Origin of the sequence: Bartonella sp. HY038 (assembly GCF_014117425.1) — a bacterium.
Taxonomy (GTDB): Bacteria; Pseudomonadota; Alphaproteobacteria; order Rhizobiales; family Rhizobiaceae; genus HY038.
The window spans coordinates 2,306,857-2,422,199 of the sequence record NZ_CP059725.1; the positions used below are offsets into that span (position 1 = coordinate 2,306,857).

Annotated in this window: 98 protein-coding genes, 1 tRNA gene, 1 pseudogene and 1 riboswitch (1 of these 101 running past the window's edge); of the genes and pseudogenes, 46 read left to right on the forward strand and 54 right to left on the reverse strand. The window is 40.7% G+C overall.

What is annotated here, in order from left to right; all coding sequences use genetic code 11:
- The first annotated feature begins 305 nt into the window (after window positions 1-305).
- The 4 genes from H3299_RS10030 (at window position 306) to H3299_RS10045 (ending at window position 3,174) form a co-directional block, all read left to right on the forward strand.
- Entirely contained in the window at window positions 306-515 is a 210-nt protein-coding gene (locus H3299_RS10030) for a cold-shock protein (protein ID WP_182417530.1), read from the forward strand.
- Window positions 516-941: 426 nt separating this feature from the next.
- Complete coding sequence (locus H3299_RS10035) at window positions 942-1,520, forward strand: DUF2975 domain-containing protein (protein WP_182417531.1); 579 nt, start codon at window positions 942-944, stop codon at window positions 1,518-1,520.
- A gap of 2 nt (window positions 1,521-1,522) precedes the next feature.
- Window positions 1,523-1,735, forward strand: coding sequence for a helix-turn-helix transcriptional regulator (locus tag H3299_RS10040; RefSeq protein ID WP_182417532.1), 213 nt, complete (start codon window positions 1,523-1,525; stop codon window positions 1,733-1,735).
- Window positions 1,736-1,854: 119 nt separating this feature from the next.
- The gene (locus H3299_RS10045) at window positions 1,855-3,174 is read left to right on the forward strand and encodes an FAD-binding oxidoreductase (protein ID WP_182417533.1); all 1,320 of its coding nucleotides are present in this window, start codon (window positions 1,855-1,857) and stop codon (window positions 3,172-3,174) included.
- 23 nt (window positions 3,175-3,197) lie between these two features.
- Here the strand turns inward: H3299_RS10045 and H3299_RS10050 are convergent, their stop codons facing one another.
- Genes H3299_RS10050 through H3299_RS10065 form a run of 4 tightly spaced genes read right to left on the reverse strand, consistent with a single transcriptional unit; the run spans window position 3,198 to window position 6,493 of the window.
- Window positions 3,198-3,545, reverse strand: a complete 348-nt coding sequence (locus H3299_RS10050) for a hypothetical protein (protein WP_182417534.1) — start codon at window positions 3,543-3,545, stop codon at window positions 3,198-3,200.
- Window positions 3,546-3,575: 30 nt separating this feature from the next.
- The gene (locus tag H3299_RS10055; RefSeq protein WP_182417535.1) at window positions 3,576-4,352 is read right to left on the reverse strand and encodes an ABC transporter ATP-binding protein; all 777 of its coding nucleotides are present in this window, start codon (window positions 4,350-4,352) and stop codon (window positions 3,576-3,578) included.
- A complete protein-coding gene (locus H3299_RS10060) occupies window positions 4,353-5,360 on the reverse strand; it encodes an iron ABC transporter permease (RefSeq protein ID WP_210276098.1) in 1,008 nt (335 codons plus the stop codon).
- Between the two features lie 53 nt (window positions 5,361-5,413).
- The gene (locus tag H3299_RS10065) at window positions 5,414-6,493 is read right to left on the reverse strand and encodes an ABC transporter substrate-binding protein (protein WP_182417536.1); all 1,080 of its coding nucleotides are present in this window, start codon (window positions 6,491-6,493) and stop codon (window positions 5,414-5,416) included.
- A 68-nt stretch (window positions 6,494-6,561) separates the two neighbouring features.
- On the opposite strand from H3299_RS10065, the gene modA reads away from it, so the two are divergent.
- Window positions 6,562-7,305, forward strand: a complete 744-nt coding sequence (gene modA / locus H3299_RS10070; protein ID WP_182417537.1) for a molybdate ABC transporter substrate-binding protein — start codon at window positions 6,562-6,564, stop codon at window positions 7,303-7,305.
- A 96-nt stretch (window positions 7,306-7,401) separates the two neighbouring features.
- Window positions 7,402-7,956: a hypothetical protein gene (locus H3299_RS10075; RefSeq protein ID WP_182417538.1), complete on the forward strand. Its 555-nt coding sequence runs from the start codon at window positions 7,402-7,404 to the stop codon at window positions 7,954-7,956.
- Window positions 7,957-8,195: 239 nt separating this feature from the next.
- On the opposite strand, the gene rpoD is transcribed toward H3299_RS10075, so the two are convergent.
- The 3 genes from rpoD to H3299_RS10090 form a co-directional block, all read right to left on the reverse strand.
- The gene (gene rpoD / locus H3299_RS10080) at window positions 8,196-10,208 is read right to left on the reverse strand and encodes an RNA polymerase sigma factor RpoD (RefSeq protein WP_182417539.1); all 2,013 of its coding nucleotides are present in this window, start codon (window positions 10,206-10,208) and stop codon (window positions 8,196-8,198) included.
- A gap of 456 nt (window positions 10,209-10,664) precedes the next feature.
- Entirely contained in the window at window positions 10,665-12,587 is a 1,923-nt protein-coding gene (dnaG, locus tag H3299_RS10085) for a DNA primase (protein ID WP_182417540.1), read from the reverse strand.
- Between the two features lie 278 nt (window positions 12,588-12,865).
- On the reverse strand, window positions 12,866-13,564 hold the full coding sequence (locus H3299_RS10090; protein ID WP_182417541.1) for a fumarylacetoacetate hydrolase family protein: 699 nt from the start codon (window positions 13,562-13,564) through the stop codon (window positions 12,866-12,868).
- Window positions 13,565-13,924: 360 nt separating this feature from the next.
- Here H3299_RS10090 and H3299_RS10095 point away from each other — a divergent pair, with 360 nt between their 5' ends.
- The gene (locus H3299_RS10095; protein ID WP_182419734.1) at window positions 13,925-15,193 is read left to right on the forward strand and encodes a mechanosensitive ion channel family protein; all 1,269 of its coding nucleotides are present in this window, start codon (window positions 13,925-13,927) and stop codon (window positions 15,191-15,193) included.
- Between the two features lie 147 nt (window positions 15,194-15,340).
- Here H3299_RS10095 and groL read toward each other — a convergent pair whose 3' ends face one another.
- The 4 genes from groL to H3299_RS10115 all read right to left on the reverse strand — a co-directional run bounded on the left by groL (window position 15,341) and on the right by H3299_RS10115 (window position 18,299).
- Window positions 15,341-16,984 (reverse strand): chaperonin GroEL, encoded by a 1,644-nt coding sequence (gene groL, locus H3299_RS10100; protein ID WP_182417542.1) that lies wholly within the window; start codon window positions 16,982-16,984, stop codon window positions 15,341-15,343.
- 75 nt (window positions 16,985-17,059) lie between these two features.
- Window positions 17,060-17,356: a co-chaperone GroES gene (gene groES, locus H3299_RS10105; protein ID WP_182417543.1), complete on the reverse strand. Its 297-nt coding sequence runs from the start codon at window positions 17,354-17,356 to the stop codon at window positions 17,060-17,062.
- Window positions 17,357-17,648: 292 nt separating this feature from the next.
- Window positions 17,649-17,963 carry a DUF2293 domain-containing protein gene (locus H3299_RS10110; RefSeq protein WP_182417544.1) on the reverse strand — a complete coding sequence of 105 codons (315 nt, stop codon included), beginning with the start codon at window positions 17,961-17,963 and terminating at the stop codon, window positions 17,649-17,651.
- Between the two features lie 54 nt (window positions 17,964-18,017).
- Window positions 18,018-18,299 carry an HlyU family transcriptional regulator gene (locus H3299_RS10115; protein ID WP_182417545.1) on the reverse strand — a complete coding sequence of 94 codons (282 nt, stop codon included), beginning with the start codon at window positions 18,297-18,299 and terminating at the stop codon, window positions 18,018-18,020.
- 419 nt (window positions 18,300-18,718) lie between these two features.
- Between H3299_RS10115 and H3299_RS10120 the strand changes: the two genes are divergently transcribed.
- From H3299_RS10120 to H3299_RS10130, 3 genes are read left to right on the forward strand one after another with little or no spacing between them, the layout of a single operon-like run.
- A complete protein-coding gene (locus H3299_RS10120; RefSeq protein ID WP_182417546.1) occupies window positions 18,719-19,738 on the forward strand; it encodes a LacI family DNA-binding transcriptional regulator in 1,020 nt (339 codons plus the stop codon).
- 49 nt (window positions 19,739-19,787) lie between these two features.
- Window positions 19,788-20,228: a hypothetical protein gene (locus tag H3299_RS10125; protein WP_182417547.1), complete on the forward strand. Its 441-nt coding sequence runs from the start codon at window positions 19,788-19,790 to the stop codon at window positions 20,226-20,228.
- A complete protein-coding gene (locus H3299_RS10130; protein WP_182417548.1) occupies window positions 20,225-20,653 on the forward strand; it encodes a hypothetical protein in 429 nt (142 codons plus the stop codon). The genes H3299_RS10125 and H3299_RS10130 overlap by 4 nt, the downstream gene beginning before the upstream one ends.
- Before the next feature lie 262 nt (window positions 20,654-20,915).
- Here the strand turns inward: H3299_RS10130 and H3299_RS10135 are convergent, their stop codons facing one another.
- Together H3299_RS10135 and H3299_RS10140 are read right to left on the reverse strand one after the other, a co-directional pair.
- Entirely contained in the window at window positions 20,916-21,341 is a 426-nt protein-coding gene (locus H3299_RS10135) for a zinc-binding dehydrogenase (RefSeq protein ID WP_182417549.1), read from the reverse strand.
- Window positions 21,342-21,355: 14 nt separating this feature from the next.
- Window positions 21,356-21,649: a hypothetical protein gene (locus H3299_RS10140; RefSeq protein ID WP_182417550.1), complete on the reverse strand. Its 294-nt coding sequence runs from the start codon at window positions 21,647-21,649 to the stop codon at window positions 21,356-21,358.
- A 528-nt stretch (window positions 21,650-22,177) separates the two neighbouring features.
- On the opposite strand from H3299_RS10140, the gene H3299_RS10145 reads away from it, so the two are divergent.
- Window positions 22,178-22,540: a hypothetical protein gene (locus H3299_RS10145; RefSeq protein WP_182417551.1), complete on the forward strand. Its 363-nt coding sequence runs from the start codon at window positions 22,178-22,180 to the stop codon at window positions 22,538-22,540.
- A gap of 802 nt (window positions 22,541-23,342) precedes the next feature.
- On the opposite strand, the gene H3299_RS10150 is transcribed toward H3299_RS10145, so the two are convergent.
- The gene (locus H3299_RS10150; protein ID WP_246708062.1) at window positions 23,343-23,699 is read right to left on the reverse strand and encodes a DUF930 domain-containing protein; all 357 of its coding nucleotides are present in this window, start codon (window positions 23,697-23,699) and stop codon (window positions 23,343-23,345) included.
- A 433-nt stretch (window positions 23,700-24,132) separates the two neighbouring features.
- On the opposite strand from H3299_RS10150, the gene H3299_RS10155 reads away from it, so the two are divergent.
- From H3299_RS10155 to hydA, 4 genes are all read left to right on the forward strand, one after another.
- Window positions 24,133-24,369 (forward strand): Lrp/AsnC ligand binding domain-containing protein, encoded by a 237-nt coding sequence (locus H3299_RS10155; protein WP_182417552.1) that lies wholly within the window; start codon window positions 24,133-24,135, stop codon window positions 24,367-24,369.
- A 234-nt stretch (window positions 24,370-24,603) separates the two neighbouring features.
- Window positions 24,604-26,898: an NADP-dependent malic enzyme gene (locus H3299_RS10160; RefSeq protein ID WP_182419736.1), complete on the forward strand. Its 2,295-nt coding sequence runs from the start codon at window positions 24,604-24,606 to the stop codon at window positions 26,896-26,898.
- Window positions 26,899-27,098: 200 nt separating this feature from the next.
- Window positions 27,099-28,346, forward strand: a complete 1,248-nt coding sequence (locus H3299_RS10165) for a Zn-dependent hydrolase (RefSeq protein WP_182417553.1) — start codon at window positions 27,099-27,101, stop codon at window positions 28,344-28,346.
- A 172-nt stretch (window positions 28,347-28,518) separates the two neighbouring features.
- Complete coding sequence (hydA, locus tag H3299_RS10170; RefSeq protein ID WP_182417554.1) at window positions 28,519-29,976, forward strand: dihydropyrimidinase; 1,458 nt, start codon at window positions 28,519-28,521, stop codon at window positions 29,974-29,976.
- An 84-nt stretch (window positions 29,977-30,060) separates the two neighbouring features.
- Here the strand turns inward: hydA and H3299_RS10175 are convergent, their stop codons facing one another.
- The 7 genes from H3299_RS10175 to grpE all read right to left on the reverse strand — a co-directional run bounded on the left by H3299_RS10175 (window position 30,061) and on the right by grpE (window position 40,190).
- Window positions 30,061-31,488, reverse strand: coding sequence for a DUF4139 domain-containing protein (locus H3299_RS10175; RefSeq protein ID WP_182417555.1), 1,428 nt, complete (start codon window positions 31,486-31,488; stop codon window positions 30,061-30,063).
- Window positions 31,489-31,554: 66 nt separating this feature from the next.
- The gene (locus H3299_RS10180; RefSeq protein ID WP_182417556.1) at window positions 31,555-33,060 is read right to left on the reverse strand and encodes a DUF4139 domain-containing protein; all 1,506 of its coding nucleotides are present in this window, start codon (window positions 33,058-33,060) and stop codon (window positions 31,555-31,557) included.
- A gap of 169 nt (window positions 33,061-33,229) precedes the next feature.
- Window positions 33,230-34,696: a DUF4139 domain-containing protein gene (locus H3299_RS10185; RefSeq protein WP_182417557.1), complete on the reverse strand. Its 1,467-nt coding sequence runs from the start codon at window positions 34,694-34,696 to the stop codon at window positions 33,230-33,232.
- Window positions 34,697-34,732: 36 nt separating this feature from the next.
- Window positions 34,733-36,190, reverse strand: coding sequence for a DUF4139 domain-containing protein (locus tag H3299_RS10190; protein WP_182417558.1), 1,458 nt, complete (start codon window positions 36,188-36,190; stop codon window positions 34,733-34,735).
- A gap of 49 nt (window positions 36,191-36,239) precedes the next feature.
- Window positions 36,240-37,694: a DUF4139 domain-containing protein gene (locus tag H3299_RS10195; protein WP_182417559.1), complete on the reverse strand. Its 1,455-nt coding sequence runs from the start codon at window positions 37,692-37,694 to the stop codon at window positions 36,240-36,242.
- 102 nt (window positions 37,695-37,796) lie between these two features.
- Window positions 37,797-39,254 (reverse strand): DUF4139 domain-containing protein, encoded by a 1,458-nt coding sequence (locus H3299_RS10200; RefSeq protein WP_182417560.1) that lies wholly within the window; start codon window positions 39,252-39,254, stop codon window positions 37,797-37,799.
- 279 nt (window positions 39,255-39,533) lie between these two features.
- Window positions 39,534-40,190 (reverse strand): nucleotide exchange factor GrpE, encoded by a 657-nt coding sequence (gene grpE / locus H3299_RS10205; RefSeq protein WP_182417561.1) that lies wholly within the window; start codon window positions 40,188-40,190, stop codon window positions 39,534-39,536.
- 334 nt (window positions 40,191-40,524) lie between these two features.
- Between grpE and H3299_RS10210 the strand changes: the two genes are divergently transcribed.
- The 3 genes from H3299_RS10210 to H3299_RS10220 all read left to right on the forward strand — a co-directional run bounded on the left by H3299_RS10210 (window position 40,525) and on the right by H3299_RS10220 (window position 43,593).
- Window positions 40,525-40,770 carry a hypothetical protein gene (locus H3299_RS10210; protein WP_182417562.1) on the forward strand — a complete coding sequence of 82 codons (246 nt, stop codon included), beginning with the start codon at window positions 40,525-40,527 and terminating at the stop codon, window positions 40,768-40,770.
- A gap of 119 nt (window positions 40,771-40,889) precedes the next feature.
- A complete protein-coding gene (locus H3299_RS10215) occupies window positions 40,890-41,813 on the forward strand; it encodes a LysR family transcriptional regulator (RefSeq protein ID WP_182417563.1) in 924 nt (307 codons plus the stop codon).
- Between the two features lie 22 nt (window positions 41,814-41,835).
- Entirely contained in the window at window positions 41,836-43,593 is a 1,758-nt protein-coding gene (locus H3299_RS10220; protein ID WP_182417564.1) for a lysozyme inhibitor LprI family protein, read from the forward strand.
- Between the two features lie 257 nt (window positions 43,594-43,850).
- Here H3299_RS10220 and ispG read toward each other — a convergent pair whose 3' ends face one another.
- Together ispG and H3299_RS10230 are read right to left on the reverse strand one after the other, a co-directional pair.
- Window positions 43,851-45,086 carry a flavodoxin-dependent (E)-4-hydroxy-3-methylbut-2-enyl-diphosphate synthase gene (gene ispG, locus H3299_RS10225; RefSeq protein ID WP_182419737.1) on the reverse strand — a complete coding sequence of 412 codons (1,236 nt, stop codon included), beginning with the start codon at window positions 45,084-45,086 and terminating at the stop codon, window positions 43,851-43,853.
- A gap of 200 nt (window positions 45,087-45,286) precedes the next feature.
- Complete coding sequence (locus tag H3299_RS10230) at window positions 45,287-46,684, reverse strand: MFS transporter (protein WP_182417565.1); 1,398 nt, start codon at window positions 46,682-46,684, stop codon at window positions 45,287-45,289.
- A gap of 299 nt (window positions 46,685-46,983) precedes the next feature.
- On the opposite strand from H3299_RS10230, the gene H3299_RS10235 reads away from it, so the two are divergent.
- The 3 genes from H3299_RS10235 to H3299_RS10245 all read left to right on the forward strand — a co-directional run bounded on the left by H3299_RS10235 (window position 46,984) and on the right by H3299_RS10245 (window position 52,330).
- Window positions 46,984-48,390: an MATE family efflux transporter gene (locus H3299_RS10235; RefSeq protein WP_182417566.1), complete on the forward strand. Its 1,407-nt coding sequence runs from the start codon at window positions 46,984-46,986 to the stop codon at window positions 48,388-48,390.
- Window positions 48,391-48,779: 389 nt separating this feature from the next.
- Window positions 48,780-50,618 carry a dihydroxy-acid dehydratase gene (gene ilvD / locus H3299_RS10240; protein WP_182417567.1) on the forward strand — a complete coding sequence of 613 codons (1,839 nt, stop codon included), beginning with the start codon at window positions 48,780-48,782 and terminating at the stop codon, window positions 50,616-50,618.
- A gap of 422 nt (window positions 50,619-51,040) precedes the next feature.
- Window positions 51,041-52,330: an adenylosuccinate synthase gene (locus tag H3299_RS10245; protein WP_182417568.1), complete on the forward strand. Its 1,290-nt coding sequence runs from the start codon at window positions 51,041-51,043 to the stop codon at window positions 52,328-52,330.
- Between the two features lie 79 nt (window positions 52,331-52,409).
- On the opposite strand, the gene H3299_RS10250 is transcribed toward H3299_RS10245, so the two are convergent.
- From H3299_RS10250 to H3299_RS10270, 5 genes are all read right to left on the reverse strand, one after another.
- A complete protein-coding gene (locus H3299_RS10250) occupies window positions 52,410-53,444 on the reverse strand; it encodes a sulfate/molybdate ABC transporter ATP-binding protein (RefSeq protein ID WP_182417569.1) in 1,035 nt (344 codons plus the stop codon).
- 7 nt (window positions 53,445-53,451) lie between these two features.
- Window positions 53,452-54,345 (reverse strand): sulfate ABC transporter permease subunit CysW, encoded by an 894-nt coding sequence (gene cysW, locus H3299_RS10255; protein WP_182417570.1) that lies wholly within the window; start codon window positions 54,343-54,345, stop codon window positions 53,452-53,454.
- A 2-nt stretch (window positions 54,346-54,347) separates the two neighbouring features.
- Complete coding sequence (gene cysT / locus H3299_RS10260) at window positions 54,348-55,169, reverse strand: sulfate ABC transporter permease subunit CysT (protein ID WP_182417571.1); 822 nt, start codon at window positions 55,167-55,169, stop codon at window positions 54,348-54,350.
- A gap of 128 nt (window positions 55,170-55,297) precedes the next feature.
- Entirely contained in the window at window positions 55,298-56,305 is a 1,008-nt protein-coding gene (locus H3299_RS10265) for a sulfate ABC transporter substrate-binding protein (protein ID WP_182417572.1), read from the reverse strand.
- Between the two features lie 170 nt (window positions 56,306-56,475).
- Window positions 56,476-56,886 (reverse strand): hypothetical protein, encoded by a 411-nt coding sequence (locus tag H3299_RS10270; protein ID WP_182417573.1) that lies wholly within the window; start codon window positions 56,884-56,886, stop codon window positions 56,476-56,478.
- A gap of 222 nt (window positions 56,887-57,108) precedes the next feature.
- Here H3299_RS10270 and H3299_RS10275 point away from each other — a divergent pair, with 222 nt between their 5' ends.
- From H3299_RS10275 to H3299_RS10300, 6 genes and pseudogenes are all read left to right on the forward strand, one after another.
- Entirely contained in the window at window positions 57,109-57,774 is a 666-nt protein-coding gene (locus tag H3299_RS10275; protein WP_182417574.1) for an amino acid ABC transporter permease, read from the forward strand.
- A gap of 5 nt (window positions 57,775-57,779) precedes the next feature.
- Window positions 57,780-58,490 carry an ABC transporter permease subunit gene (locus H3299_RS10280; RefSeq protein WP_182417575.1) on the forward strand — a complete coding sequence of 237 codons (711 nt, stop codon included), beginning with the start codon at window positions 57,780-57,782 and terminating at the stop codon, window positions 58,488-58,490.
- Window positions 58,491-58,574: 84 nt separating this feature from the next.
- Window positions 58,575-59,309 carry an amino acid ABC transporter ATP-binding protein gene (locus tag H3299_RS10285; protein ID WP_182417576.1) on the forward strand — a complete coding sequence of 245 codons (735 nt, stop codon included), beginning with the start codon at window positions 58,575-58,577 and terminating at the stop codon, window positions 59,307-59,309.
- A gap of 262 nt (window positions 59,310-59,571) precedes the next feature.
- Window positions 59,572-60,273 carry an orotidine-5'-phosphate decarboxylase gene (gene pyrF, locus H3299_RS10290; RefSeq protein ID WP_182417577.1) on the forward strand — a complete coding sequence of 234 codons (702 nt, stop codon included), beginning with the start codon at window positions 59,572-59,574 and terminating at the stop codon, window positions 60,271-60,273.
- Between the two features lie 105 nt (window positions 60,274-60,378).
- A complete protein-coding gene (locus H3299_RS10295; protein WP_182419738.1) occupies window positions 60,379-61,866 on the forward strand; it encodes an acetyl-CoA hydrolase/transferase family protein in 1,488 nt (495 codons plus the stop codon).
- A gap of 508 nt (window positions 61,867-62,374) precedes the next feature.
- Window positions 62,375-63,638, forward strand: a pseudogene (locus H3299_RS10300) (porin).
- A 109-nt stretch (window positions 63,639-63,747) separates the two neighbouring features.
- Here H3299_RS10300 and H3299_RS10305 read toward each other — a convergent pair.
- Together H3299_RS10305 and infA are read right to left on the reverse strand one after the other, a co-directional pair.
- Window positions 63,748-64,389, reverse strand: coding sequence for a Maf family nucleotide pyrophosphatase (locus H3299_RS10305; protein ID WP_246708063.1), 642 nt, complete (start codon window positions 64,387-64,389; stop codon window positions 63,748-63,750).
- A 311-nt stretch (window positions 64,390-64,700) separates the two neighbouring features.
- Entirely contained in the window at window positions 64,701-64,919 is a 219-nt protein-coding gene (gene infA, locus H3299_RS10310; RefSeq protein ID WP_182417578.1) for a translation initiation factor IF-1, read from the reverse strand.
- Window positions 64,920-65,572: 653 nt separating this feature from the next.
- On the opposite strand from infA, the gene H3299_RS10315 reads away from it, so the two are divergent.
- Window positions 65,573-66,025: an SH3 domain-containing protein gene (locus tag H3299_RS10315; RefSeq protein ID WP_182417579.1), complete on the forward strand. Its 453-nt coding sequence runs from the start codon at window positions 65,573-65,575 to the stop codon at window positions 66,023-66,025.
- A gap of 149 nt (window positions 66,026-66,174) precedes the next feature.
- Here H3299_RS10315 and H3299_RS10320 read toward each other — a convergent pair whose 3' ends face one another.
- The 3 genes from H3299_RS10320 to H3299_RS10330 form a co-directional block, all read right to left on the reverse strand.
- On the reverse strand, window positions 66,175-67,128 hold the full coding sequence (locus tag H3299_RS10320) for an acetyl-CoA carboxylase carboxyltransferase subunit alpha (protein ID WP_182417580.1): 954 nt from the start codon (window positions 67,126-67,128) through the stop codon (window positions 66,175-66,177).
- Window positions 67,129-67,291: 163 nt separating this feature from the next.
- On the reverse strand, window positions 67,292-68,239 hold the full coding sequence (locus tag H3299_RS10325) for a site-specific tyrosine recombinase XerD (RefSeq protein WP_182417581.1): 948 nt from the start codon (window positions 68,237-68,239) through the stop codon (window positions 67,292-67,294).
- Window positions 68,240-68,254: 15 nt separating this feature from the next.
- Window positions 68,255-68,479: a hypothetical protein gene (locus H3299_RS10330; protein WP_182417582.1), complete on the reverse strand. Its 225-nt coding sequence runs from the start codon at window positions 68,477-68,479 to the stop codon at window positions 68,255-68,257.
- 240 nt (window positions 68,480-68,719) lie between these two features.
- On the opposite strand from H3299_RS10330, the gene aroB reads away from it, so the two are divergent.
- Both aroB and H3299_RS10340 read left to right on the forward strand, forming a co-directional pair.
- Window positions 68,720-69,832 (forward strand): 3-dehydroquinate synthase, encoded by a 1,113-nt coding sequence (gene aroB / locus H3299_RS10335; protein WP_182417583.1) that lies wholly within the window; start codon window positions 68,720-68,722, stop codon window positions 69,830-69,832.
- A 499-nt stretch (window positions 69,833-70,331) separates the two neighbouring features.
- Entirely contained in the window at window positions 70,332-70,931 is a 600-nt protein-coding gene (locus tag H3299_RS10340; RefSeq protein WP_182417584.1) for a LysE/ArgO family amino acid transporter, read from the forward strand.
- 42 nt (window positions 70,932-70,973) lie between these two features.
- Here the strand turns inward: H3299_RS10340 and H3299_RS10345 are convergent, their stop codons facing one another.
- A complete protein-coding gene (locus tag H3299_RS10345) occupies window positions 70,974-71,630 on the reverse strand; it encodes an IS1595 family transposase (protein ID WP_182417585.1) in 657 nt (218 codons plus the stop codon).
- Between the two features lie 214 nt (window positions 71,631-71,844).
- Here H3299_RS10345 and H3299_RS10350 point away from each other — a divergent pair, with 214 nt between their 5' ends.
- Window positions 71,845-72,486 (forward strand): hypothetical protein, encoded by a 642-nt coding sequence (locus H3299_RS10350; RefSeq protein WP_182417586.1) that lies wholly within the window; start codon window positions 71,845-71,847, stop codon window positions 72,484-72,486.
- Window positions 72,487-72,554: 68 nt separating this feature from the next.
- Here H3299_RS10350 and H3299_RS10355 read toward each other — a convergent pair whose 3' ends face one another.
- Together H3299_RS10355 and H3299_RS10360 are read right to left on the reverse strand one after the other, a co-directional pair.
- Complete coding sequence (locus H3299_RS10355) at window positions 72,555-73,670, reverse strand: M20 aminoacylase family protein (RefSeq protein WP_182419740.1); 1,116 nt, start codon at window positions 73,668-73,670, stop codon at window positions 72,555-72,557.
- A gap of 251 nt (window positions 73,671-73,921) precedes the next feature.
- The gene (locus H3299_RS10360) at window positions 73,922-75,211 is read right to left on the reverse strand and encodes an MFS transporter (RefSeq protein WP_182417587.1); all 1,290 of its coding nucleotides are present in this window, start codon (window positions 75,209-75,211) and stop codon (window positions 73,922-73,924) included.
- 155 nt (window positions 75,212-75,366) lie between these two features.
- Between H3299_RS10360 and H3299_RS10365 the strand changes: the two genes are divergently transcribed.
- Window positions 75,367-76,275: a LysR family transcriptional regulator gene (locus tag H3299_RS10365; protein WP_182417588.1), complete on the forward strand. Its 909-nt coding sequence runs from the start codon at window positions 75,367-75,369 to the stop codon at window positions 76,273-76,275.
- A 54-nt stretch (window positions 76,276-76,329) separates the two neighbouring features.
- Here H3299_RS10365 and H3299_RS10370 read toward each other — a convergent pair whose 3' ends face one another.
- A complete protein-coding gene (locus H3299_RS10370; protein ID WP_182417589.1) occupies window positions 76,330-76,503 on the reverse strand; it encodes a hypothetical protein in 174 nt (57 codons plus the stop codon).
- Window positions 76,504-76,804: 301 nt separating this feature from the next.
- Window positions 76,805-76,892, forward strand: a riboswitch (glycine riboswitch).
- A gap of 195 nt (window positions 76,893-77,087) precedes the next feature.
- On the opposite strand from H3299_RS10370, the gene gcvT reads away from it, so the two are divergent.
- From gcvT to gcvP, 3 genes are read left to right on the forward strand one after another with little or no spacing between them, the layout of a single operon-like run.
- Window positions 77,088-78,194, forward strand: coding sequence for a glycine cleavage system aminomethyltransferase GcvT (gene gcvT / locus H3299_RS10375; protein ID WP_182417590.1), 1,107 nt, complete (start codon window positions 77,088-77,090; stop codon window positions 78,192-78,194).
- A gap of 4 nt (window positions 78,195-78,198) precedes the next feature.
- On the forward strand, window positions 78,199-78,567 hold the full coding sequence (gcvH, locus tag H3299_RS10380; protein ID WP_182417591.1) for a glycine cleavage system protein GcvH: 369 nt from the start codon (window positions 78,199-78,201) through the stop codon (window positions 78,565-78,567).
- 9 nt (window positions 78,568-78,576) lie between these two features.
- The gene (gcvP, locus tag H3299_RS10385; RefSeq protein ID WP_182417592.1) at window positions 78,577-81,372 is read left to right on the forward strand and encodes an aminomethyl-transferring glycine dehydrogenase; all 2,796 of its coding nucleotides are present in this window, start codon (window positions 78,577-78,579) and stop codon (window positions 81,370-81,372) included.
- 85 nt (window positions 81,373-81,457) lie between these two features.
- On the opposite strand, the gene H3299_RS10390 is transcribed toward gcvP, so the two are convergent.
- The 6 genes from H3299_RS10390 to H3299_RS10415 all read right to left on the reverse strand — a co-directional run bounded on the left by H3299_RS10390 (window position 81,458) and on the right by H3299_RS10415 (window position 87,928).
- The gene (locus H3299_RS10390; protein WP_182417593.1) at window positions 81,458-81,748 is read right to left on the reverse strand and encodes a hypothetical protein; all 291 of its coding nucleotides are present in this window, start codon (window positions 81,746-81,748) and stop codon (window positions 81,458-81,460) included.
- A gap of 44 nt (window positions 81,749-81,792) precedes the next feature.
- Window positions 81,793-82,335: a TetR/AcrR family transcriptional regulator gene (locus H3299_RS10395; protein ID WP_182417594.1), complete on the reverse strand. Its 543-nt coding sequence runs from the start codon at window positions 82,333-82,335 to the stop codon at window positions 81,793-81,795.
- A gap of 110 nt (window positions 82,336-82,445) precedes the next feature.
- Window positions 82,446-83,123, reverse strand: coding sequence for a class I SAM-dependent methyltransferase (locus H3299_RS10400; protein WP_182417595.1), 678 nt, complete (start codon window positions 83,121-83,123; stop codon window positions 82,446-82,448).
- The gene (locus tag H3299_RS10405) at window positions 83,104-84,306 is read right to left on the reverse strand and encodes an MFS transporter (protein ID WP_182417596.1); all 1,203 of its coding nucleotides are present in this window, start codon (window positions 84,304-84,306) and stop codon (window positions 83,104-83,106) included. Before H3299_RS10405 ends, H3299_RS10400 begins: the two co-directional genes overlap by 20 nt.
- On the reverse strand, window positions 84,306-86,414 hold the full coding sequence (locus H3299_RS10410; protein WP_182417597.1) for a TonB-dependent receptor: 2,109 nt from the start codon (window positions 86,412-86,414) through the stop codon (window positions 84,306-84,308). The genes H3299_RS10405 and H3299_RS10410 overlap by 1 nt, the downstream gene beginning before the upstream one ends.
- A gap of 488 nt (window positions 86,415-86,902) precedes the next feature.
- Window positions 86,903-87,928, reverse strand: a complete 1,026-nt coding sequence (locus H3299_RS10415) for a TerC/Alx family metal homeostasis membrane protein (protein ID WP_182417598.1) — start codon at window positions 87,926-87,928, stop codon at window positions 86,903-86,905.
- A gap of 681 nt (window positions 87,929-88,609) precedes the next feature.
- Here H3299_RS10415 and H3299_RS10420 point away from each other — a divergent pair.
- The 3 genes from H3299_RS10420 (at window position 88,610) to H3299_RS10430 (ending at window position 93,206) form a co-directional block, all read left to right on the forward strand.
- Entirely contained in the window at window positions 88,610-89,944 is a 1,335-nt protein-coding gene (locus H3299_RS10420) for an APC family permease (protein ID WP_182417599.1), read from the forward strand.
- Window positions 89,945-90,179: 235 nt separating this feature from the next.
- Window positions 90,180-91,547: an aminotransferase class III-fold pyridoxal phosphate-dependent enzyme gene (locus H3299_RS10425; protein WP_182417600.1), complete on the forward strand. Its 1,368-nt coding sequence runs from the start codon at window positions 90,180-90,182 to the stop codon at window positions 91,545-91,547.
- A gap of 228 nt (window positions 91,548-91,775) precedes the next feature.
- Complete coding sequence (locus H3299_RS10430) at window positions 91,776-93,206, forward strand: amidase (protein WP_182417601.1); 1,431 nt, start codon at window positions 91,776-91,778, stop codon at window positions 93,204-93,206.
- A gap of 75 nt (window positions 93,207-93,281) precedes the next feature.
- Here the strand turns inward: H3299_RS10430 and H3299_RS10435 are convergent, their stop codons facing one another.
- From H3299_RS10435 to H3299_RS10480, 10 genes are all read right to left on the reverse strand, one after another.
- The gene (locus H3299_RS10435; RefSeq protein WP_182417602.1) at window positions 93,282-94,880 is read right to left on the reverse strand and encodes an ABC transporter substrate-binding protein; all 1,599 of its coding nucleotides are present in this window, start codon (window positions 94,878-94,880) and stop codon (window positions 93,282-93,284) included.
- Between the two features lie 100 nt (window positions 94,881-94,980).
- On the reverse strand, window positions 94,981-96,588 hold the full coding sequence (locus H3299_RS10440; protein ID WP_182417603.1) for an ABC transporter substrate-binding protein: 1,608 nt from the start codon (window positions 96,586-96,588) through the stop codon (window positions 94,981-94,983).
- Between the two features lie 29 nt (window positions 96,589-96,617).
- Window positions 96,618-99,020, reverse strand: coding sequence for a penicillin acylase family protein (locus H3299_RS10445; RefSeq protein ID WP_182417604.1), 2,403 nt, complete (start codon window positions 99,018-99,020; stop codon window positions 96,618-96,620).
- A 39-nt stretch (window positions 99,021-99,059) separates the two neighbouring features.
- Complete coding sequence (locus H3299_RS10450) at window positions 99,060-100,193, reverse strand: M20/M25/M40 family metallo-hydrolase (protein WP_182417605.1); 1,134 nt, start codon at window positions 100,191-100,193, stop codon at window positions 99,060-99,062.
- Window positions 100,194-100,253: 60 nt separating this feature from the next.
- Window positions 100,254-101,432 (reverse strand): M20 aminoacylase family protein, encoded by a 1,179-nt coding sequence (locus tag H3299_RS10455; RefSeq protein ID WP_182417606.1) that lies wholly within the window; start codon window positions 101,430-101,432, stop codon window positions 100,254-100,256.
- A gap of 11 nt (window positions 101,433-101,443) precedes the next feature.
- Window positions 101,444-103,111 carry an ABC transporter ATP-binding protein gene (locus H3299_RS10460; RefSeq protein ID WP_182417607.1) on the reverse strand — a complete coding sequence of 556 codons (1,668 nt, stop codon included), beginning with the start codon at window positions 103,109-103,111 and terminating at the stop codon, window positions 101,444-101,446.
- Between the two features lie 3 nt (window positions 103,112-103,114).
- A complete protein-coding gene (locus tag H3299_RS10465; RefSeq protein ID WP_182417608.1) occupies window positions 103,115-103,996 on the reverse strand; it encodes an ABC transporter permease in 882 nt (293 codons plus the stop codon).
- Window positions 103,996-104,937, reverse strand: coding sequence for an ABC transporter permease (locus H3299_RS10470; protein ID WP_182417609.1), 942 nt, complete (start codon window positions 104,935-104,937; stop codon window positions 103,996-103,998). Before H3299_RS10470 ends, H3299_RS10465 begins: the two co-directional genes overlap by 1 nt.
- Before the next feature lie 48 nt (window positions 104,938-104,985).
- Window positions 104,986-106,500: a M81 family metallopeptidase gene (locus H3299_RS10475; protein ID WP_182417610.1), complete on the reverse strand. Its 1,515-nt coding sequence runs from the start codon at window positions 106,498-106,500 to the stop codon at window positions 104,986-104,988.
- A gap of 304 nt (window positions 106,501-106,804) precedes the next feature.
- Window positions 106,805-106,881 (reverse strand) — tRNA-Met (locus H3299_RS10480).
- Between the two features lie 170 nt (window positions 106,882-107,051).
- Here H3299_RS10480 and H3299_RS10485 point away from each other — a divergent pair.
- Together H3299_RS10485 and H3299_RS10490 are read left to right on the forward strand one after the other, a co-directional pair.
- Window positions 107,052-108,032: a Gfo/Idh/MocA family protein gene (locus tag H3299_RS10485; protein ID WP_182417611.1), complete on the forward strand. Its 981-nt coding sequence runs from the start codon at window positions 107,052-107,054 to the stop codon at window positions 108,030-108,032.
- A 163-nt stretch (window positions 108,033-108,195) separates the two neighbouring features.
- Window positions 108,196-109,314: a DegT/DnrJ/EryC1/StrS aminotransferase family protein gene (locus H3299_RS10490; protein WP_182417612.1), complete on the forward strand. Its 1,119-nt coding sequence runs from the start codon at window positions 108,196-108,198 to the stop codon at window positions 109,312-109,314.
- 111 nt (window positions 109,315-109,425) lie between these two features.
- Here H3299_RS10490 and H3299_RS10495 read toward each other — a convergent pair whose 3' ends face one another.
- Complete coding sequence (locus H3299_RS10495) at window positions 109,426-110,607, reverse strand: AAA family ATPase (protein WP_182417613.1); 1,182 nt, start codon at window positions 110,605-110,607, stop codon at window positions 109,426-109,428.
- A 233-nt stretch (window positions 110,608-110,840) separates the two neighbouring features.
- On the opposite strand from H3299_RS10495, the gene H3299_RS10500 reads away from it, so the two are divergent.
- The 6 genes from H3299_RS10500 to H3299_RS10525 all read left to right on the forward strand — a co-directional run.
- Window positions 110,841-111,422, forward strand: a complete 582-nt coding sequence (locus H3299_RS10500) for a hypothetical protein (protein WP_182417614.1) — start codon at window positions 110,841-110,843, stop codon at window positions 111,420-111,422.
- 179 nt (window positions 111,423-111,601) lie between these two features.
- A complete protein-coding gene (gene argB, locus H3299_RS10505) occupies window positions 111,602-112,510 on the forward strand; it encodes an acetylglutamate kinase (RefSeq protein WP_182417615.1) in 909 nt (302 codons plus the stop codon).
- 8 nt (window positions 112,511-112,518) lie between these two features.
- Entirely contained in the window at window positions 112,519-113,211 is a 693-nt protein-coding gene (locus tag H3299_RS10510; RefSeq protein ID WP_182417616.1) for a pyrimidine 5'-nucleotidase, read from the forward strand.
- A 165-nt stretch (window positions 113,212-113,376) separates the two neighbouring features.
- Window positions 113,377-114,300: a DMT family transporter gene (locus H3299_RS10515; protein ID WP_182417617.1), complete on the forward strand. Its 924-nt coding sequence runs from the start codon at window positions 113,377-113,379 to the stop codon at window positions 114,298-114,300.
- A gap of 252 nt (window positions 114,301-114,552) precedes the next feature.
- The gene (gene rpsT, locus H3299_RS10520) at window positions 114,553-114,819 is read left to right on the forward strand and encodes a 30S ribosomal protein S20 (RefSeq protein ID WP_182417618.1); all 267 of its coding nucleotides are present in this window, start codon (window positions 114,553-114,555) and stop codon (window positions 114,817-114,819) included.
- 211 nt (window positions 114,820-115,030) lie between these two features.
- Window positions 115,031-115,343: the start of an FAD-dependent oxidoreductase gene (locus H3299_RS10525; protein ID WP_182417619.1), read on the forward strand. Its footprint extends 962 nt past the window's final position; 313 of the gene's 1,275 nt are visible here — the first part of the coding sequence; its start codon is at window positions 115,031-115,033; its stop codon lies beyond the right edge, outside the window.

The following is a 115,343-nucleotide window of genomic DNA, read 5'->3' on the forward strand; positions in this document are numbered from 1 at the left end:
AGCTAGGAACATAAATTTAATTATTTTTACATTTTAAGCTTTTACTAATAAATACAAAAACAAAATTAAAAATATAGTAATATTTTTAAAATTATTTTTATAGATTATATAATATATTTAATTTGATATTAAATAAATATCTTGTTTGACAATGATTTGAATTTCAATTATTGTGCAACACAACGAACTTTTTATATGAGCTATAATTTCTGCGCCTAAAACTATGCCTTTAATTCTCCCTCTCAAAAACTTCGCCAAAACATGCGGTTTCCGCAATATCTTCTATTGCTATGAAAGGGTTTATTATGACCACAGGCACAGTTAAATGGTTTAATTCAACCAAGGGTTTCGGCTTCATTCAACCAGATGATGGTGGCGCAGATGTATTTGTTCACATTTCAGCTGTTGAACAATCAGGTCTTCGTAAGCTTGATGAAGGCCAGAAAATTGGCTTCGAATTACAGCGCGACAAGCGTTCAGGCAAAATGTCAGCTTGTAACCTTACAGCTGCTTAATCTTTTAAAAGATTAATTGCTTTTTTAGAAAGGTCGGATTTATCCGGCCTTTTTTATTTGTCTGTCGCGCAATGCAATGGTTCTAAGCTTGATTGCAAACACCATTTACCCACTAAACAATTACTTCTCCTCAAGCAAAAGCAGCTTTCACTATACAAAGAAGCAATATCAAATCTGCAACCTTCCGCGCTGCTTTTAACATAAGATACGTCCAACATACTCTTTATATCTTCCCCCGTTTTACCAAAAGAGCTACCCCAAGTTCATTTCAGTCATTTTGAACTTAGATATAAGAACAAAATCATAGAAAAAAATGGTTTGCCTACCACATGACCTATAAAAATTTTTCGTAAAATAAATAATAATTATTGTTTATCGATAAAAATATGATATTCTACTAGATGAGGGCATCCATAGGAGAATATCATGTCTTTCCAGACCCAACCAAACAAGAATGCGATTAATACCAAACCAAGCCGAATTACGCTCGACATCATGTTAGTCTTATTTATTTTGTTCATGGTGTATTATTGGGTTTTTACGCCCCTTTCTCAAATTGCTCAAGATTGGCTTTCTACCACGAATAGCATCAATACGGGATTACCAAATTCTAGTGAAATCATCATTAACGGCCCTGAATTTACGGTAAGATTAATGGCGCTCGTCGTAAACCTTTTATTTTCCGCCCCAATCTTTTATGGTTTTTGGTTGTTACGCAAACTTTTAAAGCTTTATGCACAAGGGTTATTATTTACCAAAGCACATGTTCAAATATTTAAACATGTTGCCTTCGCATTTATTGCCTATGGCATTTGCTTATTTTTAAGCGAGCCTATCATGGCCCTAGCTTTGACTGCTTTCAACAATAATGGCGATAGACTAATTGTAGTCGGCTTTGGCTCAAGCAATCTTTTTCCAATTCTAACAGGCATTGTTATGTTGCCACTGGTTCACGTCATGCAGCTCGCTGAAAAAATGGCCGATGAACAACAGCATACAGTTTAACCATGGCGATTATTGTTAGACTAGATGTCATGCTTGCTAAACGCAAAATGCGCTCCAATGAACTCGCGCAAGCAATAGGCATTACGGAAGCCAACTTGTCCTTGCTGAAATCTGGCAAGGTGAAAGCCATTCGTTTCTCCACGCTTGAAGCAATTTGCATGGTCTTGCAATGTCAGCCGGCAGATTTGCTTGAATATGCGAGCGAAGAACTATAAATTTATAAAAGGCGTGATTTAAACTCGCCTTTTTTATACGCTATTTTATGTAGATATTAGTTTTGATTTCACCTATTACCTAACTGATAATAGCGCAATTTACCAAAAATGAGCCAATCATGTTAAAGACAACACCAACGCCCAATGATGATAATAGCTGCGGATGGTTTCACTTGAGCGACCCCCGCACTGCAAAACCTAGCCATCAAGGTACATCGCTAACCCGCTTTGCTATTATTGGTGCAGGTGTTGCTGGACTTGCCATAGCCCGCCAACTTGCCATGCATTTTCCAAATGATGAAATTTTACTCCTTGACGCGCAAAGCGTTAGTTTCGGCTCATCTGGCCGCAATTCTGGCTTTATGATTGATTTACCCCATGACGTTACAGCACCTGACTATATTGGTGATTTGACCGTTGCCAAGATCAATCAAAAAATTAATCTTCTTGCCATTAATGTGTTAGAAAACATTATTAAAGACAATGGCATTGCCTGCGACTTGCGCCATGCCGGCAAGTATCAAGCAGCGGTGGAGCCAAAAGGCGTTAATATTCTAGAATCTTATAGCCGTGGCCTTGAAAAAATGGGCGAAGAATTTGAAATTATTGAAGGACCGCAGCTTCAAGATCATATTGGCACGGGTTTTTATAAAAAGGCAATTTACACCAAGGGCACACGCTTGGTGCAGCCTGCTGCCCTTGTAAAAGGCTTAGCCAACTCCTTACCAAATAATATCAAGCTTTTTGAAAATACGCCAATTACTGGTTTTGAAAAAGGTGCCCAAATAACCCTTCATCATGCCAATGGCAAAATCATTACTGATAATCTTATTTTAGCCAATAATTGTTTTGTTCCACAATTTGGTTTTTTAAAAAACCGCATTTTACCGATGTTTACCTATGCCGGCCTAACGCGCCCATTAACCACACATGAGCAAGAATTGCTTGGCGGCAAGGATTATTGGGGAATTATTCCAGCTGACCCTAGCGGTACAACGTTGCGGCGCACTGTCGATAATCGTTTATTGCTGCGCAATACAGTTACATTCAACCCAAAGGCCTTGCCACGTAAAAACATGCTTGAAAAAGCAAAGAAAAATATTCAACAATCCTTTAAAAATCGCTTTGCAATGCTTGGGAATGTGGAATTTGAATATTTTTGGGGTGGCGGCATTGCCATAACGCGCAATCAAAAAAGCTTTTTTGGCAATTTGGATAAGAATATTTTTGCAATTTCTGGCTGTAATGGCTTAGGACTTACCAAATCCACGGGGCTTGGTACTTTGCTCGCTGACCATATTAAAGGTGAAAAAAACAAGCTCATTGATTTCTTGTTAAATTCTGATGGCCCATCAAGCAATCCACCGGAGCCATTTTTAAGCCTTGGCGCTGATCTTACTTTATGGTGGGCGCGAAAATCAGCCGGGCTTGAATGTTAGCTTTGCCTCCTACTTTAACTTATTTACTCTAGATCTATGCGGGAAACAGTAAATTCAACCATTTCACCGTGGCAGATATCCTTGGGAATATCTGCGTCAGATAGATCAAATATAATATCTCCCACTTTTACCATGATAGTTTTTTGGCTTATTAAAATAATTCCAACAATATCATAGTAATAGGAATGGGGATTTTGCTCATGCTGCTTTATACAAAAGTTTTTATCACACGCACGCATTAAGCCTATCACATCAAGCGGTAGGAGTGGCGTTGATATGATGTCGCCTAAATTCTGGTTGAAAGGATGAGCAAAGGCACAGCAAGAAAAATTCCCATCACTGATTATTACGTCTGCTTCATCTTCACCCAAATACTCTATCGCCACAATTTTCATCTTCAATTATCGCGCTTCATTGCCAACAATGAATAAATGTCGGTTTTTATAATCAAAGCTTTCAATATCTATTTGATAAGCATTTGAAAGATTTTCGTTGGTCATAACCTCTTGTGCAGTACCATAAAAATGGTGATCATTTGGTTGCAATAATAGCACTTTATCAGCAACACAATAGGCATGGTCTGGTATATGGGTTGAAAAAATAAGCGCAATACCATTTTTTGACAAATGCGATACAAGGGTTAAAAATCGCGCTTGATTGGCAAAATCAAGATGGGCTGTTGGCTCATCCATGATGATAAATTGCGTTTTTTGCAACAAAGCGCGCGCTATATAGACAAGTTGCTGCTCACCGCCACTAATCTCGTTAATTGGCTTATCAAGCAGGTGGCTAATTTTTAACAGCCGTGCGGCATTTTCAACCTCTTCACCGGTACTTGTATCAGGTGTTTGAAAAGTCGATAAATGGGGCGAAATGCCCATTTCAATAATCGTGCGCACCAAAAACGCGAAAGAAACACTGCTTTGTTGGGGTATATAAGCAATTTTTTGCGCTATATCCTTATAGCTTAAACGCGCTAAGGCATTGCCGCCAAGATAAGAGCCACCAGCGGCGGCCTTTTCATAGCCTATGAGCGTGCGTAGAAAGGTTGATTTTCCAACACCATTAGGGCCAAGAACTGCTAAAACTTCTGCTGGCTTAACGGTAATAGAAATATCGGAAAAAATATTGTGTTTTTGCCCTTGATAGCAAAATGAAAGATGACGCGTTTCCAACATTTAAGAATTCCACCCCAAGCTATTACGTCGCAATAAAATAAGAAAAATTGGCGCACCAACCAGTGCTGTTAAAATGCCTAATGGAATTTCAATCGAAGTGAGCGAGCGTGATAGGCTATCAATAATTAACAAAAAGCATGCGCCAATTGCAATTGATGCGGGGATAAGCTTTCTAAAATCTGGGCCAATAATAATACGGGTAATATGAGGAATAACCAAACCAACCCAGCCAATAATACCGCTTACAGAAACAGCCGCAGCGGCAATAAGAGTCGCAGCAGCGATATAGATAAAACGATAAAGTGCCGGATTAATGCCCAATTGGCGTGCTGTTTCATCACCCATAGCTAAAATATTTAATCGCCAACGCAACAATATTAAAATAAATGCGGCTGGGATCATCATTGTTGCAATAATGATTACATCGCTATTGCCAATGGAAGCAAGCGAACCAAGCAACCAATATTCAATCACTGGTAATTTTGAAAATGGGTCGGCGGTGTATTTTACTAAAGCTAATAAAGCCGTAAACACTGAACCAACAATAATGCCGCTTAAAATCAAAATCAAAATATTATATGAACGGTAAAGGCGACTTATACCAAAGCAACAAAGAACCGCAAGCGAGGCAAAGGCAAAGGCACTAAGCGGCACCATCCAATTATTGGCAAAAAGTAAAATGGCAAGAGCTGCACCAAAGCCAGCACCAGCAGATACGCCCAATGTGAAAGAAGATACCAAGGGATTGCGAAACACGCCCTGATAGCAACTACCTGAAAGAGCAAGGGCTGCACCAACTAGCATTGCGCCAAATATGCGCGGCAAGCGCGTATCAATAATAATCGATTGCACGCGGGCGGGAACATCAACCTCAACCCCAAAAATATGGGCAGCTAAGGTCTTTACAATAGCTTCAGGGGCGATAAAAAATCGCCCCATCATCAATGCTATGATAAATAATGATAGAGGTAGAATGGCGTAAATAAGCCAATTTATAAAAATTTTCACGACAATTTAAACCTTACCATTTTAACATTTTTGCATTTCTTGTAATTTAAATTCTAGTTTTCACCATCATAGGAATGGCGATAGAATTTTTGATAATATTCCTGCACAACCTCATTCATATCAATATCTGCGAATTTTTCAGGATAAAGCTTTTTTGCCATCCAAAGTTCGCCAAGCGCCAAAGCTTCTGGTAAAGGATAACCCCAAGGCTTTACATATTCCGGCGTGATGTAGATTTTATTGTTTTTCACCGCTGAAATTTCTTTCCATTGCGGATTATTGCGAATATCATCGGCGACACTTGCATAACGATCTTGAACAAAGATCACTTGCGGATCCCACAAAACCACTTGCTCAATTGATACTTGTGCCGCACCTTTGACGCCTTCAGCAACATTAGTGCCGCCCGAACGCTTCATGATAACGCCAGTATATTTTCCGCTGCCATAGGTATGAAGATCCGGATTAGCCATATAAAGGCGCACGCGGTCTTTATCCGCAATATTTGCAACGCGATCTTCAACAATTTTACGCTTATCAAATGCATATTGAATAAGCTCATCAGCCTGTTTATCGCGATCGACAATAGCACCAATTAACTTAATACCTTCACGTAGCCCTTCTGAATAAGCCGCATCATCATCAGCAAAGGTCGGGTTTAATTTGGGCGCTTCAATCCCCTCGCCTTTTGACAGGGAAATAGCAACAACTGGAATACCGACCTTGGTGATTTGATCAATCATTGCTTGTGGTGCATAATTGGTAACAAAAACCACATCAGGGTTAAGGCCAACAACTTCCTCAATATTAACACTGGTTAAATCACCCACTTTTGGCAGTTTATCCAATTCTGGGGCATATATATTAAGACCCGGGATAAGCTTTGGCCAACGATCTAAAACACCAACAATTTTCTTATCGGCATCAAGCTCAACTAAAATATCTAGAGTTTGGTGCTGCAAAACCACCACACGCTCAACCTTGTCTGGTAGCGTTACACTACGATTAAGCTGATCTGTAAATTGTCGCTCTGCAAGAGCTGGGGTTAAAGAAAATGAAACAAGTGCAAAAGCACTTAAAGTAAGCGACTTTAAGCGCGTGCTAAAATGGGAAGTTTTGTAAATTTTATTCATAAATAGACATTCCTATCGTTATATAGTAAGACTATATAACAATTTTATTTATATACAAGGGTGCAATCATGCAAAAGCAACAACTTGAAATTTATGCAGCTGGCAGCCTCAATAGCTGCTTTAATGCAATAAAAGATAAATGGCAGCAACAGCTTGATAATGCCCAGCTTGCATTTCGCTTTGGCCCTGCCGGCCTTCTTTACCAAGAAATTGTAAATGGCGATCGACCCCATATTTTTTGTTCTGCCAACAAGGGCTGGCCGCAAAGCCTATTTGAAGCAGGATTAACCACTGAGCCATCGCACTTTATAAATAATCGCCTATGCTGCACTGTGCTTAAGGACAGCACTATTGATAAAAATAATCTTATTGAAAGTTTTATGCAGCCAGATTTGAAAATTGGCATATCAACACCAAAGGCTGATCCGGGTGGTGATTATGCCTTAGAAGTTTTTAAAAATTTTGAAAAGCTATATAAAGGCGCATTTGAGCGGCTATTGCAGCAAGCTCAAATGTTAGTTGGCGGCGCACTGATCAATGATGCCAATATTGGTTTAAAAAAGACCTTATTTGATAGCCTCATTCATCATCAAAGCGATATTATTATTGGCTATTATAGCAATGCAAAACAACAATGTGAGCTTAACAGTGCATTTAGATTAATTGAACTGCCCGATGCGCTTGCCGTTAATTCCCACTATTATATGGCGATAATGAACCCAACTACAAAAGCTGCACAACAATTTGGAAATTATTTGCTATCACCAGAAACACGTAAGATTTTTGAAGATTTTGGCTTTTCTATTGTATAAAATAGTTTTTACCGCAACAAAATAATTTGGACTTTATTTTAATTAATATTAGACTTACTACTTTAGCAAAACAATAAGTCATTTGACGAGGATATTATGGCGCGTAGTTTAAGCTTTATACTAGCATTGATATTCATATTTTTAACTGGAAATACTGCTTTTAGTGGCGCACTCTTTTATCGTTATTGGGATCGCGAAAAATTTTGTACAAGTTTAAACACAGAAAGCCAACTCATTGGTCTTTTAGGGAAACCTTCAAAAACAGAAACTATAAAAGACAGGCTCGATAAAGTTGACCCAACAACGAATAAGGCCAATAAAATAAAACCTACTGCCCAAAAAATTACATGGTATCAACCGCAAATATTGGTTTTGCAACCACCAAAAACTAAAAACAGTATTTCTGATTACTTATGGAATGGCCCAAAAGAAAAACAATATTATTGCCTTTTGTCACTGACCGTTCGAGAAGACAATTTTTCAATAAATTCTCAACAAATCCGCGGCCTAACTGGACGACTTAAAAAAAATGCAGAAGAACATTTGAACTATTATTGTCCCCAGTTTAAAGCGCTTGATGAATTCATGCGTAACAGTCAAAATGGGCAACAACAAATGATAGGCTATGATTGCAAAAATAGGCATCAATGAAAGCTTGCAACCCTATTACCTATTAAGGCATATAAATTCTGAGAATGAAGAAAACTTAAGACAATAACCAGACATGGAGTTGATTTGCGCAATATTCCAATGGGAGTAATGGCTTTAAAACCTTGAAACAGTTTAGCTGCAAAGAATTTTAATAAAAAAGCGCAGACAATAAAAAAAGGCGGGTAAATCCGCCTTTTTATTTAAACAAAACTATTAGCAAGCTGTAAAGCTTTGATAATTTATGAATCCAAGAAAGAACGCAATTTGCGCGAACGGCTAGGATGCTTCAACTTACGTAATGCCTTAGCTTCAATCTGGCGGATACGTTCGCGCGTAACCGAGAATTGTTGTCCAACCTCTTCCAAGGTATGATCGGTATTCATGCCAATACCAAAACGCATGCGCAATACACGTTCTTCACGTGGGGTTAAGGACGCCAAAACGCGCGTGGTTGTATCGCGCAAATTAGCTTGGATAGCCGCATCAATTGGCAAGAGCGCATTTTTATCTTCAATGAAATCGCCAAGATGTGAATCATCTTCATCACCAACGGGTGTTTCAAGGGAGATCGGTTCCTTGGCAATTTTGAGCACTTTGCGCACTTTTTCAAGCGGCATTGCCAATTTTTCTGACAATTCTTCCGGTGTTGGCTCGCGGCCAATTTCATGCAGCATTTGCCGTGATGTGCGTACAATTTTATTAATTGTTTCAATCATATGCACTGGAATACGGATAGTACGGGCTTGATCGGCAATCGAGCGGGTAATTGCCTGTCTAATCCACCAAGTCGCATAGGTCGAGAATTTGTAACCACGGCGATATTCAAACTTATCAACCGCCTTCATCAAGCCGATATTACCTTCTTGAATAAGGTCTAGGAATTGCAAACCACGATTGGTGTATTTTTTAGCAATTGAAATCACAAGGCGCAAATTGGCTTCGACCATTTCCTTTTTAGCAATGGTTGCTTCGCGCTCGCCTTTTTGCACCTGATTGACAATGCGGCGGAATTCGCCAATTGAAATACCGGTTTCTTGAGCAAGTTCTTGAATTTCACCACGAATTTCAAGAATATGACGCTCTTCACGGCTAGCAAATTCTACCCAACCACGCGCTTTCAAAGTAAGCACATAATTTAGCCAATCTGGATCAAGCTCACGGCCCTGATAGGCTTTCAAAAATTCTTCATGCCGAACACCATGAGAATCGGCAAGACGCTTTAAACGACCTTCATTTTGCACAAGACGCTTATTGATGTCATAAAGTTGCTCGACCAGTGCCTCAATACGGTTTTGGTTAAGCGACAAGGATTTAACTGCTTTGATAAGCTGATCTTTAAGCTCTTTTAAGCGACGCTTTTGAGTTGGCGACAAGGCTTCATTTTCAGAAGTTAAGCTGTTTTCAACCTGTTGATCTTGCAATTTACGCAATTTCAAATAGGTGTCATAGATAAGATCAAGAGTTTCCATCACTTGCGGGCGCAATTCTGCTTCCATTGCAGCAAGCGACAAGTTTACTTCATCCTCGTCCTCATCTTCATCATCAATACCCAATTCGCCGCCAACATTGGTGATATCATCTTCATCGTCACGCGATGGGCGGCGCGGTGCTGGCTCGGCTTTTTCTTCCAGATCAAAACGCTGTACGATTGGCGCTTGGCGCGCTTCTGGACCGGCATAAGTCGTTTCAAGATCAATAATTTCACGCAATAAAATACGAGAGTCGTTTAATTCATCACGCCAAATAATCAAAGCTTGGAAAGTAAGCGGGCTTTCACAAAGCCCAGCAATCATTGTTTCGCGACCAGCTTCAATACGCTTAGCGATGGCAATCTCACCTTCACGTGATAAAAGCTCAACTGCGCCCATTTCGCGCAAATACATGCGTACCGGATCATCTGTGCGGTCGGTTGGTTCTTTTTTAGTAGCGACAGCAAGCGCGGTCGATCCAGCTTCTACAAGTTCACCGCCGCCTTCAACTTCCGCAACCTCAGGGTCACCTTCTTGCTCGTCATCCTCAACAACATTGATGCCCATATCAGAAAGCATCGCCATGGTGTCTTCAATTTGTTCAGACGTTACTTCTTCAGAAGGCAACACTGCATTGAGTTCATCCATAGTGACATAACCGCGCTTCTTGGCGATTTTAATCATCTTTTTGACAGCGTCATCGGAAAGGTCGAGAAGTGGGCCATCCGCATTAACTTCGCGTTCAGCTTCATTTTCCTCGTTGTGCTTAACCTTGCTTGCCATACCGTCGTCACTCCAGACATTCACTTGCCTAAGGCCATTATCAATCGACCCATAGACTATAAACCTTATAAATACCTTTGCTGGCGCAAAAGTTCCAATAAAAGCTAAATTCTCTATAAAGCGTGTCTACACTATATAATTTACCAATATATAAATGTTACTTCCTTTGAACATCTTGCATTATAAATACTTATTGTGGCTTTTATAGTATTTCCTATAAAATAACCAAACATTAACATTCAAGCAAGACATTGTAAAAATTACAAAATTTTAGCTTTTTTAAAAATAATCTCATTTTAGATTGGTATAGCTCAATCATAAAGCCATACGAATAGACAACCAAAAGCAACGCCAACACCCAAGAGATCTGCGGTGGCGCTCATGACAATCCTAATCTAACGAGATTAATTGTCTGATTCGCAAGAAAAAAGCGAATCATTTTACAAAAAAGTGATTCTAACCTTTTTCTTTTTCCCATGCACCAAAGCCTTCAATCAGCGCTTCAGTGGCATTACTACGTTCTAACTCTGCCCTCACATCCATTAGCAAAGCCAGTTTTTCTTCAGTAGGATTTGCTAAAAGATCAACTTCTATTTCTCTTAATCGTTTATGTAGGTTGCGTGCACTAGAATACAAGTACAATGCTTGCTTTAATGCCTCACGCGCATCTTCAATCGGCGCTTCTAACGTACAAGAGCGGGTATTTAAATTGCGCATCATCATACTGATGCGATCTAATATTGCTTTTTGGCCGCGTTTTATTAACAATTCATGCATAGCAGAACCATCATCGGGGCACCACTCAGCCAAAATATTAAGCATAGCCCGGTGAAAATCTTGTAAACCATCGTGAGCAAATTCTAAAGCCGCAAGCGCTTCAAAATTTTCATGCCAAAGGGCGGGATGATTGGCAAGGGTTAGCAAAATAGCCGCATCACGCGATGCCATTGGCGTCCTTGATGACCAAGCAAGATCGGAATTATTGAGATTTTGTGATGGCCCTGCTGCAATCGTCTCGAGTGTCTTTTTACCAAAATTACCTTGCTGGCTCTTTTGCCCTTTTTGAAAAGGTTGAAATTTAGGGCGGAAAAAATCGCGAAGTCGATTACGAATATCCTGCAAATAATAATGGCGCAGGCTTTCATCCTTAATCAAAAAAGCAGCTGTCGTTAATCGCTTTTCAAGAGCGGCGCGCTGTTCAGGCGTTTCAGTTAAGCCATCATTTACTTCACGTTGCCAAAGCATTTCAATCAACGGCTGCGCTTCACTCACTAAACCCAAAAATGCTTGGCCACCATTATCGCGAATAATATCATCGGGGTCTTTACCATTAGGTAATGTCACAAAACGCAAAGACACACCGGCTTTTAACAAAGGTAAAGCGCGATCAATGGCACGGTAAGCTGCATTAATGCCAGCGCCATCGCCATCAAAACACAAAACTGGCTCATTTGACATGCGCCATAAAAGTTGTAATTGCTCGTCGGTTAGTGCAGTACCAAGCGGTGCCACAGCATTATCAATGCCGGCTTTAGCAAGGGCAATGACATCCATATAACCTTCAACAACCAATATAGGCTTTGCTGCTTCACCGCCTTTAGCTTGTGCTGCTCGTCGTGCTTCGCCGCCATTATAAAGCAAATTGCCCTTATGGAATAATTCCGTTTCTGGCGAATTTAAATATTTCGCCCGCACTTCAGTTGATAAAGCACGACCACCAAAAGCAACAATTCGCCCCTTTAAGTCCGCAATTGGAAATATAACACGATGACGGAAACGATCATATGGACTTGGAATATCTGCTCCTGTCACGATAAGACCAGCGGCGCCCATTTGTTTGACGCTAACACCTTTGGCTAGGAGGTGATCTTTTAGTGCAGTTTTACTATTCGGCGCAAAACCAAGGCGGAAACGTTTTTGTATTGCTTGCGGCAATTGACGATTTTGTAAATATTGTCGCGCTTCATTGCCTTGGCTATTTTGCAATTGCGCTTCAAAAAATTGAGTAGCCATTTCCATAACATCATAAAGCGTGGCTTTACGCGCTTCGCGCTGCTCCATCTGCGGATCAGCTTTTGGCATTGGCACACCAGCCATATCCGCTACCCGTTCCACTGCTTCCGTAAAACCTAAGCCATCAAGTGTCATTAAAAAACGAAAATGATCACCGCTTTCACCGCAGCCAAAACAATGATAGCGCCCACGGCCATCATCACAATGAAAGCTTGGCGTCTTTTCACCATGAAATGGACAACACCCCCAATAATCTCCGCGGGATGCATTGCTTTTTTTACTGTCAAATGTAACGCGCGTTGCAACCACCGTTGAAATAGGGACACGGCCTCGAATATCGTCCAGAAAATCCGGTGAAAAACGCATTAATAAAACCTGATATTGATCATAAAACGAGCAAAGGAACTCTAATGTTAAAAGCCCAACAGCACAACCATATTGCCATAACCCAAGCCATAGTTTTCAGCAAGCTTTTAAGCAATGGATAATTTTATAGACATTAAATCGCATAGACATTCAATAGCTATGTGACTTAACGCCTATATAATTATTATTTTTATGGAGTAAAAGCCCAAGCACAGATTTTTATTCTGGCAAATGCTTTTAAACACTGCTACCCATGGCAAAAGATTAAAATAACTTTGCTATTCAGCATTACCAATTTCAATAACCAACGGTGAAAGTCGATCAATACCACCAGTTATGATATCGCCAGACTTTACCGCACCAACACCTGCTGGTGTGCCTGTATAGATAAGATCACCGGCAGTTAAGTGATAATAATGCGACAAATGGCTAATAATTTCCTCAACACTCCAAATTTGGGCATTTAAATGAGAACTTTGCTTGGTTTCATTATTAAGCTTGAGCCATATATGCTGATCATTAACCGCACCAAATTCTTCAACTGGCGTTATTGGCGTTATAATCGCTGAATTTTCAAACGCCTTAGCAATATCCCACGGATAGCGTCTATCCTTAGCATATTGTTGCAAATCACGCCGTGTCATATCAAGACCGCAGGCGTAACCAAACACGCTATTAAGCGCCTCATCAACACCAACTCTAAAAGCTGGCTTATCAATTGCAACAACCAATTCCATTTCATAATGAAAATTTGTCGTACCAGGAGGATAAGGAATAGTGCCGCCAGACAAAACAACCGCCGAGGCGGGTTTGGTAAAATAAACAGGCGCTTCACGATCAACTGCTGCGCCCATTTCCTTGGCGTGATCTTCATAGTTACGACCTACACAAAAAATACGATTTACCGGAAAAAGATCCTCGCTACCTGCAACTGGAACTAAAGGTGTTGCTGGAAGGTCAAACAAAATTTTACCCATAACGATCTCCTAATCATCAATTAACAATACTATAATCAATCACATCGCAAAGTGTAAGCATAAACTTAAAAAACATCTTCACGGTGCTTTTACGAACCAGAGAGAGCTTATAGCAATCTTATAAAATGATCTTTGAATGTGAAATTAGCAACGATCTTATAATAATTGTCTCGACTTAATATGATATAACGCTTTATAAAATAATTATGAACTTATTGCCCTATTTTTTCGAAAATATACCGCTAAACCTAACCAAATGAAAAGCTGTTTTTATGAACAGTAAAAAGCAATAGGTACCATTTAAAGGAGAGTATGGTGGGCTCGAACCTAGAACAAGGAGTGCAACAAGTGGATGAAACAATGCAGCAATTATTAGGCCAGCACGCTTGGCTCCAAACTTTAATTTGGCTAGCTATTCTGATTGTCGCTTCTTTTGTTGTCAATTTTTTGGTCCGCGCTTTGCTATTGCGTGGCTCTTATCGGCTGCTTAATATGGTAAAAGGTGGCGACAATGATTTCATTCGCTCTGCCATTTCGCGCCTTGCCAATATTGCGCCGGCATTGGTATTTTCGGTTGGAGTTGGCGTTGTACCTGGACTACCAGCGGCTGCCACCAAAATTATTGAAAATGTCACCAATGCTTTTATCATTCTTACTATCGCCCTAGCCATTTCTTCCATGCTCAGCGCATTTGAAGATATTTATCACCGCCGCCAACATTTAAAAATGCGCTCCATCAAAGGACTAATTCAGATTGTAAAGGTTGCACTTTTTGCCGTTGCCACCATTTTAATCCTTGCTACCTTAATTGATCGCTCGCCGCTTATTCTTCTGTCAGGCCTTGGTGCCATGGCTGCGGTTTTAATGCTGGTCTTTCAAGATACATTGCTATCACTGGTTGCCAGTGTGCAAATTGCTTCTACCGATATGGTGCGGGTTGGCGACTGGATTACCGTATCTAATCTAGGTGCTGATGGTACGGTTATCGAGCTTGCCCTTTATACTGTAAAGGTGCAAAATTTTGATAATACTATTACCACCGTTCCTATCCGAAAATTGGTGAGCGATCCATTTATTAATTGGCGCGGCATGCAAGAATCTGGTGGTCGCCGAATTAAACGCGCGCTTTTTATCGACCAAAGCAGTATTCGCTTTTTAACTGAAGAAGATAAGCAACATTTATCGCAATATGTATTGCTGCGCGATTATCTTGACAGCAAAACCAAAGAGATAACCGAGTGGAATGGCAAGCTTGGAGATAAGGCGGCTATTGCAGCCAACACAAGACGCATGACCAATATCGGCACATTTAGAGCTTATATTACCGCCTATTTGAAAAGCCATCCCGGTATTCATCAAAAAATGACTTTGATGGTGCGCCAATTAGCACCCGATGCTAATGGGCTACCGCTAGAGATTTATTGCTTTACCAATACTGTCGTCTGGGCAGAATATGAAAATACTATGTCGAATATTTTTGACCATTTATATTCAATCATACCAGAATTTGGCTTGCAAATTTTCCAATCACCAAGCGGTAAGGATTGGATGCATATTGTCATGGAACGCAATACTAGAAACATCGATCATGTAAACACTGCTAAAGATAATAGCTATACTGCACAATAGTCACCGGCCGCCCGTTATTTAAGCCTATTTAGTCGCCCAAATCTTTTCAGGGTTTGGGCAATTTTATAAGCAGCAACTTCGATATACTATTATAAAAAAAGCGGCTCAATGAGCCGCTTTTCTCTATTTTTAAAGGGGTTTGAACTATTAGAAGTCCATACCGCCCATACCACCCATGCCGCCACCTGGCATTGCAGGCATTGCAGATTCTTTCTTAGGAAGTTCTGCAATCATGGCTTCAGTGGTAACAAGAAGACCAGCAACTGATGCTGCGTTCTGCAAGGCAGAACGAACAACTTTAACTGGATCAACAATACCAAGAGCGATAAGATCGCCATATTCACCAGTTGCAGTGTTGTAGCCAAATGTATCAGCGCTGTTTTCAAGGATCTTGCCAACAACGATTGAAGCTTCATCACCAGCATTGGTTGCGATCTGACGAGCAGGAGCTTGTAGAGCGCGACGAACAAGATTGATACCAGCGTCTTGGTCAGCATTGATACCCTTAACGGTGATGCCGTTAGCAGCGCGAAGAAGTGCGGTACCACCACCAGGAACAATACCTTCTTCAACAGCAGCGCGAGTTGCATTCAATGCATCGTCAACGCGGTCTTTCTTTTCCTTAACTTCAACTTCAGTTGCACCGCCAACGCGGATAACTGCAACGCCACCAGCAAGCTTAGCAAGACGTTCTTGAAGTTTTTCACGGTCATAATCAGAAGTTGTTTCTTCGATCTGAGCCTTAATCTGGCTAACGCGTGCATTGATTTCAGCTTTTTCACCAGCACCATCAACGATTGTAGTGGTTTCTTTAGTGATAGCAACTTTCTTCGCACGGCCAAGCATGTCAAGAGTTACGTTTTCAAGCTTGATGCCGATATCTTCAGAGATAACCTGACCTGCTGTAAGAACAGCGATATCTTCAAGCATAGCCTTACGACGATCGCCAAAGCCAGGAGCCTTAACAGCAGCGATTTTCAAACCACCGCGAAGCTTGTTAACAACGAGAGTTGCCAATGCTTCACCTTCTACATCTTCAGCGATGATGAGAAGTGGCTTACCGGTTTGAACGATAGCTTCAAGAACAGGAAGAAGAGCTTGCAAGTTTGAAAGCTTCTTTTCATGGATAAGGATGTAAGGATCATCAAGATCTGCCACCATCTTTTCAGCATTGGTGACGAAATATGGTGAAAGGTAACCGCGGTCGAACTGCATACCTTCAACAACTTCAAGCTCTGTTTCAGCAGTTTTAGCTTCTTCAACAGTGATAACGCCTTCATTGCCAACTTTTTGCATAGCTTCAGCAATCATCTTGCCGATTTCTGCTTCACCATTAGCTGAAATTGTACCAACTTGAGCAACTTCATCAGATGTGTTGATTTTCTTTGCTTTTTTAAGCAATACGCCAACAACTTCAGCAACAGCTGCATCAATACCGCGCTTTACATCCATTGGGTTCATGCCGGCAGCAACAGCTTTTGCGCCTTCTTGAACGATAGCTTGTGCAAGAACGGTTGCAGTTGTTGTACCATCACCAGCGATATCGTTGGTTTTAGAAGCAACTTCACGCACCATTTGTGCGCCCATATTTTCGAACTTATCTTCAAGTTCGATTTCTTTAGCAACTGAAACACCATCTTTAGTGATGCGTGGTGCACCAAATGACTTTTCAATAACAACGTTACGGCCTTTTGGACCAAGTGTTACCTTAACAGCATTGGCAAGGATATCAACACCGCGCAACATGCGCTCACGTGCTTCACGGCCAAATTTGACTTCTTTAGCAGCCATTTATTTAACTCCTTTTAGGGAAATTTCCCGAATTTTTAAAAATAGACGGATAGGTACAGGCTCAAAAGCTAATGATTAGCCGAGAATACCCATAATGTCGGATTCTTTCATGATCAAAAGATCTTCGCCGCCAAGCTTGACTTCAGTGCCAGACCATTTGCCGAAAAGAACGCGATCGCCAGCCTTAACATCAAGAGCTGCAACCTTGCCGTTTTCATCACGTACGCCTGCGCCAACAGCAACAACTTCGCCTTCTTGTGGCTTTTCTTTGGCGCTATCAGGAATAATGATGCCACCAGCAGTCTTTTCTTCTGATTCAACGCGGCGAACCACAACACGGTCGTGGAGCGGGCGGAAATTTGGTGTAGCCATGGTTTTTACCCTTAGTAAAAATGTTAACCTAATAATTGAATAAGGCTTTATGCCTTTATTGTTAGCACTCGATAGTTGAGAGTGCTAACGATGCATTAGAGATAAAAATTGAAAAGGCATTTGTCAAGGAATGAGCAAAAATATTTTTTATTTTTTTATGTACCAAACACATATTATGGTCATTTAGATAGATTCACATCTAAGCATCATGCCTATGAATAAAATATAGGCATGTAATATGTCAGTGATGTGACTAAAGAAACTTTTTTAAATGAGCTATATCACAATAAGTTTAGATAAGCTGTTGTTCTTCATCATCTTCTAAATAGCGGCTTGAACGCCATATCGTCAAAGTTTCATTGATACTATCGCGCACAAAATGCAATGCACTATCACGATCATAACCATCATCACGCAATTGGTCATAATCTGTATAATTATGGCGGATATAGGCAATGGCAGCCAACCAAATAGCGATTGAAGGTGGAAATTTGCGCAAATACTTAGCCGTTACGGCCTCTTTTATCGCCTCTGCATCAATAAAGGGAATCGCGGGGAAAAGCTCAGTTAAAATTTTGCTATGCGTTTCGTTTCTTTTTGTTGTCATTTGTTGATATCCACCTATCAAAATCGACACAAAGATATTGATACAATAATCTATTTATTTAAACAAATTATCGCCTTGCTCATCAATAATTTGACGGGCTTTAATTGTAATCATATCAAATGCCACATCGGTACTTGCAAATTTATCAGCGCGGATAAAACGATGCTCACACACTTCACCATTAATAGTTTTGCTAATAACACCGCAAGATTGGTACTGACCATCGGCAGCAAAAGGCGTGGCTTTGATTGTAAAACCATTATAGTCAATTGAATCAGAGGAGATTTCCTTAGGAGTTTTATCGCCGCCGCCAAAAAGTTTTTTAAAAAATGACATAGTCTGCTCCGTCTTCGCCTTGATAACCTGCTTTAGATGTTTTCACACATAATTATAAATTAGCATATTATTGGGGCATTTTCGATAGTTCACAAAGCCCTCTTTCATCCAATATCCCAATTTACAACTTAGGCATAACCATTATTGTGACAATTATAAAGCGATTTTTCACCCACTATTTAAAACCACGTATGTTATTCGCCATCATTATTAATCATGTAAAATTATCAAAATGGCTTAATCGGCAAAATCAGCACATTAATATGCTGCATCATAAAAACATCTCGCAACATCGGTAAGAAAACACTCAACACTCAATACAATAAACGAATTGCGAACGATTTGGACTAGAACTCATTGTAAAATCCAGTATAGCTAATAATAAACATATCATGCGATTTTAAGTGGAGGATTAATCGGTGGCGCAAAAAATCAAACTATCTACCATTGCAGAAGCTCTTGACGTTTCAACGGCGACCGTATCACTTGCCCTACGCGATAGCCCTTTGGTTGCCGAGGAAACGCGCAATCGCATCAAAACCTTTGCTCGAGATATTGGCTATATTTACAACCGCCGGGCTGCAAGTTTGCGCACCTCCCGCTCTGGAATTATCGGCGTTGTTGTGCATGACATTATGAATCCGTTTTTCGCTGAAATCTTACGCTCCATCGAAACCGAGCTTGACCGCTCGGGGCAAACCTTTATTCTTTCCAACCATTATGACCAAGTAGAAAAGCAACGCAACTTTATTGAAACATTGTTACAATTAGGTGCTGATGGCGTTATAATGTCTCCGGCAATTGGTACTCCTTTAAAAGACATCCTCATTGCCCAAGAGAACGGATTGCCAATGGTTTTTGTTGCGCGCCGTATTGATGGCATTGAAGCACCGGTTTTTACAGGTGATGACACATTTGGCATTGCCCTTGCAACCAACCATTTAATTTCTTTAGGGCACGAAAAAATTGCTATGATTGGTGGCACAGATTTCACCTCTACTGGGCGTGATCGCTATCAAGGTTATCTCAATGCCATGCAAAAAGCAGGGCTTGAAGCAAAGCCCGAATGGCGTATTTCTGGACCACGCACCAAACAAGCAGGTTTTGAAGCAGCCCCACAATTCTTAGCTCTAAAGGATAAACCAACTGCTGCTGTTTGTTGGAATGACCTTGTTGCCATTGGACTAATGAATGGCATTGCCCGTGCTGGATTGCAAGTTGGTGAAGATATTTCTGTTACCGGCTATGATGACTTGGAAGAAGCTGCCATTGCAACCCCTGCCCTTACCACTGTTTGGAACGGTCAACGCGAAGTTGGCAGACGTGCGGCTCTTGCGCTGCTTGACCTTCTAAATGGCAAGGAAGTACTTGACGGACATGAGCTGATAAAGCCTGAACTCCATATACGCCAATCAACGGGTAAGGTTAAGCCGCGTTAATTATCGATATAGCTCATCCCGATGTGGGACATTTCAAAAAGGCAATTTAATGGAAGAATTTTTATTAAAATTTGATCTTTGGAATGCTGATATAGCGGTGAAAAATAAGGAATTTTTACTGAACCATTGTGCTCATTTTAAAGATGCAGTCTATTCGCAAGCTGAATTTGATAGTGATATTTTCTTTATTGATTTAAGTTTTACAAATGGGTCGCGTGAACTATCAATGTGTATAGCGCCGATGTTTGATGATGTTAGCATTGCTATTGCAACAACCAGTAAAATCCGAACTTCCATTTGGATGAATTATATCAAATATATTGAGATTTATAAAAACAAGGCACTATTTTTTGAAGGAATTCATCGCACTAACAATAAAGTTAAAGATGAGCAAATAAGCGTTATAGAATGCGATTTGATTAATCTTACAATCAAGTCGCGACTGGATCTTGCAAGCTATAACACCAAAAGGACTGGATTAAGTACATGATGAGCAATGATTTTGACATCTTATTTGATCTCAATCTTCCCATTGATCCGCAACTTGCCAAGCATGATATTTTCAATAGAAACGTTAGCAATCTTTTAGCTTTTGACGAATGCTTTACACCAAATGGCACGGCACTGTTCATTCATTTTTCTAACAATGACGCAGATATTTCTATAACGATTAATCTCCATGACGATTTTTTCGCTAAAGCAATTGTTAAAGACCAGACAGGAATTGTACTTGACGCTGAATTCATCGGCTTTACGCTGATCCGATTTTATCAAAATAAAGTCTATTTTTATATTAACAAGGATGACCTTGCCATGAATGCAGATTCAGGTTGGATTGACCATAATTCCATGGAATATCACCTTAGTTACTTCTTCTTAAAGCCTAAATTATATGCTGACTCTTTGCGGCAATAGGATTTTTTTTAATTATCCAAGATTTTAAATAGTCAAAAATAAAAAGGCATTTTTACAATTGCTTAAAAATGCCGTTTTAGCCAAACTATTATTGCCAGTTTTCAATGGCTAATTTTCCCGTCACATTACTAGCCTCAAGCTGAGAATGCGCTTCTTTCAAATTGTGCACATTGATTGGTGATAATAACTGAGTGATCGTTGTTTTAATTTCACCCTTATCAATCCAGCAATTTTATTTAACAATAAATGCTGCTGCACCCTGTCATGTTTTTTTTAATAATGAGCGCGAAAACATAAGCTTCCAATGAACTGCGATAAATTTTGCTTTAAAACTGCGCACATCAAAGGATTGAGGATCATCGATTAGCACAAGATGGCTTTGCGGCGCCATTATCAATGGCAACCACGACAAATATTGTTCTGTTGCATTGGTGGATAATACATAACCAACTTCATCTGTGGCCAATCTTTTAAGCTGAGACACCAAATCTTCATGATGATTAATAATGTAATCTGCCCCCATTTGGTGTGTCCAAGCGCGGCTTTCATCTCTTGAAGCGGTTGCAATCACCGTTAAATTGCTTAAAGCATGCGTCCATTCTATTGCCATAGAACCAACATCACCGGCACCGCCAATAATAAGAATATTTTTATTACCCGAAATATTGCCTTTTGAATTTGCAATCAATCAAAGAGCGCTTTTCATGCAGTGATAGCAGTCAAAGGTAATGCCGCGGCTTCGGTTAAGCTTAAACTTATTGGCTTATGGCCTACGATACGTTCATCGACCAAATGAAATTGCGCGTTAATACCATTACGATCAATCGCGCTAGCATAAAAAACCTCATTACCTTCCTTAAATAAAGTTAAACCATCTCGGACCGCTTTGCCCCTACCCGCCGCAGCAAAGCCAAGTACGCGATAGTCTTCTTTGGGAATAGTATTTGCACGAAGCTTAAGATCAACGGGATTAACTGAAACCGCCTTCATTTCCACCCAAATATCGCGCCCTTTGCCTGCGGGGTAATACTTTCTAAACTAAGAGACTATCATCGGCCTGAATGTCTTTTGGTTTCCTATAAGCACTCATGCTCATTTTTCTTACCCTTTGATTATTCTGATTGATTTTCCTTTCAAGATAATGAAAATTAGAAAATAAGCACAAGTACCGCCAACGGTTGAATATAACCTATCATCACGTGAATTAACCTTGACCCTGTTTATTTATAGCTTGAAAAATTGGCGCATAGATTAGTTTTTCTCATAAGGATAATAACACCACAACTGCCCTCTTATCAGTTTAAACATGCCGTAAAAATTTCATAAGAATGAATTTCTTCATATCAGTGGGTTATCATTCAATGCAAAAATAAAAATAGTAAATTATTATAATATAATAATAAAGATACTATTAATAATTCAATAATATTGAATATAGATAATAAATCTACTTGTAATGTATTTAAATAACAATTATTGTTCGATATTAATTATAGATAACGGGGATTTATAATGGATATGCACATGCTTAATTCAGAACTATCGACAAAAATAAGGCTTTTAGACGAAAAAATTGAAGTACTTCGTCAAAACTCTATTTATCAACAATGCCAAATTAATGTACACTCAGCCATCAGTAAAACACTTTTTATTATGCTTCTAGCACAGGATGCATCACCCACAGCACGCGAAACAACCGTAAAAAATATATTTGAAGCAATTCGTGCAACGGTTGGTTATATAACCTATTCAGGAATACCGCAGGATTTAGCTGATTATATTAGTGAGCAATCAAAAATAGTTTTAGAAAATGAACTATCATCGGTGTTAAGTGAATATGATGCTCTTTGCGCCGCTAAAAATGAAAGCACTGCATTAAAAAGCTGAGATTTGATTACTTCCAATGGTGCAAGGAATATTACCTCTATTTAATCGATGGAATTTGTAAACCACTTTAAAGCTGCAAAGAAAATTGCGCAACATGCTAAAACACGGCACACATAGAACTTGATAAATAACCGGTTGATATTGTACATGAACCAACAGGATATCTAGCTGTTCGGGGTAACAATGCCAAATATCCTGTGCTGTTCCTGTGCTTAAGAACTAGTAGCCATTTTACCACCAAATCTAATCCACCTATTTTGAATTAAATTGGTTAAGTAAAACGAGGAGCAAGGTATCCAGCTTCAAGCGGGGGGCGATAAGCCAGACACCTTGCTATTGCAGATTTTTATCTCTGCAACACCTGAATACTTATATAAATTTTTGATATGCTGCACATCAAAATTAAATTATAAAAATATACAACTTCCACCTAATAATAGATATATATAAAATTTGCATATTAATATATACTTAATATGACATTTACACTAATTTTGTTTATTTAATGGCATAATTAAAGCAAAGGAGGGTTAGAATATCTTCAGATTCTATCTGAAATTTTAATATATTATGATATTAAAATATCATAATATCCATCCTCTCTATAAAATCAATTTTCTATATTTTATATATAACAAGTATTTCTTACAAAAAATTCAATATTTAGTTACAAAAAATTAAAATTTCTCTCAAAAAGTCATTTATAAGTTGCGTTTTAAAATAATATTTAAATATTAAAGCATAAAAAATCATGTTAAAATTTTTTCAGGTAAGAACACCCGCACTTTAATTTTATAAAGCGCTATGGAACCAAATAATGCTTATCCCAATCCTTACGCGGCACAAGATCTCCTATCTTATACTCAAAAGTATTAATGGTTACAAAATCATCTTGGGTCTTGCAAATATAAGATAAACGATACCAATTACCGTTTGATCTGAAGGCCGCACCTTTAGCTTTCACTGTATGTGCACTCATAACAGGATCTGAAAATGCATAAGCCAAAACCTTGTCAGGTCGCCAACGCTTTTCCTTACCAAGGCGGCTCATAGCTTCGATATCGCAACGTTGTTCAATACGTGTTTGCGGGTCAAGTTTATTAAGTTGCATTATCTCTGAAGCGGTTAATGCATGAGCATTATTTATCAAAGTAAGCATTACTATAGCCACTAATGATAGAGCTATTTTTCGATAAAAATAATAGTATTTTAAAAAATGTACCGACAAACCAGATGCAGAAAATATTTGCTGCATTATTGATTTTTTATTTATTGGAAAACTATCCTCTATGATAGCATTTTTCCTATTGGCTCGCATTCTTATAAACCCTATTAAATTTTTGACTTTGAAAACCAAAGGCGATGAATCGATGCATATTTCAACACCGCATCCTTTTTAACCTTCAAATCTTAACGAAATTCTTGATGAAACTTTATATCTTAAAAACCTAAAATAAGATCACAACATGTTGCCCATCACCATAATCATAAGACAATTTCATTATTTTAGAAATTTTCGCAATTACGAGTTAACAAAAGCTTAATACCACTTTAATAAGATAGGGAATAAACCCAATAGTTGAGGATAAATTATGAAGCCGATTTTCATGCAACTGCAATGTGTACCTGGCAAAACCTACGAGGTTGCCGATATGCTCTATACAAGAGAAATTGTTTCTGAACTTTATTCTACCAGTGGTGAATTTGATCTTCTTCTCAAAATTTATGTAGCAGAAGACAAGGATATTGGTAAATTCCTTAGTGAGAATGTTTTAGATATCCCAGGTATTGTACGTTCATTGACCACCATGACTTTTACAGCTTTTTAAAATTCATTTTCATTGGTAAGTTAATCAATGAATATTATCGCATATGAGACTTTGCATCGCTTCAAACATAAAGTGTGCGAAGTTTATTGCACATCATCACAAACAGTTTTAAACATTTCTTGTCTTTTTATCTAAAAGCTTTAAAAGGGCTGATTGAAAAAAATTAAAGCTATTACGGCATTGTGCCAGATAATATGCTAATTGTGTGTGAAATTTTAAATGAAAGATATATCCATGGCACCCAATAGTGGCCTTACCAAAGAACAAAAATCATCAAAAGCCGTAAGCGATCAAGAAGCCCTCAATTATCACTTTGAAGGCCGCCCTGGTAAGTTAGAAATTATTCCAACCAAGCCAATGGCAACTCAACGTGATTTGTCATTAGCCTATTCTCCAGGCGTTGCGGTTCCAGTTGAGGTTATTGCCAAAAATCCTGCTGCCGCCTATGACTATACGGCAAAGGGCAATCTTGTTGCAGTTATTTCTAATGGTACCGCTATTTTGGGGCTTGGTAATCTTGGTGCATTAGCTTCAAAGCCAGTTATGGAAGGTAAGGCGGTATTATTTAAGCGTTTTGCTGATGTCGACTCTATTGATTTGGAAGTTGATACAACTGATATTGAGGCATTTATTAATTCTGTACGCTATTTGGGCCCAAGCTTTGGCGGCATTAATCTTGAAGATATTAAAGCGCCAGATTGCTTTATTATTGAAAGCCGTTTGCGTGAAATGATGGACATTCCTGTTTTTCATGACGACCAACATGGCACGGCGATTATTGCCGTTGCCGGTCTTATAAACGCGCTTTATTTAACCAAACGTGATATGAAAACCACCAAGCTTGTTTGTAATGGCGCCGGTTCTGCTGGCATTGCCTGTATTGAACTTGCTAAGGCTGTTGGCTTTGCTTCTGAAAACATTACTCTTTGTGATACCAAAGGCGTTGTCTATGAGGGCCGCCAAGAAAATATGAACCAGTGGAAATCGGCTCATGCTGTGAAAACTGATGCTCGTAGCCTTGCTGATGCGGTAAAAGATGCCGATGTGTTCTTTGGTGTTTCCGCCAAGGGCGCCCTTACTGCCGATATGGTCAAATCAATGGCAGCCAATCCAATTATTTTTGCTATGGCCAATCCTGATCCAGAAATTACTCCAGAAGAAGTGGCGGCAATTCGCTCCGATGCTATTGTTGCAACGGGTCGATCTGACTATCCAAATCAGGTTAACAATGTTCTTTGTTTCCCTTATATGTTCCGTGGTGCTCTTGACGTGCGTGCGTCAACTATTAACGATAAAATGAAAGAAGCAGCAGCTTACGCTTTAGCAAATCTTGCTCGTGAAGAAGTGCCAGATGATGTTGCCGCTGCCTATCAGGGCAATCGTCCACGTTTTGGCCCCAACTATATTATTCCTGTGCCTTTTGATCCACGTCTTCTTGCCGCAATTCCTGTGGCTGTTGCAAAAGCGGCGATGGAAAGCGGCGTTGCGCGTAAACCAATTGAAGATTTGGACGCTTATGCAAATGAATTAGCAGCTCGCCGTGATCCAATTGCATCCACCATGGGTGATATTTATAAGCGTGTGCGCAATGAACCTCAGCGCATGGTCTTTGCCGAGGGTGAAGAAGAACAAGTCATGCGGGCGGCGCTTTCCTACGTTAATCAAAAGCTAGGTAGTGCAGTATTGGTTGGGCGTGAAGAAAAAATTCATGAAACAGCAAAGCAGGCTGGTATTGATCTTGATCGTGAAGGCGTTACCATTGCCAATGCATCATCTAATGCCCGACGCGACGACTATGCCGATTTTATCTATCAGCGTTTACAGCGTCAAGGTTGGTTAAGACGCGATTGCCATCGCTTTATCAATAATGACCGTAATTTCTTTGCTGCAACCATGGTCGCCATGGGCGATGCCGATGCCATGGTAACTGGCGTAACCCGCAATTATGAAACTGCTTTTTCTGATGTGCGCCGGGTTATTTCGGTTAAAGAAAATGCAAGATTAATGGGCGTTTCCATTGCGCTTTGCCGTGGTCGCACCGTATTTATTAGCGATACAGCCGTACATGAACATCCAGACGCGACCGCCCTTGCCGATATTGCAGAACAGTCAGCGCATTTGGCTAGCCGCATGGGCTATACTCCACGCGTTGCATTCCTTGCTTTTTCAACCTTTGGTCACATGAAAGGCGAAGGCGCCCAGCGCATTCAAGAAGCAGTGGCGATTTTAAAAGAACGCAAGGTTGACTTTGAATTTGATGGCGAGATGAGTGCCGATGTCGCATTAAATCCCAAGCTTATGGAACAATATCCATTTATGGGTTTTAAGGCACCAGCTAACGTCCTTATTATGCCTGGCTATCACTCGGCATCAATTGCTAGCAAAATGCTGCAAGAATTAGGAGGAGCCACCATTATTGGCCCTATTCTAGTAGGTCTTGAAAAATCAGTGCAAATTGTGCCTTTAGGTGCAAAAGACAGCGAAATTTTAAATATGGCCGCACTTGCAGCCTATGGTGCAGTTCGTTAAAAATGGATATGCTGATAAATTAGCACTCAAAATTAAAACTATAAAAAAAGCCTCGTTGAAAAACGGGGCATTTTTTATGCGCCGCAAAGACCAAATATTTCACCATAGTGGATTGCAATTCAATGTTTGACACAACGCTTTTTATCAAGCAATAATTGCCCCAATCATCTTCAACACAACAATAAATTAAGGGGCAAAAAATGCTTGTTGGCGATAATCATCGGGTAAATGGTGAAAGACTTTGGGACAGTTTAATGGAAATGGCCTTAATTGGCCCCGGTATAAAGGGCGGTAATAATCGCCAAACTCTTACCGATGAAGACCGCGCGGGGCGGTTATTATTTACCAAATGGTGTAAGGATGCTGGCCTTACCATGAAAATTGATACTATGGGCAATATGTTTGCCCGCCTTGATGGCACTGAAAATCATCTCCCACCGGTTGTCATGGGTAGCCATCTTGATACACAACCAACCGGCGGCAAATATGATGGTGTTTTAGGGGTATTAGCAGGTTTGGAAGTTATCCGTACAATTCGTGATCTTGGTATAAAAACGCGCCACCCTATCGAAATTGCCAATTGGACCAATGAGGAAGGTGCACGTTTTGCACCTGCTATGGTTGCTTCAGGTGTTTTTGCCGGTGTAATTGAGGAAAGTTGGGCAAAACAACAAACCGATAGCGAAGGAAAAAAATTCGGCCTTGAGTTAGAGCGCATTGGTTTTGTTGGTGATGAGCCCTGCGGAAAACATCCAATTAAAGCCTATTATGAACTTCACATCGAGCAAGGTCCGATTTTAGAAGATGAAGCAATTGATATTGGCGTTGTTACTCACGGCCAAGGCTTAAAATGGATTGAAATTACCCTTTTAGGCAAAGAAGCTCATACAGGATCAACACCAATGGTCAAGCGCATTGATGCAGGCCTTGGCATGGCGCGCATTTTAGACCGTGTCAATGATATTGCTTGGCGCTACCCTCCCCATGCAGTGGGAGCAGTGGGCATGGCCAATATCTATCCTAATTCACGCAATATTATTCCTGGTAAAGCCGTTTTTACCATAGATTTTCGCCATCCTGATAAAACAATAATTCAAGCTATGGTTGATGCTCTCATTCTTGAGGGTAAAAAAATTGCCACGGATTTGGGATTGGAGTTTAGTTGGCAAGAAGTAGGCGGTTTTGACCCCGTAACCTTTGATAAAACCTGCGTTGACAAAGTGCGCTCCGCTGCAAAACAACTAGGCTATTCCTATTGTGATATCGTATCTGGCGCAGGCCATGATGCATGCTGGATTAGCCATGTTGCTCCAAGCGCAATGATTATGTGTCCTTGTGTTGATGGATTAAGCCATAATGAAGATGAAACGATTACGCCGCAATGGGCAAAATCCGGTAGCGATGTATTGCTAAACGCCGTATTGGCAACGGCAGAAATTATTGATTAATATAAAAAAAGCATTTCTAGCAAGATTTATTGCAAGTTTTGTATTGAGAAAATGCGATAGTATAAAGGGTTTTGAGCACGTTAAGTATAAATAAACGTGCTCAAAAGCGTAACCATTTTAAAATTAAGGGCTTTTGGGTAATGATTTAAAACCTGCAAAATGGGAGGGGAATATGCCAACAAAACTTATAAAAAACGGTATTATCGTTACAGCAGATCGTAGCTATAAGGCTGATATTTTAATCAAAGACCAAAAAATCGCGGCAATCGGTGATAATTTACAAGGCGATCGTATTATAGATGCCAAAGGTTGTTATATCATTCCCGGCGGCATTGATCCCCATACACATTTAGAATTTCCCTTCATGGGAACTCATTCTGCCGATGACTTTGACACTGGTACTAAGGCGGCAATAGCAGGTGGCACCACTATGGTGGTTGACTTTGCCCTACCCGATGAAAATGGTAGTCTACTTGGCGGCTTACAATCTTGGTTTCAAAAGGCGGGCAAAGCACGTTGTGATTATTCATTTCATATGGCAATTACCGGTTGGAATGAGCAAATATTTAATGAAATGCATGAAGTGGTTAAGCGCGGCGTTAACACATTCAAGCATTTCATGGCCTATAAGGGCTCAATCATGGTCAATGATGATGAGATGTTTGCTTCATTTTCACGCTGCGCAGAATTGGGAGCCTTGACCTTAGTTCATGCTGAAAATGGCGACATCATAGCGCAACTACAACAAAAGTTGACCAAAGAAGGTAAAGTTGGCCCTGAAGCCCATGCATGGTCAAGACCCCCTGAAGTTGAGGGAGAAGCAACTAATCGGGCGATTATGATAGCTGACCAAGTTGGCGTTCCACTTTACGTGGTACATGTATCATGCGAAGAAAGTCATGAAGCAATCCGGCGGGCAAGGCAAAAGGGCATGCGAGTTTACGGCGAACCGTTAATCCAACACCTTACCTTAGATGAAAGTGAATATATGGATAAGGACTGGGATCATGCAGCAAGGCGCGTGATGTCTCCACCCTTTCGCAACAAGGAACATCAAAACAGTCTTTGGGCGGGTTTAACTGCAGGTTCGCTACAAGTGGTTGCAACAGATCATTGCGCATTTACAACGGCGCAAAAACGCCGTGGGTTAAATGACTTTACTGCCATTCCCAATGGTACTGGCGGATTGGAGGAGCGGCTTGCCTTGCTTTGGACCCATGGGGTGCGCACTGGGCGCTTAACGATGAATGAATTTGTTGCAGTTACCTCTACCAATATTGCAAAAATTTTAAATATTTATCCGCAAAAGGGTGCAATTATCGAAGGTGCTGATGCTGATCTTGTCATATGGGACCCAGAAGCCAAAAAGACCTATTCAGCTAAGCAACAAAACTCAGCCATTGATTATAGCGTATTTGAAGGAATGGAAGTTGTAGGTTTGCCAAAAACTGTGCTAACGCGCGGCAAAATTGCTTATGACAAAGGCGAAGTTATAGCGCAAGCTGGGGATGGCAAGTTTATTGAACGCCAACCATGGAATGTGGCGAATAAAGCACTTTCCAAGTGGAAAGAATTGGCAACGCCTCAGCCCATAAAACGCAACGCGCTACCAATAACGACTGGGATATAAATACAGCCTTAACTGCAGGATGCAAGAGTATTTTGTTCAAATAAAACCAATAAATACTCCTGCATTGTAGATTGGAGAAAATCATTAATCTTTAGTGCGCACCTTATAGGTAAATAAAGTTTGTCCTTTAGCCTCTACATTGACTTTCCAACGTGCATAATTTGCATTTAGTTTTTCATGGACAATATCTTCTTCCAAAATTTGCCACTCTTTTGGAAAGAAAATACGAACATCCACTACTATGGCTTCATCCTTGGCATTTTTAACTGTTATTAAGCTAGTCTTTTCATAGGATGGGTTATCACCCAAACCTACCTTTTTGGCATCTGTGACCTTACCATATACATTAACGTCAAAAGGGTTACCTGGTGTAAAGGATACCCACTCATTTTCTGCTGTATGCTTAATAGAATCTTCGCCAATAAGCTGTGGATCTCCCTGCTTGTCCGGCTTATAAGCGCGTAAAATACCTTTAGGCAAAGGCACACCTAAATTAGACTGCTTATCATTGAAAAATGAAAAATAGACATTAACATTAAAAGGCTCACCTTCATTATTGGAATTCGTCTTACTCGTTAAATACGAGCCAAATAGGTGTGGCTCGGCTATATAGAATTTTTGAACTGGAATATCATAAGCGGCCATTAAGGCAATCTGCTTTACCTGTTTATTTTTAAGTGTCGTTGAATAAGGTAACGTGTAAAGATGATAGTCAAATAAATTTTCGTGTCCGGAGAATGCCTTACCCGTTCCCGCGCCGTCGTGAAGTACACCAGATTGTGTTACCATCCAGTCTAATTTTACAATATTGATTTTCCCGGCAACAAGTTTAACCGTCGCGTCATGATAATCTGTGCCGCTATTATTGGTAAGCGTAACCCAACCTTTAAGGGAAATGCAATTTTCTTGTTGATTAAGCTCAGCAACATAATCGGCAATCCAACTAAAGCCGCTTGAAAGATAAGAAATTTCCACTTGCCGCGTACCAGCTTTGCTACACATAATATCGGTTGCTAAGGTTGGGCGATCGCGTAAATTTTGTGGCAATGCGTCAAATTTTATTCGCGCATATTTGGGTAAACCAATTTCAATACGGTCACAATATTGTAAAACAAGACCAGAATTATTGGAAAGAATAGTTGCCTTTTCTTCATACTCATCGCCAGCACTATTGCGCATGACGATTGTCACTTCTTTGCCAACATATTTTTCGGTTAGGGCATCCGGTGTTAAGAGATCAAAATTAAAATTTTGCTCAATCACGTTCAACTCAGTACCGTCTGTAGCAGTCATAATTGCGGTTTCTGGTCGTATTTTTCCAGAAACATCACGCAAGGCAATGCGGTTCATACCACTATTCAAATTTAGGTCGCGCACTTCACGCACAAGAGCTAAATGTTCATTATAAATTGTAACCGCAATTTCTTTACGCGCATTGCTAAAACTCACCTGTTCATCAATAGGGCGCATTTCTATTTGGTGGTTTACGTTTTTATTTTCATCTCTTTCCATAAATTACCCTCACGCTAAAAACCTTATACCAACCGTATCAAAATACCTCACCATGGTTATGTGCAACTAAAATTTGGTGCTTACTCCAAAAACAAAATTTTGCACCCTCTTTTTGATATGTAATCGTAGCTTATAATTGAAAACTTTTTGCTCGTTTGGTTCTAGCTTTACTTTCCAAAGCACGTTATTTGCGTCAACATTGATGTGGGACAAATCTTCATCCAAAATCACCCACTCATCTTCAAAATGAAACCGTACCCAAACTTCGACAGCCTGATTTTTTGTATTTTCTATTGTAATTTTATGATTTGCTTCCGAAATGGTGCCATTTTCAATTTCGGTTTTAGATAACCCTGTTATATCGTCATAAGCCTTTATATCATCGGTAGTAACCGATTTTAAAGCTACGCGTTCGCCCTCCATCGTGTGATTTATAAATTTTTCATTTAAAAGCAGCATGTCACCTTTATTATCTGCTTTATAGCTACGCAAAGTTCCCTTTGGCATTGGTATTCCCAAATTGGAGTGCTTATCATTTAAAAAATAATAATTGGCGCTAGCACTAAGTTTTTCACGACGATCCCAATCTTTAGATTGCGTATCATATCGCCGTTGGGTTAAGTCTGAGTACGACAGCTCATAATATTTATAAACTGGTATGTTCTCAATGTTCATCAACGCGACTTGCTTTACCTGTTTATCCTTAAGGGCCGTTGGTTGTGGTAGCGTATAAAGATGATAATCAAGTATGGGGGCTTCTAATTTTACAGAAACACCAAAATTAAAATTTTGTACCCGATCTTCCTTTTCTGCTAAGTTTTTTCGTTCTTCAGGAACCAAGTTAAGCTCACCTGCGACAAGCTGAATTTTGGCGTTTTCAAAACTCGTACCACTATTATTTTTTAATGTTACCCAGCCCTTTAAAGACATTTTGTTATTGTCTTTGTTTAATTGTGCAACATAATCTGCCTTCCAATGTAAACCACTGGAAAGATAGGCTATATCGACGTGGCGTGTGCCCGCAGTATCGCTTATTATGTCGGTCACGAGCGTTGGCCGATCACGTAAATTTTGCGGCAGGCTATCAAATTTAATCCGTGCATCTTTTGGCAAACCTATTTCAATGCGGTCAGCATATTTGAAAATAAGACCATTATTGGCTGAAAGAAGAAATGCCTTTTCTTCAGTAATGCTGCCATCTTGGTTACGGCGAATAATAGTTAATTCCTTGCCAACATTTTTTTCATTCAAAGAATTAGGGGTTAAAAGATCAAAATTAAAATTTTGTTCAAGAACATGAATTATTGCATTGTCTTTAAACTTCATAATTGCTGTTTCTGGTCTGATTTTGCCTGAAACATCACGCAGTGCTATGTGATTTAACCCCTTTTTAAAATCAAGTTCGCGTACCTCACGCACCAAGGCCAGATCATCATTATAGATTGTCAGCGCAATTTCTTTGCGGGCATCGCCAAAACTTGTTACTTCCATCACGTCTTCTGCTAAGACCTGTAGTGTACTGCCAAGTAAAAGACTTGCGCAGCACGCAACTAATTGAGTGGTCTTTTTCATTATTACCCCTTATGGAAAAATTGGCCTATTCAATGTTTTTATGGGCTTAAAGCGCTTGATGCGAAAATCCAAAAATAATTTTTCTTTTAAAAAACGCAATGCAATTAGCAACTTAAAGCATGTATTAGCTTCCCAATAAAGCGGACATGCTTTTTGGTTAAACGCTATTTTATTCGCTTACACGAACTGTATAGGTGAGCGTGGCTTCGCTTTTTGGATCAACTTTAACCTTCCAAACAACATGTTTATCATCGCGCTTTTCATGGGCAATGTTTTCTTCCAAAACTTCCCATTCGCCATAAAAACGCCTCGGTACTTCGACAATAACCGCCTCATCTTTGGTATTTTTAAAGGTAATTTCATTGGTGGTTTCAGAAGTAGAGCCAGATTTTATGCTTAAGCCAAATTTTTTGCTTTCTGTACTTTTCATTTGTGCAGAAATATCAAGTGCATTGCCAAACTTTAATCGCACCTTGGCATTGGGATCAACATGGTCAATAATATTTTGACTTAAAAATACTGGACTGCCATTTTTATCCAAAGCAAAGCTTCTAATATTGCCACTTGGCAAAGGCATACCAAGATTGGATTGTTTATCATTGGCAAAATCAAAATAAACGCCAATAGTGGCTTTTTGCTCGCCAAAAGAGCTCGACTTGCTATAGCTATAATCATTAGAATTGCTGCCTTCGCCGTCAAGAATATAATGCTTGACGACCGGTACTTCCACGCCATTTACCAAAGCTGCTTGCGTGTCAACTTCATGATTAAGGGTGACCGGCTGCGATATGGTATAGGAATTGTAATTGAAGGCAGCGCGATCTTCAAAAGATTGGTCGGCTAGCGTAATGCCGGGCTCTTCAATATCTATCCTTGTTTTACCCTTTTTTTCATAAGAACCAAAAACATCAGCTTTGCCCGCAATTATGGTTAATTTTGCATTTTGATAACTGATATCCGTATTATTTTTAATTGTTACCCAACCCGTAAAAAGCATTTTGTCTTCGCTAGCATTAAGCTTTACCGCATATTCTGCACCCCAATCAAATCCTTTAGAAAGATAGGAAAGGTCAACGGTCTTTTTGCCCTCTTCACTGCTCATCACCTTGGCTAGCAAAGTTGGCTGGTCATATAGGTTTTGCGGTAAGCTGCCAAAATCAACGCGCACATCGGCAGGAAGACCGGCAGTAATTCTATCGGCATATTGCAAAATAAGGCCTGAATCATTTGATAGAATGGTTGCCTTTTCAGAGCGTTCTTCGCCATTTTTGTCGCGGCTAACAATGGTGACTTGTTGGCCAACATATTTTGCCGTTAAATTGGCTGGAGTTAACTGATCAAAATGAAAGCTTTGTTGCAACATCTGGAGTTGTGTTTGCGCAGAACTCAAAAAGGCTGTTTCCGGTCGTATCATGCGCGAAACATTACGAAAAGCAATGCTGTTGATACCTTCGCTAAGGTTAACATCGCGCTGCTCATGCACTAATGCGAGACTATCTTTATAAAGGGTAATTGCTATCTCTTTACTTGACTGAGCAGAAATTATTTGTTGATCCACCGTTTGTGCTGATGATTGGGTGATTGATGCCACCAATAATGATGCACAACTGGCAAGAAGTATTTTTGACTGTTTCATGAAATAATCCTCAACGTAAAAATGCTTAAATTATGATTAATTACTCGTGCGTACCTTATAGGTGAGTACAGCTTCACTTTTGGGATCTACTTTTACGCGCCATATAACAGTATTGGCGCTGCGTTTTTGATGAGGAATATTTTCATTTAATATTTCCCAGTTTTTATAAAAATTAGTTGGAATTTCAACTACAACGGGCTCATCCTTAACGTTTTTAACCGTAAGTTGATTTGTTGTTTCATAACCTTTTCTTGAATCTAAACTCAAGCTAACCTTTTCGTGCTCTAAGGTTTTTGCATAGACTTTAACATCAAATGCATCGCCAAATTTCACCCGCACATTTTCTTTGTCAGCAGTGTGATCAATGCTATCTTCGCCGATAAAAAGTACATTGCCTTTGCTATCAGGCTTATAGGCTCTCAATACGCCTTTGGGTAAAGGCAAACCCAAATTGGATTCCTTATCATTTACAAAGTTAAAATAGACCCCAACTTTAAGTGGCACTCCTTCTTCATCCATATTATAGTGAGAATATATGCGCCTAGTCTCCTCAAGGCTATAATGTTTTTCGACTGGCACATTATCTGCGCTCATTAAAGCCACTTGTTTAATTTGATTATTATTTAATGTGGTTGGATGTGGCAAGGTATAAAGATGATAGTCAAGCAGCGCTTCCTGCTGCATAGGTGTGAACATTACCATTACCTTATCCTGACTGCTTCCTCCAGCCCACTTATCTTTGTGAGCGTTAAGATCAACTTGATTAATATCACCAGCCACCAACTGTAATTTCGCGTCCTTATAAGATGTGCCACTATTATTTTGGAGTGTTACCCAACCTTTTAGGGAAATTCTATTTTCGTCATTGTTAAGCTCAGCAACATAGTCGGCTTTCCAGTTAAAGCCACCTGAAAGATAGGCAATCTTAACTTCTTTATTGCCTGTTTCTTCACTCATAATATCGGTGATGAGTGTTGGGCGATCGCGAAGATTGTGCGGCAAGGTATCAAATTTTATCCGCGCATCTTTTGGTAAACCAATTTCAATTCGGTCATTATATTTTAAAACAAGGCCGGAATTATTGGAAAGAAGGACCGCTTTTTCTGAATTTTCACTGCCGTCTTGGTTGAGCCTAACAATGGTAACTTCCTTACCTACATATTTTGCAGTTAAAGCGTCTGGCGTTAAAAGATCAAAATTGAAATTTTGCTCAATCACATAAAGTTTGGCATTGTCCTTAGTGGTCATAATCGCCGTTTCAGGCTTAATCTTGCCGGAGACATCACGCAAAGCAAAATGATTAACGCCCTTTTGCAAATCAAGATCTCGAACTTCACGCACCAATGCCAAATTTTCATTATAAATGGTTACGGCAACTTCTTTTCGCGCATCGCCCGAGCTAACCTTTTCAGCGCTGGTTTGAGCTGAAGATTGAGCAATACTTGCAATAAATAAGGTTGCACAGCTTGCAAGACATGTCGTAAAAATTTTCATATTATAATCCTTGCAGTTAAAGTTCGCACCAGTGCTAAATTACACTTCATTAGCGAATACGGACTTTATAAATAAGTTTTTCGTTGCTTTCTGGCTGAACCTTTATTTTCCATAAGCCAATTTCTGAATTCTGCTTTTCATGAGAAAAATTTTCTTCTAATATCTTCCACTTACCATAGAAAAAGACTGGTATTTCAACCTCTACAGCTTCTCTTTTTGCATTCTTTATAATAACTTGATTGGTATATTCATAAATTGAATCATCATTTGAGTTCGTACCTATTTTTTTAACCTCCAGTGATTTAGCATAAAGATTAACATCGAATGCATTACCAAATTTCATAGATATTTTTTCATTATTTGCGGTATGTTTGATGCTATCCTCACCGATGAATAACGCATTTCCTTGACTATCGGCCTTAAAGGCACGTACATTACCTTTAGGTATAGGTATGCCTAAATTTGACTCTTTGTTATTAATTAAATTGAAATAAACACCAACTTCATATGGTTTTCCGTCACCATTAATAAAGTTTTGCTTTCTATCATCAAAAACCTTGAGAATATCAGAAATGTAGCGTTTTTTAACTGGCACTTCATCAGCGCTCATCAAGGCTACTTGTTTGATTTGGTTATTATTTAATGTCGTGGCATGAGGCAAAATATAAAGATGGTAATCCAGCAGTGACTCCTCTTCAATTTTTGATGGACCGGCTATCGTCATCAGAACCTCCATTTGTCCATCAACGCTTTGGTTTAAAGGTACAACTTTATTAACATCACCTGCAACCAGCTGTAATTTCGCGTCCTTATAAGATGTGCCACTATTATTTTGGAGTGTTACCCAACCTTTTAAGGAAATTCTATTTTCATCTTTGTTAAGTTCAGCAACATAGTCGGCTTTCCAGCTAAAGCCACCTGAAAGATAGGCAATGTTAACTTCTTTATTGCCTGTTTCTTCACTCATAATATCAGTGACCAGTGTTGGGCGGTCGCGAAGATTTTGCGGCAAAGCATCAAATTTTATTCGTGCATCTTTTGACAAACCAATTTCAATTCGGTCATTATATTTTAAAACAAGGCCGGAATTATTGGAAAGAAGGACTGCTTTTTCTGAATTTTCACTGCCGTCTTGGTTGAGCCTAACAATGGTAACTTCCTTACCTACATATTTTGCAGTTAAAGCGTCTGGCGTTAAAAGGTCAAAATTAAAATTTTGTTCAATTACATAAAGCTTAGCATTGTCCTTAGTGGTCATAATCGCCGTTTCAGGCTTAATCATGCCGGAGACATCACGCAATGCAAAATGATTAACGCCCTTTTGCAAATCAAGATCGCGAACCTCACGCACCAGTGCCAAATCTTCATTGTAAATAGTAATGGCAATATCTTTGCCAGCATCACTGGTACTTACTTGCGCGTTTTGGTCTTGCGCAAAAGATTGAGTAATTGAGGTAAAGCAAAAGATTAAACTGTTCAAAAACAGCCAAGCTGCTTTTTTCATAAGCCCCCCTTTAAAATGTCTTTATCGCAGGTTTCAAACGGTTTTATAACTGTGAGTTGCTATTTCGTTTTGTTGCCCCGCAATTAGCGGGGCAACGAAAAGCTAATTGCTGGTGCGTACCTTATAGGTAAGTACACTCGAGCTCTTAGGGTCAACCTTTACTCTCCATACGGCAGAATAGGCACTGCGCTTTTCATGCGGAATATTCTCTTGCAGCACTTCCCAATTACTATAAAAATTTGCTGGAATTTCAACCACAACCGGCTCATCCTTAGCATTTTTAACCGTGAGTTCATTTGTAATTTCATAAATTGGGTTTGAATTTAAACTCAAGCCAACCTTTTTATGCTCCAAGGTTTTGCCGTAAACCTTAACATCGAAGGCATTGCCAAATTTCACCCGCACGGTTTCTTTATCAGCAGTGTGAGCAATGCTATCTTCACCGATAAAAAGCACATTGCCCTTACTATCAGGCTTATAGGCACGCAATACGCCTTCGGGTAAAGGCACGCCTAAATTGGATTCCTTATCATTTACAAAATTAAAATAGACACCAACGGTAAGTGCTTGCCCTTCTTCATCGCTGTTATAGGTAGAAAAGGAACTGCTTGTAGCCGCAGCAATATAGCGCTTTTCGACCGGCACATTGTCTGCGCCCATCAAGGCCACTTGTTTGATTTGATTATTATTGAGCGTAGTTGGTTGCGGTAAACTATAAAGATGATAATCAAGGAAAGATTCTTCAGCCATTTCCTCCTTAAATGGAGAGCTACGGGCTTGAACGTCATCTCCCCCACGAATTTCCGCACGTACATAGCCACGTGCTCTATTAATTTCACCTGCAACCAGTTGTAATTTGGCATCCTTAAAAGATGTGCCACTATTATTTTGTAAGGTAACCCAACCTTTTAACGAAATTCTATTTTCATCTTTGTTAAGTTCAGCAACATAGTCGGCTTTCCAGCTAAAGCCACCTGAAAGATAGGCGATATTAACTTCCTTAGCTCCTTCCTCATCACTCATAATATCAGTGACCAGTGTTGGACGATCGCGAAGATTTTGCGGCAAGGCATCAAATTTTATTCGCGCATCCTTTGGCAAACCAATTTCAATACGGTCACTATATTTTAAAACAAGGCCAGAATTATTGGAAAGAATGGTGGCTTTTTCTGAATTTTCGCTACCATCTTGGTTGCGACTAACAATGGTAACTTCCTTACCGACATATTTTTCAGTCAAAGCTTCTGGTGTTAAAAGGTCAAAATTGAAATTTTGCTCAATCACATAAAGCTTAGCATTATCCTTGGTGGTCATAATGGCAGTTTCTGGCTTAATCATGCCAGAAACATCACGCAACGCAAAATGATTAACGCCTTTTTGTAAATCAAGGTCGCGCACTTCACGCACCAATGCCAAATTTTCATTATAAATGGTAACTGCAACTTCTTTACGCGCATCGCCCGAACTTACTTTTTCAGCGCTTGTTTGAGCCGAAGATTGGGCAATGCCTGCAATGAGCAAAGTTGCACAGCTTGCAAGTAGCATATTAGCCTTTTTCATGAAGTCTCCTTAATAAAACAAAAATATCAATGTTTGATTTTTGTCATTAAAGGGAATGAATAAGACTTTTTTTCTGCATTTTTGCAGCAAAAATAAATTATTTTTAATAATTCAATAGATTTTTTTGCCATATTTTCTTAAAAATTAGCTGATATGTGCAGAATACTTCAATATCTGACATAGTCTTCTAAAATAAAAGGTGAGATAACATTTTGCCATCTCACCTTAATAAAATAGTAATTTATCACTAACTATTTTTCATTGCCTATTTATCAGTGGCTATTTTTCACTGACTGGCACATCTTTCGGCCCACCGGTTGTTACGCCAACTAATGCCGGGCGCAATACACGTTCACCAATCACATAACCATCTTGAATGATTTGAGCAATGGTATTTGCTGGCTGTGATGGATCTGGCACTTCAAACATTGCTTGATGGAAGTTTGGATCAAATCGATCACCAATTTCACCAGCTTTGGTAATACCATAACGCTCCATAGTGGTCTGCATCAAGCGTTCCGTCATTTCAACGCCTTCTGCAAGATTGCTCAAATTAGCATCGCCTTCGCGGGCATCAGCTGGAATCGCAGTTAATGCACGACCAAGATTATCGGACACGGCAAGCATGTCACGTGCAAAATTTGCAACCGCATAGGTTTTTGCATCATTTACATCGCGCGCAGTGCGGCGGCGCAAATTTTCCATTTCAGCAGCAACACGCAATAATTGGTCTTTTAAAGATGCGTTCTCATCTTGCAGCAAATCAATATTGCGTGCAGTGATAACACCTTCTTCATCTTCAATTTCCATGCGTTCTTCAGCCTTGCGTGTCTTTAAAAAGTCATCGGCAGCTTGCCTAAGCTCATCGCGATCCTTTGGATTTCTTAAATCACGAGCGTTTTCAATGTTCTCGTCAACGTATTTTTCGTCAGACATGTCAATTCCATTGTTTACAAATTTCTCTTACCCTCGATATCGATTTTTATAGCGCGAAAATCAAGGGCAAAACTATAAATTATATGCCGTTATAACAAATTTTACAGAAAATCCTATAAATTTGGTGATAATAACGTTTTTTTATGAAAAATATTGCACCTCTTGGCTAAAAAGCTTATCCATATTACCATATTATTTTGACCAATTAAAATCTATCACGCATATATTAGACGTTAATCCACGATATAACCCTAACAAAATTTTAATAAAAAATCCGCTATATTTAAGCCAAAAACAATGCCTAATATATAGCGAAATTAATTATAGGTTAGATATGAAAAAAATCCGTATTGTTAAGACAGTTGACGGCATTGAAAAGGAAAATTACACAATACCTTTGTTTTTTGTTAATTTGTTAAGCAAAATTTTGCCCTCTAGTGGTATCGAAGGTATGCAAGAAAAAGGATTGGATATTTCAGCTTTAATAGAAGCTGCAAAAAACCAACAAGATTATAAAACAAAGCTTACTGTGATTGAAGGCAAAGACAAAACAATTATTGATCTAAGTTTAGAACCTTAGAAAATAAAGCAAAGACATTAAAACAAATTTTATTATAAAATTTCTTATGCGCTTTATTAAATATTTATGAGTGATGCAAGTGCATGATGCCTTGCGCAAATTGCCTAAAAGGAAAACCTATGGGCCTATTGACCAGAATGCGTTCTTTCATTGCCGTTGTTGAAGCTGAAGGGTTTTCAGCCGCAGGACGCAAAAGCGGTCGCTCCAAGGCGTTATTGTCAAAACAAGTACGCGAGCTTGAAGATATGCTTGGCGTTTTATTGCTTAACCGTACCACAAGGCAATTATCCTTAACCGAAGCTGGACAATTATATTACCTTCGCGCCCATGATATTGTCCGCGAGATTGAAGATCTTGGCAATAGCGTTGCGGAGGCCACGGCAATCGTCCAAGGTAAGATAAAATTATCGGCGCCACATCCTTTTGCCGCATCACCGATAGGGCGATCATTAATTGATTTTTGCGAAGCAAATCCTAAAATAAATCTTGATATTCACGTTGAAGATCGTTTCATTGATTTGATTGATGAAGGTTTTGATGTTGCCATCCGCATCACACGTCTTGATGATTCCTCGTTAGTTGCGCGTAAATTAATGGATGTTTCGTCGATTGTATGTGCTTCACCTGCCTTACTAGAACGTCATGGCATACCAGAAACGCCAGAAGAGCTCACCAATTTGCCCTGTCTTGTTGATAGAAATAATCGTGGATTTAACAATTGGTTCTTTACCGACCTTAATGGCCATGAATATTCAATCCCCATTCATGGGCCAATAGAAGTTAATAGCCCCTTTTTAACCCGAACAGCAGCGGTTACTGGACTTGGTCTTGCTCGCATGCCAGATTTTGTTGCCGAGGAAGAGATTAAGCGTGGTAATTTGCAAGAGGTGCTTGCTGATTATCGTTTGGGCGGTATCGGCATTTATGTCGTTTATCCCGATAGGCGTTATTTACCCACCCGCGTTCGATTGTTTTTGGATTTTATGGCAAAATGGTTTCGCGATTATAAAAACGCTAAGGATGTCGAAATTATAGACAGCTAGATAAGGTATAAAGGGGGCGGTTATGTCAAAAATTATTTATGGCTTATTGGCTGTACTGTTTGGCTTAACCATGTTTTCTAGTTCTAAAAGTGCCCATGCTGATGCGCTTTATGACAAATGCCTAGATGATAAGGCAGATGGAACCAATTTTGATTGGTCGACTTGTGGGGCAGTTTATCTCAAGCGTATAGATAATGATCTAAATATTACATGGCGTAAAATAATCGATAGCTATCAAAGCCACCCCAATGGCGAAACAATCAAAAAGCAGCTCATAGATCAACAACGCTTGTGGATTACGTTTAAAGAGCAGTCCTGCCAGCCTTTTTTTGACGGCTTTCGTGGCCGTGAAGGACAGGTAATGCATTTTTTTGGTTGCCGCGGCGCGATTGTTGAGGATCGCATAGCTCAATTGAAGCAGTTTTATTGTAATGACGGTGCTACTTGTCATTTTTCCGACTATGAAATTGATGACCTTCTATCCGACATTGAAATATCCGATCGCGAGCTTAATAAGGCCTATCAATTTATTAGAAAACGGCTAGAAGACATTTTTTCAGACACAGAAAATGATGAGTATTACAAGCAATTTAATCCGCCTGCCATATCATTGCGCAATGAGCAGCGCGCTTGGGTAGAATTTAAAGACAAAGCTTGCCTTTTTATGAATGATCTTAACCCTGATGTAGCAAGCCCAAAGCCAATTTTTCGTATTAACCGTTGTAAAGATTTAATAACCCGTCATCGGCAAGAGGAACTGAGTTTTTATTGTGATATGGCCGATTGTTTTTTACCCAATAAGCCAGCCATTAAAGATAACCAATGGGAAATTGGCTGCGATCAAAGCTATAGTTGCACTGCAGTTGGACATGGTGGTGAAAGCTTTTCAAGCCTACCCAACTACATTGTTATAAAATGGCAATATCATAGTACAAAGCCGGCTGAAATACGCTTTATGCTTTACTTAAGTGAGGCTCAACACAATGATGAGCCTAAAAAAGATAAAATTGAAATGCAATATCAAGCCTATGCTTATTTTGATGATAAGAAAAAGGGCGATATTTCAGCTTTTTTACAAAACCAACCCACGGCGGAGGATAATCAAGGATCATTCAATATTAATGTAAAAAATGACCATATCGAAAATATAATGCATCATCTACTGCATGACAAAGTGCTTAATTTTGGCCTAATCAACGCAAAAGACAGTAAAGTTGCATTAAACTTGAAAAGCTTTCAAAACTTTTATCAAGATACTAAGGATTACGTCGATTTTTTCTATCCCAATCAAGTGGTAAGCCTGCCAAAGGTAAAGGCCTATCGTCTCTTTATTGATGATATTAATGTTAAAACGCCTGAATCCTTATTGCCACCTCCTGACGAAGACGCCTGCAACCGCAATATATGGTCAGATGTTATTTTTCATGCGAGCAATGGCGATCACTTTTATGCAATGTGCGACAATACGGGTGCATATAATGGCTCTTACACAATTTTGCAGCCTAAAGATAATTATAAACCCTATCCTACGGAAAAAATAGATAATCAAGATAGGCGGAATGAATTTTATAATTCTTTTGGGTTAGAAAAACCAACCATGACCTTTACCGACTTTCCAAAAGGCAGAGCACTTGGAGATTGTGGTATAATCACTGACTATAGCTATACGCCCGATGGATTTCGCCGAACAAAAGTAACGCGTATGGACACTTGCGCAGGTATTGATTGGCAAGATTGGCCGGTTGTTTATAATCTTGATGTCGAGGAAATAAGGCAATAGGCTTTTAAACGTTAGCACCGATAGCTTAAAGATTTCATCCTTAGTTAGTTAATTGATCTTACTATCAACCAAAATGATATTTAATATAGTGGTGTTTTCATAAATTTTTACCCATAGATTTTATATGAGGAGTTAAGCAAAAAATTTGCAAACTCAAATTGCTGACCATAGAGAAATTTCAACTAATTTGGGGGAACAAAAAGCCATAGACTTTCCCTAATGATAAAAGCCTATGTTTTTTAATGTTTGCCAACTATTTAACTAAAACGGTTTTCAATATATTCAGACACCATTTTTTCAAAGTCTGCTGCAATGTTTTCACCGCGCAAGGTCGCAACTTTTTTGCCATCTACGAAAACCGGTGCTGCCGGTGTTTCACCGGTACCAGGCAGTGAAATGCCAATATCGGCGTGCTTTGATTCACCTGGTCCATTAACGATACAGCCCATAACCGCAACATTTAAAGATTCAACCCCTGGATATTGCTCGCGCCAAATTGGCATATTGCGGCGAATATCGGCTTGGATTTTTTCCGCCAATTCTTGAAAGACGGTTGAGGTTGTGCGCCCACAGCCAGGGCAAGCGGCAACAATTGGAATGAATTGACGAAAGCCCATAACTTGCAAAAGTTCTTGGCTCACTTGCACTTCACGGGTGCGATCACCGCCCGGTTTTGGCGTTAATGAAATACGAATAGTATCACCAATGCCTTGTTGCAACAAAATTCCCATTGACGCAGATGAGGCAACTATGCCCTTCGTGTCCATACCTGCTTCAGTCAAACCAAGGTGCAAAGCATAATCACAACGTGCTGCAAGCATCGTATAAACGGCAATCAAATCTTGCACTTGGCTTACTTTTGCCGATAAAATAATCTTGTCGCGGCTAAGTCCTACTTCTTCGGCGAGTGCCCCATTTAACAGTGCCGATTGCACCACAGTTTCGCGCATCACTTGCTGGGTTGTGAGTTTTCCACCTTGAGCTGCATTTTCATCCATAAGGCGGGTTAATAATTCTTGATCTAATGAACCCCAATTAACGCCAATGCGCACGGGCTTGTTGTGTTTAATAGCAATTTCAACAATATCAGCAAATTGCTTATCTTTTTTATCTTTAAAACCGACATTGCCGGGGTTAATACGATATTTTGCCAAGGCTTGCGCACAAGCAGGATGATCGGTTAAAAGCTTGTGGCCGATATAATGGAAATCGCCAATTAAAGGTACAAAAATATTAAGCCGCTCTAACCGTTCGCGAATATAAGGAACTGCGGCGGCTGATTCATCACGGTCAACGGTGAGGCGCACCATTTCAGAACCGGCAAGAGCAAGCGCGGCGACCTGCGCAACGGTCTGATCAATATCAGCAGTATCAGTATTGGTCATTGATTGCACAACAACCGGCGCATCACCGCCAACTGTTACACCACCAACCCTTACAGCAACCGATTTACGGCGAGGAAAAGGCGCAGAAAAATAGCTTTGTGAGGTCATATTCCAACTATACTCTGTTAACGTCAAAACCCAAATCTATGAGTTTTATAATATCTATCAAAATCGTCTTTTCCATTTGAATTTTGTACAACCAAATGTGTTAGCCGTTTATCACTTATAATCATTCAAGACTGCTTTGTCTTGCTTTTTTATAAGCCATAATTGTGACATATGGTTGCCATTTCGTCATCAATCAAGCATTATTTTTCACTTCTAATGAGTTTTGCTTTCTTTTCCGCCAAAGCATGTCCTGCGTCCTTAGGTAATGTGCGGAAGATAAAGAAAGAAATTGCGCTAATTGCTGCGACAATAAAGAACGCGATATGAAAATCCGTTAATCCTAAACCACCATCATGCATGGAAAGCCTCACCTCAAGAACGGTACCTGCAATAGCAACACCAAGAGCCACCGATGATTGCTGCGCAACAGATGCAATAGGTGCGGCTTGGCTAACCTTATCTTGGGCAATATCGGCATAGGACAATGAATTGACCCCTGAAAAAATTAATGATCTCAAAAAGCCACCGACAAGCAAAATTCCAAGCATCAACAAATATGGTGTTTGTGGTGTAAAAAGCCCATTAATTGCTATTGTTGCGGCTGAAAATAGAGAGCCAAACATTAAGACCTTGCGAAAGCCAAAGCGCCGATAGGTACTTGTTGCACCAAGTTTCATACCGAGCGCACCAATTGCGCCAACAAAGGTAATAAGCCCCGATTGCAAAGGCGAAAGACCAAAGGCAATTTGTAGCATCATCGGCAATAAAAATGGCGAAGCACCAAGCCCAATGCGGAAAAAACTGCCCCCCTTGATCGATTTGCGAAAAATGGGATCTTTAAAAAGGCTCAAATCCAGCAAAGGATGCTTGGCAGTTTTTGCATGGCGCAAATAAAAATAGGACGTAATAAGCCCAATCAAAATTGTCACAAAAGCCAACCACATTGGCAATGCCGGCAAACTGACCATAGAAAGACCAAAAATTATACCAGCAAGACCAATACCTGAAAGGAAAAAGCCTGGCCAATCAAGTGGACGCAATATCGGCACTTCATCGCGTGGCAAATAAAGCGTTGCAAAAAACATGCCTAAAAATCCAATGGGCACATTGATTAGAAAGATCCAATGCCATGAAAAATAGGTGGTAATGAAACCGCCAAGCGGCGGGCCAACTAAGGGTCCAATAAGCGCTGGCATGGTAAGCCAAGCAAGCGCATTGATAAGATCAGCTTTGGGCGTAGAGCGAATAAGGAGGACGCGGCCAACAGGTGACATCATGGCACCGCCAATGCCTTGCAAAAAACGCGCACAAACAAAACCGGTGAGGGAATTGGATATTGCACACAAGATTGAGCCAAAAATAAAAACCGCCATAGCAATACGAAAAATATGGCGTGCGGTAAAGCGATCTGCCATCCAGCCACTTACCGGAATAAAAATAGCAAGCGACACAAGATAAGAGGTAAGCGCCAATTTTAATGCAATTGGGCTGGTATCTAAATCACGAGCAATCGCTGGCAAGGAGGTAGATATGACATTGGCGTCCATATTTTCCATGAATAAAGCGACTGCTAGTACAAGTGGCAAAATACGGATCACAATAATTTCCTTACCGAAAATAATGATGTTTTTCTGTCGATAGCTTAAATTTGTATTTTTTTTAAATAAACTTGTTATGAACAATCATTGTTACACAGCCACAAACAATTCGCAGATTTTGGTCGCGCCTATTTTAACCAGCTTTAGCAATTTAATCATCAATTCCCAAGAGCTAAAAAGTAACGTATATTTCATATCACTTTTGAAGTTGATGTGATATCAAGCGTGCAACGAAATTTTGTTTTTAAATTTTAAATACGCCTTTTATTTAATTTTGCTTCATTGTAGGAAGTTATCTTATGCCAACAGCCAATGCCACCAAGTCAAGAGATTTAACCCAAGGTCCGATTTTTAAAACCTTGGCTATTTTTGCCTTGCCAACATTGCTTTCTAATATATTGCAATCACTTAATACATCTATCAATACTGTATGGGTTGGTAAATTTTTAGGTGAAACGGCCTTGGCAGCAACGGCAAATGCCAGCATCATCATGTTTTTAGTGTTTTCGGCTGTGTTTGGTTTTGGCATGGCAGCAACGGTCATGGTAGGCCAATATTTTGGTCGCCATGACATTGATGCGGCGCGGCGTATTTTTGGCTCGGCAATTGGGTTTTGTTTAATATTATCAATCTTAGTTGGCGTTTTAGGTTGGACATTTTCCGACTGGATATTAACCCATCTTAACACCCCACAAGATGCTTTTACTCAGGCGCATGCCTATTTACGGGTCATTTTCATAGCCCTGCCATCAACCATGATGTCAGTGATTGTTATGATGGGCATGCGTGGTTCGGGCGATTCGATGACTCCTATGTGGTTTATGGGTCTTAATGTCGTACTTGATATTATACTTAATCCCTTATTGATTTTAGGCGTTGGACCTTTTCCCCAATTAGGCATTGTTGGGTCTGCGGTGGCGACTATTATTGCTGGCTATGGTTCATTAATTGCCATGATAATTACAATGTATTGGCGTAAATTACCGCTACGCTTGGTTGGACGAGAACTCAATTATCTTATCCCGCGCATAAAATTATTAAAAATAATCATTGGCAAAGGCGTGCCTATGGGGTTGCAAATGGTGGTGATGGCAACCGCTGCTCTTGTCATGATTAGCCTCGTCAACCGTGAAGGCTTAATGACGACTGCCGCCTATAGCGCCATGCAACAACTATGGACCTATGTGCAAATGCCCTCCATGGCGGTAGGTGCCGCAGTAAGCGCAATGGTTGCACAAAATATCGGTGCTGGAAAGTGGGAGCGCGTTAACAAGGTTAATACAGCAGGACTTCTATCAACGCTTTTATTAACGGGCTCAATCATTGCCATTTTATTGATTTTTGATCGCCCCGTCCTTGGGCTTTTCTTAGGAAAAGAAAGTGGCGCAATGGCTATTGCCGACCACATGCAATATCGTGCAACATGGAGCTATATGCTGTTTGGTATGGCCATGGTGATATTTGCAACCATGCGTGCAAATGGTGTTGTTATCATACCATTGTTAATTATTTTTGTTTCTCTTTATCCTGTACGCCTTGGGTTTTATTATCTTACCTATAATATTCTTGGTGCTGATGCTATTTGGATCAGCTTCCCAGTTGGTGCCTTCACCTGCCTCATCCTCGCCTTTATCTATTATAAAACTGGCTTATGGCGTAAAAATTCCATGACTCAACCATCGGAAAAAACGCAACCAAATGCGTAAATCCAACGCGAAAGATACTTGGCATTATTCATCAAAAATTATTTTTGGTAATAATGTTGCGCAAAATGCATATTTTTCTTTCCAAAAATAACAACAATGTGATAAAGCGGATTTTCATTTTGCTGGAGATAAGAATCTTGTCAATAATAAATGATTAATTCATTGATTTTTAAAAGATTTTTTTTAAGACTTAAACTATGCCTTTGTTTAGGCTGCTTTTGAGTGGTCTTTTATGACCGACTTTTCTTACTGGATTGACGTATATTGAGTAAATAAGGCTTGCGAAAATCTTTAGTCTGCGGCAAAACCATTATGAATTTAAGAATAGTTTTAAAGTAGCAATAGTGCTATAAATTGCTGCTTAATCGATAAATCAAAAAGAGGTTACAATGCCTGCCTATCGTTCGCGTACTTCCACCCATGGCCGTAATATGGCCGGCGCTCGCGGTCTGTGGCGTGCCACAGGTATGAAAGACAATGATTTTGGCAAACCAATTATTGCGGTTGTCAATTCTTTCACGCAATTTGTGCCAGGTCACGTGCATTTGAAAGATCTTGGGCAGCTTGTGGCGCGCGAAATTGAAAAAGCTGGCGGTGTTGCTAAGGAATTCAATACCATTGCGATTGATGATGGTATTGCAATGGGGCATGACGGCATGCTCTATTCACTGCCATCACGCGAAATCATTGCCGACTCTGTTGAATATATGGTCAATGGCCATTGCGCTGATGCAATGGTTTGCATTTCCAATTGTGACAAAATTACACCGGGCATGTTAATGGCTTCACTTCGCCTTAATATACCAACAATCTTTGTGTCTGGCGGTCCAATGGAAGCTGGCAAGGTTGTTTTAAACGGCAAAGAAATTGCCCTTGACCTTGTTGATGCCATGGTTGCAGCAGCAGATGACAGCCATAGCGATGAAGAAGTAAACGCCATTGAGCGTGCTGCCTGCCCAACTTGTGGCTCATGCTCTGGTATGTTTACCGCCAATTCAATGAATTGCTTGACTGAAGCGCTTGGTCTATCTTTGCCCGGCAACGGGTCAACCCTTGCTACCCACTTAGATCGCAAACGCTTATTTGAAGAAGCAGGTCACCGCATTGTCGAACTTGCCAAGCGCTATTATGAGGGCGACGATGAAACGGTTTTGCCACGCTCTATCGCGACATTGCCAGCCTTTGAAAACGCCATGACCCTTGATATTGCCATGGGCGGCTCAACCAATACGGTTCTTCACCTTTTAGCTGCGGCGCAAGAGGGCGAAGTTGATTTTACTATGGCTGATATTGATCGCTTATCACGCAAAGTTCCAGTTTTATGTAAGGTAGCACCTGCGGTTGCCCATGTTCACATGGAAGATGTTCATCGCGCTGGCGGTATTATGGGCATTTTGGGTGAGCTTGACCGTGCTGGCCTTATCAATAACACAACTTATACTGTCCATTCGCCTACCATGCGCGATGCATTGCGCAATTATGACGTAAAGCAAACCAATGATCCGGCTGTGCATGATTTTTTCCGTGCAGCACCGGGCGGCGTTCCAACCCAAACTGCTTTTAGCCAGTCGCGCCGTTATGAAAGCGTTGATCTTGACCGTGAAAAGGGCGTTATCCGTACCAAAGAACATGCCTATTCACAAGATGGCGGCCTTGCCGTACTTTATGGTAATTTGGCGGAAGATGGTTGTATTGTTAAAACCGCTGGTGTTGATGATTCAATCTTGGTATTTAAAGGCCCTGCGCGTATTTTTGAAAGTCAAGATACAGCTGTTCTTGGCATTTTGAACAATAAGGTCAAGGCTGGCGACATTGTACTTATCCGCTATGAAGGCCCACGCGGTGGCCCCGGTATGCAGGAAATGCTTTATCCAACCAGTTACTTAAAGTCCAAGGGGCTTGGCAAAGCTTGTGCCTTGATTACTGATGGTCGTTTTTCTGGTGGTTCATCAGGTCTTTCTATTGGCCATGTTTCGCCAGAAGCAGCGGAAGGTGGTACAATTGGTTTGGTGGAAGAAGGTGATATCATTGAAATTGATATTCCAAACCGCAAAATCCATTTAGCCGTTGATGATGCTGTTCTTGCCCACCGCCGTGAAAAAATGCAAGAAAAAGGCACGGACGCTTGGAAGCCATTGGAAATACGCAAGCGGAAAATCACCAAGGCTTTAAAAGCCTATGCCGCAATGACCACATCAGCTGCCAAGGGTGCTGTGCGCGAAATTTAAATAGTTTTTGGGCATTAGGAAATCAAATATCAAAGCCTACGCTTTTTATGAAGCGTGGGCTTTTTGCTGAAATTAAACCACAATTTGTTTTGGTTTAATTATGTTAATCACTAAATCAAGAGTCGCAACTTTTGTAAAGTTTGGTTATAAAAGCTAGGTTGATTGACATATGGCGATTCTTATAAGCCTTGCAGTTTTAACTGATAATATTTGTGCGCGTGTTACCGCTTTTAAACGCTGCACCTTGGATAAAATATGTTTAAAAGCATGAGACCAAGTCATATTATTCAGATAAATTTCTGTGCTTTAAAGCTTTTAGAACAGGCAAAATTTAAAAATTATCATCATGGATTTTCTTAAAATTTAAGAATGGCATGATACATCAGAATATATAACGCATAGAACCAAAGCGGAGTTTATAAATGGCCAATGTAGTCGTTGTCGGTGCCCAATGGGGTGATGAAGGCAAGGGTAAAATTGTTGACTGGTTATCAGAGCGTGCTGATATTGTTGTGCGCTATCAAGGTGGCCACAATGCTGGGCATACGCTGGTTATTGAGGGTGTAAGCTATAAGTTGTCACTTTTGCCCTCTGGTCTTGTACGGGGCAAATCATCCGTTATTGGCAATGGCGTTGTGGTTGACCCACATCACTTTGTGCAAGAAGTAAAAAAATTGCGCGATCAAGGCGTTGAAATTACCCCTGAAATATTGCGTATTGCTGAAAATGCACCGCTTATTCTCTCACTTCACCGTGATCTTGATGCAGCACGTGAAAACGCCACTACTGGCTTGAAAATTGGCACAACCAAGCGCGGCATTGGCCCAGCTTACGAAGATAAGGTTGGTCGTCGTTCTATTCGTCTTACCGATTTGGCTGAGCCTGAAACTTTGATGGCAAAAATCGAGCGCGTTTTAACCCATCACAATGCGCTGCGTCGTGGCATGGGTGAGCCTGAAATTCAGGCACAAGGCTTGTTTGATGAATTAATGGAAGTTGCTGGCGAAATCCTACCCTTTATGGATCGCACATGGAAATATCTTGATGAGCAACGCCGCAGTGGTGCGCGTATTCTTTTTGAAGGCGCACAAGGCGCATTGCTTGACAATGATTTTGGTACCTATCCATTTGTTACCTCGTCCAACACCATTGCCGGTCAAGCTGCAACGGGTTCAGGCATGGGGCCAGCATCAATCGATTATGTTTTAGGCATTGCAAAAGCCTATACAACCCGTGTTGGCGAAGGCCCATTCCCAACAGAGCAAATGAATGAAGTTGGTGAATTCCTTGGCACACGCGGCCATGAATTTGGTGTGGTTACTGGTCGTAAGCGCCGTTGTGGTTGGTTTGATGCAGTATTAGTACGCCAAATGATCGCTGTTTGTGGCATTACCGGCATTGCCCTTACCAAGCTTGATGTGCTTGATGGCCTTGATGAAATCAAAGTATGCGTTGCTTATGAATTAGATGGTGAAGTGATTGATTATTTGCCAGCTTCAATGGGTGCGCAAGCGCGCGTTAAGCCAATTTACGAAACTCTTGAAGGTTGGAAAGAAAACACCGCTGGCGCTCGCAAATGGGCAGATCTTCCAGCACAAGCAATCAAATATGTTCGCCATTTGGAAGAATTGATTGGCGCACCGGTTGCATTGCTTTCAACCAGTCCAGAGCGTGAAGACACCATTTTAGTGACCGATCCATTCGAGGATTAACCAAAAAGCTTCTTAGAAACAAAAGGTTGCCATGGAAATATGGCAACCTTTTTTGTTGGTAATAAGCTAACAATCAATATCAAATCGTGAAAAACTGCGTACGCTTAATGATAACGCTGCCTTGTTGTTTTTCATCAATGATCGTTTCCGCTGGCACATCCAGTTCCAAAACATGGTGATCATTGGTTTTAACCACCAAACGCCGACGGCCCGGCCTATCCATAATTTTCGTAACTATAACTGGCAAAGCATTATTCCCCTGCCCTACTTCACTACACCAACTAAGATCATCAGGACGAATAAATAATTGCGCGTCACCATTTGGCAAGCCACTTGCATCAATAATTAGATTATCAAGCTTTGCATAACCATTATTAATTTTAACCGGTAAAATATGGGTGTCGCCTAAGAACTTCATCACAAAGGCCGATTGTGGATTATTACAAACGTCATAAGGCGTACCAAGCTGCTCAATATTACCTTGCTTCAAGATAACCACACGGTCAGCAAGATCCAGAGCTTCCTCTTGATCATGAGTTACAAATAATGTTGTTATACCAAGTTCATCATGGATTTCACGCAGCCAGCGGCGCAAATCTTTACGCACATTGGCATCTAATGCCCCAAAAGGCTCATCAAGCAATAAAACCTTAGGGTCAACCGCCAAAGCACGCGCTAGAGCCACACGCTGTTTTTGCCCGCCTGATAATTGTGCTGGAAAACGGTTCGCTAAGCCTTCCAATTGGATAAGCTGCAATAATTCCTTGGCCCGTTGTTCTATTTCAGGTTGGCTACGTTTTTTCGCGCGTTTGGTTTTCATACCAAAGGCAATATTTTCCAAAATTGTCATATGGGGAAAAAGTGCGTAGTGCTGGAAAACAAAACCAACACCGCGATCGCGCACTGGTATATTGGTGGCATCGTGTTCGCCAAAATAAATATGGCCATTATCTGCAAATTCTAAACCAGCAACCATGCGCAATAAAGTAGTTTTCCCTGAACCAGAGGGTCCAAGCAAAGCAATCAGCTCGCCACTTTTAATATCTAATGAAAGATTATGCACCGCATGAAAATTATCAAATTTTTTTTCTATATTTTTTAGGGTAATTTTCATTTTAACCTCAATGTACCGCTTTGGCTTTTTGTGATGTGATATTTTTTTGCTGGTGAAGATGTTTGCGCCCTGCACCAAGCCGCTCTACGGTAATTTTGGCAATGATGGTAATAACTGCAAGCAATGTCAAAATCGACGCAGCCGCAAAAGCTCCAACTGTTTGATAATCATGGTATAATAGCTCAACATGTAGCGGTAATGTATTGGTTTGGCCGCGAATATTGCCCGATACAATTGATACAGCACCAAATTCTCCCATGACACGAGCATTACATAAAATAACGCCATAAAGCAGTGCCCATTTAATATTAGGCAATGTCACGCTAAAAAAAGTCCGCAAACCACCCGCGCCTAGCGATGTAGCTGCCTCTTCTAGATCCCTGCCCTGCACTTGCATTAATGGAATAAGTTCACGCGCAACAAAGGGCGCAGTCACAAACATTGAGGCAAGCACGATGCCGGGCAATGCAAACATGATTTTCAAATCATGAGCTTGTAACCATTCACCAAAAAAGCCTTGCAACCCATAGACAAAAAGATAAGCGGTACCCGCAACAATGGGTGAAATTGAAAACGGCACTTCAATCAAGACAATAAGGGCGCGCCGCCCCGGAAAGGTAAATTTGGTTAAAGCCCACGCTGCCATAATACCAAAGACCATATTGATAGGCACAACAATCAACGCAGTTATCAAAGTGAGAAAAATTGCATGCAAAGTATCGGCATTGCTTAAAGCCGCAAGATAAGTGCTTAAGCCGGCAGAAAAAGCTTCATTCATAATAACAAATAGCGGCGCAATAAGAAAAATGGCTGTGATAATAAACACTATAGCCAGTAAGCCATAGCGAATAAGCGGTGCTTCACCAATGCGTGCATGATGCTTATGTTTAGATTGTGCCATATTTAGCTCCTAACCAAATAGCGCGATGCACGACTTTGCAATATATTGGTGATGACCAACATGACTAAAGCGGTGATAAGCAAAACAGAGGCAATGGCAGCCGCCGCACCATATTCATATTCATCAAGACGAATAGTGATAAGCAGAGCTGTAATTTCGGTTTTAAACGGTTGATTGCTTGAAATGAAGATAATGGCGCCATATTCACCAAGGCCCCGCGCAAAGGAAAGTGCCATACCGGTCAATAAGGCGGGATATAGCTGCGGCAACAAAACGCGAAAAAATACCTCAAAATCACTACCACTTAAAGATTGTCCAGCCTCTTCCAAGGCTGGATCAAGTACTTCAAGCACGGGTTGCACGGTACGCACAATGAAAGGCAAGCTGGTGAAAGCCATAGCAATAATAATACCCAATTGGGTATAGGCAATTTGCCAATTTAGCGGCTTTAAAAGCCCATCATAAAACCAGCCCTTGGTTAGAAAAGTCGTGATGGCAATACCTGCAACGGCGGTTGGCAAAGCAAAAGGCAAATCAACAATAGCATCAAGCAAGCGGCGGCCGGGAAACTCGTAGCGCACCAAGACCCAAGCCAGAGCCAAACCAAAAAACACATTAAAAATTGTTGCAGCCAGTGCACAAAGCGCCGTTACCATATAGCTTGCAACAGCACGCGGCGCTGAAATAATCGCCCAATAATCCGCCAAACCTAAACCTGCTGCCTTCATAACCAGGGCAACCAAAGGCAAGGCGATAATAAGTGCAACATAAATGAGCGTAATACCAAGCGAGAGTTTTAATCCGGGTAGAACCTGCTTTTTCACATTTCATTCCTTTATTTTATTTTTGTAGAAAAAGCTTACCAAAAGGCAATTCATTCGCCTTTTGGTTAAACAGAAAACCATGTGGTTTAAAGCACATGGTTTTTGAGCTATTATAGGATAGATTAAACTTAGCGTTGCTCATAAAGCTGATCGAGAATTTGACCTGAAGCAAAATGCTCTTTTTGAATTTTATCCCAAGAGCCAAAAACATCACTCACGGTTAAAAGACGAATTTTTGGAAATCTATCCTCAAACTCGGCTTTGACCTTTGGGTCATTAACGCGGTTACCGTTTTCAGCAAGAATTTTTTGTCCTTCTGCTGAATATAAAAAGTTCAAATAAGCTTCTGCCGTTTTGCGAGTACCACGCTTATCAGCAACACGATCAACGACCGCGACAGGAAACTCTGCCAAAAGGCTTACTTCCGGCGTTACAACTTCAGCCTTTTTTGTACCAAACTCACGCGCAATATTTATTGTTTCCGTTTCAAAGGTAATCAGCACATCACCAATATTACGTTCAATAAAGGTGGTGGTTGCGGCGCGTCCGCCCGTATCAAAAACCGGTACATTGGCAAATAATTTTTTCACAAATTCTTTAGCTTTTTCATCACTATTATCTTCTTTGGCAAATTTTTCTTTGGCAAAAGCATAGGCTGCAAGATAGGTATAACGCGCATTGCCCGATGTCTTTGGATTTGGTAATACAACTTTCACATCATCACGCACCAAATCATCCCAATTTTTGATATTCTTTGGGTTGCCTGCACGCACTAAGAAAGAGGGAAAAGAATAATAGGGCGAAGCGTTATTGGGAAATTTATTCTGCCAATCCTTATCAACAAAACCACCCTTTGCCAAAATATCAATATCAGTTACCTGATTAAAGGTTACAACATCAGCTTCCAAGCCTTCTAATATAGATCTTGCCTGTTTTGATGACCCAGCATGAGATTGATCAATGGTGAGATCAATGCCAGTTTCTTTTTTATAAAGCGGAATAAAAGCTTCATTAACTTTGCCATAAAGCTCACGGGAAATATCATAAGAAGCATTGAGAATTTTTTGGTCTTCTGCCTTGAGCGGTGTTGCCCAAAATGCAGTTACAATAGCAGCTAATGTCAAAATCTTTCGCATAATTACCCTCACTATAAAACTTAACTTATTTGTGGCGGCAATTGAAAAATTTTCAAAGAACAGACTTTGTTTTTATTAGTAGCTAATTAGAATATTTTGCTCACTAAATTATCTTTATAAAAAATAAATGCGATAATGGCCTGTTTTTAGTAAAGGCTGCGTCATTTATCTTAAATTGCATCATTAAAAAGATCATCTAAATAAGTTTTAAAAAAATGATGGATGTTAGCCTTTTCATATTCGGGAAAGTGTAGTTTTAGAAAATCCACCTGCTTGCCAATTCGGCTTGCCTTATCAAAATCTATCCGCAAATCTGTATTGGTTAAACCAATGGATGCTATGGCGCCATATTGTCCCAGTTGCGTTTCAATAAGCATTAATTGTTCCAAAATTTGACTATGGATTTCAATATAATAACCAACCATGCCAAGCTGTATGTCTTGGCTTGTGGGGTTGGTAATAATATCAATTATCAAATATTGCTTTGGATCAAGATCATTATCACTTGCCGCGAATCTAACATTATCATCGCTATAATCAATATGAATATTTTGGCATGAAAAATCTATGTGGTTTTGCATTATCCCTCGCAATATTCTTATTATTTTAGAATTAAAACATATACAACTTCAAATGTAGCTATTTGCATGAAAATATTAAACTATATTAATCCATCCTTGGTGGAAAAGCTTGCTTTTTTTCCCTTCTGCAATAATTATTACCCTTAATGGTTCCATATTCTTTTTAAACCATATAAGACTGCGCTAGATTTTTTATAAAGTGCAAATTTTCGGTATTTTCATATGTCTGCAATTATAGCCTATTTCCCCCAATTAATGCAGGGGCTTATAGTAACCCTGCAAATCTCGATAGGTGGTTTTTTTCTTGGACTTTTATTAGCAACTTTTATCACCTTTATTTGGAATAGTGTACCTGCACCGTTACGATTTTTATTTATTATTTATATTGGTTTTATTAGGGGTATCCCTGAAATTTTAATTATTTTCTTATTTTATTATGGCGGCACATTTTTATTAACGAATATATTTAGCACTTATATTGAAGTTAATGGGTTAATTGCTGGAATTTTGGCCCTTGGGGCGGTCTCATCGGCCTATTTTGTTGAAATATTGCGCGGTGCCTTGAATACCATTCCAGCGGGACAAAAGGAAGCCGCAACTAGCCTTGGCCTTAGCCGTGCAACAACCTTCATCCAAATTATTATACCGCAAATTTTTATGTTTGCTTGGCCAGCAGTTGGCAACCAATGGCTTATTATATTAAAGGACAGCGCGCTCGTTTCAGCTATTGGCTATGAAGAATTATTGCGCAAAGCTACTGTTGGCGGCAGTGCTGTACGTTCGCAGATGGAGTTTTATATTGCTGCTGCATTGATTTACATCGCTGTTACCACTCTCTCGACTATTCTTTTCAAATCGGGCGATAAATATATGTCGCAAAGGAGATAGCCGCTATGTCACTTGATGTCTTTTTACAATCTTTCGCGGCAATTTTACCAAGCTTACAGTTAACAATTGTAATCACCCTTAGCGCCTTTTTCATTGGACAATTATTAGCTTTGCCTTTTGCCCTAGCGCTTTATTCTAAGTCATCGATTTTCTATTGGCCAGTTGCCATTTACACTTTCATGACACGCGGTAGCCCTTTACTCGTACAATTATTCATCTTTTATAATCTGTTTGGCAAAATAAGCACAGGGCTTGCAATTGAGCGCGGTAGCTTATTATGGTTCATTTTAAATGATGCTAAATATTGTGCTATGTTTGTTATTGGTCTTAACTCAGCATCTTATATGGCAGAAATTTTGTTAGGTGCTTTACGGCAAATTCCAACTGGCCAAGGCGAAGCAGCTATTTCTCTTGGCCTAAAAAAACGCTTTCGACTTTTCGATATTTTATTGCCGCAAGCTTATCGCAATGTACTACCAACGATTGGCAATGAAATGGTAATCGTTTTAAAAGGCAGCTCGCTAGCCAGTGTTATTACTGTTATGGACGTATTTGGCACCGCTAAAACATTTATGTCAAATAGTTCATCCGCTTTCGAAGCATTTTTAGCCGCAGCAATATTATATTTGTGTATTGGCTTTGTCATTGCAATGATATTTAGAGTGTTGGAATATTATTTTTTACCAGCATCGATAACAGGTCACAGAACGAAATAAATTTTTCATTTTTAAAACGCGTAATTTAAAACAAATTAAAAACAAGACTGATAATATAATCAGCAAGGAAATGAAGGTTTCTAAATGATTAAGATTGAAAACCTAGTTAAATTTTTCGGCAAAACGCAAATTTTGCATGATATAAACCTAACGGTAAAATCGGGCGAGCGTATTGTTTTATGCGGGCCATCGGGCTCGGGTAAGTCAACATTATTACGCTGCCTTAATGGCCTTGAACAACGCAAAAGTGGCACGGTGGAAATCGCCGGTCATCATCTAGCACCAGATTGTAAAAATGTTTTAGAGCTTGGCGGCGATGTAGGTATGGTGTTTCAACAATTTAACCTATTTCCCCATATGAGCGTATTGCATAATCTAACCCTTGCTATGCGCCGTGTGCGTAAAACCTCCAAGACTGACGCGGAAAGCTATGCACGCTCACTTTTAACCCGCATGCAGCTTGAAGATAAGGCCGATGCCTATCCAAGGCAATTAAGCGGCGGCCAGCAACAGCGTGTTGCCATCGCTCGTGCTTTATGCATGAAACCCAAAGTCATGCTTTTTGATGAGCCGACCTCCGCTCTTGATCCTGAAATGGTGAAAGAAGTGCTTGATGTAATGACAGGACTATCCAAGGAAGGTCTCACAATGATTGTGGTTACCCATGAGATGGAATTTGCCCGCAATGTTGCAGACCGGATAATTTTTATGGATAAGGGTATAATCTTGGAAGATGCAGAGCCGCCGCAGTTTTTTGATGCACCGCGCCATCAACGTATAAAAGATTTTTTGGCTGATATGCGGCCAACAAACGCTTAACCACCCAATACTCATATAAAACGCAATTAAAGAATGTAATGCTAGTATTTTGCCAAAAAAACATCGCATAAACCGAAAATGGACATGCGCAGTTAGAATCAAACTAATAACTAGATGGGCATAAATAATAACCTAAAAAAGCACTTTTTTCTGATTTTTTTGTCACAAAAAACAGTGATCATTGCTTATAAAAATTCATGCATTTTTTGCTTTTAATAGTTTTAAAAATATGCAAAAACAAACTCATGAAGAGGAGTTAATAATGACGCAGGATATGCGCGATCGCCTTATTGTAGGCCTTGATGTTGCAACCGTTAGTGAAGCCAATGCTATTATCAAGACCCTTGGCGATAATGCCACCTTCTATAAAATCGGCCATCAACTTGCTTTTACTGGTGGTTTGGATTTTGCCAAAGAACTCATCCAAGATGGCAAAAAAATCTTTCTTGATATGAAATTACTTGATATCGATAATACCATTGCTGGTGGCGTTTCAAGTATTTTAAACCTTGGCGTTTCGATGCTAACCCTTCATGCTTACCCAAAAGCTATGCAAGCAGCGGTAGAAGCGGCAAAGGGAAGTGATTTATGCCTGCTTGGCGTTACCGTCTTAACCTCGATGGATGCACAAGACTTAAAAGATGCAGGCTACAATGATACACCGCAAGATCTTGTGTTAAAACGGGCAAAACAAGCACGTGATATTGGTATGGGTGGTATTGTCGCATCAGCCAATGAGGCTATGGCTTTACGCCAAGTAATCGGTAATACTATGGCACTCGTTACTCCGGGCATTCGCCTAAGTGGCACAGACCATGGCGACCAAAAGCGGGTTATGACACCATTTGACGCCATTCGTGCCGGTGCAAGCCATTTGGTGGTAGCGCGTCCTATTATCAAAGCCGAAGATCCGGTTTTGGTGACACAGTCTATCCTTGAGGAGATGGAAAAGGCTGCTGTCTAACTCGCAAGAGTTATAATAATATAAATGGGAGGAAATTTCGCCCACTGCTTTCTTAAAAAGAGCAGTGTCCTTGTAATGCTTCGTGCTAATTTTAGAGATAATATCATGTATGACCAACGTATCCGCAGTGCAGCTTTAAGACAGAAAATTGTGTCAAGTGAAGAAGCGGCAAGCCTTATTCAAAATGGCATGACAATTGGCATGAGCGGTTTTACAAGAGCGGGCGACGCAAAATGTGTGCCGCTTGCTATGGTAAAGCGTGCTGAGCAAGATCCATTCAAAATAACGCTTTTAACTGGTGCTTCCCTTGGTCATGATATTGATGGGCTGCTTTGCAATGCTGGGATTACTGCACGCCGCATGCCTTTTCAGGTAGATTCAACCCTGCGCCATGCGATAAATCGCGGCGAAGTTATGTTTATTGACCAGCACCTTTCCGAAACGGTTGAGCAATTGCGTGCCGGCCAATTAGCATCTGTTGATATTGCCATTGTTGAAGCCGTAGCTATTCGTGAAGATGGTGGCATCATTCCAACCACATCGGTTGGCAATTCGGCAAGCTTTGTGGAGCAAGCTAAAAAAGTTATTGTTGAAATTAATATGACCTGCAATCCAGCATTGGAAGGATTGCATGATATATATATTCCACAATTAATTCCTGGACGCACACAAATTCCGATTGTCAAACCAGAGGACCGTATTGGCACCAATTATATTAAGGTTGATCCCGCAAAAATTGCTGCGATTGTCATTAGTAATCTGCCTGATAGTCCATCAAATATATTGCCAGCTGATACCGAAACCGCAGCTATCGCAAATCACTTGATTGAATTTTTTATTCATGAGATGAAAAAGGGACGCTACACACAATCACTACGGCCTCTACAGGCCGGCATTGGCACTATTGCAAATGCTGTTTTAAGCGGCTTTTTACAAAGCCCGTTTGAAGACCTAAAAATGTATAGCGAAGTTTTGCAAGACTCAACCTTTGACTTAATGGATTCTGGCAAACTGGTTTTTGCATCTGCCTCATCAATTACCTTAAGCCAAGCCTGCGGTCAGCGCGTTTTTGACAATATTGAAAAATATAAAGACCGCTTGATATTGCGTCCACAAGAAATCAGTAATATGCCCGGCGTTATTCGCCGCCTTGGTCTTATCGCTATTAACACCGCCTTGGAATTTGATATTTATGGTAATGTCAATTCAACCCATGTCAATGGCACCCATATGATGAATGGTATTGGCGGCTCCGGTGATTTTGCTCGCAATGCCTCTCTTTCTATCTTTGTCACTAAATCCTTGGCAAAGGGAGGAAAAATATCATCTGTTGTACCAATGGTAACCCACATAGACCATACTGAACATGATGTTGATATTCTTGTTACCGATCAAGGGCTTGCCGATTTACGTGGCCTTGCACCGCGCGAGCGCGCCGCCACCATTATCAAAAACTGTATTGCCCCAAGCTATCGCGATAAAATGCAAGATTATTTTGATCGTGCGGTAAAACGCGGCGGCCACACACCGCATATGCTTGAAGAAGCCTTTTCATGGCACACAAAAATGCAACAAGAAGGCAGTATGCTTTAAATTTATAAAAATTTTTAGATCATTTTTGCATTCGAAGCTGGCTATTCAAGTACTATAGCCAGCACCTTAAATTGACATGCCTAACTTTTAATTTTTCTCAACCGCAGGGGGGTAGAAATCCTTTGCGGTTTTGTCTTTTATACAAAGATTGGCGTTATTTGTTCCCCATAATAGCTTATGGATAGTTTATATTTTTCCGATACCCTCATAATAACCATGATAGTTTACACCTAAGCAATCATTTGCATCCTTTCAAAGTTACTAAGGTTTGGAATATTTGTTCTAATCGCGTCAATATTAGGTATGTGATTCTATGCCAATTGCTTTCCCACTCAAGATTTAGTATTTTCTTAAAATATATGTTGCAATAATAACACATAAAGCAATGCATCACTTATACTAAAGCACTGATCCAATGGTTTCATATTATTGTAACACTCATAACACGGCACTGTAATATTGTTTTTCTAATCCTTGCCAAGAAATAAATTTGGCAGTGGAGAAATAAATGTCAATTCTAAAAACCTTACCGCTAGTGCCGCTCGCATTACTCGCTGGATATAGCGCAGCAAATGCAGCAGATGCTGTTGTCGTTCCCGTTGAACCTGAACCGGTTGAATATGTCCGCGTTTGTGACGCATATGGTGCTGGCTACTACTATATTCCGGGCACTGAAACCTGGCATGCGTATTTCAGGCTATGTTCGCGCCGAAATAAAAGGCGGCGACGACGTATATGCGACCTCGCGTGATGGCATTGAACGCGATACTTACGCATGGCGTTCGCGTGCGACACTACGCTTCCATACAGCAGCTGAAACTGAACTTGGAACACTACGCACTTATATTGACCTACGTTCAGAGTGGCAAGGTGGCGCTAACTGGGGTGCAGCCGGCGATAAGACATCATTGCGTTTTGCATATATTGAACTTGGCGGTCTTCGCGTTGGTATGGACGAGTCAATCTTTGCACATTGGACTGGCTACCTAGGGAAAGTCATGAACGATGACGTGTTATCACCTAAAGGTTCTACCCGCACAAATATGATTAGCTATACTTATAATTCTGGTAATGGCTTTTCTGCAATTATTGGTGTTGAGCAAGGTTCTGGAAGTGATATTAATGGTACCCGTTATAATCGCTATTATGACAGTGTTGCTAATCGGTACATCGCTGAACGGAGCTATAAACTTGTGGGGCCGCAAATTGATGATTATGCACCGCATGTTTTGGGTGGCTTGAAGTTTAAACAAGGTTGGGGTGCAGTCTCTGCCGTTGCTGCCTATGATGCTCGCAATGAGGAATGGGCTGGTAAGCTTCGCCTTGATCTTAATGTAACAGATCAGTTCTCAGTTTGGGTTATGGGTGGCTATAAATCCATGGACGACTACTACAAAGTTGATACATCTGTTAAAGCGTTCAAAAAAGACTATATCAGTGTAGTACGCATTTATAACTCAAACATCGGTGACTGGGGCGGCGATTGGGTTGTTTGGGGTGGTGGAAGCTACAAATTTACCAAAAATACAAGCTTCAATTTCCAAGCTGGCTATGATGATGAGCGTACCTTTTCAGCCGCTGCTAATATTTCACACCAAATCGTCCCTGGCTTAACAATTACCCCTGAAATAGCTTACACAAAATGGGATAGCAATTACGGTTATAAGGCAATTTACAGCGATGCTGGCGCATTGTTAAGCTCTGGCGTTCGCAATAGCATGAAAGGCGAAAATGCATTCCAAGGCATGCTTCGTTTACAACGCTCATTCTAATCTTAAATATTAGAAATTCTATTTAAAAAGCCGGCTTGGATAATTCCAAGCCGGCTTTTTCAACCGTTAAAATCTATTTGCGCCAACTTTTGCAGCATAAGTCTTTCCTTTAGGAAATCATGCTCCAATTCTCATAAACAGGATAACCGACTGTCCGCAACAGTTCTGCTGTTTCAGCCAGTGGCAAGCCAACTACTGCGCTATAAGAACCAACAATGCGTAATACAAAACTACCGGCTAGACCTTGAATAGCATAACCGCCAGCTTTACCGCGCCAATCACCTGATAAAACATATGCATCAATCACAGATTTTGGTAAACGATTAAAACGCACGCGGGTTTCGACAACCCGGTGATGCAGATGACCCTTGGCACATAATACACAAATTGCGGTAAAAACCTTATGGCTACGCCCTGATAATAGGCGCAAGCATTCGCGAGCTTCATCCTCGCTATCAGGCTTAGGCAAGATGGTTCGCCCAACTGCTACAACCGTATCGGCGCTAATAATTGGCGCTTTTTCATATTGTGGTATTAACCGTATGACTTGCGCCGCCTTTTGAGCTTTTTCTAATGCAAGGCGTCTTGCCAAATAAAATGGGTGTTCACCGCGCTTTGGTGTTTCATCAATATCAGCTGCATGTAAATGATCTGGTTCGATACCTATTTGTTTCAATAATGCCATACGGCGTGGTGACGCTGACGCCAATATTAAAGGCATTTTATTTTCAATCACTTCATCATGCTGCATTTTTGTCCGCCATATAGTCAATAAACAATTTTCCTGCTGCTCTAATAGCAACCGGACTGCAAAATAGACCAACTATTTTAACATCAAGTAAAATCAAATTATAAAATTGAAAATAACTAGCGGCTATATGAAAAAGCCAAATGCTTGCATGAAAAAAGCAACACCAAAACAAAGCCTGATTTTTATAAAAGACATAAAAATAAGAGATCTATAAATAGACCTCTATTATTCATCTTTATACCATATTAATCTAGTGTTTTTATCTTGAACCATAGTATGAATTAAAAGCTGCTATGGTAAATAAAAATAGACTATTTATAACGATAGGTAATACGACCCTTAGACAGATCATAAGGGGTCATTTCGACCATGACCTTATCGCCTGCAAGCACGCGGATACGGTTTTTACGCATTCTTCCGGCTGTATGGGCAATAATTTCGTGCTCATTATCAAGTTTTACCCGAAACATTGCATTTGGTAGAAGCTCAGTAACAATACCTGAGAACTCCAAAACTTCTTCTTTAGCCATTGAAACCCTATTCTATTGAATAAAAAAAATAATAAACCCATTTACGGGCCGGCCCTCGCCACCTTGGCGCGAAACCTATATGATAATTGTCACCTTGTGAATAATAAAGCATACTTGCCACATAATTTTTACATGAAAAGCACATTTATCTGCATCAAATTCAATGAAAACAGCCATAATCAGCAACACTTAGCGGCTCTATAACAGAAAAACATCAAGATTTCAAGACCAACTTACAAAAGCCCAAAGCAATACAGAATCACTTATCAATTTGAATACTTAAAAAGCAATTTTTTGAAAATTTAAAATCCTATATATCTAAATTAGGATTAACAAAATGAAACGCTTTTTATAAATATATCTATATTTATAAAAATTTACTTTTTGTAAACTTTTTCTGGAACCTTTTGCCGGCTAAGTCGTTTTTGTTGTATGAACGCTGACAAATGGCAATTGAGCCAAGCAGCTAAGAGAATTAATCGAACAACCCAGAAGAATTTAACAACAGGAAGCCAATAGCGTTTCCCGTTAACAGTCTAACCTTGTCAAAATTTGAAGCAAATAAGCGCGAAACGAGTTTTCGCCAATAGAGAAGCTTTGCTTAAAATTATGGGTTTGTGCGGTTCTTCCATAAAAATTTAAGGATTACGATCATGAACCGTTTTGCAAAATCAATTATCGTTGCTTCAACTCTAGCAATTGCTGTAATTGGCAGCACTTTTACAGCACAAGCAACCACAATTTCAGCCCCTGCCTTATCATTGCATAATGCACCTGCAACAAGTGCAGCCGTAACCAGCAATATTGCTAAGGGAACTGAAGTTAATGTTGGTGTTTGCAATTCAGCTTGGTGCTATGTGACTGCAGGAAACCAAAAAGGTTGGGTTGAAACCAATAAGCTTTCAACACAATTAGCTGCTGCAAATAGCAGTGCTCGTTCAATGGCGGTTAGCGGTGGTGCAGCCGGCTCTGCTGCAGCTGGTAGCCGTACCGCATCTGCTGGCTTAAATATTTCAATTACCATTGTTCCTGAAAAGTCAGAAGCAAAGGCTGCAAACCACAATCGCATTAATGTTGCTAAAATTGCACCACAAAACTTGCGTTAAGAATTTCACAAATCCCCGTTAGCTAAAATCAAGCTAACCAATTGGCCTATCTGATTTCATGATCGATCAGATAGGTCTTTTTATTTTGTCTTTTGTTATTTGATGCCGAATAAAATTCTAAGAAAAAAATCGAACAAAAAAACAATCGATTAAAGGTTGCGACCAATAGCCAAATATTTTTCACGCCGTTCATCACGTAAAGTAATACCATCCTTATCGGCCATGCTTTTAAGCGCAGCAGCAATAATATTTCCAGTTGCATCCATCACTGCTTCACGATCACGATGTGCACCGCCCAATGGCTCTGGAATAATACCATCAATAATCTTTAACTCATAAAGATCTTGCGCTGTAATGCGCATATTGGTCGCTGCATCTTTTGCGCGGGTGGCATCGCGCCAAAGAATAGAGGCCGCACCTTCTGGTGAGATAACTGAATAAATCGAATGCTCGAGCATGTAAACGCGATTAGCAGCGGCTATAGCAATGGCACCGCCAGAACCGCCCTCGCCGATAACGATAGCAACAACAGGAACTTTAAGATTTAGCATTTCAGCCGTTGACCGAGCAATGGCTTCCGCTTGACCGCGCTCTTCCGCACTAACACCAGGATAAGCTCCGGCTGTATCAATGATTGACACGACAGGAAGATTGAAGCGTTCAGCCATTTCCATGATGCGAACCGCTTTGCGATAGCCTTCAGGACGGGCGGAGCCAAAATTATGTTTCAAGCGTGTTTGCGTATCATGACCTTTTTCAAGACCAAGATAGGCAATAGCTTCCCCTTGAAAGCGAGCAAAGCCGGCTTGCAAAGCCTCATCTTCACCAAATTTACGATCTCCAGCTAATGGAGTGATATCGCTAAATAGGTGGTTGGCATAATCTAAAAAATGCGGACGATCCGGATGACGCGCAATTTGCGTCTTTTGCCATGGGGTCAATTTTTTATAAAGATCACGCAATGCCTGCGCAGAGCGCTTTTCAAGACGGTCAATCTCATCACTCATATTGACACTGTCTTTTTCTTGGCTAAGCTTTTTAAGCTCAAAAATCTGGGCATCGAGATCTGCAACAGGTTTTTCAAAATCAAGGTAATTATACATCAACTATTTAATCCACACGAGTAATTTTGGAGCTATCTTCTATGCACTTTTCATGAAGCAAGCGTTAAAGACCAAAGTATTTGGGACAATTTTACTTTCTTTAACAATGATTGCGCTTAAAAGAAAACAAAAAAACGCCCTTTCCATGGCAAATTTTATTTTTTTACCCTTTATTAGCATTTTCAGCAAGGGGATGAAAGCTATTGACCAGCTTTTGCAGCCTTTCTTCTAACACATGGGTATAAATCTGCGTAGTCGAAATATCGGCATGACCTAATAATTGTTGTACGGCGCGTAAATCTGCACCATTTTGCAATAGATGGCTTGCAAAAGCATGGCGCAATACATGAGGCGATAATTTTTCAGCATCAATTTGCGCGCGGCTAGCAAGTGCTTTTAACTCACGCGCCACCACTTGCCGCGCAATGTAGCCACTATCTGACTGCGCAGGAAATAGAAAAGGGCTTTTATCTGAGGCTTTATTTTTCCTTATTAAAAGCCACGTTTCGACTGCTTGGCGAGCTTTATTGGAAAGCGGCACAAGTCGTTCTTTTGCACCTTTACCTTTGACAAGAATAAATTGCGGATTTCCCTCTACTGCCCTCAAGGTAAGGCTTATGAGTTCTGATATGCGAAGCCCACTTGCATAAAGCATCTCGATTAAAACATATAACCGATAGTTACGATAACGCTCCGCATCGCTCAAATCACTCAAATTTGCTTCACTCTCTGCAAAATCAAGTAACAATCCAACTTCTGCTTCACTCATGATCTTCGGCAAAGTTTTAGCTTTGCTTGGGGCATCAATTTGGGCGGTAGGATCGTCTTGCCGGACATTTTCAGCATAAAGAAATTGATAAAATTGCCGCAAAGTCGAGAGGCGACGCGCTTGCGAGCTTTGGCTAAAACCTTCCACCGCCATGCTTTGCAAGATTTTTTCAATATCGCTTTCCATAGCATTGGATAATTGTTTATTAGTTTTAGCAAGCAATTCATCAGCCCATTCAAGATCACGATTATAGGCTTCAAGCGTATTGTCAGCAGCGCCGCGCTCCGCACTCATCATTTCTAAAAAGCGATCAATCAACCGCGAAGATTGCTTATTTACCATAATGCTACCCAATTCTTATTGTGAAGGCTCATTAAGGCGATCTGCATCTAATGCTTGCTCATCGCGTACTGGCTCTACCGGTTGTACAGGCCATGCCCGCAAATTTAGCTTGTCATTTGGTATTGTAATCGTCAGCTCTGCAGTTTTAGGCTTTACCATATAGGCCAGTGCATAAATTGCACCGCAAAACAATGCGGCAATTGTCAAAAGAATCAAAAAAATGCGGCGTATGGTTGGCATGCTAACCTTTATTAGAACTAGAATGAATATTTGCATCTTTCCTGCGGGAAAGGTTCTAAAACGCATTATTGATTTAAATTGTTGTTTATTTGCTAACGGCCGCAATTTTATTGAATAAATATCGTCAATGTCACTCATTTTAACAAATATCATTAAACTCAACGAAAATCAGAAGCTTCACAGAGCAGGCGAATTGTTTTAAGGTTAGAATAATTTTGATTTGACTGTTGGAGATAAGAGATGAGCACCACCGTTAGAGTTAATTTGGATGAACGTAGCTACGATATTTTGATCGGCTCTAATCTTCTTAATTCTTGCGGTGCACTGATTGCATCACGCTTTAAAGGCGTAAGAACAGCCATTGTAACCGATAGTAATGTGGCAAAAATTCATCTAAAAACGGTAGAAGAAAGCTTAAAGCAGGCTGGCATTGACAATACATCAATCATTGTTGATGCGGGAGAAAAATCAAAATCCTTTCCTGTCTTGGAAAGAGTCGTAAGTGATCTTCTTGATGCAAGATTAGAGCGTGGTGATATGGTTTTAGCGCTTGGCGGCGGCGTTGTTGGTGATTTAACTGGTTTTGCCGCCGGCATCGTTCGCCGTGGTATGGGCTTTATCCAATTGCCAACTTCGCTTTTGGCGCAGGTTGATTCTTCAGTCGGTGGTAAAACTGGCATTAACACAGCACATGGAAAAAACTTGGTTGGCGTCTTTTATCAACCAGAACTCGTGCTTGCCGACACCGAGGCGCTTGACACATTAAGTAAGCGCGAGTTTCGTGCCGGCTATGCGGAAGTTGCTAAATATGGGCTCATTAACCAACCAGATTTTTTTGAATGGCTTGAAAAAAATTGGCAGGGCGTATTTGCAGGCGGCAGCGAACGGGTTAGTGCAATTGCCCGTTCATGCCAATCAAAGGCCGATGTTGTTGCCCGTGACGAACGCGAGTCGGGCGAGCGTGCCTTGCTTAATTTAGGCCATACATTTGGCCATGCCTTGGAAACGGCCACCCATTATGATAGTGGCCGCCTTGTTCACGGTGAAGGAGTGGCGATTGGCATGGTGCTTGCCCATGAGTTTTCAGCAAAATTAAATCTTTGTGCGCCCGAAGTGGCTTTACGCGTGCGTGCGCACTTAAAAGAGGTTGGCCTGCCGACAGATCTTGGTGACGTGCCAGGCGGCTTGCCAGATGCTGAAAGCTTAATGGGCTTTATCGCACAAGATAAAAAAGTTGAACGCGGTGCCTTAACATTTATCCTCACACGGGGGCTTGGCCAGTCTTTTGTGGCAAAAAATATCGCAACTTCTGAGGTTTTAGCCTTTTTACAAGAAAAACTTAGCAAAATTTAACAATCGCTAGTTGATCCTTTAATCGTTATTGGTTAAGAGAAAGGCATCAATGTCCACGTAGCTCAGTAGGATAGAGCACAGGATTCCTAAAAATTGGGCGTTGCAGCTGGGAAACCCTGCAACGGATCTGCTCAAATTCGGGGAAAGCTTTATTGTTGCGATTTATCCAACAATATGCCAATCCCGAGCCAAGCTTTCAATATTTTAGCGCAAGCTATCAATTATTGAAGGAAGGTGTAGAGACTGGACGGGCAGCACCTAAAGGTTAAATATAATGTTTACCAATGGTGAAGGGACAGTCCAGACCACAAACATAGATGATCCATCTATGGCGATGAAAATCGTAGTGGTATGAATCCTGGGGTCGGGGGTTCGAATCCCTTCGTGGACACCATAACCTCTTTTAATTATGCAACTTATTGTTTTTACTTATTTTTTAAGTTTATGGCAATGAAATAAAAGGTTAGGGCATAACTTAAATTTTCCTTATAGGCATTTGATGGACGCATTTTTTTATGGCCTTGCAAATGGGCTTAGCTTTTTAGTGGTGATTGGTGCGCAAAATGCCTTTATTTTGAAGCAAGGGCTAAAGCGCGAGCATGTTTTTATTTTATGCTTAACCTGCGCCTTATCCGATGCTTTATTGATTGCCTTTGGTGTAACTGGCTTTCATATAGTTTTGCAAAGCCAACCTTGGATTGAACCTTTAATGCGGTGGGGTGGTGGTTTGTTTTTGCTGTGGTATGGCGGCAAAAGTGCGCTTGCCGCTTACCGCGCTAATGGAAATATGGAACTTGGCAGCACGCAAAAAATATCCCTTACAAGTGCTGTTTTAACCTGCCTTGCTTTAACATGGCTTAATCCGCATGTTTATCTTGATACCGTGGTTTTGCTTGGCACGGTCTCTACTCAATTTGCCCCTCATCAATATTTATTTGGGCTTGGTGCGGTGATGGGTTCATTTTTATTCTTTTTTTGTCTTGGGTTTGGCGCTCGTTTTTTAAGGCCAATTTTTAACAATTCTCGTTCATGGCAAATACTTGATAGCATTATTGCGCTTATCATGTGGGCTATCGCGATAAAGCTTTTATTTTTTTAAATTAAATGCTTGCCTATCGTTAAAAAAATATGGGGCTGACACCTAAGATTGTGATTTAAGGATGATTTTAAGATCATCTAGCAACTGTTTAGGTGTACCGATATTAAAGCGCCATTCACATTCTTTCAAGAAAAGATTGAAATGCTCTTTTGGAACTCCGTTAAACTTTCTCATATGTCGTTTGGCTTGGTTCCAAAAATTTTCAATGCCATTAATATGGTTCTTTTCATTCGCAAATAAGATTGAATGATTAATGCGGAAATGTTTAAATTCTGAAACATCAAGCGCATTATATCCTCGCCAACAATCTGTATAAACAATGCTGTCAGGTACGATTTTCTGGCGGATTATAGGCATAAGCGTATCTGTTTTAGCATCCAAGATGATTTGTGTATAAACTTGACCACCTCGCTTAAGAATAACAAAGACAGCAACTTTACCTGCGGCTCCTCGACCGCGCATGCCCTTGCTATGACCTCCAAAATAACTTTCATCTAATTCGATTTCACCCGCAAATTGTTCCGCACGTTCCTGTTGTTTTACGGCAATTGAACATCGCAATTTATGAAAAAAGCGTACAGCTGTATTGCGATGAATACCAGCCAAATCAGCAGCTGTTCTAGCAGTTGAACCCGCAATGAAGTATTTCATAAGCTCTAACTGCTTATTTCTTGTTAGTTTACAATGCTTTACATACATAAAGAGACCCTAACTTATATAAAGTCAGGTGTCAGCCCCAAAAATATTTTTAAATCGATGAGATAGCGGAAAAAATATGAGTTGGTTTAAAAAATTTTTTGCAAATAAAAATATTCAACCAGTTAAAAAAATGCGGCAAGTCGAGTACATACCCCCATTGGGATAAACACCTGAAACAATACAGACATATTGGCAACATTGTTGGCATGAAACAATGGGTCGCACCAATCCTGAACCAGAGGATGAAGCCCTGCCAATTCCTGATAAAGTAAGTTCTGATAATCGCATCAACTTTTTTACCGAATTTGCATTTACTGATCAATTGCCCCATGCTGCCATTGAAGAAATGATGTTGCTTTTGCCGCGTGGCGACGCAATATTTAAACGCTTTTTATCGTGGTGGAATGAACCTCTACATAAAATAAGCGAGCAGGAAGCCTCAAACTTTTTGCGCACACAGCTAAGTCTTGGCCAGAAGCTTGGCTTTGATGTAAGTTCTCCCGATCAACCGATTGAGATTATAAGAGGGAGTGATGTCGAAATTTCCGTAGCATTTAAAAATGCCTATGATCCTTTTGATAACATAACCGATGAAACTTATCATCGAGTATTACAATCTAGCGGTGAATTTGGCTGGCTAGCCCATAGTTTTTTAAGTGAACCTCTTTATATGGCTGCAGGTTGTCATTACTCCATTGGTCATTGGATATGCCAACCATTACAAGCAAACGAAAGTGGTATTGATATAACCGAAGCCCCCTATCGCCTCGCACGCGGTGGTTGGATGTGCGGACAAAGCCAAGATGGTATTTTTCTATATGATACACGCCTAGAACAACCAAGCAATAATGACTAATTTAGAGCACATTCAAAGGCTCGTATAGCTTTGACTATACTCTAAATTATACAGACTAAATAATCTATTTACTGCAAAAATTCCTCAACCAAATGCACCCAAAAGCTTGCACCAACTTCAATTATTTCATCATTGAAGTTATAGTGATCATTATGTAAATTAGCGGAATTCCCATTGCCAATAAAGAGATAGCAGCCGGGACATTGCTCCAACATATAAGCAAAATCTTCACTAAATGAAAATGGCTCATTTTGTCGGAAAAGCTTCTCTGGACCAAAATTTTTAACGGCAACCCTTTGCGCAAGTTGTGTTAATTTTTCATCATTATAAACCGAAGGCGTAACTGCGCGATATTCAACATCAATAGTTGCTCCGTAAGCTGCCCCATAACCTTGCACCAGTTCTTTTATCCGCGTTTCAAGCAAGGCGCGAATATTGGCATCGTAACTACGAACCGTTAACCGCAATTCTGCAGTTTCTGGAATAATATTAAAAGCATCACCTGCAATAAAGCTACCAACCGTAATAACTGCGGCATCATTGGGAGCAATATTACGAGAAATAATCGATTGGAGGCCAGAAACAATGGCGCTACCAATTAAAATTGGGTCAATGGCTTTTTGCGGTTGCGCACCATGCCCACTACGACCATGTATGGTAATTCGCACGCGATCTGAGCCCGCTGTTGCTATTGCGGGAATAAAGCAAAATTGCCCCAACGCTATACCAGGAACATTATGATAGCCAAAAACAGCATCACAAGGAAATTTGGTAAATAGCCCCTCCTCAATCATTTTTTTAGCGCCGCCCAAACCTTCTTCGGCAGGTTGAAATATCAACCGAACAGTGCCCGAAAAATCTTTTCGCTCCGAAATACAGCGTGCGGCTGTAAGAAGTGTCGTCGTGTGTCCATCATGACCGCAAGCATGCATAACACCGTCATTCTTACTAGCATAAGCAAGGTCTGTATTTTCAACAATGGGTAAAGCATCCATATCAGCTCTAATTGCCAATATTTTTTTACCTGTCCCTTGCTGCAGAGTTGCAACAATTCCTGTACCCGCTATACCTTCGACAACATCATAGCCCCAAGATTTTAGCTTTTCAGCAACAGTTTTTGAGGTTTGAGTTTCATGAAACCCTAATTCTGGGAGCTGGTGTAGTTGATGACGCAATTTTATCATTTCAGGCAAAAAATTGCTGATATGTTGGCGAATATTATCTACATGCGACGCCAATTTATTCTCCACTTATCTCATAATTTCAGCTACAGCCTATCAAATTGATGGCAATAAAATAACCAAAATTATCTCACTGTTAATGTAATTAATTTTATAGGTAAACTTATATTTATGATAAAAAATCTAACTAAAGATCTTATTGCTTTTATGAAAAGTCATTAGGGGGAACTTTATTGCCCCCTAATATTTATACCTTAAGCCTTAGAAGGTTTTGAGAAATTGGCGGCACAAAGTGCTATGATGCTCACCAATGCTGCAAACATAATATAATAAGCAATGGCGCGGTTATCACCAGTAAAGCCGATAAGTGCGGTAGAAATAACTGGCGAAAATCCACCAAAAATAGTAACCGCAATATTATAGGATAAAGAAATTCCTGATGATCTAAACGCTGTTGGGTATAATTCTGAAAGTGCAGCAGACGCTGGCGCTGTATAAAACACCATTAAAACTGCATAGAAAAATTGCTGCGCTATCAATACCCACACAGTTGGATAGGCTGATAATATCCAAAATGCTGGATAAGCACTTACAAAAATAGCAGCAGCCGCTCCAATCATAATAGGTTTACGACCAATACGATCAGACCATGCACCGACGAATGGACAAAATAGCAATACAATACCAACAACAATCATACCAAGATAAGGCGAAGATAGCTCCATCTTTAAATTAGTAATCGCATAAGTTGGCATAAATGAGCTAGCTGTTTTACTTGTGACGGTCCAAATAATCACAATACCAATACCAATTAGTAGCGCTTTACCGTTGTTTTTTGCAAGCACTGCAAATGGGACATGTTCTTTTGGACCTTTTGCATTCTGAGCTAAGAATTCTGGAGACTCATCAATCTGCTTTCTAATATAGAAGCCGACAGGCGCAACAAGCATACCAAATGCAAAAGCCACACGCCAACCCCAACTAGCTACCTGATCAGCATCTAAAAGAGATGTAATACTCCAACCAACAAGGCCAGCCACTAAAAAGGCGCCCGTTTGGCTAACTTGTTGCCAAGCAGCATATTGACCTCTTTTATGCTTTGGGGCAGTTTCAACGAGAATAGATAAGGCACTACCTATTTCCCCCCCCGCAGAAATCCCCTGAATAAGACGTGCAATCACAATAATGATCGGTGCAAAAATACCAATTTGTGCATAGGTTGGACAAAATGCGATAATTGCCATACCTAGTGCCATTAGCAACATTGTTAATGAAAGAGCTGACTTACGTCCAACGCGATCAGAATAAGCACCTAATACAATAGCCCCTAAAGGACGTGTTACAAAACCAACTGCAAATGTAATAAAGGTTAAAAGCAGTGATACGACTTCATTTTCTGCTGGAAAAAACTGCTTTGAAATTACAAATGCGAATAAAGCATAAGCACCAAAATCATACCACTCCAATGCACCGCCCATGACGGCAGCTGTAATGACTTTTCGTGATACAGCTTTATTTTCAGGTGCCTGCGAAACGTCTCCCATAACTTTACCTCCAATGATTGTTACGACAGAACTATCAAAAATCTTCAATTTTAAAGACTGTTAATTGATGATAAGAGTCATAACAAAAAAGTATGGGTAGATTTTCAAAGAATAATGTGAAATTGCATATTCTAAAATATTTTGTTGGTTCTTATATGATTGATGTGAAAAAAATTCGTTATTTTTCGGCGGTTGCCCAATATGGCAGCATTTCTGAAGCTGCGCGCCATCTTTTTATTGTGCAGCCAGCATTAAGCCGACAAATTGCCGAATTAGAATATTCTCTCGGCGTTAGCCTTTTTTTACGCCGGCAAAAAGGCATAGAATTAACTGCAGCAGGCGAGCAATTACTCAAAGACTGCACTTTTGTTTTACAAGCCCTTGACCAAGCAACAACCAATGTTAAGCGCATCGGCAATCAACAAGAAACCCTCCATATTGGCAGTGCACCCAGCTATACATGGAACCCATTTTTTATTGAGCTCATAAAAGAATTTCAGGAAGAACACCCGGGAATTAAGCTTATTTTAGAACCGACCCTTGCTATTGGCCAAACAGAACGGTTACAACTTGGAACTCTTGATGCTGGATTTATGGCCTGGCGGCAAAAGGCCGATACTACCAAAGCAGCAATACCAGCTATGCGCTGTCACCTACTTATTGCTTGCAGCAAAGACAGTCCTTTGAACCAAATGTCAAGAACCAGTTTAAAGCAGCTTGAAAATGAACCTTGCTTATTTTTTCCACGCGAGATGTCGCCAGAATTTTATGATTTTACTTTGACCGAATGTCGCAAAGCCAAGTTTAAACCCAATATAGTTGAAGCAGCTACTGATTTTAATTCGTGCCTTGGTCTTGCTTCAAGTGGACTTGGCTATACAATTATATCAAGTGCATCACGCTATAATTGCCCTTCAAACATCAATTTGATAAAGCATAAAATGTTTAAAGGTAGTTATGATTTAGAATTTGTATACCGCATCCCTGTAGTAAAAGAAGCATTACAACAACTCATTGATTTTTCAAGAAAAAAGTTGCAACCCATATACCAAATAAAACTATAAAAATAGCAAAGAATAACTTATTAAGAACGATTACCCTAAAGCTTTAATTTGCATTTACTTACGATGCAATAAGGTTGGCAATCCCCAAATAATCAGTGCAACAATAATCATTAATATTAAAGCTGTTGCCATGCGGATAAAATCAAAATTAACCGCATCGCTTGGGAAAAAGAAACTAGCCACAGTCCCAGCAAAATCTAATATTATTTGAGCAAGTTCACGTAACATGGCCACCTCCATCATATTAAATTATAATACGCCTTTTAAATCATTCTAACAAGATGTTAAATTAGCATCAATTATCAAAGAAAAGTCTGCAAAGTTGATTGAATAGCAACAATTTTACCAAGCCTCATCTTAATCAATTAGCTTATTTGTAAAAGAATAGCTTACCTCTTTCGATTTTTTTAAACCAATTTGTAATTATTATAATTAAGTTGGGGCAATCTGTCTTATTTACACAATTAGCCTCTAGAAATGTTTTAAAAGATATGCCATCCTCATCGTTAAGCAGGAAAAAGCATTTTTCCATCTTGCTGCGGGAGAGAATTTTTCAATAAATCGCCGAAGGGGAAAACCGCCCGTAATCTCTCAGGCAAAAGGACCGCAGCTAAGATAAAGCAACTCTGGAAAGTCGGGGGAAGCCCCGCGCCGAAGGTGTAAGTGGATTCTTCCACGAGTCTCTCAGGCTTTCGACAGAAGGGCACAATAGTAATCTGCCTATCATGAAGATAGCGCGGATATTGTGTTTTGGTATGCGGGCAAGAAGATAAAATCTCTTTCCCAAATGCTAGCCTTTTATGGGAGAGATTATGGGTGACATCGATAGCAATCTAAAAGAATTACCCCTTAAAGCCATGCATGAAGCAGCAGGTGCAAAATTTGGTGGCTTTGCCGGTTGGCATATGCCAATTACCTATCCGCTTGGGGTGATGAAAGAACATTTGCATACGCGATCAGCAGTTGGGCTTTTTGATATTTCACATATGAAGCTTATCTTGGTTGAAGGCCCGGACGCCGCCAGTTTTTTAAATCAAGCAGTACCACTTGATGCAGGCGCGCTTAAGCTTGGCCAGTCGCGCTATAATTATCTTTTAAATGATAAGGCTGGCATTCTTGATGATCTTATCATCACGCGCATTGGTGACACGCGCTTTATGGTGGTTGCCAATGCTGGTAACGCCGATGCAGATATTGCAGAATTGCAAAAACGTCAAAGTGGTTTTAATTGCGCAATTACGCCGCTTGATCGCGTATTCTTAGCATTGCAGGGACCGCAAGCAGTTAATGTTATGAATGATTTGGGCTTGCCTGGTACAGATCTTACTTTCATGCATGGTTTGTTAACCGATAATAATTGGTTCATTACCCGCTCTGGTTATACGGGTGAAGATGGTTTTGAACTTGCTATACCGCTTGACGACGCAAAGGCTATTGCTGAAAAACTGATTAATGATCCACGCGTTGAGTGGATTGGCCTTGCAGCACGCGATAGTTTACGCCTTGAGGCCGGTCTTTGCTTGCATGGACAAGATATTACCCCTGAGCTAAATCCAATTGAGGCCGGTATCACTTGGGCGGTTACCAAAGCTGTGCGCGAAAAGGCCGATTTTATCGGTGCTAAGGCATTTCTTGAGCTTCTTGCCCAAGGTCCTGCCAAAAAACGCGTTGGCCTTGCACCACAAAGCCGCCAACCAGTACGCGCTGGCGCCGAACTTTTTGACCAAGATGGGACAAAAATTGGCATTGTGACTTCTGGTGGCTTTGGCCCATCTTTTGATGCCCCCGTTGCAATGGGTTATGTACCAACGCAGTTTGCCACTATTGGCACAGAAATTTATACCGATGTTCGGGGTAAAAAAATCCCTGTCCTCGTTCATGCCCTTCCCTTTGTTCCGCAAAATTACTTTAAAGGATAAATCAATGTCTACACTTTATTATACCGAAGATCACGAATGGATGAGCGTAGAAGGCGATATCGCTACTGTGGGCATTACCATCCATGCACAAGAGCAATTGGGTGATCTTGTTTTTGTTGAATTGCCAGATGCTGGAAAAACCATCACGAAAGGCGATGCGATTGTTGTGGTTGAATCAGTTAAAGCTGCATCAGACGTTTATGCGCCGGTTGATGGAGAAGTGATTGAAATCAATGAAGCTCTTTCCAGTGATCCATCGCTTGTCAATCAAAGTGCTGAAGATGCAGGCTGGTTATGGCGCATGAAACTCAGTGATAAAAGCCAACTTGATAGCCTGCTTGATAAAGCTGCCTATGACGCATTGGTCGGCTAGAGGTGATGTATGAGTGAACATTTATTTAAAGATCGCCATATAGGGCCAGACGCCAATGATGTCAGCACTATGCTTGATGTACTTGGTCTTGATAGTTTGGACCAGTTGGTCGAGGAGGCAGTGCCGGCCTCTATCCGTCTAAAAGGTTTGCTGGATTTGCCCAAGGCAGCAAGCGAAGCGGAAGCATTAAATGAATTGCAAGGCATTATGGAACAAAATGCCTTGCATAAAAGCTTTATTGGTCAAGGTTATCACGGCACATTTGTGCCACCTGTTATCTTGCGAAATTTATTTGAAAATCCGGCATGGTATACTGCCTATACACCATATCAGGCTGAAATTAGCCAAGGTCGCCTTGAACTTTTATTCAACTTTCAAACCTTGGTAGCCGAATTAACTGGCTTACCGATTGCTGCTGCATCATTGCTTGATGAAGCAACCGCACTAGCCGAAGCAAACGCTCTTGCTATCCGTTCATTTAAAGATAATCGCGAAAAAATTGTTGTTTGTGGTGATTTACATCCGCAAACCCTTGATGTTGCCAAGACACGCGCTATCACTCAAGGCTATAGCGTTGAAGAAAACGGCACAATTGATGAAAAAACCGCAGCAATTATTGTGCCTTGGCCTGATACCTATGGCGTTTTCAACGATTATTCCGTTGTTATTCGCCAAGCAAAGGCAGCAGGCGCACGTGTTATCACCGTTGCTGACCCACTTGCCCTTACGCTACTTGCTTCCCCTGCAAGTTGGGGTGCAGATATTGCCGTTGGCTCCATGCAGCGTTTTGGCGTTCCTATGGGCTTTGGCGGCCCACATGCTGGTTATCTTGCTGTAGCGAGTGACTTAACCCGTATTATCCCTGGGCGTATTGTTGGTCAATCAATTGATACCAAGGGGCGTGTTGGCTTCCGTCTTGCTTTGCAAACACGCGAGCAGCATATTCGCCGTGACAAAGCCACATCTAATATTTGTACGGCACAAGCATTGCTTGCCAATATGGCAGCATCTTACGCCATTTGGCATGGCCCTAAGGGTTTACAAGCCATTGCTAAGCGTATTCATGAGCTTACAACCCGCTTTAAAGCGGCGCTTAACGGCGTTAATATTGAAACTTTAGGCGAATATTTCTTTGATTGCGTCACCATAAAAGTCAAAGGTGAAGCGGAAGAAATCGCCTTTGCCGCTCGCGAAAAAGGCTATTTACTGCGCATTATTGATGGCGATCATTTGTCGATTAATTTTGATGAAGTGTCAACCGACGATGATCTTTACGCCCTTTGCCAATTATTTGGTGCCAAGGTTGATGAAGTCATTGAAAGTCAATTGCCGGAAGCAAAGCGGTCCGGTCCTTTCATGACGCAACCAGCCTTTCATGGTGTAAAATCAGAAACAGACATGATGCGTTATTTACGCCGCTTGGCCGATAAGGATCTTGCCCTTGACCGCGCAATGATTCCACTTGGCTCTTGTACCATGAAGCTTAATGCGGCAGCAGAAATGTTACCAGTAAGTTGGCCAAAAGTTGCCAATATTCATCCTTTCGCACCGCAAAGTGATACGGTTGGCTATCGCCAAATGATTACGCAGCTTGAAGATTATTTAAGCGCAATTACCGGCTTCCCCGGTGTATCCGTCCAACCAAATTCCGGTGCGCAAGGCGAATATGCTGGTCTTTTAGCCATTCGCCGTTATCATGAATCGCGCGGCGATCATAATCGCAACATCTGCCTCATTCCAGCATCGGCCCATGGTACCAACCCAGCCTCTGCCCATATGGCAGGCATGGATGTGGTTGTGGTCAAGTGCCTCAATGATGGTGACGTCGATATTGATGATCTGCGCTTCAAGGCAGAGCAATATAGCGAAAAGCTTGGTGCCTTGATGATTACCTATCCATCAACCCATGGCGTTTATGAAGAAGGTATTGTCGAAATTTGCGACATTATTCATAAAAATGGTGGGCAGGTTTATTTTGATGGGGCAAATCTTAATGCATTGGTTGGGCTTGCTCGCCCAGCGGATGTTGGCGCCGATGTTTGCCATATGAATTTGCATAAAACCTTTGCAATTCCTCATGGCGGCGGTGGCCCAGGTGTTGGCCCCATTGGAGTCGCAAGTCACTTGAAGCCATTTTTACCCGGTCATGAAGAATTTTCCAGTGATTATGCGGTGTCTAGTGCACCTTTTGGCAGTGCGTCAATTTTGGTGATTACTTGGATGTATATTCGCATGATGGGGCCCGATGGTTTGCGTGATGCAACCAAGGTTGCCATTTTAAACGCCAATTACATCGCAACACGGGTAAGCAGCGCCTATCCTATCCTTTATAAGGGTAAAAAGGGTCGTGTTGCCCATGAATGTATTGTTGATACACGGGTATTAAAAGATCAATATGGCATCACCGTTGATGATGTTGCCAAGCGGTTGATTGATTATGGCTTCCATGCGCCAACCATGTCATTTCCCGTTGCTGGCACATTGATGATTGAACCAACCGAGTCTGAACCAAAGGGCGAAATTGATCGTCTTTGTGATGCATTGATTGCCATTGCAGGTGAAGCGAAAAAGGTTGGTGAAGGCATTTGGCCAAAGGATGATAATCCACTCTTCAATGCGCCGCATGCCTTAGCTGAAACATTGGACGATAATTGGGCGCATGCCTATAGCCGCAAAATTGCTGCTTTCCCTGATGAAAACCGCGATCCAACCCAAAAATATTGGCCTCCGGTTTCACGCATTGATAATGTGGCAGGTGACCGCAATCTCATTTGCTCTTGCCCACCGCTCAGCAATTATAGCTAAAATTTAAAAGGCTGGTGTAACAACCAGCCTTTTTATCGAAACCTGCGTTAGCTTTAATGGCTCATGGTTAAGCCACTGCTATCTGCTACTCGTAACCTTTTCCGGCAACAATAAACTGATAAAATCTTTGCCAATCAATATTTTTAATGACATTTTGTGGAAAAACCGCATTTTCTTCCGTCAATTGAGCCATATCTTCAATATAGCGCGCTATCGCATGCAAAAAGCTTTGCACATCAAAATTAACCCAACCATTTGCCTCATCAACCCATGCATTGGTTTTTAACTTTTCGGCTAATTGCTCTTTAGCCAAAACAAACTCATCGCCTAATTCATATAATTTTTTACAAAAATCTTGGTGCGTTTTAATTTCCAAAGTTTAACACCTTATAAGCAGTTACAATCTGATAATAAAAAAAATCATGTTCGTTGCAATTCAAGATTATGCGTCTTTGCCAATTTCACAATGCATTCTTCACAACCATGCTGTAATTCATCATCAACGAGAACACGCAACCCAATCCCCCGCAACTCATCAACAAAGCTTGCAATATCTTCATCACGATAATCGCCAATCACATGGTTAGCAATTAAACCATAAAGGCTTTCCATATGCTGTTTCATTGCAATGCGAAGATGCGGTTCATAATTAATTTCAAGCAAAATCGTTAGAAAAAAACGCATCCGCTCACGATTGAAGAAAAAACTGCTTAAAATTGCAATGATGTTCTTATTCCCATCATCAGAGTTTTGCTCTTGCCGTTGATGGGATGCATCGAGAAGCGCAAGAAAAAGATCCGATTTTTTGGGAAAGTAGTAAGTTAAGTGAGATTGGCGCAGACCAGCCTTTTTGACAATATAAGGTTGGGTTAATTGCCTTACGCCTTCGCTTTCAACAATATCCAAAGCAATATCAAGAATTTTTTGCTTTAGGTCGTTTTCTGGTGTTTTAAGCTTTGGCATTATGCTCTTTCTATCCGCATTCATAAGTTTTATTAAAATAAACGAGATTAAATCCTCGTCAACCATTTGCTAAAAACTAAAACAAACTAGCGCAATGAATTCCCCCTATTTTATGATATTGCCTTAAAAGCAAGAGATAGATGGAAACAACAGGCTTGAAAAAACACCGACTGCTTAGTGAAAGCCGTTTCATGGAATAAATCTTCCATGTCCCCTTGCGAAAGGCGTACCCATTTGGTTTGGATCCGCTCCATAATGCTATTGACTGCATTTTTATCATGATGGCAAGCCAGCCACATTGCTAACAGATCATCATTATCATCAAGCCTTGCGTCAAACATCATAAAATAGCCCCCTGCGACTAATTTGTTTGATAGTTTTTGCAAAAATGTTTTTTTCTCGGCTTGTGCTATAAAATGCAATACCAAAGAAAGACTTATGGCATCAAAATTGCATTCCTCGCAATCATCAATCAAGCCATGGATTAAAGTAACACGGTGGGCAAGGTTGGCACCTTTTATCCGTTTTTGCGCCATATCAATCATACCCTTAGATGGATCTACCCCATAAAAATGAGCGTTTGGCAGCAATGGAGCTATCGCCAAGATTTCACTTCCTGTGCCGCAACCGACAATTAAAATACGCATCTGCTTATCACTATTTTGCGCAGACTTGGCAATCTGCAAGTATTTTAGCCCCATAAGCGATAATGCAAGACTATAGCCAGGAATGAGAGTTTGAATACGGTGATCATAATCAAGTGCCGCACTATCTGGAAAAGCCGCCATTATAAAGCCCCCATATTTTAATCACAATGAAAACAAAAAAGGCAAAAGTAAGCGCAAGGATGTTTGGCGCGATAGCGCAGAGTTGATAAAGCACTGCCCCGCCAAAAGGCCCAAGTGCCATGCCTAAACCTTGCGCTGCACTATTAAGCCCAGCTACTTTACCTTGCGCACCAAGATTTGTTATAAGGCTTAAAAAGGCAAGATTGCCGGGCAATATCAAGCCAAGTGCAATACCCATAAATTGTAAGGCAATAATAAGTTGATAGGCTTGGTGAGCAATTGTCACCCCTACCATAGCAAAGCATAAAAGCAACGCGCCGATAACAAGCAAATGAAATGCCCTACCCTTTAAAAGCTTAACCCCCAATGTTTGGCTAAAGATCATTAGTAAAGAGGCACCTGTCATAGTTGCACCCGCAAGGCTAAGCGCATCACCACGCATCATCGCAAAGCTGTCTTCAAACCGCAAAGCCGTAATATGCTGCATAAAACCAAAAATGGTGATGCAAAAAAATGTAATTAAAAATGCTGGATTGGCTTTTTGAAGATTAATAGCTGCCTTAGCAACACCGATATGATTACCTCTGCCAAGGGATGACATTTTTAGCCAAAAATATATAATACCAAGACAAAGCAAAAAGCTTAAGAAAAGCAACCCCAATAGGGGCGCTTTGCTCCCCAATATAAAGAGACAAAAAGCACCAATAATTGCCCCAGAACCAAAGGCTGCCCCTAATAGGCCCATTGCTTGCGCCCGCATAGCAACCGAGGAATTATCAACCATCCAGGCTTGGGCAGCAGGTAAAATGCCGCCGGACAACAAGGATTGCACAAGCCGTACACTTAAAAGTGCGCTAAAAAGCAGTGATATAGGCCACTTATTCATTAAAGCCGAAGCCATGATCATCATGATAATAATTGTACCACAAGCGGCCGCTAAAAAGCCGATGAGTAAAACTCTTTCGCGACCAAAACGATCACTGAAGAAGCCCCATATCGGAGCAGTGATGACGGCTAATAATGCTGTTATACCCAAAATTGCCCCTGTTTGTATAGGTAATAACCCCATATCGCGCCCTAGTGAAGGCAGCGCCAGCAAAAAGAATACTTGAATTGCCGCATTGCACATAAGTAAAAATAAAAGTGCAGCCGCCTTGCTAATAAATTTTTGTTCTTCCTCCATTAAAACTTCACTTTCATCCCAACAGAGAAACTGCGACCAATACCGGGAATGCCAGCGAAAACCGGTTGTGCCATTCTATTTTGGCCAGCCTGATAGGCTGAACTTACATAAGTTTTGTTGAAAATATTTTCGATATCACCAAATATTTCCCATGTTTCATTTTGCCAGCCAAGATGAAGATTAATTAGGCCATAAGCATCTAATTGGCGGCTATTAGCAGGATCAATCATACGTTTGCCTGTATAGCTATATTCCAATCGGGCAAATGCCTCACCTTGCGCCCAAAGGTTAAAGTCCCTTTTATATTCACCATAAATAAGCGTGCTAAGTTTAGGAGAATAAGGCACTTCATTACCGCGAATAAGGCTATGACCACTGGTGATTTTTGTTTGCAATAGCGCAAGATTTAAGCCAAATTTTAAATTATCGATTGGATGTATAACGGATTCCAGTTCGCCGCCATAGCTATGCGTATTGGCATTTTCGACAAAAACACGATCAAAAAACGGGTTAAATGTAAAGAATTGTTCATCTTTAATGTCATTATAAAAAGCTGCAGTGGAAATATCAAAAAATCCCGCAATATTTTTTGCTTTAATACCTGCTTCATACGTCCATGTTGTTGAATTTTTATAGGGAGAAAGTGGAACACCAAAAGCGGCAAATTGATTGTAAAACAAATAGCCGCCCGTTTTTTCCCCTCTTGCTAGCGATGAATAGATTATCGCATTGTCACTAATGTTAAATGTTAGCCCAGTGCGGCCGGTTAAAAACGTATCATTTTCTTTGCTGTGATCATAAAATTCTGACCTTGCAGCTTTATGCCCGATAAAACGACCATCAAAATCTTTGATTTCATTGGTAAGACGTAAACCCATTATCCAGTTTAAGCGTTCAAATATTTCTATTTTCGTTTCGCCAAAAACTGCTAGATGGGTTGTATTGGTAATTCCTTTATAGCCACCATTGGGCAAGGATTGACTAACTATATCCGTGGTTGATTGAAAGCGAGACCAAAGCGCCATTGTGCCAACTTGCCATTCAATATTATTAACGGTTAGCCCATGTAAACGCATTTCATGGCTAGCTTGTAAATTATCTTCATTAATTCGCCTTACATTAACATCGGGTGCTTGAAACAAAAAACCTGGTAAATTGGTTTGGGCATTGCCAATAAAACCATCAATGATATCGGCTTTCATTTTGGTATCGTAATAATATAGATTGCTGATTGTCGTAAGATCGGCTGAGCCAAGATTTTGCTCATATTTCGCCGATATATAAGCTGTTTGGGATTCGAGTTTTGGGCGTGGATTAAATGCATTGCGCGGATATTGCGGATTGTCTAACCATAAGCCGGTGGTTGGTCTTTGGCGATCTTTTTGCCAAGCGGCACTTATGATCAAAATGCCGGCATTTTCAGTCTCAAAAATAAGCTTGCCATTCAAAGTGCCATAAAAACGTGACCGCAAATTTCTTTCATTTGATGAAACAACATTGGGAGCCGACCAAGAAATATTGCGTATATCACCATCATAATCATAGATTTTTGCTGCAAATAGACCTCTTATTTGCTGATTAATACTGCCCTCAACCGATAACTCCGTTTGCTTTTGCCCGTAAGAGCCTATAGTTGCGCCCCATGATCGAACCAGATGACGTGATGGATCCTTGGTGGTTATATTAATAGCACCGGCTTGCGCATTAAGCCCGCCATTATTGCCTTGCGGGCCACGCAACACCTCAATTTTTTCAATATAGCCAAAGGGCATATCAAACATACGAGCCGGCAGCGGAACGCCATCGACATAATATTTCACCGATGGTGCAATCAAGGCTGATGAGGAACCAACACCGCGCATATTGATGGTATTGGCAAAGGAAAGCCCAAAATCAGAAAAATTTAAATTTGGGATATGCGGAACTAGCGATTTGGTATCGGATATCTGCGCTTGTTGTAATTCTTGATGATTAATAATGGTGCGTGCAAGCGGTTGGGTAAAATCTGGACCTTCTGCACTATCTGCTGATATGGTGATTGTTTCAAGTTCGCTTTCATTTTGATTTTGCGCACTTTCTTGCGCCAATCCAGATAAGGTGCTGGCCAAAACACTAGCTACTATTAGGCTATTTCGTATTGATGACCTCATCAAATTACTGCCACAAAATTTAAGAAATAACATTGCACCTGATCCCTTGGTTGGTAGCCTACCAAATAACTATATAACATGATGCAATTGGTCAAGTATAATTATTTTTATAGATTGCCTATGTGATGTGGCGTTTTAAATCCTCAAACCAAGCCGCATATTTCTTACCAATGCAAAAGACATAAAGAGATGTGCAAATAGCTATAAGCATGGCAAATATGACTAAACATAACAGCCATTTAAATATTATGAGAAAGAACTTTAATTAGGCGTAAATTTTAATCAGGGCTTTTCAAAATAGCTTTTACCTATCGGATTATCAGCACATCATTTTTCTAAGATGCAACAATTTCGAGCAATAAAAAAGTGCCCATTTATGCAATGGGCACCTCAATCAAACATTTTATATTAATCGCGTTAGGATTTTAAAACTTAGTTTTATTGCTTTATTCTTCTGACTTATCAGGAAAAATGATGCTAGCAATAATGCCCAAAGCAAGAACGCCCAACACAACATAAAGGCTCATACTTGCCGAAAGACTATAGCCGTGATGCCAAATATGGTCACTAGCGTTTAACCCAAGCTTGATGGCAATGAAAAATAACAAAACAATAACTGCCTTTTCCAATTGCGACAGATATTTTTTGAGAGCTTCAAGAACAAAATAAAGCGTACGAAGTCCTAAAATAGCAAACATCATCGCACTATAGACAATAAGTGGCTCGCGGCTAACGGCAATAATAGCCGGCACAGAATCAAAGGCAAACATGACATCAGATAATTCGACAACGGCAACACATAGCATAAGCGGGGTAGCATATAGCATTGCTTTGGCACCACGACCAATTGTGATATCTTTATTTTCAGGCTTTTGTAACTCCGCATCGACTTCTTTTTGTGTCAAAAGAAAAGCATGCCCTGAAAGCTTAGGCCAAATAGGGAAAAAGCGTTTAACCAAACGATAGGCAAGATGCTGAGAATAATCTTCGATTTCATCTTCATCGCCATTACTTTTAAGCATCATAACAGCGGTCCACGCAACGACCAAAGCAAATATTAACTCAACATAAGGCCCCAAACTCAATAAACCGGTACCAATTGCGACAAATATTGCCCTAAAAACAATGGCCCCGATAATACCCCAATATAAAACTCTGTGCCTATAGCGATCAGGGATAGAGAACCAAGAAAAAATAGCCATCATGACAAACAAATTATCGACCGATAATACTTTTTCAAGGGCATAACCAGTAACAAATAGGCTGGCAACTTCAGCACCGTGATGAACATATAGGAAAGCCGCAAATGCCATTGCGACAATCACCCAAAACACCGACCAAAGCGCAGCACTTTTTAACGAAACCGCCTCATCCTTACGGTGCATAAATAAGTCTATAAAAATAGCACCTATAGACAGAATAAGAAAAACAATAACTGTCTCAGTTGGAAAACCAATATGTGTTGAGGGCATAATTAATCCTTAAGGGATATAAATAAGAAAAAACTTAACTAAGTTAATCTTAGTCGAAATTATCATTACGTTATGCTATAGTCTTTATTATGTCCAGTTTTTTATAAATGGAATAAATTAAAATAAATTGATTTACTTCATAAAAACAAGTGATTGATCAACAAAAAAGCTCTTAACCTAAGTTAAAAGATACAAATACAACGACAATAATTCAAAAAACATTGATGCACCTATCAAAAATATATCAATGTGAAGATGATCTTATTCTTAAATGATAAATGTGACAAAAAGAATAAACCACCTTTATTCTATAGACGGCTTGATAAAAATATGGAATGAATGGAATTATAAATAAAAATAAGGGAACATGGGTGTTTTATAATCACCTTGAGTTTTTGAAGATATATCGCATTGTTGTTTTATGACATCCTATAATTTATGCATGTGCTAAAAATGCAAAAATATAGGATATAATCATTGCATTGGTAATGAAGTGCATAGGCTATTTTGCTATAAACACCTAGTGTCAATATGCTCGCTACATTATCAATTCAAGCATAGCCATCTAACGGGTTGGTAATGATACTAAAAAAAATTTAAATACCCTTTTGATGGTTGCAATCATGCAACTTCAAACAGCTTTTGATTTATAAATACATCTATGGATAATGGGGTATCCAAATGAATGATATTAGTAAATCATCTCTTCACCGAGTGCTAGGTGTGCCGTCCTTGGTTTTATTCGGCCTTGCTTATATGGTGCCGCTAACAATTTTTACCACCTATGGGGTTGTTACAACTATAACAAAAGGTCACCTGCCTGTTGCTTATATTGTAACACTATTTGCCATGTTTTTTACGGCGTTAAGCTATGGTAGCATGGTAAATAAACAACCAACAGCAGGATCAGCCTATAGTTATTCAAGTAAAGCATTTGGTTCATCGGTGGGGTTTATGGTTGGTTGGACATTGCTGCTAGACTATATATTTCTACCACTCATCAATTTTTTACTTATCGGAATATTTCTCCATGAATATTTCCCAGCAATTTCTGCTCATATATGGATTCTTGCATCTATTGCTTTAGCAACAATTTTTAATATTTTAGGCATTAAACTTGTAGCAAAAATGAACTTTATCATTGTTGGCACTCAAGCTATTTTTCTCATTGTGTTTTTTGCACTTACCTTTGCAATGGTGGTAAAGGGCGATGCCCCTTCTATCATTAGCCCCTTTATAGGTGATGATTTAAAATTAAATTCAATTGTTGCTGGCGCCGCGATTCTTTGCCTATCCTTTTTGGGTTTTGACGCTATTTCAACCCTATCGGAAGAAGCACATAATCCGCGGCGTAGCGTACCAATAGCGATCATTTTTTGCACACTTATTGCTGGACTACTGTTTATTATCACTGCATGGGCAGGGCATTTGGTTTTTCCAAATTGGCAAGATTTCAAAAATGAAGATACTGCTGCAACCGATGTTATGGCAAGATTGGGTGGCCATTTTTTGGTTACTTTTTTTACTGCAGCCTATATTGCAGGTGCCTTCGCATCGGCGATGGCATCACAGGTAAGCGTTGTTCGCATCCTTTATTCTATGGGGCGAGACAACATGCTGCCCAATCGGATATTTGGTGTTATTAGCAGAAAATTTGGAACCCCAATCGGCGCAACGCTTGTGGTAAGCTTAGTGTCATTATTGGCATTGGTAATGAGTGTAACATTTGCCGTTAACATGATTAGCTTTGGCGCATTAGCGGCATTTTCGTTTGTTAATCTATCGGTTATAAAAGTCTTATTTATCGATCAAAAGCAGAATAAGGGCAGCAAACTCATTATTTATGGTGTTTTACCATTCATCGGCTTTTTATTTACACTTTGGCTTTGGACATCGCTTTCTTCTATCACTTTTATAATTGGTATGATTTGGTTTGCGATAGGATTTATCTATTTACTGTACCTAACCCGCTTTTTCAAAATAAAACCTAAAGAATTTAACATGGAAGATGAGTGAATATGCTGGGACCAATTGACACAATAAATAAATCTGCCACATTGTCTTTGATAGCATCTTGGTTTTCCTATGCTAGCATTGCAGCATTTACATCAGAAGCTGAAAAAACTTTTGCAGGAAATGCGCTAAAATATAAATTTAAAAGCACGTTACTGCTAAAGCAATAAATAGATATGCTCTAACATGCTCGATATAAATGGTTATGTCTTTGTTTTTAACTATGGAGGAGAGTTTTATGAACTCGCATAATGATATGAAGAATACTGTTGACCCATTATTATATCCATTTACTGATCCTGAAAATTTAAAAAAATTTCCACCCATTGTTATTACCGGTGGCAAAGGTGTCTATGTCACCGATAATCACGGAAAAAGCTACATTGATGGGCAAGCTGGCCTTTGGAATGTTAATGTCGGCCATGGACGCGAGGAAATAAAAGAAGCAATTCGCCAACAATTGGATAAGTTAAGCTATTATTCGCTTTTTGCCGGTTCAAGCAATCAACCATCATTGGATCTATCTAATCGCCTTGTTGAGATGACAGCACAAGAAGATATGGGTGCCTGTTTTTTCTCATCTGGTGGCTCGGAAGCAAATGAAGCCGCATTTAAATTGGTGCGCCAATATTGGCGCTTAAAGGGCGAGCCAAAGCGCACCCATATTATATCGCTTAAAAATGCCTATCATGGTGTTACACTTGGCGCACTTTCGGCTATTGGCAGCCGATATTATCGCGAAAATTTTGAACCACTCTTATCTTGGTTTAGTCAAGTTGAAACACCCCATCTTTATCGCAATCCCTTTGGCATCAAAAACCACGAAGAATTAGGCACACTTTGCCTTGATTTAATGGAGCGTGAGATCCTTTATAAGGGGCCAGCCAATGTGGCGGCAATCATTGCCGAACCGGTACAAGGTGCAGGTGGTATTATTGTTCCCCCAAAAAACTATTGGCCAGGTTTGCGCCAATTATGTGATAAATACGGTATTTTATTAATATCGGACGAAGTTGTCACTGGTTTTGGGCGTTTGGGTTCGATGCTAGGCTGCCGTCATTGGGGCGTGCGTCCAGATATTATGTCTTTTGCAAAAGGCATTAATAGCGGTTATGTTCCACTTGGTGTTACAATGATGAGCCGTGAAATTGCCCATACATTTGAAACAACCGACACACCCAATCCTTCAATTCATGGTTTTGTCCATGGTAACACCTATTCTGGCCATCCTTTGGCTTGCGCTTCAGCACTTGCCAACTTAAAAATTATCGAAGATGAAAATCTTACTCAAAAAGCTGGCGATGTTGGACAATATTTTATCGACCGATTAAAAGACCTACAAACCAGACATGAAAATATTGGCGATGTCCGAGGGTGTGGCTTGATGATTGGCGTTGAAATGGTCGCGGATCGCGAGCATAAAACACCTTTCCAACCATCTGATTATTTTGGCGCAAGAATTGCCGATTATTGCCGCGATCATGGTGTTTTGATTAGAAATCTTGCTGATACCTTCATTATATCACCACCCTTTATCCTAGAAAAAGAGCATGTTGATATTATGGTCGATACATTTGATGCCGGCATTAAGAGTGTAGCCAAGTAAAGGCTGCTCATTATAATCGTTGAGGTCGCATAGAATTATCAAATTCAGTGCGGCCTTACTTTTTAGATAATGGCTTTTTAAAAAAAGAAAATCTTAGCAAAATTATCCAGTATTTTCGCGATTAACAACAACAACCAAAACGATCGCAGGCTAAATTTTTATAAAATAAATCATCAAAAGCAATAACATAATTTTTATGATAGCCTTGCTTACGTCGGAGGAGAACCCATGCAAATTACCCAATTATCAGCAGAAAGCCTATCTGCACTTATTCATCGGCGCGAAATTTCATGCCGCGAGGTTATGGAAGCCTATCTTAACCGCATAGATGCACTCAATCCCTTAATAAACGCTATCATATTGCGGCGTGATAGAGAGATAGTCTTAAAAGAAGCTGATAGTGCCGATGCGGCTCTAAAAGCTGGTATATCTTATGGTTGGATGCATGGCTTCCCGCAAGCAATAAAAGATCTATCGCAAGTGGCGGGTTTAAAAACAACACGCGGCTCGCTTGCTTATCAAGATAATGTTGCAACCATAGATGACACTCATGTCGCCAGAATTAGATCAGCCGGTGCAATTATTATTGGTAAAACCAATACGCCTGAATTTGGGTTAGGATCACACACCTATAATGCGTTGCATGGCCGCACCCGCAACCCCTATAATCTTGATAAAAGTGCGGGTGGTTCAAGCGGTGGTGCCGCCGCAGCCTTAGCTGCCCATATGCTACCAGTTGCAGATGGGTCTGACATGATGGGATCACTGCGCAATCCAGCAGGCTTTTGTAATATTGTTGGCTTTCGTCCAAGTTTTGGCCGTGTGCCAAGTGGCCCGCAAATATCTTATAATAATATGCTATCGGCTTATGGGCCAATGGGACGCAACGTTAATGATACGGCACGTTTGCTCGCCATACAATCAGGCTTTTCAGCCAATGATCCTAATTCTCTTGCTAATGAAGATCTTAGTCTGACGGATCAATATGATGCGAATAAAACATTGGTTGGATTTTTAGGCGACATGAATGGTCATCTTGCTATGGAAAATGGCATGATGGATATTTTACAATCTTCCCTTACTGTCATGACAAAAATGGGCTGCAACGTTGAAGCTGTTGATATGCGTTTTGATCTTGAAAACCTATGGACAGGCTGGATAAATTTGCGCAGTTGGTCAGTAGCAACCGCCAATGCCGCGCTTTATGAAAATGAAGAAAAACGAAAACTGCTCAAGCCGGAAGCAATTTGGGAAATTGAACGCGGGCTCAAAATGAGTGGTAGTACCGTTGCCAATGCCATTAATACCCGCAATCAATGGCTAACTTATTTACTATCCCTATTCGAGCGTTACCACTATTTGGTATTGCCAACCGCGCAGGTTTTTCCATTTGATGTAAATATAAATTGGCCCGCTAAAATTGCAGAGCGTGATATGGATACTTATCACCGTTGGATGGAAGTGGTTATTCCAACAAGCATGGCAGGTTTACCGGCAATTTCGCTACCTGCCGGCTTCTCAGTGGATGGGCTACCTGCAGGCGTCCAAATTATTGGCTGCCCACGAGGTGACCGTGAGCTAATGCAATTTGCTAAAGCATTCGAGACCGCTAGAGGCCCCATTGACAGACCTCTTGACCAAAGATTAGGCGCATTATAGCCTTTAAGATTTTAAAATTGAGCATTTTCAAAAAATTTATTACATTGAAAATGCTCAACTATTTTTGATAAATAATTATTGTTCTTTCTTCATATTCCAGAAAACTGGTGAAGCGGTCGGCAGCATATCTTTAATATTTGTATGGCGTGCCTGTGGAATTTGGAATTCACCCAGTGGCACATAAAGCACAAAATCAATCACATGCTGCTGGATTTTTTTTGCAACTTCCTTGCGCTCATCATCATTATCTGCTGCGATAAATTCTTGCTTTAACGCCTCTATTTTTTCATCAACCGGCCAACCAAACCAAGCCTTATCTCCACGTCCATTCAACATTTGCGAATTTAGCGGTGTGGATACTTCAGGTATGATCCATGTGGTAAAGAACATATTCCAACCACCATCCTTGGGGGCTGCCATTGACGCTCTGCGACCAACAAGCGTTTGCCAATCCATAGGTTGCAAATCAACATTAAAACCAGCCGCACGTAATTGCTGAGCTGCAACAATCGGTTGCGGCGCTAAAGTTGCAACATCAGTTGGCTGCATAATAACAATTGGCGTGCCATCATAACCTGCCTCGGTTAGCAAAGCCTTTGCTTTATCAACATCACCCTTATGGGTTAATGATTGCGTACCACTTTCATCACCTAGTAATGTACCACAACCAAAGATCGCACCACAAACCTGATAATAGTCTGGTGAAGCCATAAGATTGGCAAGACTTGGTTCTTGTGACAGTGCATATAAGGCTGCTTGGCGAATTTTTTGGTTATCAAAAGGCGGATATTTAAAATTCATACGAGCAATTGATTGCGATCCAAATTTATCGCGCTTTTCAACAACAATATGGTCATCGCCTTCAATAAGCGGAATAAGATCGACTGAGATTTCTTCAAGGTAGTCAATTTCATCATTAGCAAGGGCATTTATAGCGGTTTGGCTATCTGGCATGCTGATCCATTGTACCTTATCCACATAGACAACTTTACCCCCTGCCATGCCGTCGGCCGGCTCATCACGCGGAATGTAATCGGTGAATTTTTCATAAGTTACACCAATACCCGGCTTAAAATCGGCAACAACCATTTTAAATGGACCTGAGCCTACAAATTCTTTAATCGCTTGATCGGGCGGCGTATTTGCCACAGCTTCTGGCATGATAAAGGCAGGAACTGCTGACTCTTTCGATAAAACATCAAGTAAAGGACGGAAAGGCTTCTTTAATGTCCAGACAATTGTTTTGTCATCCACGGCTTCTAATTTTTCAGTTGCATCAAATAGTAATTGCCCACCACTATCACGCGCGCCCCAACGCTTTAATGAAGCTACAACGTCCTTACCAGTAACGGGTGAACCATCATGGAATTTTAAACCATCACGCAAAGTAAAACTATAGGTTTTGCCATCTTCTGACACAGTCCAATCAGCCATTTGCGGACGTGGATTTGAGTGGGAATCTTGCGCTATCAAAACATCATAGATCATATAACCATGATTACGCGTAATATGCGCAGTTGTTAGAATTGGATCAGTAACACGCAAGTCCGAATGCATAACCGCCTTTAAAATAGTTTCGGCAAAAGCGGTTGTTGACGCTAAGGACATAGATAAAGCGATAAGGCCAATCTTCAGGACAGAGCGCATTTTAAAGCGATTTTTCTTATATAACATGTTCACCTCTATTTTATTGTTTTAAATTACTGATGGTAAAGGTTAGAGATGTTTTAGTCTTGATGAAAAATATCTCTAACCGATTGTTTACTATTGATAGCTAATCGGATTTTTTAATATTCCAAAAAACTGGTATCGAAGTGGGTAACATATCGGTCACGTTTTTATGTCGCCCTTGCGGCATTTGATATTCACCCAAAGGTATATAGATAACAAAATCCAAAACATGTTTTTGAATCTTTTCCGCAACAATTTTGCGTTCATCATCATTATTAGCAGCGATAAATTCTTGCTTAAGCTGTTCAAGAGCATCATCTACAGGCCATCCAAACCACCCCTTGTCACCACGACCATTAAGCATAGGCGAGATTAAAGGGCTGGAAATTTCAGGTACACCCCAATTGGTAAAGAATAAATTCCAACCGCCATCTTTAGGTGCAACCATCGATGCACGGCGGCCAACGAGCGTTTGCCAATCCATCGGTTGCAAATCCACATTAAAGCCAACGGCTCGCAATTGCTGGGCGGCAACAATAGGCTGTGCCAAAAGGCTAGCCGTATCGGTGGGCTGCATAATTACAACTGGTGTTCCATCATAGCCAGCTTCTTTTAAAAGCGCTTTGGCCTTTTCAATATCACCATTATGAGTAAGGGTCGAAGCACCATCTTCAGAGGCAAGTAAAGTATTACACCCCAAAATAGCACCGCAAACCTTATAATATTCCGGTGATGCCATAAGATTAGCAAGTATAGGCTGTTGGGACAGTGCATATAAAGCTGCTTGGCGAATTTTTTGGTTATCAAAGGGCGGATATTTAAAATTCATACGTCCCATGGTTTGAAAACCATATTTATCACGCTTTTCGACAATGATGTCTTCATCACCCTCAATCAATGGAATAAGGTCAACCGTCACCTGCTCAAGATAATCAACTTCACCATTAGCAAGCGCATTGATTGATGTTTGGCGGTCTGGCATGCTGATCCATTGCACCTTATCCACATAGACGACTTTGCCCCCTGCTAAACCATCTGGTGGTTCATCACGCGGGATGTAATCGGCAAATTTTTCATAAGTAACACCAAGCCCCGGTTTAAACTCGGATACAACCATTTTAAAAGGACCAGAGCCAATAAATTCACTGATCGCTTGATCTGCTGGCGTATTGGCTATGCGTTCGGGCATGATAAAGGCTGGCACGCTCGATTCCTTGGACAAAACAGATAATAGTGGATTAAATGGCTTTTTTAATTTCCATAAAATTGTTTTGTCATCAGGGGCGGTAAATTCTTCCGTTGCATCAAGCAATAATTGCCCCCCGCTATCACGCGCGCCCCAGCGCTTTAAAGACGCAATAACGTCTTTACTAGTGACAGGTGAACCATCGTGAAATTGTAAACCATCGCGCAAGGTGAATTGGTAAGTTTTACCATCTTCTGAAATGGTCCAATCTGCCATTTGCTGACGTGGCTGCAAATTAGAATCTTGCGCAATCAAAACATCATAGATCATATAACCATGATTGCGCGTTATATGAGCGGTTGTTAAAATAGGATCGGTTATCCGTAGGTCCGAATGCATCACCGCTTTAATCACCGTTTCGGCAAAAGCAATTGTTGACGTGAATGACATCGGCACCGACATTGATAACGCAATAAGCCCCATTTTAACGATAGAGCCAATTTTTTTGCTATTTTTGTAAAACATGTCCACCTCTTGGCTTTTTGGTTGATAATTTACTTTGGCTTGAATAAATACTGAACCTTTGCTGCCTTTTTTATAGCTTCACTTGAATATAGTAATTGTCGATATTGGCCGCTTTGCCAATCATCTTTTAAATCTTGATAATGCTCATTATCAGGATTGCCAGATTGACCAGGGGTATTGATAAAAATGCTATTATCCCATTGCCCGACATCAATAATCATGCGCACAGAAGGGCCGGTTGTAACCTGATAATTTTGCAGATTATATGCCGCCATATTGGGCGATGTTGCGGAGCCGCCAAGCTCGATATCGGCTATCGACCAGTCATCATTAACAAAGTGCTGTAAAGGATGTTGCAACCGTAATTGATGTAGCTTGCCCCATTGCCACGCCTTATAATCTGTTCCAAGCCTGTTTGTTGCTTCCTCAAAGGCAGTTTTTAGCGTCTCATCAAGCACAAGCGCTAAATAATCAATGTTATTTTTGGCAATTTTTGCAAGCTCTAATCGCAAGGATGCAGTGTCAAAAGGCATAGCAAGATTGATCAAACTTTGATCTGCACCCTTCGCCTTAGTAAGATATGCCCCAAGATGATTATTAAACCAAATTTCAAATAATGCCGCAGCATTTGATGATTTACTCAAATCACCATTCCACTGGCAAAGAATATCAAATGCCAAACGGCTTTCTCGCTTGGTTAACTGCTCAACCTTAATAGACTGAATGAGGCTTTGAACGGTTGTTACTGTGTAAGAAAGGGTTGAGTTTTGCAACTTAGCGCAATCATCCAAACCTATTTTTTCTTTTTGTTCTAAAAATTGATGAATGACTTTAGATCGACTAACATCCAACCATTCAAATCCGATTGCTGAATGATTTTTTAGCCATGCTTCATCAATATTCATAGCATTTGCTGTGGCTAAAAATCCCGATGGCGGATTTTGTCTCATAGGCGTTGTTGATGGATCAGCATAGCCGCTCCACTCAAACATACCATTGCCTGATATCGGCAAAAGCCCTGCCCAATTATGCCTTATAGGAAATGCCCCTGCTGGTTTCCAAATAATATTGTCATTACAATCAGCATAAATATGATTGACGCTTGGCGTACCCCAGTTTTTTAAACCATTAAGATAGTCATCTGGTGTTTTTGCATTCATAACAGCAAGGCTTGCCATATAAGGCGCCATACCGGCATCAAGCCAAACGGTTTTAATGGCATAGACTTTTTTATGCTCGCTATTTTGGAAGATTACCGGCCCATGCTTTGTAAATTGCAAAAATAGTTTTTGTGCAGGGTAATTTTTAACCTCGATCATTTCTTCAATATCAATAAAGGCTTCTTCTTGCCCCTGATACATATAATGCGTAGATTTTGATGGAGCCATATCATAACAATAAATATCTTCTTGATCGGCATAAAATATCGTTAAGGCAAAAGACGCAAAACCATTATGCCCCATGCTAATACCAGGGACACAAGGCTCTCCTGCACCAATAACATCAAGCTGTGGCATGGTAAGATGAATAACATAGCGAACTGAGGGTAAATTATGGGTTCGGTGTGGATCAAGGGCAAGAATAGGCCGCCCTGTTGCCGATTTTTTACTGGCAATTGCCCAATTATTTGATCCCTCAAGACTAGAGCCTGTACCAATCACTTCACTATCCGCGTGATTACCCGTCAGCTTAATCGCCTTATCATCACCAATTTTCCCTGCAGGCGTTATATGCCCCCAATCATCGGCTTCGTCCAATTTGGCATTCATACGCTTTCTGTCAAAGCTTACTGGTGCTAAAGCTAGAAAAAAATCATTCAGAATGTGATTATTAGCAAAATCGTCTAAATAGACGTCACTATCTTCATTTGAAATAGAAATAAACGGCTCAAGATTTTGCCTTAACCTATCGACATATTCACCAATTTCTATATCTGTTGCGAGAGATAAAATCTTGGCGCGCAAAGCTTCTGACGATGCGTTGCGGGTAAGTGAATGGCTGCGAATACGCACAACATCTTCTGCTTGCCAAAAATCTGGAAATGTATCAAAGACCAAAAATTCTGGTGGCAATTTAAATGAGCCAGCTTTAATGCCGTTAATATAGCTATTGATCCCCTTTACAAAAGCTTGGCATATCTCATGTGCATGATCCCCATAACAGGCAAATTCTTCTGCCATATTGCCACGATAAAGGAAAAGGCGTGCGGCGCGATCCTGTTTTAAATATCCTGCGCCAAAATCACGAGCAAGCAAGCCTAACCCGCGTTTACGCCATAAATCGATCTGCCATAAGCGATCACGGGCGGCATTCCAACCTTGTAGAAAGAATAAATCATCACGATTTTGAGCATTAATATGGGCAATTCCACTATCATCTATGGTGATTGAAGCATCGGCATGAATATCTTGAAGTTCTATCGGTGTAATCAATGAGGATACCCCTAATCAACAAAGAAATGAATGTAAAAATTATTCAAGTCGTGTAAATAATCCTGCCATTAGTTTTGCCCGCTCAAGCAAGGACGAAACAAATATATGCTCATTTAAAGTGTGCAGCCCAGCCCCCCGAACACCAACCCCGCATAGACTAGCTATCCGCAAAGCACCGGTAAAATTGGCGTCAGACCCGCCTCCTTGGCTGCTTGAACTCATGGGAAAACCAATTTGCGCCGCTATATCCTTTGCAACATTATAAAGTGCCATTGTTTCTGGAAGCTCTGGTGACCAGACTGGCCGTGTAACGCCGCATTGCACCCCAAATTTAACGCCATTGAAATCACCTGTTAAAGCACGCATCTTGGCGTTACCCGCATCAAGATCCTCTTGGGTTTTTGCCATGCTCAAAACTTCGGCGTCACAGGTAGATGACACGCAATTAACCCATTGCCCGCCTCGAATGACACCAACACTAAAAGTGCAATCTTCGCTGGTCATGGCTTCAATTTCACCAATTTTTTCAGCCATTAAAGCGATGGCCGAACGTCCCTCTTTAAGCCGCCACCCAGCATGGGAGGGAACACCGCTCGTTCTAATATTATAACGCGCAATGGCATAGCGACCGGTCGTTGCGCCTTGATTTTCTTGCGCAGGTTCAGGGCACAAAACATATTTATTACGCAATGCCTCTTGTTCAATCAACGTGCGTGTTGATGGAGTTCCTACTTCCTCATCTGGCGTAAATAAAAACGTAACTGGCAATGATGTTTCTAGGCCGTGTTGACGAAGCATTCGCATTGCTTCAAGTGCAACAAAATTGCCGCCCTTCATATCCTGAATACCCGGCCCATATAATTTGCCATCCTGCAACCGAAATGGGTTTTGTTGTAATGTACCAATTGGATGAACCGTATCAAAGTGCCCAGAAACTAAAATTCCCGGTTGCCCAGCATTTTTATGCGGGAATGTAGCCCGTATGGAATCACCAAAGCCCATTCTCCCAGGAATCCGTTCAATCATCGCACCGGCAAGCACAAGGTCATAAGAAACTAAGTCCATCATTCTATTAACTGCCGCCGCATCATAGGTTGGACTTTCACATTTAACCCATGTGCCAAGTCGCTCTATCATGTCACTTTCATCAAATGGTAGATCAAGAAAACCCATTATATCTTCTCCCTAAATACTTATACTCTTATCTATCGCTCACATTTGCCTGTTCTGCGTCTATGCATGGCTTGTGTCAGCTAACCGCATTTCAATAAGGCGTGCATAAATCGATGCACCAATTGGCAGCAAATCTGGATCAAATATAAAACCCGGATTATGAACCGCTTGCGGACCAGGGTGATTAATATTGATATAAGCACCCGGCACTTGGCGCAGCATGAAAGAAAAATCTTCACTTCCCATCATAGGTGGCGCATCTATATTGATATTTTCCATTCCTAAAATTTCGGCTGTAGCGGCTATATAAGCGTCAGTGCAGTCTGCATCATTGAACAGAACATCGAAAATTTCTTTAAACTCAATTGTGATTTTTATATCATGCGCCAAGGCCAATCCTTGGCAAATTGCCGTCATGCGTCTCTGCATCAAATCACGTATTTCAAGATCAAAAAACCTTAAAGTACCGCCAATTTCTGCAGTTTCAGGAATAATATTATAGGCACTCCCTGTATGAAATTTGGTACATGACAATACCGCCGTACTGGTGGCAACAATATTACGCGAAACAATCGACTGTAATTGTTGCACCAAGGCGCTACCTATAAAAAGCGCATCCTTAGAGTCTTGTGGTTGCGCACCATGGCTACCCTTACCATGGATGACAATATCAAAAAAACTTGCACCAGCCATAGCATTCCCTTTACGGATTGCTGCTGTTCCAAGCTTTGCCTGCGGTTTATTATGCATGCCATAAATTTCATCACAAGGAAAACGCTGAAATAGATTATCAGCAAGCATTGCCTTTGCACCGCCCAATCCTTCTTCTGCTGGTTGAAAAATAAAAACCGCAGTTCCTTTAAAATCTCGGCTCTGAGCCAAATATTGCGCCGCGCCTAGCAACATGGTGGTGTGGCCATCATGGCCGCAAGCATGCATTTTATTGGCAACTTTAGAGCTATAAGCAAGTTCGCTCTGCTCTTCAATTGGTAAAGCATCCATATCGGCTCGAAGACCAATGGTGCGATTGTCATTCATTTTACCATGTAAAATACCAACAACCCCAGTTTTACCAACATTGGTATGAACTTCATCAAAGGCAAATTCTTGCAGTTTTTTGGCAACGATTGCTGCGGTTCGCGTCTCCTCAAAGCCAATTTCGGGATGCTGATGCAAATCTTCAAATAATGCCCGCATTTCTTGTTCATGCTCAGAAATAAAAGGAATAATATTCGCCATAATAACCCCCATTAAGATGCAGAAAGCGTGATTGGTTGCCGGCGTTGGAAATCCCAAAAAAGGCTTGGTGCAGCATCAATTAATGATTTAGTATAGTCATGCTGGGGCGTGCCTAAAACATCAATAGCGCGCCCTTGTTCAACCACATTCCCCTTTTGCATCACAATAACATCATCACAAATCTGGGCTGCGACACGCAAATCATGGGTGATAAAGATAATTGTAATGCCTGTTTCTTTTTGCAAATCATCTAAAAGTTGTAAAACTTGCGCCTGCACAGAAACATCAAGAGCCGAAACAGCCTCATCGGCAACCAAAATATCAGGTTTAAGGGCGACAGCACGCGCAATCGCTATACGTTGACGCTGACCACCTGAAAACTGATGCGGATAACGATTTAAACTATCTTCGGGCAACGACACAATATTTAACAAACGTTGCGCTTCACTTATGGCCTGATCGCGGCTAACCCCATAATTAAGCGGTCCTTCAATCAAGCTACGCTGAATTGTCCAACGCGGATTTAGAGAGCGAAAAGGATCTTGAAAAACCACTTGTAACTTTTTACGATAGGGTTTCATTTGGTGAGCAGATAGGCCAGCAATATCATCCCTGCCTAAATATATGCTTCCCTCTGTTGGCTTTATAAGCCGCATGATTGAGCGCGCGACAGTCGTTTTTCCCGATCCAGACTCGCCAACAATACCCAATGTTCGCCCTGGCGAAATCGAAAAATTGACATTAGTCGCCGCTTTAACAATATTTTTTTTAGCAAAAAAGCCTTTTGAAAAATATTCCATGCCCAAATCTACGACATTTATAACTGAAGTTTCATCGCTATTTGGGCGCGGTTGGCGTGGAATAAGACTTGGCACAGAATTTAAAAGCTCTTTACAATAATCAGTCTGCGGATTTGTAAAGATATCTTCAACACTGCCCTGCTCAACAATAGAACCTGTACGCATAACACAAACGCGATCAGAAATTTCGGCAACAACGCCCATATCATGAGTGATAAATAAAACCGCTGTGCCATGGCTTTTTTGCATTTCATCAATAAGTGATAGGATCTGCTTTTGGGTTGTCACATCAAGCGCTGTGGTTGGTTCATCGGCAATAAGAAGCGCCGGCTCCATAATCAGAGCCATTGCAATCATAATACGTTGGCGTTGTCCACCCGACAATTGATGGGGATAGGAATTAAAAATACGTTGTACATCGGGTAAGTGGACTTGTTCCAACATATGAATAACGCGCTTGCGCTTTTCATCCTTTGGTAGTTTTGTATGTAAATCAAGAACCTCCATAACTTGATCGCCAACCCGCATCACCGGATTAAGCGCCGTCATTGGCTCTTGAAAAATCATCGATAATTTGGTGGCACGCAGCTCACGCATTTGCGCCGCGGATAAATCAAGAAGCTCCCGACCTTGCAAGTTGATCGAACCCGATTTAACTGATAATGCGCCTTTGGGTAAAAGCCCCATTGTTGCAAGCGAGGTTACCGATTTGCCGGAGCCGGATTCGCCCACGAGACAAACGGTTTCCCCTTTGCGAATTTCAAAAGAAACCTGTTTTAACACGGGTGGCAAATGGTCAAGATTATCAAGCTGGACGACAAGATCTTTTACCTTGAAAACGACATCTTGGTCTGAAAAGTCACGTTTTTTAAAAAACAATTTCTAACTCTCCCGTTTTTTCTGTCTAGGGTCAAGGTTGTCACGAGCAATATCACCCAAAAGGTTGATACTAAGAACGCAAAGAGCGAGCATAAGACCAGGCCAAAGAATTAAAGAGGGTTTAATACGAAAGAACACCCGTCCTTCAGCCATAACATTACCCCATGTTGGAATCTCAGTGCTAATACCTGCACCTAAAAATGATAAAATAGCTTCCAGAAGAATGGCTGATGCCAAGACATAAGTGCCCTGCACAATAATAGGTGGGATAGTATTGGGTAACAAATGCTGGAAAAGTATTTTTGATGTGCTACTTCCCAAAGTCGTCGCCGCTTCAATATAAGGTTCTTCACGCGCTGTTAATACGACCGATCGCACAAGTCTTACCACACGCGGCACTTCTGGAACGGTGATTGCGATAATAACCGATGCAATTGATGGACCATTTAAAGCAACCAATGCAATGGCAATCAATATTGACGGCATGGCCATTAATGCATCCATGGCGCGCATTATAAAGCCATCAGCTACACGGAAAAAGCCAGCAAGAAGCCCAAAAACAATACCAACAACCACCGAGAATAATGCCGCAAAGATTCCGATAACCAGTGAAATACGCCCACCTAAAATCATGCGTGAAAATAAGTCGCGGCCATAATTATCAGTACCAAGAAAATGTTCCTTACTTGGCGGCTGTAATCTTGCCATTGCATTAATCTGCAATGGATCATGGGTTGCAATATAGGGTGCAGCTAGTGTGACTATTATAATAATCAACAAAATAACAAGCGCGATAATTGGTCCAAAGCCAAGACGCATCCAGTTTGGAAACGAAATGATACGCAATAGCCAAAGGTTTTTTGAAGGAGTTGAAGGTACATTCATCAGTAACGTATCCTTGGATCAAAAATTACATAAGAAATATCAATTAACAAGTTGATGAAAATATAAACACCACTCGTCAACAAGATCATCGCCTGAATAATTGGATAATCACGTGCTAAGACTGCATCCACCGTCAAGCGCCCAATCCCTGGAATGTTAAAGATGCTTTCAGTCACGACAACGCCCGATATCAAGAGGGCAAAGCCGGTGCCAACAATCGTTGCAATGGGTACAGCAGCATTGCGAAGTGCATGAACAAATAAAATGCGGCTTTCCCCCACGCCTTTAGCGCGAGCGGTGCGAATAAAATCTTCGTTCAAAATATCAAGCATGGCCGCGCGCGTCATACGGGCAATCAAAGCAATATAAATGGTTGCCAAAGTGACAGCCGGCAAAAATGCTTTTTGTAAAAATGGTAAAAGCCCTTGCGAAATTGGCGTGAAGCCCTGCACAGGAAACCATTTCAATTGAACTGCAAATATTAAAATCAAGACATAACCAACAAGGAACACCGGCACTGAAAAGCCCAAAACGGAAAAGCTCATCGTAAAATGGTCAATCCATGAGCGGTGTTTCCAAGCAGCTAGGACACCCATTGGAATTGCAATAAGCACCGAAAGTATAATGGTAAAAATCGCGATTGAAATAGTGGCAGAAAGCCGATCAGCAATCATATCACTAACTGGGACGCCTGAGATAAGCGAATTTCCTAAATTACCGCGCAAAAGATCCATTGACCAATGATAAAATTGGACAATCAATGGCTCGTTAAGCCCCATGGCAGTACGGATTTTATCCAGTTGCTCTGGCGTTGCCGCATCACCTGCAATAATTGCAGCAGGATCTCCCGGGGTTAGTCGCAATAATAAAAATACAAAAATAGCCACCAAGAATAAAACCGGAATAATGGAAACTATACGTTTAAGGGTGTATTTAAGCATTAAGAACACCTTTAGAAAGAATAATAATCAAGTGGTTAGGACATATGCCTAAACATTGGATAATTGCGAAAACATGAGTCCATCGGGCTCAACTCTTAAGTCTGCCCGTAGTTTCTTCCAAGGAAGCGATGCCGGTGATAGCGGCATACTGCCTGGCGCAGTAGCAACGATAATGTCCTGCGCTATTTGGGTAAAATCAGCCCTAAAATGCACCGAACTTTTCACCACTAAAATATCTTGTTCTTCTGGGATAATTCCAGCCATTTGAAAAAATGCCCGATCCGCCATTTGCGCCGCATGGGTTGTAACAACAATACGTACATCATCAATGCGCAGGCAAACTGCTGGCCCAAGATCCATCTCAGTGCCACCGAAATAAGCTCCTGTTGCCTTCACCTTGGCGTCAAACAGCCGCTCAATAGTAAAATCTGCCTCAAAAGGTTGATCGCCTCGGATGCCAGATTTTCCACCAAGTTTACAATGGAAGCGATCGCCTTCGTGTAATTGATGGGCACTGGCTACCGCTTGCGCATCCACAATAAGACCAATAGCAGCTTTGGTGGCACCACAATTAACCAAGGCGGCAATCATGCCCGTGGTATCAGAGGAACCGCCTGCACCTGGATTATCTTGAGTATCAGCAATTATGATGGGAAGATCCGACGTTAATGCAAGCGACATTGCCTCATTCACTGCGTCACTGGGCAACCAAGCTTTGCCTTTAAATGCGCTTTCGCGATCATTTAGTTCGTCAAGTAAGCTGTCAGCATGCGCTTCAACAGTGTTTATATCATCCCCATAAACAAAAATAGTAGCGCCACATTCATCAAAATCAGCCGCAGGAAACCCCATGAAAAGTGAAATTGACGAAATATGTGGACTATCTTCGGCTTTTTCTACAAGCTTATAAAGACTGGCCGCAGGTTCTAGGCTTGTACATTGCCAAGCAATTGGCGTTAAAAAATCAGCGCGTCGCATGGCTTTATGCCAGTTTTCTTGGCTTTGCATAAGATGATCAAGAACTTTAGCAGCGCGATAACCTGTCTCTTTCATATCAATATGGGGGTAAGTTCGAAAGCCAATAAGTGCATCAGCTAATGCAAACATTCTTTTGGTAATATTGCCATGAAGATCAAGCGCGCATACGACGGGAATGTCGTATCCAACAACTTTACGTAATCGCTCAAGCAACTCACCCTCGCCATCATCCACGTGCTCGGCCATCATTGCGCCGTGAAGATCCAAAAAAATGCCATCAATAGCATCAAGAGAAGCTATGCGATCAATAATTTCAGATGTTAGGTTTTCATAAGCCTCATAGGTAAGTGGAGCTGATGGAATTGCTCCCGCCCAAAGTGTTGGTAATAAAGTCCAATTTTTCTGGATCCCATATTGTAAACCACCTGAAATCGCGAGATTAACATTTGCAGCATTGGTTAAAATCTCGTCCCCACGAGATAATGGAATATAACCGCCACCTTGCACAAAATCGTCTAAATCAGCTGAATAAGGCGCAAAAGAATTGGACTCGTGCAGAAACCCTGCATAAGCAATTTTTTTCACAACTTGTTCCCTTTATCCTTATTGGATATATCTTTTATACGTTCAGCCTATAGGGAAATGGAAAGTTGTCAATTGCCTTTTTAAAATTTCAATATAATTTTAAGTAAGCCATATTGAGGATATAAAATTAGTACCGTTAGATTTTAATCTTTAATAAGTTTGATAATTTTTTTGCAAAAAATAATTAAAAATTATGAAATTTTTCTAACGATAGGAATCAGCAGCAGCAAAAATTTTCAATAAATATTGAATATAAATTGGGAATTTAACCCAAAATAAGGACTACCATTAATTTTAAACATAATGGTAGCGGAGGAGGGATTCGAACCCCCGACACAAGGATTATGATTCCTCTGCTCTAACCTACTGAGCTACTCCGCCAAATCAACAAATAATCAATTCTGCAAATCAATTTTGTTGCCGATTTCGCTGTCGGTGGCGTGGATATAAAGGGCTAAAATTAATCTGTCAAGCATTGTTTATCGCTTTATCTCTTGTCATATGACGATAAGGCGGATATTGAAACAATATTATTAAAGGAATGGATTGAAATGTCGCCACGCGTAGCAGTTTTAGGATGCGGTTATTGGGGGAGTAACCATATTCGCACTTTAAAAGGCCTTGGAGCATTGGCCGCGGTTTCTGACGCTAATACCGACCGCGCCGAGGGCTTTGCAGCTGAACATGATGTCGAGGCAATTGCTATTGATGATTTGTTCACTCGTCCAGATATTGATGCAATTGTCATGGCTTTGCCACCCCAGTTTCATGCTCAAAATGCGATTCGCGCTGTAGAAAACGGCAAAGATGTTCTTGTGGAAAAGCCAATCGCCCTCAATGTTGAAGATGCTGAACGAGAAGTTAGAATTGCTGAAGAAAATAAACGCATTTTTATGGTTGGCCATGTTTTGCGCTTTCACCCAGCTTTTGAAAAACTCATGGAGCTCGTCAATTCTGGTGAATTGGGTGAGATAAAATATATTCATAGCCACCGTATGGGGCTTGGTAAATTCCATACTGAAAGCGATGCATTATGGGATCTTGCCCCCCACGATCTTTCAATGATTCTTGCTTTAACTGGCTGCGAACCATCAGAAATTCGCGGCGAAGGTGCGGCGATTATTGACCAATTATCTGATTTTGCCCATGTCCATATGGTATTTCCCAATGGTTTACGCAGCCATTTGGTAGCATCGCGCCTTAATCCCTACCGTGAGCGGCGTTTAACTGTCGTCGGCACCAAAGCTATGGCGGTGTTTGATGATGTTGAGCCATGGGAGCGTAAACTTGGTATTTATCGCTTTGCGGTTTGGCAGGATAATGGCCAATGGGCATTTACTGCCAATGAGCCTGAATATCTTGCCGTAAACGAAGGCATGCCTTTGACACGCGAATTGCAGCATTTCTTACATTGTATAGAAACGCGTAGCGAGCCGCGCACCAATGGCCATGAAGCGATTGCAGTATTGAAAATTCTAACTGCTGGCAGTGTGAATCATAGTGGTGCAAGAACTATGCGTGACTTGCTTTAAAGCGTTATTGTTTTATTATAAGTCATGCGTTCAACAGCTGTTACAGTTGTTATCAATCTTGTGAACGCTCACCTGTAGCCATTCACAAAAATCAGGATTAAAACAGATTATGTTTTGATTCGGTGGTTATAGACCATCATTTTTAAGAAGCGGAGCCGCCCTTATGCAATTTATAGATCTTGGCGCCCAGCGCGCGCGCATTGAAGATAAAATCAACGCTGCAGTTTTAAAAGTTATTGCTGATGGGCGTTATATTTTAGGGCCGGAAGTAGCACAGTTTGAAAAAGAACTTGCAGATTATATTGGTGTAAAGCATGTCATTGCCTGCGCTAATGGCACAGATGCTTTAGTTATGCCATTAATGGCCAAAGGAATTGGTCCAGGGGACGCAGTTTTTTGTCCAAGCTTTACCTTTGCGGCAACGGCTGAAGTCATTGCCCTTGTAGGTGCTGAGCCTGTATTTATCGATGTTTTGCCCGATACTTATAATATCGACACAAAGCAACTTAAAGAAGCAATCCAAATGATTAAAAAAGAAGGTCGCCTTACGCCAAAGGCGATTATTCCGGTTGATATATTTGGTCTTCCAGCCGATTATAAGGCAATTAACGCCATTGCTGGCGAAGAGGGTTTATTTGTCATTGAAGATGCCGCGCAATCAATCGGCGGTAAAAGCGATAATACTATGTGTGGTGCTTATGGTGACGTTGCATCGACTAGCTTCTACCCAGCCAAACCTTTGGGTTGCTATGGTGATGGCGGCGCTATGTTTACTGATAGTGACGAACTTGCCGATATTTTACGCTCAATCCTTTTCCACGGTAAAGGCGAAACCCAATATGACAATGTTCGCATTGGTTTAAATTCACGTCTTGATACTATCCAAGCCGCTATTTTGATTGAAAAATTAGCCATCCTAGAAGACGAAATGCAAAAGCGTGAAATTATTGGTAAGCGTTACAATGATGGCTTAAAAGATGTTGTCAAAACACCTGTTATTCCTGCAAATACGCGTTCTGCCTATGCGCAATATACAATTGAAGCAGAAAACCGCGATGGTTTGCGCGCCCATTTGCAAGAAAAGGCCATTCCATCAGTAATTTACTATGTGAAGCCTTTACACCTGCAAACAGCCTATAAGGACTTTGCCCGCGCGCAAGACAGCTTGCCCGTATCTGAAGGTCTTGCAGAAAGAGTGTTGAGCCTTCCAATGCATCCTTATTTAAGCGAAAGCGACCAAGATAAGATAATAGAGGAAATCAGAGCTTTTTATAAAAAATAAGTAAAATTTTTGATCCTCCCAATGACAAGCCCTTGATGTTTTAGCGCATCAAGGGCTTTAAATTATCTGCCATATAAAAACGATAGCCGATTTATCTTGGAGCAGAACTTATTAATCCGGCCATTTCCAGCCAACGCGGTTGATAAGATTGTTATCTTTAAACGTTGTTTCGCTAAATTCTTTATAAAGATTCAATATGGTGCCATGGCCTTGTTTTTCCAATAAATCAACCAATGGCTGTGCATGCGATACAACAATGAGCTGCATGTTTTTGGAAGCAGCACAGATAAGCTTAGCCAAGGCCGGTAATAAATCTGGGTGTAGACTTGTTTCAGGCTCGTTTAAAACCATCAAGCTTGGTGGCCGTGGGGTTAATAAAGCGGCGAGCAACATAATATAGCGTATGGTTCCATCGGATAATTCCGCAGCTTTTAAAGGGCGTAATATTCCATTTTGACGCATTTGCAGACCAAACCAACCTTCATGGTGGGTAATATCAATTTCAGCCTCTGGAAAAGCAAGGTCGATCATCTCAGCCAACAAATTATAATCACCAATTTGCAGAATAGTTTGAAGGGCAGCGGCAACGTCGCTACCATCATTGGCCATAATAGGTGTATAAGTGCCAATCTGTGGCTTCCTTGACGGTGCATCGCTATCGGTACGCAGATGATCATAAAACCGCCATGTAAGCAGCGTTTCCCGTAGTTCTAACAATTGTGGTGAAGCCTGCGGATCGCCAGCAATAAGGCACATGCTCTCATAATCAGAAAGTTCCAAACGCGATGGAGTAAGTTCGCCCTCTAAGTCACGCAACGACAATAAAGCGCCCTTGCGCAAGGCATGAATGCTTGATTGACGTAAAGCACCACTCCATAAGGTTTCCCGTTTAAAAAGTGGATCATATCGAAAGGGCCCCATGCTTTCTAAAGAGCTATTTAACGCCCCACTTGTAGGAAAACCAAGTTCCACTGCATAACTCATGTTACGGCTTGAAAATCCTAGCTTTAAACGCTTTTTTTGACTTGATACAGTACCTTGTATGGCGACGCGCCCTGAACGCATATCTCTGGTAATTTTTTCAGGCCCAGCCCAAAATACTGATTGGATTCCTCCTTCTTTAGCTAAATTACCAACAAGCTCACCATTTGCTGCTGAAGCCAAAAGGCGTAATGAGCGGTAAAGATTAGATTTGCCCGCGCCATTAGCGCCGGTTATAATGGTAAGATTGTCTAGTGGCACAATGAGATCGCGGATTGAGCGATAACCAGATATTGCTAATGTATCAATCATTATTTAACCTTAAAACGAAACGTCCTGATAACCTTTACTTGTAAACTTTGTAGATAGATTATCACAGCGAAAATATACATCAAGTCAGATAACTCATAAATATATGAATTTAAATATTTTTTTATTGTATCAGTATTTCGTTTGTCATGTGGGTAAGTTTATGGTTAATCGCTCTGTACACATCTTGTTAATAAAATTGGTTTTATGCTTTTACCTCAATTAGAGGTATTAACATGTCGCGCATTTTGTTTTTTTTAACGCTAGTGGCGTTATTAGCTGGGTGTGCAAGCGCTCCCACTCGTACGACCAATGCTTGTGCTGTTCTTGACCAAAAGAACGGCTTTTTCACCAATTGGGAACGCTCTGTAAAAAAAGCCGAGCGCGAATATGGTATTCCAACACCTGTAATTTTGGCAACCATGTATGCAGAATCAAATTTCAAGCACAATGCGCGCCCACCACGAACTAAATTACTTGGCTTTATCCCTTGGAAGCGCCAATCAAGCGCATATGGTTATGCACAAGCGCTTGATGGGACTTGGGATCGCTATCGCCGCGAAACGGGGCGCACGGGTGCAAAGCGCAATAATTTTGAAGATGCTGCCCGTTTTATCGCTTGGTACCACCGCCAAAGTGTACAAAAAAATGGTGTCGCACCCCATGATGCCTATAATCTTTATCTCAATTATTATCTTGGACATACAGGCTATGCACGCGGCAATGGACGCGGTGGCATTGCCGGGCGCGGTGCGCAGCGCGCGCAAACAATGAGCCGCCAATATGATATGCAATTGCGCCAATGCGGCCGCCGATAAAATTATAAACATATTAAACCAATAGAGCCTAATTGGCCCTATTGGTTGGGCATAGTCCAAAAATGTTTGTCATTTTAATTTCATCATTTCCATCAAAAATGTCTTAATAATAAAGAATTCTATTGCGCTTGACGCATGTTTGGTTAAAAAATCAAAATATTGATTTTAGGGAGATATCCATGAGCGATAATTTTGATAGCCAGCAAGAAATTTTTGAAAAGCAGGCCGCACTGCTTTCTGCCGCCCTTCCCTATATGCAACGCTATGAAAACAAAACTGTCGTTGTAAAATATGGTGGCCACGCCATGGGTGATCCTGAACTTGGACGCGCTTTTGCTCGTGACATCGCATTGTTAAAACAATCTGGCATTAATCCTATTGTTGTTCATGGTGGCGGTCCACAAATTGCCACCATGTTGCAAAAATTGGGTCTTGAATCAAAATTTGAAGGTGGCTTACGCGTCACCGATGCAAAAACCGTTGAAATTGTTGAAATGGTTCTTGCAGGCTCAATTAACAAAGAAATCGTTGCTATGATCAATGCTGAAGGTGAATGGGCGATTGGTCTTTGCGGTAAAGACGGCAATATGGTTTTTGCCGAGAAAGCACGAAAAACCGTTATTGACCCTGATTCCAACATTGAGCGTGTGCTTGATCTTGGCTTTGTTGGCGAGCCAGTGGAAGTTGATCGCACATTATTAGATTTACTCGCCCGCTCAGAAATGATTCCAGTTATTGCACCAGTTGCACCGGGGCGCGATGGTCATACCTATAATATCAATGCTGATACATTTGCTGGCGCTATTGCTGGTGCATTAACTGCAAAGCGTCTTTTATTCTTGACGGACGTTCCGGGCGTTCTTGATGAAAATGGTAAATTGCTCAAAGAATTAACGGTAAGCGAAGCGCGCCGTATGATTGAAAAAGGCACAATTAGCGGTGGCATGATTCCCAAGGTAGAGACCTGCATTGAAGCCATTCAGCGCGGGGTTGAAGGTGTGGTTATTCTTAATGGTAAAACCGCCCATTCAGTCTTGCTTGAGCTGTTTACCGAGCGCGGTGCCGGCACTTTGATTGTGCGCGGATAAGTATTTTTATGGGCGCGCAAAACTTTCCAACGGAAAAAATAGATTATTGGGTGTTTGATCTTGATAACACCCTTTATCCACCAGGTGACCATCTTTTTTCACAAGTGGATATTAAAATGACTGACTATGTCAGCAACTTGCTAAACATGGATAGGATAAGTGCGCGCCAATTACAAAAAGACCTTTATCGTGATTATGGTACTACCCTATCTGGTTTAATGCATCTTTATGACATTGATCCAGAAGATTTTTTAAATAAAGTCCATGATATCGATTATAGCTGGCTAAGCCCAGCGCCAATTCTTAGGCAAAATTTGCAAAGGCTTACGGGCAAAAAATACATCTTCACCAATGGTGATTACAATCATGCTATAAATGTATTAACAAGGCTTGGCATTGAAAACGTATTTGATGGCATATTTGACATTAAGGCGGCTCGATATATTCCAAAGCCCAAGCAAGAGGCCTATGATATTTTTATAAAGAAATTTGCCATAGATCCAAGCCGCGCGGTTATGTTTGAAGATCTTGTCCGCAATTTGAAAGTGCCAAAATCTTTACAAATGCAAACAGTATTAATAGAACCTATACTACAAGCAACTCAAACCCATGATACACCACAAGGTGATGATAGCGACCAAAGTCATATTGATTTTAAAACCAATGACCTTGGTGCTTTTTTAGAAAAAATATTGATGTAACTGTATTGCAGTCTAAATCAATATTTTGAACAATCATTGACTATCAAACTAATCTAAAACCTACCCTTTAATAGCTTGATTTTTTTAACCGCTTTGCCATTATAAGAAATTGCTTCGAGAGCGCGCCAACCAAAATACCAAGCCCACCAAAACAAGCATGGACAAATGAAATCTTTTTCTTTTTTACGCCCGCAAGAACTTATTCTCATTGGTGTAACCATTCTGTGGGGTGGTACATTTTTGATTATTAAACAGGCCGTGCACCAGAGCGGACCGCTATTCTTTGTAGGGTTCCGCTTTTTTATTGCTGCCGTAATTGTCGCAATTGTATTTCATAAAGCGTTAAAAGGCCTTAGCAAAAAAGAAATTATTGGTGGCACCGCTATCGGTCTATCTATTTATTTAGGCTATGGCTTGCAAACTATGGGGCTACAAAGTATCAATAGCAGCCAATCAGCCTTTATTACTGCCCTTTATGTGCCATTTGTACCGCTATTGCAATGGGGCGTATTAAAACGCCGTCCTAGTCTTGGTAGTTGGATTGGCGCTGCCCTTTGCTTTATTGGCCTTATTTTAATCAAAGATCCGCAAAATATCGGTTTTAGTTTTTCTTTTGGTGAAATTATCACCATCATTGCGGCTTTCTTTATCGCGATTGAAATTATTCTTATCGGCAAATTTGCACCTGAAGTTGATAGCCGCCGCCTCACTTTAGTGCAACTAATTGTGGCATCGATCGCCGCTTTTATTACCATGCCAATCCTTGGTGAACCTATCCCTCAATTTTCGCCAATCTGGTTTTGGGCAGCAGTTGCACTTGGCACAATGACAGCGCTTATCCAATTAGCAATGAACTGGGCGCAAAAATCAGTATCCCCAACCAAAGCTACCATCATTTATGCCGGTGAGCCAATATGGGCTGGTCTTTTTGGACGGATGGCCGGGGAGCGTTTTGGGCCCTTTGCGCTACTTGGTGCAGCGTTAATTATTGCTGGTATTCTCATATCACAATTATTACCAACATCATTGCGCAATAAACTATCAGCGCCTAGCGATGATAAATCAAAAGACAACTCATCCAATAGTTAAAGCCCAATGCAAAGTAACAAGAATCGTGAGTCGGCATAGGAGATTGCGATTTTTAAAATATTGGTAAATTTACATTAATTTCTTTTGAAAACATGAGTAAATCGCCGTTTTTTGCTTCTGCGCGTTGGAAAATCTCATTGACCTTTGCCCCTTAATCCAGTATAAGCGCGGAAAGTTATACGGTCGAAGTGCCGTTATTTAATTTTCGTGCCATTATTTTTGATGGTCGTTATCGAGAAAAGAGAGAGATAAATGGCTAATACAGCTTCGGCCAAAAAAGCGGTGCGCAAAATTGCAGCTCGCACAGAGGTCAATAAATCACGTCGTTCACGCGTTCGCACTTTCATCCGTAAGTTTGAAGATGCTATTGTTGCTGGCAACAAAGAAGAAGCACAAGTTGCTTTCAAAACTGTTGAACCTGAAATCATGCGCGCTGTAACTAAGGGCGTTATCCAAAAAAATACAGCAGCTCGCAAGGTTTCTCGTCTTGCACAGCGCTTGAAAAGCCTCAACGCTTAAGTTTTAAAACTTTACTAGTTTTTAAAACCCTCGAAGATTTTCTTCGGGGGTTTTTATTTTAATGGCTGCTAAAAATTTAAATAACAACGCTTGGAAGCATTAGCAACATATGCGATAAAGCCTTAAAAGAAATATGACTTATTTACTCATAATTGTTGGCTTTTGATGTATTTTGAATTAGATTGGTGAGATCACATCAAGGAATGCTATCATGTCCTCTATAGATCAAACAACCCAAGCAATTGCTCCGTCCCTCAATCAAAATCAAGCCAATATTTCACAGCAGATAATCAAAGCTGAGGTTATTGTGGTTGGTGCAGGCCCTGCCGGCCTAATGGCTGCTTATCTGCTGGCGCGGCAAGGACGGCAAGTCGTTTTGCTTGAAAAGCATAGTGATTTTTTGCGCGACTTTCGCGGCGATACCATTCACCCCTCAACCCTTGATCTTATTGACCAGTTGGGATTTTTGGACGAGTTTTTAAAAATTTCCCACACAAGAGCCGAAAAATTAAATGCTGAAATTA

Bases quoted from the DNA above. Each gene is read 5' to 3' on its own strand.
- H3299_RS10145 (WP_182417551.1), top strand. From the start codon at position 22,178: ATGCTTAATTCAGAACTATCGACAAAAATAAGGCTTTTAGACGAAAAA.
- H3299_RS10295 (WP_182419738.1), top strand. From the start codon at position 60,379: ATGTATGACCAACGTATCCGCAGTGCAGCTTTAAGACAGAAAATTGTG.
- H3299_RS10030 (WP_182417530.1), top strand. From the start codon at position 306: ATGACCACAGGCACAGTTAAATGGTTTAATTCAACCAAGGGTTTCGGC.
- H3299_RS10305 (WP_246708063.1), bottom strand. From the start codon at position 64,389: ATGCAGCATGATGAAGTGATTGAAAATAAAATGCCTTTAATATTGGCG.
- H3299_RS10420 (WP_182417599.1), top strand. From the start codon at position 88,610: ATGAATGATATTAGTAAATCATCTCTTCACCGAGTGCTAGGTGTGCCG.
- H3299_RS10270 (WP_182417573.1), bottom strand. From the start codon at position 56,886: ATGCAAAACCACATAGATTTTTCATGCCAAAATATTCATATTGATTAT.
- H3299_RS10320 (WP_182417580.1), bottom strand. From the start codon at position 67,128: ATGTATAATTACCTTGATTTTGAAAAACCTGTTGCAGATCTCGATGCC.
- H3299_RS10425 (WP_182417600.1), top strand. From the start codon at position 90,180: ATGAACTCGCATAATGATATGAAGAATACTGTTGACCCATTATTATAT.
- H3299_RS10215 (WP_182417563.1), top strand. From the start codon at position 40,890: ATGGGCCTATTGACCAGAATGCGTTCTTTCATTGCCGTTGTTGAAGCT.
- H3299_RS10470 (WP_182417609.1), bottom strand. From the start codon at position 104,937: ATGCTTAAATACACCCTTAAACGTATAGTTTCCATTATTCCGGTTTTA.
- H3299_RS10360 (WP_182417587.1), bottom strand. From the start codon at position 75,211: ATGGGAGACGTTTCGCAGGCACCTGAAAATAAAGCTGTATCACGAAAA.
- H3299_RS10195 (WP_182417559.1), bottom strand. From the start codon at position 37,694: ATGAAAAAAGCAGCTTGGCTGTTTTTGAACAGTTTAATCTTTTGCTTT.
- H3299_RS10125 (WP_182417547.1), top strand. From the start codon at position 19,788: ATGGAAGAATTTTTATTAAAATTTGATCTTTGGAATGCTGATATAGCG.
- infA (WP_182417578.1), bottom strand. From the start codon at position 64,919: ATGGCTAAAGAAGAAGTTTTGGAGTTCTCAGGTATTGTTACTGAGCTT.
- hydA (WP_182417554.1), top strand. From the start codon at position 28,519: ATGCCAACAAAACTTATAAAAAACGGTATTATCGTTACAGCAGATCGT.
- H3299_RS10190 (WP_182417558.1), bottom strand. From the start codon at position 36,190: ATGAAAATTTTTACGACATGTCTTGCAAGCTGTGCAACCTTATTTATT.
- groES (WP_182417543.1), bottom strand. From the start codon at position 17,356: ATGGCTACACCAAATTTCCGCCCGCTCCACGACCGTGTTGTGGTTCGC.
- H3299_RS10245 (WP_182417568.1), top strand. From the start codon at position 51,041: ATGGCCAATGTAGTCGTTGTCGGTGCCCAATGGGGTGATGAAGGCAAG.
- H3299_RS10400 (WP_182417595.1), bottom strand. From the start codon at position 83,123: ATGGCGGCTTTTCCAGATAGTGCGGCACTTGATTATGATCACCGTATT.
- aroB (WP_182417583.1), top strand. From the start codon at position 68,720: ATGAGCACCACCGTTAGAGTTAATTTGGATGAACGTAGCTACGATATT.
- ispG (WP_182419737.1), bottom strand. From the start codon at position 45,086: ATGACCTCACAAAGCTATTTTTCTGCGCCTTTTCCTCGCCGTAAATCG.
- H3299_RS10355 (WP_182419740.1), bottom strand. From the start codon at position 73,670: ATGATAAAATTGCGTCATCAACTACACCAGCTCCCAGAATTAGGGTTT.
- H3299_RS10370 (WP_182417589.1), bottom strand. From the start codon at position 76,503: ATGTTACGTGAACTTGCTCAAATAATATTAGATTTTGCTGGGACTGTG.
- H3299_RS10455 (WP_182417606.1), bottom strand. From the start codon at position 101,432: ATGGCGAATATTATTCCTTTTATTTCTGAGCATGAACAAGAAATGCGG.
- H3299_RS10185 (WP_182417557.1), bottom strand. From the start codon at position 34,696: ATGAAACAGTCAAAAATACTTCTTGCCAGTTGTGCATCATTATTGGTG.
- H3299_RS10435 (WP_182417602.1), bottom strand. From the start codon at position 94,880: ATGTTATATAAGAAAAATCGCTTTAAAATGCGCTCTGTCCTGAAGATT.
- H3299_RS10130 (WP_182417548.1), top strand. From the start codon at position 20,225: ATGATGAGCAATGATTTTGACATCTTATTTGATCTCAATCTTCCCATT.
- H3299_RS10250 (WP_182417569.1), bottom strand. From the start codon at position 53,444: ATGAAAATTACCCTAAAAAATATAGAAAAAAAATTTGATAATTTTCAT.
- dnaG (WP_182417540.1), bottom strand. From the start codon at position 12,587: ATGCGTTTTTCACCGGATTTTCTGGACGATATTCGAGGCCGTGTCCCT.
- H3299_RS10285 (WP_182417576.1), top strand. From the start codon at position 58,575: ATGATTAAGATTGAAAACCTAGTTAAATTTTTCGGCAAAACGCAAATT.
- H3299_RS10365 (WP_182417588.1), top strand. From the start codon at position 75,367: ATGATTGATGTGAAAAAAATTCGTTATTTTTCGGCGGTTGCCCAATAT.
- cysW (WP_182417570.1), bottom strand. From the start codon at position 54,345: ATGGCACAATCTAAACATAAGCATCATGCACGCATTGGTGAAGCACCG.
- H3299_RS10415 (WP_182417598.1), bottom strand. From the start codon at position 87,928: ATGCCCTCAACACATATTGGTTTTCCAACTGAGACAGTTATTGTTTTT.
- H3299_RS10265 (WP_182417572.1), bottom strand. From the start codon at position 56,305: ATGCGAAAGATTTTGACATTAGCTGCTATTGTAACTGCATTTTGGGCA.
- groL (WP_182417542.1), bottom strand. From the start codon at position 16,984: ATGGCTGCTAAAGAAGTCAAATTTGGCCGTGAAGCACGTGAGCGCATG.
- H3299_RS10175 (WP_182417555.1), bottom strand. From the start codon at position 31,488: ATGGAAAGAGATGAAAATAAAAACGTAAACCACCAAATAGAAATGCGC.
- gcvH (WP_182417591.1), top strand. From the start codon at position 78,199: ATGTCTACACTTTATTATACCGAAGATCACGAATGGATGAGCGTAGAA.
- H3299_RS10040 (WP_182417532.1), top strand. From the start codon at position 1,523: ATGGCGATTATTGTTAGACTAGATGTCATGCTTGCTAAACGCAAAATG.
- H3299_RS10045 (WP_182417533.1), top strand. From the start codon at position 1,855: ATGTTAAAGACAACACCAACGCCCAATGATGATAATAGCTGCGGATGG.
- H3299_RS10345 (WP_182417585.1), bottom strand. From the start codon at position 71,630: ATGTATGTAAAGCATTGTAAACTAACAAGAAATAAGCAGTTAGAGCTT.
- H3299_RS10235 (WP_182417566.1), top strand. From the start codon at position 46,984: ATGCCAACAGCCAATGCCACCAAGTCAAGAGATTTAACCCAAGGTCCG.
- H3299_RS10210 (WP_182417562.1), top strand. From the start codon at position 40,525: ATGAAAAAAATCCGTATTGTTAAGACAGTTGACGGCATTGAAAAGGAA.
- H3299_RS10500 (WP_182417614.1), top strand. From the start codon at position 110,841: ATGTCGCGCATTTTGTTTTTTTTAACGCTAGTGGCGTTATTAGCTGGG.
- H3299_RS10485 (WP_182417611.1), top strand. From the start codon at position 107,052: ATGTCGCCACGCGTAGCAGTTTTAGGATGCGGTTATTGGGGGAGTAAC.
- argB (WP_182417615.1), top strand. From the start codon at position 111,602: ATGAGCGATAATTTTGATAGCCAGCAAGAAATTTTTGAAAAGCAGGCC.
- H3299_RS10150 (WP_246708062.1), bottom strand. From the start codon at position 23,699: ATGCTTACTTTGATAAATAATGCTCATGCATTAACCGCTTCAGAGATA.
- H3299_RS10395 (WP_182417594.1), bottom strand. From the start codon at position 82,335: ATGCCAAAGCTTAAAACACCAGAAAACGACCTAAAGCAAAAAATTCTT.
- H3299_RS10115 (WP_182417545.1), bottom strand. From the start codon at position 18,299: ATGTCATTTTTTAAAAAACTTTTTGGCGGCGGCGATAAAACTCCTAAG.
- H3299_RS10430 (WP_182417601.1), top strand. From the start codon at position 91,776: ATGCAAATTACCCAATTATCAGCAGAAAGCCTATCTGCACTTATTCAT.
- H3299_RS10155 (WP_182417552.1), top strand. From the start codon at position 24,133: ATGAAGCCGATTTTCATGCAACTGCAATGTGTACCTGGCAAAACCTAC.
- modA (WP_182417537.1), top strand. From the start codon at position 6,562: ATGCAAAAGCAACAACTTGAAATTTATGCAGCTGGCAGCCTCAATAGC.
- H3299_RS10110 (WP_182417544.1), bottom strand. From the start codon at position 17,963: ATGACAACAAAAAGAAACGAAACGCATAGCAAAATTTTAACTGAGCTT.
- grpE (WP_182417561.1), bottom strand. From the start codon at position 40,190: ATGTCTGACGAAAAATACGTTGACGAGAACATTGAAAACGCTCGTGAT.
- H3299_RS10180 (WP_182417556.1), bottom strand. From the start codon at position 33,060: ATGAAAAAGACCACTCAATTAGTTGCGTGCTGCGCAAGTCTTTTACTT.
- pyrF (WP_182417577.1), top strand. From the start codon at position 59,572: ATGACGCAGGATATGCGCGATCGCCTTATTGTAGGCCTTGATGTTGCA.
- H3299_RS10220 (WP_182417564.1), top strand. From the start codon at position 41,836: ATGTCAAAAATTATTTATGGCTTATTGGCTGTACTGTTTGGCTTAACC.
- H3299_RS10405 (WP_182417596.1), bottom strand. From the start codon at position 84,306: ATGGAGGAAGAACAAAAATTTATTAGCAAGGCGGCTGCACTTTTATTT.
- H3299_RS10350 (WP_182417586.1), top strand. From the start codon at position 71,845: ATGGGTCGCACCAATCCTGAACCAGAGGATGAAGCCCTGCCAATTCCT.
- H3299_RS10340 (WP_182417584.1), top strand. From the start codon at position 70,332: ATGGACGCATTTTTTTATGGCCTTGCAAATGGGCTTAGCTTTTTAGTG.
- H3299_RS10275 (WP_182417574.1), top strand. From the start codon at position 57,109: ATGTCTGCAATTATAGCCTATTTCCCCCAATTAATGCAGGGGCTTATA.
- H3299_RS10035 (WP_182417531.1), top strand. From the start codon at position 942: ATGTCTTTCCAGACCCAACCAAACAAGAATGCGATTAATACCAAACCA.
- gcvP (WP_182417592.1), top strand. From the start codon at position 78,577: ATGAGTGAACATTTATTTAAAGATCGCCATATAGGGCCAGACGCCAAT.
- gcvT (WP_182417590.1), top strand. From the start codon at position 77,088: ATGGGTGACATCGATAGCAATCTAAAAGAATTACCCCTTAAAGCCATG.
- H3299_RS10315 (WP_182417579.1), top strand. From the start codon at position 65,573: ATGAACCGTTTTGCAAAATCAATTATCGTTGCTTCAACTCTAGCAATT.
- H3299_RS10450 (WP_182417605.1), bottom strand. From the start codon at position 100,193: ATGGGTTTTCTTGATCTACCATTTGATGAAAGTGACATGATAGAGCGA.
- H3299_RS10055 (WP_182417535.1), bottom strand. From the start codon at position 4,352: ATGTTGGAAACGCGTCATCTTTCATTTTGCTATCAAGGGCAAAAACAC.
- H3299_RS10160 (WP_182419736.1), top strand. From the start codon at position 24,604: ATGGCACCCAATAGTGGCCTTACCAAAGAACAAAAATCATCAAAAGCC.
- H3299_RS10330 (WP_182417582.1), bottom strand. From the start codon at position 68,479: ATGCCAACCATACGCCGCATTTTTTTGATTCTTTTGACAATTGCCGCA.
- H3299_RS10075 (WP_182417538.1), top strand. From the start codon at position 7,402: ATGGCGCGTAGTTTAAGCTTTATACTAGCATTGATATTCATATTTTTA.
- rpoD (WP_182417539.1), bottom strand. From the start codon at position 10,208: ATGGCAAGCAAGGTTAAGCACAACGAGGAAAATGAAGCTGAACGCGAA.
- H3299_RS10440 (WP_182417603.1), bottom strand. From the start codon at position 96,588: ATGTTTTACAAAAATAGCAAAAAAATTGGCTCTATCGTTAAAATGGGG.
- rpsT (WP_182417618.1), top strand. From the start codon at position 114,553: ATGGCTAATACAGCTTCGGCCAAAAAAGCGGTGCGCAAAATTGCAGCT.
- ilvD (WP_182417567.1), top strand. From the start codon at position 48,780: ATGCCTGCCTATCGTTCGCGTACTTCCACCCATGGCCGTAATATGGCC.
- H3299_RS10490 (WP_182417612.1), top strand. From the start codon at position 108,196: ATGCAATTTATAGATCTTGGCGCCCAGCGCGCGCGCATTGAAGATAAA.
- H3299_RS10465 (WP_182417608.1), bottom strand. From the start codon at position 103,996: ATGAATGTACCTTCAACTCCTTCAAAAAACCTTTGGCTATTGCGTATC.
- H3299_RS10325 (WP_182417581.1), bottom strand. From the start codon at position 68,239: ATGGTAAATAAGCAATCTTCGCGGTTGATTGATCGCTTTTTAGAAATG.
- H3299_RS10510 (WP_182417616.1), top strand. From the start codon at position 112,519: ATGGGCGCGCAAAACTTTCCAACGGAAAAAATAGATTATTGGGTGTTT.
- H3299_RS10280 (WP_182417575.1), top strand. From the start codon at position 57,780: ATGTCACTTGATGTCTTTTTACAATCTTTCGCGGCAATTTTACCAAGC.
- H3299_RS10065 (WP_182417536.1), bottom strand. From the start codon at position 6,493: ATGAATAAAATTTACAAAACTTCCCATTTTAGCACGCGCTTAAAGTCG.
- H3299_RS10090 (WP_182417541.1), bottom strand. From the start codon at position 13,564: ATGGGTAAAATTTTGTTTGACCTTCCAGCAACACCTTTAGTTCCAGTT.
- H3299_RS10095 (WP_182419734.1), top strand. From the start codon at position 13,925: ATGCAGCAATTATTAGGCCAGCACGCTTGGCTCCAAACTTTAATTTGG.
- H3299_RS10200 (WP_182417560.1), bottom strand. From the start codon at position 39,254: ATGAAAAAGGCTAATATGCTACTTGCAAGCTGTGCAACTTTGCTCATT.
- H3299_RS10495 (WP_182417613.1), bottom strand. From the start codon at position 110,607: ATGATTGATACATTAGCAATATCTGGTTATCGCTCAATCCGCGATCTC.
- H3299_RS10515 (WP_182417617.1), top strand. From the start codon at position 113,377: ATGAAATCTTTTTCTTTTTTACGCCCGCAAGAACTTATTCTCATTGGT.
- H3299_RS10165 (WP_182417553.1), top strand. From the start codon at position 27,099: ATGCTTGTTGGCGATAATCATCGGGTAAATGGTGAAAGACTTTGGGAC.